This is a genomic window from Microcella alkaliphila, from assembly GCF_004216855.1.
Taxonomy (GTDB): Bacteria; Actinomycetota; Actinomycetes; order Actinomycetales; family Microbacteriaceae; genus Microcella; species Microcella alkaliphila.
This window is the reverse complement of sequence record NZ_SGXT01000014.1, coordinates 171,999-284,612: the sequence shown is the minus strand read 5'-3', so window position 1 is coordinate 284,612 and position 112,614 is coordinate 171,999. Positions and strand designations below refer to the sequence as shown.

Genomic DNA, 112,614 nt, shown 5'->3' with positions numbered 1-112,614 from the left:
TGCGGATCATGCCCGCGTCGTCGGGCATCGCGAGCGCCGTGTTGCCCATGACGTAGTAGTCGTACTGATTGGTGATGAGGCTCGCGTCGGCCTGGTTCGGCCCGCCGAGTACCCGCAGCGCCTGGGCGCGCAGTTCAGAATCGTCGGATGCGCGGGGCAGGGCGCGCGCGAAATCCGCGTTGAGCGCATCCAGCCATTCGGGGCGCTGCATAGGCCGGTTGTACACGGGGCCGTCGACCGCGACGGTGCGCGGGTCGACGTCGACGATCTTCTCGCCGCGCCAGTGGATGACGAGGCGGCCCGTGTCGGTGACCTCGCCGAGCACGCTGGTCTCGACGTCCCACTTGGCGGTGACGGCGAGGAACGCGTCGAGCTTCGACGGCTCGACGACGGCCATCATGCGCTCCTGGCTTTCCGACATCAGGATCTCTTCGGCGGTCAAGCTCGGGTCGCGCAACAGCACGGCGTCGAGGTCGATGACCATGCCGCCATCGCCGTTCGAGGCGAGCTCGCTGGTCGCGCACGAGATGCCGGCGGCGCCGAGGTCTTGGATGCCCTCGACGAGGCCCTCGCGGTAGAGCTCGAGGCAGCACTCGATGAGCACCTTCTCGGCGAACGGGTCGCCCACCTGCACGGCGGGGCGCTTGGTCGGCCCGCCCTCGCTGAATGTGTCGGAGGCGAGGATCGACGCGCCGCCGATGCCGTCGCCGCCCGTGCGGGCGCCGAACAGCACGACCTTGTTGCCGACGCCGCGGGCGTTGGCGAGGTGCAGGTCTTCGTGGCGGAGGGCCCCGACCGCGAGCGCGTTCACGAGCGGGTTCGCCTGGTACACCGGGTCAAACCACGTCTCGCCGCCGATGTTCGGCAGGCCGAGGCAGTTGCCGTAGAAGCTGATGCCGCTCACAACGCCAGGCAGCACGCGCGCGGTGTCGGGGTGGTCGATCGCGCCGAAGCGCAGGGCGTCCATGACGGCGACGGGGCGGGCGCCCATCGAGATGATGTCGCGCACGATGCCGCCGACGCCGGTCGCCGCACCCTGGAAGGGCTCGATGTAGCTCGGGTGGTTGTGGCTCTCGATCTTGAACGTGACGGCCCAGCCCTCGCCGATGTCGACGACGCCGGCGTTCTCGCCCATGCCGACCATGAGGTGCTCGCGCATCTCGTCCGACACCTTCTGGCCGAACTGACGCAGGTGCACCTTGCTGGACTTGTACGAGCAGTGCTCGCTCCACATGACCGAGTACATGGCGAGTTCGCCGCTCGTCGGGCGGCGGCCCAAGATCTCGCGGATCTGCTGGTACTCGTCGGCCTTCAGGCCCAGCGCGTCATACGGCTGGTGCTTGTCGGGCGTCGCGATCGCGTTCTCGACCGTGTCGGGCTGGGGGATGGCGGGCGCGACGTTCTCGCTCACGGGCAGGGCGCTCCTAGCAGGCGGCGGGCGGATGCTCCGATCCTATCGGCGGGGAAGCTCTCGGCTGACCGGCGTCATCGCGCCGTAACGCGCCGCGCGTACGCTGGCGGCATGAAGGCGTCGACCCTGTGGATCTTTGCGATCATCGCCGTGCTGGTCTTTGCCGGCGCGTTCCTGCTGGGCGGCGCGATCAACCGGTAGCCGCGGTCAGCGGCTCGTCGCCGGCTCCGGCTGCGCGTCGGGCGTCGGCGCCGGGCGGAACTGCCCCGTCGCGGCGAGCACGATGATGAGCACGAGCGGCACGAGCGCTGGTGCCCAGACGCTTCCCGAACGGATGCGCAGCCAACTGAACACGGCGCCCACCACGACACACATGCCGCACATCATCACGAGACCGAGCCAGCCCGGCGCTGTCGGGTAGTTGTAGCCGAGCAGCACGAGTGGTGCGTGCCACAGCCCCCAGATGAGGCCCGACAGCAGGATTGCCGGGGTGACTCCGAGCGGCAGCAGCTTCGGCAGCAGCCAGCCACGCCAGCCGAGCTCTTCCCCGAGTGCGGGAATCAGGTTGATGAACGCGCCAATCAGCACGTTGACGAACTGCAGCGCGACGAGCACGCCGATCGGGATGGGCAACGCGGGCGCTCCCGTCGCGGCCAGTTGCGCTTCGGTGATCTCTTGGAAGCCGCTGAAGTTCACGAAGTCGGCCGGGTAGACGCCGAAGAGTGCGCCGATGGGCAGCGCGGCCAGGATCAGCACCACCGGCACGACGAGCGCCAGCGCCAGGTAGCCGATGAAACGGCCCGGGCGTCCGATCGGCCAGAGGCCCAGAGCGGCGGCCTTCCGCGCGGGCTTGTCGACAAGAAACACGACGATGAGCGCGGCGATCGCTGGCGTGGCCATCATCGCGAGCGCCACCAGCCCGAAGAAGGGGCTAGCGAGCCCGTCGCCAAACCACAGTGGCAGGGCGATAAGCCAACTCAGTCCGAACGCGATGGCAAGAAAGATGAGGATCGAGCGCATCCGTCCACCCTGCCAGGGTCGCCGTGATCAGGGCATCCGTCGCGCGGCGGATTGTGGATGAGGCGTCAGTCGGCCTTCGGAATCGGCGGCCCGATCGTCAGCAGCACGACGTACAGCACCACGACGCCGACCACGATGAGGGTGCCGAGCAGGTAGGGGTGCCGCAGCATCCACCGCACGAGGCGGTCGAACCACACGCGATCGCGCGGGTCGTCCGTCTCCTCGCGCCGCCAGTCGCCCTCGAGACGACCCGTGCGGTGCGCCCAGATGTCAAAGGGGATCGTCGCGTACGGGACGATCGCGGTGACGACCGCGAGCATCCCGATCTTGATGCCCCAGCGCTGGTTCACCGCGGTCAAGACGGCGGTCGCCGCGTAGGCGAGGAACACGAACCCGTGGATGCTGCCGCCGATCGTCACGAAGATCGCGCCGTCGTCGCGGCCGACGACCGCGCGAATGATGAGGCCGCCGATCAGGAGCGTCCACGTGATCGCCTCGGCGATCGCGAGCACGCGATAGAGCCTCTTCGGTGTCACACGGGATGCACGGGGCGAGCCAGCGGGGGAGGACGGCGCGGCAGGCGCCGGGGAGGCGTCGGTGGTCATGACCCCTAGTTCAGCACGCTCTGCTTGAGCACCGATGTGAAGAACGTCAGCCCGTCGGTGCCGGAGCGCATCGCACTCGTTGTGTCGGGGCCGAAGCCCGCCTCGACGGCGTGCTCGGGGTGCGGCATGAGGCCGACCACGTTGCCGCGCTCGTTGCGCAGGCCCGCGATGTCGCGCAGCGAGCCGTTCGGGTTAACGTCGAGGTAGCGGAAGGCGACGAGCCCCTCGCCCTCGAGCCGGTCGAGCGTCGTCTCGTCGGCGATGTAGCCGCCCTCGCCGTTCTTCAGCGGGATCACGATCTCTTGCCCCTCGGTGAAGCCGTTCGTCCAGGCGCTGGCGGTCGACTCGACGCGCAGGCGCTGGTCGCGGCGGATGAAGTCGCCGTGGTCGTTGCGAATCAGCCCGCCGGGCAGCAGGTGTGCCTCGACGAGGATCTGGAAGCCGTTGCAGATGCCGAGCACGGGCATCCCGCCGTTCGCCGCGTCGATGACCTCGGCCATGATCGGCGAGCGGGCCGCGATCGCGCCAGCGCGCAGGTAGTCGCCGTAACTGAAGCCGCCGGGCAAGACGATCGCGTCGACCCCCTTCAGGTCGTGCTCGCCGTGCCACAGCGCAACCGGCTCTGCCCCCGCGAGGCGCACGGCGCGCATCGCGTCGCGGTCATCAAGCGACCCGGGGAAGGTGACGACTCCGACGCGCATGGTCACGCGCCCGCGGTGACGGTCTGGGCCACGTGCACGCTGACGACGTCTTCGATGACGCCGTTCGAGAGCAGGTCGGCGGCCAGCTGGCGCGCCGTGTCGAGGAGGGCGTCGTCAACCTCGCCATCCACGTGCAGTTCGAAGCGCTTGCCGAGGCGAACGTCGGTGATGCGGTTTTCGCCCAGGCGGTGAATCGCCCCGGCGACGGCCTTGCCGGCCGGGTCGAGCAGTTCGGCCTTCGGCATGACCTCGACGACGATGGTGGGCACGGCGGCTCCTCGGATGCGCGGCAGCGGGTGGGGTCAGCATTCACTCTACCGGCGCGGCTACGGTGGCCTGACCGACCGACGACCACCGATCAGGAACCCGGAACGGGAGGCTCACGTGCCCGCAGTCGACGACTTCACCTGGCAGAGCTGGACGGGCCTCGGGCTCGCCGTCGCCATCGCCCTCGGCATCGTCATCGTTGTCACCGGGATGCTCGCCCTCGGCGCCCGCATCGCCTCGCGCAAGTGGGCGGGCGCCTACGCAACGTTCGGCCCGCCGCGGCGTCGGCTACGGGTTTTGCTTGGCCTCATCGGCGTGTGGATCGCCATCTCGCTGACGCTGCCCGCGGCGGTCGTGGAGGCGGGTTGGCGGCCGATCATCAATCAGACCTTCCGCATCCTGGTGATTCTGGCGGCGGCGTGGTTCATCACCGCGATCGTGCGCCTCATGTTCGAGCGGGTGTTGCGGCGCTACGACATCACCGTCGACGACAACCGGGTCGCGCGGCGCATGCAGACGCAGCTGCTGCTCGTGCGCCGCATCGTCGTGGTCGTGGTCGGGCTGATCGCCGTGGCGGCGGCGCTGTTGACGTTCCCGGGGGCGCAGGCGGCGGGCGCGAGCCTGCTGGCCTCGGCGGGCCTCGCCTCCGTGATCGCGGGTCTTGCCGCGCAGTCGACCCTGTCGAACGTGTTCGCCGGAATGCAGTTGGCGTTCAGCGACGCGATCCGCATTGACGACGTCGTCATCGTCGAGGAGGAGTTCGGCCGCGTCGAAGAGATCACCCTGACCTACGTCGTCGTGAAGCTGTGGGACCAGCGCCGCATGGTGCTGCCGTCGGTCTACTTCGCGACGACGCCGTTCCAGAACTGGACGCGTCAGACAAGCGACCTCATCGGTGCGATCATGCTCGACCTCGACTGGCGCCTCGACGTCGACGCGATGCGCGCGAAACTCGACGACATCCTGGCCGGCACCCCCCTGTGGGACGGCCGCGTCGCGAACGTCGCCGTCACCGACGCGACCGGCGGCCGCATCGAGGTGCGTGTGCTCGTCAGCGCGGCCGACGCTCCCACGCTGTGGGACCTCCGCGTGCTCGTGCGCGAGCAGCTCGTTTCGTGGGTGCGCAACGAGGCGCCCGAGGCGCTGCCGGGCCAGCGCGTCATCGGCGGGGGCGGAGATGCCGAGGTCAGCGCGATCGAGAGTGCGGAGGACGCGGGCGCCGAGTAGCGCTCGCGTGGGTCAGCGCACCGCGCCGGTCAGGGCCAGGTCGACCGCAGCTCGGCATCTACCGCAGCAGCGTGCCGACCGGCGAGGTGAGCGCGTCGGCGATCGCGAAGTCGGCCCACTCGCGGTAGCCCTGCGCGCCGGGGTGGAACTCATCGACCGCAAAAAACCCCTCGGTGTACGGAGGCGGGGGCGGCGACATGTGCGCGCGCGGGTGCGCGTCGATCAGTTCGCGCGCCTCGTGCTCGAGCGCTTGCGAGTGACGGTAGAGGGTCGAGCGCAGCGGCTCGGGCAGCCCGCGGAACCGGAAGAACGCGGGCAGCGACGACATGAGCAGCACGGCCTCGGGGTGCGCGCCGAACACCTTCCCGACGATGTGCTCGATGTCGCGCCGGAACCCGCGGGCGCTGCGCACCGCGAGCGCGTCGTTGGCGCCCACGCTGAGGAAGACGAGCGTCGTCTTCTCGCGCAGCGCCGGTCTCAGGTGGCGGGCAATCAGGTCGCGCGCGGTCGCCCCCGACCGACCGGATGCACGCCACAACACCCGACGCGCCGTCGCCTCGTTCAGCGCACGCGCCAGTTGGCCGCCGAGCCCGAAATTCGCGTCGTCAACGCCGACGCCGGCCGCCGTCGAGTCGCCGAGCACGAGCATCCGGATGGGGTTGTCGTCGCCCCTGTCGCCGGCGGCTCCGCGCCACGGGCCGGGCGCCTCCGGCAGGACGGGGATGCGCTCACGTAGCTCACGAGACTGCGGCACGATCACGGGCGCGAGCGCGAGCGCGACGGCGCGGCTGACAGCAAGGCCGTCGCGCGTGAACGTCGGCTTGTCGGGCTGGTCGTGCGGATTGCTCACGGCGCCCGAGTCTAGGGGGTCGCGGTGACGCGCAGCCGGTTCCCCCACGGGTCGCCGACGCTGACTGTCTGCCCGTCGTTCGCGACGTTGATGCGGTGGTCGCGCATCCGTTCGGTGAGGGCGCCGACGGCGTCGGCCGATGGCAGCACGATGTCGACGAGACCGAGCCCGAGGGTGGGTTGCCGGCGCCCGGCTCCACGGCTGCGCCACACATTCATCGCCATGTGGTGGTGGTAGCCGCCCGCACTCATGAACACGGCCTGGTTGCCAAGCTCGGCCGTGATGTCGAAGCCGAGTGTGCCCGAATAGAAGGAGCGCGCCGTGTCGACGTCGCCCACCGAGAGGTGCACGTGGCCGACCGCACCGGAGGTGGGGTGGTCGAGCTCGTCCTCGGTGAGGTGTTCGCGTAAGAACGCGTTTGGGTCGAGCGGCAGGCTCGCCATCGACACGCGGTCGCCCGACCACTGCCAGGTGTCGCGGGGGCGATCCCAGTACAGCTCGACACCGTTGCCTTCCGGATCGTCGAAGTAGAACGCCTCGCTGACGAGATGGTCGGCCGAACCCGTGAATCGTTCGGGATGCGCCGTCGCCGTGCGGTACACCGCGGAGGCGAGAGCGGCGCGCGTCTCGAACAGGATCGCCGTGTGGAACAGCCCCGCTTCGCGGGGGCCCGCGTGCCGCATCGCCGGGCTGTGACGCAGCACGACGGCGGGCTTGGCCGCGGTGACGACGGTGCCCGCGCCGGTGTTGGCGACGTTCGCCGGTCGGCCGAGCGTCACCGTGTCGGCGTCGTCCGCGAGCACCGCCAGGCCGACGGCGTCGCGGTAGTAGGCGGTCATCACGTCGAGGTTCGCGACGTCGAGAGTGACCGCGCCCATCGTCAAGTCGGCGGGCAGGGTGCGCGCAGTGGCAGCGTGGAGCTGATCGGACATGCCGGGGTAACGCCGTACACCCCCGGGGTATTCCGTGGGGTTCTCGGTGCCGGGTGCGTAGAGAGCCGGGGCGCGGGCATCCTCGTTGCGGTACCCCGTGCATCCATGCCGGCCAGTGTGCAGTTGTGGTCGTCTCACCCGCCCGATCTTGATCACGAGTGCAAACTCACGCGTGTGTCTGCGCGCCGTGCCGGTGTAGCTCCGCGTGGCGACGCGAGCGGGTGGCCTGCGGTGCGTGAGCCGCACACGTATGCGGCACGAAAGCCCGACCGTGCATTCATGCCCGCGAGTGTGCACTTGTGGTCGTTTCGGTCACTCGCATTCGACCACTAGTGACAATTCGCACGAAATTGTTCACACATGCTCAGGCGGTGGCGGTGGCGGTGGCGGTGGCGGTGACGGTGGCGGTGGCGGTGGCGGTGACGGTGACGGTGGCGATAGCCGTGGTGCTGATGGGCGTGGGCGCAGGACGGGGCCATCCGCGGTGTCGGAAACGCAGCACGGGGCGCCCGCAGTGCCGGAAGCGCGGTGTGGGGCGCTCGCGGTGCAGGAAGCACAGTGCGCCGGTCGCCTACGCGGTCAGGCGGTCGATCAGCTCGCGGTAGCGGGCCGCCGTGCGCTCGACGATCTCGACGGGCAGGCGCGGCGAAACCCCGGAGCCGTCCCAGTTGGCGGCCAGCCAGTCGCGCACGATCTGCTTGTCAAAGCTCGCCAGGCGGTCGGGGCCGCCCGCGGCGTACAGCGTCGCGTCCCAGTACCGCGACGAGTCGCTCGTCAGTACTTCGTCGGCGAGGGTGAGCTCGCCCGTCTCCGGGTCGTCGCCGAACTCGAACTTCGTGTCGGCGAGGATCACGCCGCGTGACTCGGCGACCGCCGAGGCCCGCGTGAAGATCGCGAGCGACGCATCCCGCAGTGCCTCGGCGACGGACGCCCCGACCAGTTCGACCGATCGCTCGAACGTGATGTTCTCGTCGTGTTCGCCGTACGGCGCCTTCCACGCCGGCGTGTAGATCGGTTCGGGCAGCCGGTCGCCATTCGTCAGCCCGGCTGGCAGCGCGATGCCGCAAACGGTGCCGCGTTCGCGGTACTCGGCCCAGCCGCTGCCGACGAGGTAGCCGCGCACGACGCATTCCACGGGGTGCATGCGAAGGCGCCGCGCGACGACGGCGCGGTCGGCCACGGCGTCGGGCACGACGCCCTGCGGGTCGAGGTGGTTGGCGATCGGCAGCTGCGCGAACCACCACCGACTCAACTGCGTCAGCAGGGCGCCCTTACCGGGGATGCCCGGCTCGAGCACGTGGTCAAAAGCGCTCACCCGGTCGCTCGCGACCATCAGAACGCGGTCGGACTCCGCGAGGCTGGATGCGCCCTCCGGCATATAGAGATCGCGCACCTTGCCGCTGTACGCGTGTACCCACCCCGGTAGGTCGAGGGTGTCGGCGGCGTGCCCCGTCGTCATGAGGCGGCCGGGTCCACCCGGGCGGCGATGTCGCGGCGCACCTGGCCGCCCTCCAGCCCGATGAGGTCGATGGCGCGGTAGGCGCGCTCGCGGGCTACGGTGAAGTCGGGTCCGGTGGCGACGACGCTGAGCACACGGCCGCCGGTCGCGACAAAGCCACCGTCAACGTATGCCGTCGCTGCGTGGCAGAGGTGCACGCCCTCCACAGCGGCCGCCTCGGCCAGGCCCGTCAGCGGCCGTCCGGTGTGTGGGGTGTCGGGGTAGCCCTCGCTCGCCAGCACGACGGTCACCGCGACGTCGCTCGAAAACTCGGGTGCGGGGGCGCTCGCGAGGGTTCCCGTCGCGGCGGCGAACAGCAGCGTCGAGAGCGGTGTGGTGAGCCGCGGCAGCACTACCTGCGTCTCAGGGTCGCCGAAGCGCGCGTTGAACTCGATGACGCGAACGCCCGTGTCGGTCAGAATCAGACCGCAGTAGAGCAGCCCGATGAAGGGTGTGCCCTCGGCGGCAAGCTGACGGATCGTGGGCTGCGCGACGCTGGCGATGACCTCGTCGACGAGACCCTCCGGCGCCCAGGGCAGCGGCGAGTACGCGCCCATTCCGCCAGTGTTCGCGCCCGTGTCGCCCTCGCCGATGCGCTTGTAGTCCTGCGCGGGGCTGAGCGGCACGACCGTCGAGCCGTCGCTGAGCAGGAACAGGCTGATCTCCTGCCCCGACAGGAACTCCTCGACGAGCACCCCGCCCTGCTGCAGGTAGTGCTCGGCGTGCGCGACCGCGGCGGCGCGGTCGTCGGTGACGATGACGCCCTTGCCGGCGGCGAGCCCGTCGGCCTTCACGACGTAGGGGGCTCCGTAGGCGTCGAGCGCGCCTTCGACGTCGGCGATGGTCGCCGCCCGCAGTGCCCGCCCGGTCGGGACCCCGGCGGCCTCCATGATGCGCTTCGCGAACGCCTTCGACCCTTCGAGTTGGGCGGCCTTCGCGCTCGGGCCGAACACGGCGATGCCGCGTGTGCGCAGGGCGTCGGCGACCCCCGCCACGAGCGGAGCCTCCGGACCGACCACCACCAACTCGATGCCGTTCTCGATCGCATAGTCGGCGACGACGGCACCCTTCGTCGGGTCGAGCGCGACGGTCTCGACCGCCTCGGCGATGCCCGCGTTTCCGGGGGCAGCCACGATCTCGTGGTCGGCCTCCTCGCTGAGCAATGCGGTGATGATGGCGTGCTCGCGGGCACCCGAGCCGAGAACGAGAATCTTCACGCGGTCAGCCTACCGAGGCCGCACGGGGCGAGCGCGGCCAGTAGCGGGCCGTTAGCCTCGTCGCATGCCCCGCCCGCGCATCCCGCAGCCTGACGGAGAAGCCGCCATCCAGGCGGCGCTCGCCGACCTCGACGCCGCCGACGGCACGACGCTGGCGACGGCCAGCCGCTACGTGCTCCAGGTGCTCGGCGACGAGCATCCCGGTCGCAGCGTCGAGGTGCGCGTCCCCCCGTTCGGGGCCGTCCAGCTCATCGAGGGCCCGCGGCACACCCGCGGAACCCCGCCGAACGTCGTCGAAATGGATGCGCGCACCCTGATCGCGCTCGCCACCGGGCAGGCGACGTGGGGCGGTGCTGTTCGGGATGCACGCATCCAGGCATCCGGATCGCGCAGCGACCTCGCGCACCTGTTCCCGATCGCCCAGGTGAATCGGCCACAATAGGCGCGTGAGCGACCAGACCCCCGCGCCGGAGCCCGGAGAGCGCCAGCAGTTGAGCGTGCGGCGCGCCCCCAAGATCGGCGCCTTCATGGTGGTCGGCGGGTTCCTCGGGTTTCTGGCGACCCTGACCGCAACCGTGTCGGTGCCGAGTGACCCCACGTCGCAGGTGGGGCTCGGCACGCTCGTCGCCTACTTCTCGCTGTACGGCATCACCGCGGGGGTCGTCGTCGGAGCGATTATCGGCATCACTCTTGATCGGGTGTCGCGCAAGCGTGCCCGCACGATGGAGGCTGTGCACGAGGTTGTCGATCCGGTGCCCATCGAGGGTGAGCTGGAGGATGAGACCGGCGCCGAGCATCCTGCTGCCGGAGACGTCGACAGCGCGGACGCGACCGGCGAGGCGGCAGACCCCCGCTAACTGTTCTGGTTCGCCTCGACCCACTCGAGATACTCGGGGCTAACGGTTCCCGTGACGTAGTCGCCCGTGAAGCAGCTCATCTCGAGCTCGGTAATGTCGGTGCCCTCGACGATCGCTGCCTGCATGTCGGCGACCTCCTGGTAGATGAGATGGTCGGCGCCAAGCTCACGCGCGATGTCGGGGATCTTGCGGCCGTGTGCGACGAGTTCGCGCGAGGTGGGCATGTTGATGCCGTACACGTGGGGGTACCGAACAGGCGGCGCGGCTGACGTGAAGGTGACCTCGTTCGCCCCGGCCGCGCGCGCCATCTCGACGATCTCCTGAGAGGTGGTGCCGCGCACGATCGAGTCGTCGACGATCAGGATGTTCTTGCCGCGGAACTCACTCGACATCGCGTTCAGCTTCTGCTTGACGCTCCTCTTGCGCTCCGCCTGGCCGGGCATGATGAAGGTGCGGCCGACGTAGCGGTTCTTGTAGAAGCCCTCGCGGTATTCGATGCCGAGCTTCTGGGCCACCTGCATGGCGGCGGGCCTGGATGAGTCGGGAATCGGCATGACGACGTCGATGTTGCCGGTCGGTGCGTACTGCGCGATCGTGTTCGCGAGCCGGTCGCCGAGGCGCAGCCGCGCCTCGTAGACCGAGATGCCGTTCATGACCGAGTCGGGGCGGGCGAGATACACGTACTCGAACGAGCAGGGGATCAGGCGGGGGTTCGCGGCGCACTGGCGCGACTCCATCTGACCGTCGGGGGTGATGAAGACCGCCTCGCCGGGGGCGAGATCACGCACGACCTCGTAGTCGCCGGCCTCGAGGACGAGTGATTCGCTCGCCACGACCCACTCATCACCGGCAAGACCCGAGGTGCGACGGCCGAGAACGAGCGGCCGGATGCCGAATGGGTCGCGGAAGGCCAAGAGCCCCTGACCGGCGATAAGGGCGATCGCGGCGTACGACCCTTCGACGCGCTCGTGCACCCGCGAGATCGCGGCAAACACCTGCTCGGGAAACAGCTCGTTGCCGAGCACCTGCTGCTGCAGCTCGTGGGCGAGCACGTTGACGAGCAGCTCGGTGTCGGAGTTCGTGTTGAGGTGTCGACGGTCGACGTCGTTCAGTTCGCGGGTGAGCTCACGCGTGTTCGTCAGGTTGCCGTTGTGCACGAGGATGATGCCGTACGGCGCGTTCACGTAGAACGGCTGCGCCTCCTCTTCGCTGGACGCGGTGCCGCGCGTGGCGTAGCGCACGTGGCCGAGCCCCATCGTGCCGAGCAGGCTCCGCATGTCGCGCGTGCGGTATGCCTCGCGCACCTGGCCTTTCGCCTTCGTCATGTGCAGCACGCGCCCCTCGGCGGTCGCGATGCCGGTGGAGTCTTGGCCGCGGTGCTGAAGCAACGCCAGGGCGTCGTAGACCTGCTGATTCACGGGGCCCGACGAGACGAGGCCGACGATGCCGCACATGGAGTTTCGCGCGCTCCTGGAAAGACCGGGGAATCGACCCGAGCGGGTCGGCTCCAGTCTCGCACACGCGCTCATCCGCGCACGCCGCCGCCGATACGCTTGACGGGTGACCGAGAGCGCATCGAGTAGCTACGCCGCCGCCGGAGTCGACACCGCTGCGGGCGACCTCGCGGTCGAACTCATGAAGTCGGCCGTCGCCGCCACCCACGGCCCGAACGTGCTCGGCGGGGTCGGCGGGTTCGCCGGCCTCTGGGACGCCTCGGCGCTCACCGCGTATCGCAAGCCCCTGCTTGCCACGAGCACTGATGGCGTCGGCACGAAGGTGGCGATCGCCCAGGCGCTCGACAGTCACGACACCATTGGGCAGGACCTCGTGGCCATGGTCGTGGACGACATCGTCGTCGTCGGCGCGACACCGTTGTTCATGACCGACTACATCGCCTGCGGCAAGGTTCACCCTCAGCGCATCGCCGACATCGTGCGCGGCATCGCTGAGGCGTGTGCCGCGACCGGCACCGCGCTCGTCGGCGGCGAGACGGCCGAGCACCCGGGCCTCCTCGGCCCCGACGACTACGACGTCGCCGGCGCCGCGGTCGGCGTGGTGGAGGCCGACGAGGTGCTCGGCCCCGAGCGGGTCACCAACGGCGACGTCGTGCTCGCCATGGCGAGCTCGGGCCTGCACTCGAACGGCTTCTCGCTCGTGCGGCACATCCTCGCGCAGCGCTCCATCTCGTTCCACGACGAACTGGCCGAATTCGGCGGGGTCGTGGGGCGCACACTGCTCGAGCCGACGCGGCTGTATACGGGGCCGATCCTCGAGGCGCTGCGCGAGCATCCCGGTGCCATTCACGCGCTCAGCCACGTGACTGGCGGGGGCATCGCGGCGAACCTCGCCCGCGTGCTGCCGCAGGGCGCGTGGGTCGAGGTCGACCGGTCGACGTGGAGCCCGCCCGCCGTCTTCCGTGTGCTCGCCGACCTCGCGGGCGACAGCCTCGAATCGACCGAGGGCACGTGGAACCTCGGGCTCGGGATGCTCGCGGTCGTTCCCGCCGAGCACGCGTCCGCGATCACCGCCGCCCTCACCACCCGGGGCCTGCCCACCTGGCAGGTCGGTGTCGTGTCGACGGCCTCACGCGAGCTGAATGGATTCGAGCAGGGCGCCAAGGGTGTCGACGGCGGCGCCGTGCGCCTCGTCGGCGGCTACGCGAGCTAAGCCGCTCACGCGCTAACGCGTAGGGCCCGCCGAAGCGGGCCCTACGTAGGTCGTTTGGTGCGCGTTACGCCGTGCGCGGCGTCTCGTCGAGGTCGTCTTCGTCGTCGTCGACCAGGTCGGCCCACTTGTCGACGTACGGGTCGTCTTCTTTCGCAGCGAGCTCACGCTCAAGCTGAGTCAGGTCGGTGTTCGGGCTGAAGTACTTCAACTCTCGCGCCACCTTGGTGTGCTTTGCCTTCTGGCGACCGCGCCCCATACGTGACCCCCCTCACAGGTTGGTCGGCGGGCGGAAATTCCGCGGAACAGCGCCGACGTGGGACTGGATAAAGACTAGCGAGCACTCTACCACGGAGCGCTCCTCAGATCGGGCGCGCACCAAGCGGCGGCAAAGGGCGAACGACTACCGTAGAACGGGTGACGGACGCCGACCTCAGCACCTCGTGCATCGTCATCGGGGCGGGCCAGGCCGGACTCAGCGTCGCCTATTACCTCCGCCGTCTCGGCCTCGAACCGGGTGAAGAGTTCGTGCTGCTCGACCGCGGCCCCTCGACGGGGGGCGCCTGGCAGCACCGCTGGGAGGCCCTGAAGCTCGGCTCTGCCCACAAGGTCAACGATCTGCCCGGCATGGACGAGCTCGGCCTCAGCTTCTCGACCGCCGACCACAGCGTGCCGGCGCGCGACGTCGTCGAAGAGTACTACGCCGCCTATGAGGAGCACTACGGGCTGCAAGTGGTGCGCCCCGCCGACGTGACGAGCGTCACCGACCTCGGCAAGGACCTGCTCGTCACCTTCGACACGGAGGCCGGCGAGCTCGAGCTGCGCGGCGCGACCATCGTGAACGCCACCGGCACCTGGGGCGCCCCGTTCGTGCCGCACTACCCGGGACTGCGCGATTTCACCGGCCGCCACGTGCACACGAATCTCTACACGGATGCGCGTGACTTCGAGGGGCAGGATGTGGTCGTCGTCGGCGGGGGCACCTCCGCGATCGGCTTCATCCTTGAGCTCGAGGGCGTGGCGAACTCGATCACGTGGGCGACGCGCCGCCCGCCCGAGTTCCTCGACGGCGCCGAGCTCGACGTCGAGGGGGCAGAGAAGGCGGTGGGCATGCAAGACGAGGCGGCGCGCGCCGGCCGCGCCCTGCCGAGCATCGTCAGCGGCACGGGGGTGCCACGCACTCGCAAGATCCAAGCGGCGATTGAGCGAGGCATCCTGGAAACGCGCGGGATGTTCGCCCGCATCGAGGCGGACGGCGTGCGCTTTCCCGACGACAGCGTCCAGCGCGCCGACGCCATCATCTGGGCGACCGGGTTCCGGCCCGAGTTGCGGCACCTCGCGCCGCTCAAGCTGCGCGAAAAGGAGGGCGGCGTCACGGTCGACAGTTACCGCGTCGCCCGCGACCCGCGCCTGTTCTTCGCCGGGTACGGGCCGGCCGCATCCACGAGCGGGGCCAACCGCGCGGGGCGCAATATTGCCCGCCAGGTTGTGGCGCAACTCAGCCGCATCGGCCGCTAACCCGCCGCTCCCGGCATCGCGCCGAGCATCCCACCGAGGACGGCGCCGAGCGCGACGGCGAGGGTTCCCGCGACGAGGTTGACGAGCATCCCACCGGCGGCGCGTTTCGCGCGGCCGTCCATTACCAGTTGCACCGTCTCGACACTCAGGGTGCTGAACGTCGTGAGGCCTCCGCAGAAGCCCGTCACCACGACGAGCAACACGACCGGATCCTCGATTGCGCCGATCGCGACACCCGAGACGAGCGACCCCACGATGTTGACGAGCACCACGGGACCCGGGGGCTGCTCTCGTCCGGCGAGCGCCACCGTCGTGAGGTAGCGCAGCACCGCGCCCAGCGCACCGCCCGCCGCCACCGCGAGCACGAGGCCGGGGGTCACTCGTCGCTCCCGTCGGTCAGCGGCGTCGACCCGTCGGGGCACAGCCGCCGGCCAAGCGCGATGCCCGCGCGGGCCCACCCCGGAAGTCGCCGCCAGGTTGCGGCGACCAGAAGGCCCAGCAGGAACGACCCGACCACGTTCACGACCAGGGTGCTGAGCGCGAGCTGCTGAGGTTCATGTGCGATCGCGAGGTCCACGCCGAGGCGCAGGCCGGTGCCGACGAATCCACACACCAGCACAGCCAGCACCGTTGCGGGCGACAGCGGGTGGGCCGTCGCCGGGCGCGGAGGGCCAGCATCCATGATGCTGCCGAGCCTAGCCAGGCGCGGCAGCCCACCTCGTAGACTGGCGATATGCGCTCGCGCCGCCCGCCTCGCCGCCGACCCGTGCGGTGGGGGTGGCTCATCACCGGCGTCGTCGCGCTTGCCCTGGGCGGCCTCGTGGCGTCGGTCGCGCTGCCGATCCTTTTCCACGCGCCGCAGGGGTCGAGCGGTCAGGCCCGAGTCGACGGATTCCCCACCACGGTGACGGCCACCGGCGACGACGGGCTGACGCGCACGCTCAGCGCGGCGAGCGAATCAGGCGGCGCCGTCGATCTCGCCGCGATCGCCGAAGGCGACCGCATTGTCGTGACCGGTGAGGGCTATGTGCCGAACCGGGGCATCTACGTCGCCATTTGCGCGATCCCGGCCCAACTCGACGGGCGCCCCGGCCCCTGCCTCGGCGGCGTGCCCGACCAGACCGAAGACGAACTCGACGAGGGCAGCGTGCAGTGGGCGCCCTCCAACTGGATCAACAACGAATTCGCCTGGCGCATCTTCGGCGCGCGCGCCTTCGACGACCGCGACTCCGGCTCGTTCACCGCCTACCTGCTCGTCGGGCCCCCCGCCGACGACGCCGTCGACTGCGCAGTCGTCGAATGCGGCATCTACACGCGCAACGACCACACCGCCACCGCCGACCGGGTGCAAGACCTCTACCTGCCCGTCGAGTGGGCCGCGGGCGACTAAGCGCGCCGGCGGCTAGGGCAGCTGAGCTCCGAGGTCGGCGCGCAGCGACGTGAGCCCCGCCGCGAGCGCGTCGACGGCGGCCGCGTCTAGCGGGCGTCCGGCCGCGATCGCGCGACGCAGGTCAGCCCGCACCTCCTGACGGAAGTCGGCGAGCAGCGCCTCAGCCCGGGCCAGCTGCGCCCGCGACTCGGAGCGCACCTCCGTCGTGCCGCTCGGCGGCGGTGTCGTGGATGCCCGGGGCGCGTCGGGCGCGTCCGCCGCGCGCCGCGCATCCCGCGCCCGATCGTTCGCCGCCGACGCTGCGCCGCGCGCGTCGTCGCGGGCGTCGCGCGCCGCTGCGGCGAGTTCGGCGCGCAGGCTTGCCATCGCGTCAGACACGGATGCCCGCACCTCGTCGGCGAGGCGACGCACACTGTCGCCCACCCCCTCCTCGATCGAGTCGAGCTCAGCCCGGCGCGCGTCGAGTTCGGCGCGACCTGCGCCCGTCAGGGAGTAGACGGTGCGACGTCCGTCGGCGTCGGCCTTCGTGACGAGGCCCTCCGCCTCGAGCTTCGCGAGCCGCGGATAGATCGTGCCGGCCGACGGCACGTAGGTGCCACCGAACCGGTCGCTGATGGCCTGGATGATCTCGTAGCCGTGCATGTCGCGCTCCTCGAGCACCGACAGCAGGTAGAGGCGCAGGTGGCCGTGGCCGAAGACGGGCGGGGTCACGACGCGACCCGCTCCGCGTGCACGACCGACACGTCGCCCGACACGGTGCTCGCCACCACCTCGGTGAAGCGCCCGTGCAGCTCGCCGAAGCGGCCCTCGTACTGCCCCCGCACGCCGGTGACGCGCGCATCGTCGAGTTGTAGCGCGCCCGACAGCGTGGTGATGCGGTACTGCGTGGGCACGCCCGCATCGAGGCGCACGGTGAGGTCGCCGCTGACGCTCTTCTGCGAGACCATGTCGGGTAGCCCGTGCAGGTCGACGAAGGTGTCGCCCGAGACGGTGTTGCCCCGGAACCGGAACACCTCGCCGCTGACCGTCAGGTCACCCGACACGGTCTTCGCCGACACGTCGCCGTGGTGGCCGCGCACCGACACTTCGCCGCTGACGGCGTTGACGCTGAGGTCGCCGGCGACGCCGTCGACGACGACGTCGCCGCTGACCGTGCTGACCGACACGTCGGAGTGCAAGCCGCTGATCAGCGCGGTCGCCGTCACGACGCCGAACGTGAGGGCGGCACTGCGTGGAACGAGAATGCTGACCTCGGCCTTCGACGAGCCGCGGTAGCTGCGGAACATGTCGAGAAACTCGGTCCAGCGCTTGTCGAGGTGGTCGACGACCAGCCGGTCGCCGTCGAGTGCGATCTTCAGGTCGCGGCCGGTGACGCCGTGCACCTCGATGCGCGCGCCGGGCTCGTCGTGGGCGACGATGTCCACCTGCCCCCCGATGAGGCCCACCTTGACACTGCGCACGAGCTCGAGGTCGATCGTGGTCGGATCGCTGACGATCCAGGTTTCTTGCGCCATGCGCGGCTCCTTTCGGCGGTCCCACCCGGGATGCTCATCTCGCGATATATCGCGTCCGTGCAAGACACGATATATCGCGTTTTGATCCCGCGCAAGGGTCGCGCGAAAAGACCGGCGGGGGTGAGGCCTGGAACCCTCACCCCCGACGGGTGCGACCCGCCTGAACCGGGTCGCCCGCCGCGCGGAGCACCCCGCGGCGGAGACTGGATGCTAGCCGGTGCGCGTGGGGATGCGCCCGTAGCCGTCCCGACCAACCAACTCGACCGTCGCGACGATCGCCCACGTGCTGAGGGCCGCGAGTGCAATGAGGACCGTCATGCTCCCCCTCCCGTCCCGCCCGGTACCGGGTGACTCGCGTCCGTGCTGCGCACGCTTCCGCGCTGGCGTCGAGGTGCCTCAGGGAGACGCAGGCGCGGCAGCGTGACGCCGACCATGGGGCCGATGAGCAGGGCGAAGGCGACCGTTCCGAGCCCAACCGTGCCCCCGAGCATCCAGCCGGTGGCCAGCACGGTGACCTCGACGCCCGTGCGGACCGCCCAGACGGGCCAGCCGAACCGCGCGTGCGCGCCGGTCATGAGGCCGTCGCGGGGCCCCGGGCCGAAGCCGGCGCCGATGTACAGCCCGGTCGCGAGGGCCAGCAGCGCCAGCCCGCCGAGGAACACCACCCAGCGCGCGATGAGCGCATCGGGGGTGTCGACCACGAGCAGTGTCAGGTCGATGACGGGGCCGATCACGATGACGTTCAGCACCGTGCCGATACCGGGGCGCTGCTTCAGGGGGATCCAGAGCAGCAGCACGCCAATGCCAATCAGTACCGTCATGATGCCAATCGGAATACCGACGGTGCGTGACCACCCCTGCGCGAAGACCGTCCACGGGTCGAGGCCCACGTTGGCGCTGATCATGAGCCCGATCGCGACGCCGTAAAGCACCAAGCCGACGAGCAACTGCGACCAGCGGCGCGCCGGATGCACGGGGCGCGCGGGGGTCGTCGCTGCGGTCGTCGAGGTCATGCGCCCAGTCCACAGCAGTATTGGCCTGTTCACAAGAGGCCAATCGCGCTATCGTGGCCACATGGCGACCGCGACGACCACGCTCACCGCGCGCGCGCTCAGCGCCCAACTTGGCGACTGGCGTGCGCACAGCGGCACCCTCGCTCAGGCGCTCTCCGATCGGGTTCGCCTACTGATCCTCGACGGACGAATCACCCTCGGCGCGCGCCTCCCGGCCGAGCGGCAGCTCGCCGACCATGAGGGCGTCAGCCGAACCACGGTGGCGGCGGCCTACGCCCGCCTCCGCGAGCTGGGATACCTCGTCAGCCGCCGCGGCTCGGGCAGTGTGGCGGCCCTTCCCGCGGGCGATGTACCCGCCTTCGACATCGTCGACCGCCCCGACCTCCTCGATTTCTCCAAGGCGACGCTGCCCGCCCTGCCTGCCGTCGTCGACGCGGCAGCCGCCGCGGTACAGCGGCTGCCTCACCACCTCGGCCTCGCCGGCTTCGACCTGTTCGGCCTCGACGAGCTGCGCGCGGCGCTCGCCGACCGTTACACCGCCCGCGGGCTTCCGACATCGCCCGATCAGATGTTGATCACCCTCGGCGCGCAGCACGCCATCGCGCTAATCGCGACCGCACTCATCGGCCGCGGCGACCGTGCCCTCGTGGAGAACCCGAGCTACCCGCACGCGCTCGAAGCGTTGACCGCGGCCGGAGCGCGACTGGTCGGGGTGCCCGTCAGCGCCGATGCCGGGTGGGATGACGATGCCCTCGCCCAGCTCTTTCCCCGCTCGGCGCCGAGCCTCGCCTACCTCATGCCCGACGTGCACAACCCGACGGGCCGCATCATGCCCGATGAGCAGCGTGCTCGGCTTGCGGCCCTCGCCGACCGCCACGGCACGCGGCTCATCGTCGACGAGACGATGGCCGACCTTGCCGTCGACGGTGTGAGCCGTCAGCCCATGGCCGTGCACAGCCCCCGCATCATCACGGTCGGCTCGGTCGGAAAGAGCGTCTGGGGCGGCATTCGCCTCGGCTGGATCCGCGCTGACCGCGACACCATCGCCGAACTTGCTCGCGCCCGCCCGCCCGGCGACCTGGGCTCGCCGACCCTGGAGCAGCTTCTCCTGCTCGAACTCTTGCCGCGCTACGACGAGTTGGTCGGCGAGCGGCGTGCGCAGCTGCGCAGCGGGGAGGCGCTTTTGCGCGAGTTGCTCGCCGCCCAGCTGCCCGACTGGCGGCTGCCGCAGATCGAGGGCGGGCTCGTGCTCTGGACGAACCTCGGCCGCCCTGTCGCGAGCGAACTCGCCCTCGTCGCGCGGGCAGAAGGCGTCCAAATCGGCGCCGGCCCCCGCTTCAGCGTCGACGGCGCCTTCGAACGCTATGTGCGCCTGCCGTTCTGCTACCCCGAGCCGCTGATTCGCCGCGCGGTTGACGGGCTCGAGCGCGCCTGGCAGCGACTCGACAGCGGTTCGCACCGCCCGGCGACGAGCGACGCCCTCGTCGATGCGGTCGTGTAGGCGGCACGCCGGGCGCAAGGACCACTGACCGATCGGTCGAATTCGCGGCGCGCACTCACGCGCCGCTTTGGCAATGTCCAGTAACTGCTGGGATGCTGACGAGCATTGCATGCGGCTCTTCGCGTGACGCAATCCCTGCCACCACCCCTTTTCGCCTCACCCGGAGTCGCCCGTGTTTCAGCTGTCGGCCTTCAGCCTGCGCAACCGGGCGCTCATCGCGCTCGTCACGATCGTGGTCGGCGTCTTCGGCGGACTCGCGCTGACGAGCCTCAAGCAGGAACTGATTCCCTCGATCGCCTTCCCGCAGGTGCTGATCATCAGCCAGTACCCGGGGGCGGCCCCCGATGCGGTCGAACAAGACGTGTCGACGCCGATCGAGAACGCGATTCAAGCGGTCGACGGCCTCGAGGCATCCGATGCGACGTCATCGACCGGGTTCTCGACCGTGACCGCGCAGTTCACCTTCGGCACCGACATTGCGCGCGCCGAGCAGCGCGTGCAGCTCGCCGTCAATCGCCTCGACCTGCCGTCGAGCGCCGACGTGCAGGTCATCACGGGGTCGATCGATGACCTCCCGGTCGTGCAAGTGGGTGTCACGAGCGGCCTCAGTGAAGGAGAGCTCGCCGCCGCGCTCGACGTTCAGGCGGTGCCCGAGCTCACCGACATTGAGGGCGTTCGCGAAGTCAGCGTATTCGGCGCGGTCGGCGACCGCGTCGAGGTGACGGTCGACGACGACGCCCTCGCCGAGCGCGGGCTCACCCGGTCCGACATCGTCGACGCCCTCGACGCCTACGGTGTGCTGCTGCCGGCCGGCACCATCACCGAGAACGACCGCACCCTCGCCGTCTTGACGGGCGTGCGCATCGAGAGCGTGGACGCGCTCGCCGCCGTGCCCCTGCTCGCCGACGAGCCTGAGGTGACGGCCGAGGGCACTCTCGTCGTCACGACGATCGACGACGTCGCCGACGTGGCCATCGTCAGCAACCCGGTCGACAACCTGTCGCGCATCAACGGCGAACCCGCGCTCACCCTCGGCATCACGAAGACGCCCGATGGCAACACCGTCGACGTCTCCCGCGCCGTGCAGAACGCGTTGCCGGCGATCGCCGCCGCCATCGGCTCGGGCACCGAGTTCACCGTCGTCTTCGACCAGGCGCCGTTCATCGAGAGCTCGATCGAGGCGCTCGCGATCGAGGGCTCCCTCGGGCTCGTGTTCGCCGTCATCGTGATTCTGGTGTTCCTGCTGTCGGTGCGCTCGACGCTCGTGACCGCCGTCGCGATTCCGACATCCATCCTGTTGACCTTTATCGGGATGCAGGTGGCCGACTACTCGATCAACATCTTGACGCTCGGCGCGATCACGATCTCGATCGGCCGCGTCGTCGACGACTCGATCGTCGTCGTCGAGAACATCAAGCGGCACATGGGTCTCGGCGAAGAGCGCATGGAGGCGATTCAGAACGGGGTGCGCGAGGTCGCCACCGCCATTACGTCGTCAACCCTCATCACGATCGCGGTGTTCCTGCCGCTCGCGCTCGTGGGCGACATCACGGGTGAACTGTTCCGCCCCTTCGCGTTGACCACGGCGATCGCCCTCGGCGCCTCGCTGTTCACGGCACTCACGATCGTGCCCGTGCTCTCGTATTGGTTCCTGCGCCGCCCGAAGGCGGGCTCGCACGCGCCAGCGAAGACCTTCGAGGAGGAGTCGGCGAACCCGACGCCCCTCCAGCGCGGCTACCTGCCCGCTCTGCGGTTCAGCGTGCGCCGTCCCGTCGCCACTCTGCTACTCGCCCTGCTCGTGCTCGGCGGCACCGGCGCGCTCGCCACCCAGTTGCAGACCAACTTCATCGGCGACAGCGGACAGAACACGCTCACCGTTCGGCAGAGCGTGGATACGGCGGCCAGTCTCGACCGACTCGACGAGGCGGCAACGGTCGTCGAAGAAACACTCTTCGAGATCGACGGCATCGAGACCGTGCAGGCGTCGATCGGCCAGGGTGGCGGCATCTTCGGCTTCCTCGGCCGCGGCAGCGACATCACCTACTCGATCACCACCGATGAGAGCGCCGACCAGGTCGCCCTCCAGCAAGAGGTGCGCGATCGGCTGTTCGCCCTCGAGGGTGTCGGCGACATCACGGTGCGCTCCGCCGACCAGGGCTTCGCGTCGTCGACCATCGACGTCGAGATCTTCGCGCCGAACCAGGAGGCGCTGCGCGAGGCCGCCCAAGACGTGCTCGACGCCGTTAGCGACCTCGAGGTGACGGCCGAAGCATCCAGCAACCTGTCCGAGACGCAGCCGTACATCGCCATCGAGGTCGATCGCGTGGCTGCCGCCGAGGTGGGCTTGACCGAGGCGGCGATTGGTGGTCTCGTGGCGCAGGCGATGTTCCCCGCGCCCGTCGGCGACGTCGTGATCAACGACACGACGCTCGACATCTTCCTCCCGAACGATGATGCCCCCGTCACCATCTCCGAGCTGCGCGACTTCACGCTGCCCACCGCGACCGGGCCGCTCGCCCTCAGTGAGGTCGCGGTGGTCGAAGAGGCCCTCGGGCCCGAGTCGATCACCACGATGCGGGGAATTCGCAGTGCAACCGTCAGCATCACCCCGTCGACGCAGGACATCGGCAGCGCGTCGGCCGTGCTCGCGGCCGCGCTCGACGACATCGAGCTGCCCGACGGCGCCCGCGCCGAGCTGGGCGGCGTTGCAGCCCAGCAGGCCGACGCCTTCCAGCAGCTCGGCCTCGCGCTGCTCGTCGCCCTGCTCATCACCTACGTGATCCTGGTCGCGACGTTCAAGAGCCTCCGTCAGCCGTTGCTGCTGCTCGTCTCAGTGCCGTTCGCCGCAACCGGCGCGATCCTCCTGCAGGTCATCGCCGACATTCCGCTCGGCGTGCCGTCGCTCGTCGGCGTGCTCATGCTGATCGGCATCGTCGTCACGAACGCGATCGTGCTCATCGACCTCGTCAACCAGTACCGCGAGGGCGGCATGACGGTGCGCCAGGCCGTCATCGAAGGCTCGGTGCGTCGACTCCGCCCCGTGCTGATGACCGCGGCGGCCACGATCTTCGCGCTCGTGCCGCTCGGCCTCGGCATCACCGGCACGGCCGGCTTCATCTCGCAGCCGCTCGCCGTCGTCGTGATCGGCGGACTCGTGTCGTCGACACTGCTGACCCTCGTCGTGCTGCCGGCCCTGTACTGGCTCGTCGAGGGTGCGCGCGAACGTCGCGATGAGAAGCGTGCCGCCCGCGAGGCGGCGGTGCTCGCCGCGGAACGCGCGACGACCTCCGACTAGGGGCCGTCGAGCTCGAGCGCCATGCAGTGGCTGAAGTCGTCGCCGACGTACGGGCCGAAGTTCTCGATCCGCACGTACCCGCGCCGCTCGTACAGGCTGATCGCCGCGAGCTGCTTGGGGCCGGTCTCCAGCAGGATGCGCGCGGCGCCGAGCGTGCGCGCGTGCCGCTCCAGCGCATCCATCAGCATCGTGGCGGCCCCGAGGCCGCGGGCCTCGTCGCGCACGAAGAGTCGCTTGATCTCGGCCGTGCCGTCGCGGCCGTCGACGAGCGCGACCATGCCGAGCGCGGCCCCGCCGTCACTGCGGGCGACCCAGACGGTCACGCCGTCGGCCGCGAGCTCGGACGCGTTCAGCAGATAGCACGAGTCGGGCGGGTACAGGCTCAGCGCGTGCTGGGTGCCTTCGTCGAGCATGGCCTGCACGTCGGGCTGCTCGGCGGGCTCGGTGGCGACGGTCGTCACGGGGCCAGCGTAATGCGCGTGGGATAGGCTCGGGCGGCTATGGCCCGACCCTCCTCATCCTCCCGCGACCCGCGCAAGCGCAGCGGCGCCGCCGCGTCGTCCGGTCGCACCGGCACGGGCAAGAAGACGCACCGCCCCGACTGGCGGCCCTTCGAGCCCGAACAGAAGCGCGGCAAGAAGGGTGGGCCGGGGCGCCCCGCGAAACCCGGCAGCCACAAGCGTCAGGAGCGCAGCGAGGATGCTCGGGGCCGCGACCGCGCGCCCGCCGAGCCCCGCGCATCCCGGCCAGCGACCCGCGATGCGGCCCCGCGTACGCCGCGCGTGCTGCAGCCGGATGTCGTGCTGAAGAAGCTGAAGGCGACCCTCGTCGACCCGGCGTCGGTGGCGGGGCTCAGCTTCTCTGACCTCGGGCTCGGGCAGAACATCGTGCGGGCGCTCGCCGAGCAGGGCGCGACGTCGCCCTTCCCGATCCAGGCGGCGACGATCCCCGACGTGCTGGCTGGCCGGCACGTGCTGGGCCGCGGCCGCACCGGGTCGGGCAAGACCATCGCGTTCGGTGCGCCTCTCGTCGAACGGCTCCTGCAGAACAGGGGCGCCAAGAAGCTGCTGCCGGGTCGGAAGCCCCGCGCGCTGATTCTCGCGCCGACCCGCGAGCTCGCTCTGCAGATCGACGACACCGTGCAGCCGATCGCCCGCAGCGTCGGGTTGTTCACGACGCAGATCTACGGCGGTGTGCCGCAGGGTCGTCAGACGGGCGCGCTGAAGCGCGGCGTCGACATCATCATCGGCACCCCCGGCCGTATCGAAGACCTCATCGAGCAGGGCAAGCTCGACCTGTCGGAAGTGCTCGTCTCCGTCGTCGACGAGGCCGACCACCTGTGCGAGTTGGGGTTCCTCGAACCGGTGCAGCGCATCCTGCGCCGCACTCGCAGCGAGTCGCAGATGCTGCTGTTCTCGGCGACGCTTGACACCCGCGTCGGCGCGCTCGTCGCCGAATTCCTGCGCGACCCGGCCGTGTATGAGATCGCGGGCGAGACGCAGAAGACGTCGACCACCGAGCACCGTGTGCTCGTCGTCGACCCGCGACACAAGCGCGCCGTCGTTGAAGAACTCGTCTCGGGCGACGGCAAAGCGCTCGTGTTCACCCGCACGAAGACCTTCGCCGACGAGCTCGCTGACCACCTCGACGACGCCGGCATCGCGGCCTTGGCCCTGCACGGCGACCTCTCGCAGGAGCGCCGCCAGCGCAACCTCGACAAGCTGACGAGCGGACGCGTCACGGCTCTCGTCGCCACCGATGTCGCCGCCCGCGGCATCCACGTCGACGACATCGCGATCGTCGTGCAGGCGGACGCGCCCGACGAGTACAAGGCCTACCTGCACCGCGCGGGTCGCACCGGCCGCGCCGGCGCCCGCGGGCTCGTCGTCACCCTGGTGTCGCAGCGCCGTCGCCCGGCGCTGGAAGAACTGCTCGGGCGGGCCGACATCACGGCCCGCTTCGACGCGGTTCGGCCGGGCGACCGCCTCATCCGGCAGCTCGCGCAGCGCGCCTAGCGATCGGGATGCTCGGGGCTCGTTCCCGAAGAATTCACGCGCGACGCCTCGCCAGCGAGCGCGCCTAACGCCATCGTGAACTCTGCGTGACTACTCATCTGCGCGCTTGGTTCACAGACATTTCTGTGTTTACGCTCTTGTCGGCCCCCATTCGGGGGTCAATCCGTGAAGCGTCATAAACGCTATCCAAGGAGAGCACCGAACCGATGAGACAACTCACACCCTCTGGCGGGCGCACGGCGCCAGCCCGGGCGGCCGCCTTCGGCACCGCCCTCGCGGTGGGCCTCAGCCTCAGCGTGGTCGCTGTTGCGCCCGCCGCTGCTGATACCCACCTCACCCCGATTGCCGACGTGCAGGGCACAGGCGACGTGTCGCCGCTCGTTGGCCAGACCGTCACTGTGCGTGGCGTCGTCACCGCCGACTACCGCGGCGTCAGCGGCTACAACGGCATGGTCGTTCAAACGCAGGGGTCCGGTGGCGTCGATGACGCAACGCCGGGCGCCTCCGACGGCATCTTCATCTTCCTATCGAGCAACAACCCCGACGTCGCCATCGGCGACCTGGTCGATGTAACCGGTCCGGTGAGCGAGTACTTCGGTCAGACGCAGATCACGGCGAGCAGCGAGGGTTCTGTGGCGCTCGTCGAGTCCGACGTCGAGCTCCCCGAGCCGACCCCGCTGCCGACCGACGTGATCGGCGATGACCGCGAGCAGTTCGAGAACATGCTCGTCATGCCGACCGGCGACTACCTCATCGCGTCGACGCATCAGCTCTTCAGCTTCGGCACCCTGTGGCTTGCCCCCGGCGAAGAGCTCGTGAAGAGCACCGAGCAGGTGCGCCCCGGCCCCGAGGCGAACGCGATCGCGGCCGAGAACCGCGCCGCGCGCATCCTGCTCGACGACGGATACAACATCCGTGTCGACAACAGCCGCTACCCCGGAACGCAGCCATACTTCACGGCTGACGAGATCGTTCGTAACGGCGACTCCGTCGTGTTCCCCGAGGCCGGCATGGTGCTGCAGTACGGCTTCGACGACTGGCGTCTGCAGCCGCAGGTGCCGATTTCGAGCGAGGGCCCCGAGGGCTTCGGCGTCGAGTTCGAGACGCGCAACCCGCGCCCCGAAGCGGCCCCGGAGGTCGGCGGAGACGTCACCGTTGCCGCCTTCAACGTGCTCAACTACTTCACGACCCTGACGAGCGAGAACTCGAACGCCCGCGGTGCGCGAACCGCCGCCGAGTTCCAGCGCCAGGAGGCGAAGATCGTCGCGGCGATCAACGCGCTCGACGCCGACGTCGTGGGTCTGCAAGAGATCGAGAACTCGGTCACGCTCGGCAAGCCGCTCGACCAGGCCGTTGGCCAGCTGGTTGACGCGCTGAACGCCGCGGCTGGCGCCGGTACGTGGGACTACGTCCCCACGGCCGAGGTGCTGAACGACGCCGACCTCACCGACTTCATCACCAACGCGATCATCTTCAAGCCGGGGTCGGTCGACCTCGTCGGCGACATGATCACCCAGGTCGACGAGAGCGTGTGGTTCAACGCGCGCGAACCGCTCGCCGCCACCTTCGACGCTGACGGCTACCGCTTCACGGTCGTCGCGAACCACTTCAAGTCGAAGAGCGGATCGGGTGTCGAGCCCGCCGACGGACAAGGCTTCTTCAACGCTGACCGCGTCAACCAGGCCGAGGCGCTGAAGACCTTCGCAGAGGAGATCGCCGCCGACGACGAGCGCGGCGAGAACATCCTCCTGCTCGGCGACTTCAACGCCTACAGCCAGGAAGACCCGATCGCGGTCTTCGCCGACGCGGGCTGGACCAGCCTCGTCGACGAGCGCACCGAGGGGCAGTACACCTACACCTTCAACGGCGAGCTCGGTTCGCTCGACCACATCATCGCGAGCCCGGCAATCGCCGCCAACGTGACCGGTGTGGGCGTGTGGGACATCAACGCCGCCGAGTGGGGCGACCGCGAGTACCGCTTCGGCGCGACGGACGGCACCTCGGTGTACCGCTCGAGCGATCACGACCCGATCGTCGTCGGCCTGTCGACCGAGGTCGCACCGGTCGAGATTGACATCGTCACCATCAACGACCTGCACGGCCGTATCGAGGCGGGAACGAATGTCGGTGGTGCCGCGGTGCTCGGCGGTCTCGTCAACGATGTGCGCGCCCAGAACCCGAACTCCTTGTTCGTGTCGGCCGGCGACAACATCGGAGCCTCGACCTTCACCTCATTCATCCAGCAGGACCAGCCGACGATCGACGTGCTCAACGCGATCGGTCTGGACGTGACGGTGATCGGCAACCACGAGTTCGACCTGGGTCGCAGCGACCTCGACGACCGCGTGATTCCGGCATCCGACTTCCCGTACATCGCGGCCAACATCTACGAGCGCGAGACCGGCGAGCCCGCCTACGACGAGTACTGGGTGACCGAGCTCGACGGCGTGCGCGTCGGCTTCGTCGGCGCACTCACCGAGGCGATGCCGACGCTCGTGACCCCCGCGGGTATCGCGTCGCTCGAGTTCGGCGACATGACCGAGGCCGTCAACCGAGTCGCCACGCAGCTGCGTGATGGCGACGAGTCAAACGGTGAAGCCGACGTCATCGTCGTGCTCGTTCACGAGGGTGCTGCCACCGCAGACATCGCGTCGGTGACCGACGACTCCGAGTTCGGCTCGTTCGTGACGGGTATCGCCGGTAACGTCGACGCCGTCGTCTCGGGGCACACGCACCGCGTCTACAATCACGAGGTTTCGGTCGACGGCCGCGACCTGCCGCTGGTCGTGACGCAGGGCGGCGAGTACGGCTCGCACTACGGGCGCCTCACGCTCTCGGTCGACCGCGCGTCGGGCCAGCTCGTCGACATCGCCTCGACGGTCGCCCCGCTGCCCGGAGCGGCGCAGCCCGATCCGGCGGTCGCATCGATCGTCGCGGAGGCCGTTGCCTTCGCGGAGGTCGCCGGAGCGGTGAGCCTCGGTGAGATCACGAGCGACATCCGTCGTGCCGTGCAGGGCAATGGCAGCGAGAACCGCGGTGGCTCCTCCACCCTCGGCAACCTGGTCGCCGACGCTCAGCTCTGGGCGACGCGCGACCTGAACACCGAGGTGGCGATCATGAACCCGGGTGGCCTGCGCGCCGACCTGCTCTTCGCGAGCAGTGGGGCGGGCGACCCTGACGGCAACGTCACGTTCCGGGAGGCCGCCAACGTGCAGCCCTTCGCGAACAGTCTCTTCACCATGGAGCTCACTGGCGCCCAGCTGCGCTCGGTGCTCGAAGAGCAGTGGCAGGCCGACGGTGCAACCCGTCCGTTCCTGAAGCTCGGCCTGTCTGCAGGGCTCGAGTACACGTACGACCCGACCGCTCCGCGCGGTGAGCGCATCAGCACCATCACGCTGAACGGGTCGACCGTGACCGACGCGCAGACGATCCGCATCGTCACCAACTCGTTCCTCGCGAGCGGTGGCGATGGGTTCACGACCCTGGCGCAAGGCACGAACCGCGCCGACTCGGGCCGTATCGACCTGCAGGCGTTCGTCGACTACTTCGCGGAGTTCTCGCCGATCGCCCCCGACGTCGCCCAGCGCTCGATCGGGGTCAGCCCCGACATTTCGGGTACGACGCTGACGCCGGGCGACACCGTCGAGTTGCAGCTCAGCTCGCTGCTGTTCACGAACGCCGGCGACCGGGATGCTGTCGTCACGGTCAGCATCGATGGTCAGGTTCTCGCCGAGGCCGCCATCGACCCGACGATCGTCGACAACACCGACGAGCAGGGTCGCGCAACCGTCACGTTCACCGTGCCGGACGGCGTGGAAGGCGTCGCCGAGGTCGTCATCACGGTCGCCGACAACGGCACCGAGGTGAGCATCCCGGTGCTCATCGAGGCTGGCGAGCCGCTTCCCGAGATCGAGGTCGTGAAGAAGCCGAAGCTGGTCGGGGCCGCTGTGGTGGGCAAGACGCTGACGGTTGACGTCGGGCGCTACAGCGTGCGGTCGGTTGACGTGAGCTACCAGTGGCTGCGCAACGGTCAGCCGATCGCGGGCGCGACGGGGTCGACCTACACGGTGCAGTCGGGCGACCGCCTGGCGAACCTGTCGGTCGAACTGACCGTGGTCGCCGACGGGTACGAGACCCTCACCGTGCAGACGGACGAGCGGCGCGTGCCCCCGGCAATCCCCGGAGCGCCGAAGTGGGTGAACGCTCTGGTGACCCTGATCACCGCGCTCATCTTCTGGTAACCGGCACGAGCATCCGCTCATGAGGCGGGGGCGACGGGGAATACCCGTCGCCCCCGTTCCGTTTGTGTCGGGGGGTTTCGGTGCCCGGCCAACTCGGCGACGCGACCTCTACGCTTGCATCACCGATCCACTACGACTTCGAGGAGCATCATGGCCCGCGTCTACGACGACATCACCCAGGTCTTCGGCAACACCCCGCTCGTGAGGCTGAACGCCGTGACCGATGGCGCGGGGGCGACCGTGCTCGCGAAGCTCGAGTTCTACAATCCGTCGGCGAGCGTGAAGGACCGCCTCGGCGTCGCGATCATCGACGCCGCCGAGAAGAGCGGCGAGCTGAAGCCGGGCGGCACGATCGTCGAGGGCACGAGCGGCAACACCGGCATCGCGCTCGCGATGATCGGCGCCGCGCGCGGCTACAACGTCGTGCTGACGATGCCCGAAACCATGAGCGAGGAGCGCAAGATGCTGCTCAAGGCCTACGGCGCTGAGCTTGTCCTCACGCCGGGCAGCGAGGGCATGAAGGGCGCCGTCGGTAAGGCCCAGGAGATCGTCGCGAACACCCCCGGCGCCGTGCTCGCCCGCCAGTTTGAGAACGAGGCAAACGCCCAGATCCACCGTGAAACGACCGGCCCCGAGGTGTGGAACGACACTGACGGTGCCGTCGACGTCTTCGTCTCGGGTATCGGCACCGGGGGCACGCTGACCGGTACCGGCCAGTTCCTCAAGGGCAAGAAAGACGACGTGCAGATCGTCGGCGTTGAGCCGGAAGAGAGCCCGATCCTGAACGGCGGCAACCCCGGCCCGCACAAGATCGCCGGCATCGGCGCCAACTTCGTGCCGGCCGTGCTCGACCGCGAGATCTACGACGAGATCGTCGACGTCAACATCACCCAGGCCGTGTCGATGGCGCGCCGTCTTGCCGCCGAGGAGGGCATTCTCGCTGGCATCTCGTCGGGCGCCACGGTGCACGCCGCCGTCGAGCTCGCGAAGCGGCCTGAGAACGCCGGCAAGACGATCGTCGTGATTGTCGCCAGCTACGGCGAGCGCTACCTCTCGAGCGTGCTGTACGAAGACCTGCGGGCGTAGATGCCACTGCGCGAAGACATCGCGAACGCGCGGCGGCGAGACCCCGCCGCGCGTTCCGCGCTTGAGGTGTTCCTCACCTCGAGCGGATTGCATGCCATCTGGTGGCATCGCCTCGCGAACCGGCTCTGGCGCGCCCGCCTGCGCCTGCTCGCGCGGCTGACTTCGCAGTTCTCACGCTGGCTCACCGGCATTGAGATTCACCCCGGCGCGACCATCGGGCGCCGCTTCTTCATCGATCACGGCATGGGTGTCGTGATCGGCGAGACGGCCGAGATCGGCGACGACGTCATGCTGTACCACGGTGTCACCCTGGGGGGCCGCTCGCTTGCGAAGGGCAAGCGCCACCCGACTGTCGGCAACAACGTGCTCATCGGCGCGAACGCCACCGTGCTCGGGCCCGTCACGATCGGCGACGACTCACAGGTGGGCGCGCTCGCACTCGTCGCCCGCGACGTGCCGCCGAACCACATCGCCACGGGCATCCCCGCCGTGTCGAAGCCTCGCGGGGCGGCCGCAACGGCCGGCGCCGACGGATTCTGGATCGACCCGGCCATCCACATCTGATCGTCCCCGTCCACAGCGCCGCGCCCCGCGCATCCGGTCACAGCTCCGTTGAACCCGGGCTCTGCGTCGGCCGTGGCCGTTAGCCTGGGTCGGTGACGTCGACCGCCGAAGCCCTCCCCCAGCAGGTTCTCGAGCGGGTCTTCGGGTATCCGGCGTTCCGAGGCGAACAGCAGCAGATCATCGACCATGTGGTGGGCGGCGGCGACGCCCTCGTGTTGATGCCGACGGGCGGCGGCAAGAGCCTCTGCTACCAGATTCCGGCGCTGGTGCGCCGCGGCGTCGGCGTCGTCATCTCGCCGCTCATCGCCCTGATGAAAGACCAGGTGGACGCTTTGGGCGCGGTCGGCGTGCGCGCCGCGTTCCTGAATTCCACGCAGAGCCCTGACGAGCGGCGTGCGGTCGAGCAGGCGCTCGCCGCGGGCGAGGTCGACCTGCTGTACCTGGCGCCCGAGCGTGTCACGGTGCCGGCGACCGCCGAGCTGCTGTCGCGGCTCGACATCGCGCTGTTCGCGATCGACGAGGCGCACTGTGTGTCGCAGTGGGGGCACGACTTCCGGCCCGACTACCTCGCGCTGTCGATGCTGCACGAGCGGTGGCCCGACGTGCCGCGCATCGCGCTGACCGCCACGGCGACGGCCGCAACGGCCCGAGAGATCGCGACCCGCCTCGACCTGGGCGACGCCCGGCACTTCGTGGCGAGCTTCGACCGGCCGAACATTCAGTACCGCATCGAGCCGAAGAACCAGCCGCTGCAGCAGCTGCTGCGGCTGATCCGCACCGAGCACCCCGGCGAGGCGGGCATCGTGTACTGCCTGTCGCGGGCAAGCGTCGAGAAGACGGCGCAGCAGCTGGCCGAACACGGCATCGCCGCGCTGCCGTATCACGCAGGCCTGGACGCGTCGGTGCGCGCGAACCATCAGTCGCGGTTCCTCCGCGAGGAGGGCATCGTCATGGTCGCGACGATCGCCTTCGGCATGGGCATCGACAAGCCCGACGTGCGGTTCGTCGCCCACCTCGATCTTCCGAAGAGCGTCGAGGGCTACTACCAAGAGACGGGGCGAGCGGGCCGTGACGGTCTGCCATCGACCGCCTGGCTCGCCTACGGCCTGCAGGACGTGGTGCAGCAGCGGCAATTGATCGACCGCGCCGACGGCGACCCGGCGCACAAGCGACGCCAGTCGCAGCTGTTGGACGCGATGCTCGCCCTCTGCGAGACGGTTGAGTGCCGCCGCGCGCAGCTGCTTGACTACTTCGGCCAGCAGCTGCCGGGCGGTCGCTGCGGCAACTGCGACACGTGCCTCGCGCCGCCCGAGGCGATCGATGGCACGGTGCCCGCGCAGAAGCTGTTGTCGACGATCGTTCGGCTCGAGCGCGAGCGCGGGCAGAGCTATGGCGCAGGCCACCTCGTCGACATCCTCACCGGCAAGCAGACGCCGCGTGTGCAGCAGCAGAGGCACGACGAGCTGTCGACGTTCGGCGTCGGCACCGAGTTCGGCGAACAAGAGTGGCGCGGCGTGGTGCGTCAACTGCTCGCGCAGGGCCTGATCGCGGTGCGCGGCGAGTACGGGGTGCTCGGCATCACCGAGGCGAGCGGGGCCGTGCTGCGCGGCGAGCGTGCGGTGCGCCTGCGCAAAGAGGTGCCGCGTGCGGCAGGGGGCGGCGGTTCGCGGTCGAAGCGGTCGGCGTCGGTATCCGACCTCCCGGCCGAGGCCGGGGGGCTGTTCGAGCGGTTGCGCGCGTGGCGCGCCTCCACCGCTCGCGAGGCGGGGGTGCCCGCCTACATCGTGTTCGGCGATGCCACGTTGCGGGGCATCGCGCTCACGACCCCGTCGACACTCGACGAACTGGCACAGATCAGCGGAGTCGGCCAGAAGAAGCTCGAGCAGTACGGTGAGGCTGTCCTCGCCGTCGTGCGGGGGGAGGATCCGCCCGCCGTCGAGGTGTCGACTCCGAGTGACCCGGCGGCGCTGTCGGCGCGCTCACGCGCGTCGCGAACGGGCCGGCCGGTTGCGGCTGCCGAACCGCCGCCGTTTCTCGACGAACCGCCGCCGGATGACGAGCCGCCCCCGCCGGACGACTGGTGATCGACGACGCTGCGCTTCACGCCGAGCCGAGCGCGGAGCTTACCGGCGCATCTGCGGACCCCTCCCGTCTCCGCGCATGGCGAGAGAGCGACCGTGAGCCGTTTGCATCCATGAACGCAAACCCCGAGGTGATGCGATTCTTCCCCTCGCTTAGATCACGAGACGAGAGCGACGCTTTCGTTGATCGCATCATCGCCCAGCACCGCGCCGACAGTTGGGGTTTGTGGGCACTCGAGGTCGAGGGGCGATTCGCCGGCTACGTCGGGCTCGCGCGCGCGATGTTCCCTGCGCCGTTCACGCCGGCATTCGAGATCGGCTGGAGACTTGATTCATGGGCGTGGGGTCGCGGTGCCGCGTCGACGGCCGCCCGCCGCGTGCTGGCCGCCGCACACGGTTTCGGCATCGACGAGGTGCTCTCGTTCACGGCAGAGCTAAATCTGCCCTCGATAGCCGTGATGACCCGCATCGGGATGACGCGTGACCGTGAGGGTGACTTTGCGCATCCGAATATTCCGGACGGTCATCCATTGCGCCCACACGTGCTGTATCGGTGGGCGCCCGCGCAGTGGATTTGTGCCTCTCGCCGCTAGCGCAGCTCTTCAGGCGTCTCGATGTCGCCCTGCTGGGCCTGCGCCTCCGCGACCTGCTTGCGCACATCATCCATGTCGAGGTCCTTCACCGCCGTGATGACCTGCTCCAACGCGGGTGCCGGCAGTGCGCCGGGCTGGGCGAACACCAGGATGCCATCGCGGAACGCCATGAGCGTCGGGATCGAGCGGATATTCGCGGCTGCCGCGATCGCCTGCTGGTCCTCCGTGTCGACCTTGCCGAACGTCACGTCGGGGTGCTGCTCGCTCGCCTGCTCGTACACCGGGGCGAACGCCTTGCACGGCCCGCACCAGTCGGCCCAGAAGTCGACGAGCGTAATGCCGTCCTTCGTGACGGTCTGTTCAAAGTCAGCAGTGGTCAGGTCAATGGTCGCCATGCCTCCATCCTTCCACTAAGCGATCGCCCACTAAGTGATCGCCCAGGTATGTGAGATTCCCCACAATCGCGACCGCGTGCATCCCGCGCCGATGGTGGCCCAGCCACCACGAACGAGCGCGACGATTCCCCGAGTTCTACCGTGGGAATTACCACGCGCCGGCGCGACCTGCTGCCGGCCCATCACGTGCGAACGGAACACACACCATGACGCAGCTCACCGACAGCAGCACCCGCCCCGCCACGCCCACCGAGGATGCCGTGGCCGCAGACGCCGCCGGCATTGCCCCGGTCACGGGAGAGGTCGACCTTCCCCTCACGATCGACGTCGCCGCTCTCGGCGAACAGCTACTCGGGCAGTGGTCGTACGCACGCAAGCACGCACGCGAACTGATGACGCGCCCCGAGTTTCACCGCGACCCCGAGCTCGGCAAAGACGCCCACCGCGAGCGCGTGCTCGGCCAACTCCACAAGCTGGTGGAGGCCGGCTCGGTGCACCGCGCCTTCCCGAAGTCGGTCGGCGGAGACGAAGACAACGGTGGCAACATCGCGAGCTTCGAAGAGCTCGTGCTCGGTGACCCCAGCATGCAGATCAAGTCGGGCGTGCAGTGGGGCCTCTTCGCCGCCGCCATTCAGCACCTCGGCACCGAGAAGCACCACGAGAGGCTGCTTCCCCCGACCTTGACCCTCGAGGTTCCCGGCGCCTTCGCCATGACCGAGACGGGGCACGGCTCCGACGTGTCGGCCGTCGGCACGACTGCGACCTATGACCCCGCCACTGATGAGTGGGTCATCAACACTCCGTTCCGCGCCGCCTGGAAGGACTACCTCGGCAACGCCGCACTGCACGCGAAGGCTGCCGTCGTGTTCGCGCAGCTCATCACGCGCGGCGTCAACCACGGTGTGCACGCGATCTACGTGCCGATTCGTGACGACAAAGGCGAGTTCCTGCCCGGCGTTGGCGGCGAAGACGACGGGCTCAAGGGAGGCCTCAACGGCATCGACAACGGGCGCCTGCACTTCACCAACGTGCGCGTGCCCCGGGAGAACCTGCTCAACCGCTACGGCGACGTCGACGAGAACGGCGTCTACACCTCGCCCATCGAGAGCCCCGGCCGCCGCTTCTTCACCATGCTGGGCACACTCGTGCAGGGTCGCGTGTCGCTTGACGGTGCCTGCACCGTTGCGAGCAAGCTCGCCCTGACGATCGCGATTCGCTACGGGACCGAGCGGCGGCAGTTCGCCGGCGGCGACAGCGACGAGGTCGTCCTGATGGACTATCAGCGCCACCAGCGCCGGCTGTTGCCCCGCCTCGCCCAGACCTACGCGATGTCGTTCGCCCACGAGGTGTTCCTCGAGAAGTTCGACGCCGTGTTCTCGGGCGCTGACGACACCGACGAGTCGCGCCAAGACCTCGAGACCCTTGCCGCGGCGCTCAAGCCGCTCAGCACCTGGGGCGCCCTCGACATCATCCAGGAGGCCCGAGAGGCGTGCGGCGGCCAGGGATTCCTCGCCGAGAACCGACTCGTGCAATTGCGCGCCGACCTCGACGTGTACGTCACGTTCGAAGGTGACAACAACGTGCTGCTGCAGCTCGTGGCCAAGCGCCTGCTCACCGACTACTCCAAGAAGTTCGCCAAGGCCGACGCCGGGGCGCTCGCCGGCTATGTCGTTGAGCAGGTCGGCGACCGCGCCTTCAACAAGTCGGGCTTGCGCCGCCTCGCCCAGTCGGTCGCCGACTTTGGCTCGACCGCCCGCTCGGTCGGCTACGTGCGCGACACCGCGTCGCAGCGCCAACTGCTCACCGACCGCGTCGAGACGATGGTCGCCGAGCTCGCCGGCCGCCTCCGCGGGGCGTCGAAGCTCAGCAAGAAGGACGCGGCCGAGCTGTTCAACCGTCACCAGAACGAGCTGATCGAGACGGCCCGCGCGCACGGCGAGCTGCTGCAGTGGGAGGCATTCACCGAGGCGCTCGACCGCATCGAGCACGCGGGTACGAAGACCGTGCTCACGTGGCTGCGCGACCTGTTCGGCTTCACGCTCATCGAGAAGAACCTCGCCTGGTATCTCATGCACGGTCGCCTCTCGTCGCACCGCGCTCAGGCAATCACCGACTACATCGACGGCCGCCTGCTACCGCGCCTTCGCCCGCACGCGCGAGCGCTGACCGACGCGTTCCTGTTGGAGGATGCGCACATCCGCGCCGAGATCGCGACCGGCGTCGAGGCGGAACGGCAGGAGGAGGCGCGTGCACACTATGCCGACCTTCGCGCCCGCGGCCTTGCGCCCATCGACGAGAAGGATCTGCTCGCCGGCAAGAAGTCGCGCAAGTAACTCTGACCCCCCAAGGCGCCCCCGCCGTGACTCGCTCGCGGCGGGGGCGTAGCTTTCCTGCATGGCGCGCGAATCCGTGCATCCCGCCCTCGCGTGGGGTCTTGTCGGTGCGCAGTTCGTGCTGCTGATCGCGCTTGGTTTCGCGCCGCGCGGCGACCTGTGGGCGCGGACGCCCCTCGTCGTCGGCATTGCCCTAGCACTCGTCGGCGCGGGCGTCGTGGTCGGCGTGGCGGCCGGCATCACGCTGGGGCGGGCGCTGACACCCTCGCCGATTCCGCGCGAAGGCTCGCAGCTGGTCACCGCCGGCGTCTACCGTCTCGTGCGGCACCCCCTCTACTCGGGGCTGGTGCTGCTCGGCGCGGGGCTCTTCATCATCGGAGCATCCTGGTGGCACGCGGCGCTGTTCGTCGCGCTGTTCGTGCTGCTCAGCGTCAAGGCGCGCCTCGAAGAACGGATGCTCGCGGCCCGGTTCCCGGAATACACCGACTACGCGTCGCGCACTGGCCGCATCGTGCCGGGGGTCCGGCGGCTGCGCGGGTAGTACCGACCGCGCCGAGCCGCGAGGCTGGTGAGGTGGCAGTTGTGGTCGCCTCCTGTCCGGTGTGGCAACCACAACTGCCACCTCGAGTGGGTGGACGCGAGGGCACTCACGGTGGCGTGAGTTGCGTGTTGTGGTTGCCTCCCGGCGATCGAGTCGACCACAACACGCAACTCGCGGCCCGTGCTGCGCTCGGTGGGCGCCCGCCCCGGCCGTGCCTACTCCGGCGGCTGCAGGGCCGCCCCGGCCGTGCCTACTCCGGCGGCTGCAGGGCCGCGCCGACGGTGGCTCCGCCGTCGATGACGAACTCGGTGCCCGTCGAGTACGTGGCGTCGGCCGCGAGGAAGAGCGCCATCTTTGCGACCTCCTCGGGCTCACCGAAGCGCGGAATCGCCTGCTGCGCCGTCATCTCGTCGCCGAAGCCGTCGGTCATGGGCGTGCGGATCGGCCCGGGGTGTATCGACACGACGCGGATGCCGTGCTGCCCCAGGTCGAGTGCCGCCGACTTGGTCAGCCCGCGCACTCCCCACTTGCTGGCGACGTAGGCCGAGAGGTTCGAGTACCCCTGCAGGCCCGCCGTGGACGAGACGTTGATGATGACGCCGCCGCCGGCGGACGTCATGGATTCGACGACGGCGCGCATCCCGAAGAAGGTGCCGGTGAGGTTGATGCCGATGACGCGGTTCCACTCCTCGGTTGCGGCGGTCGCGATCGGGCTGAAGCCGACGATGCCAGCGTTGTTGATGAGGATGCCGATCGGGCCGACGGTGTCGTGCACGTCTTTCACGACGCGCGCCCACGCATCCTCGTCGGTGACGTCGAGGTGGTGGTACACCCCGCCGATCTCGTCGGCCAGCGCCTGGCCGTCGTCGTCGAGCACGTCGGTGATGACGACCTTCGCGCCTTCCGCCGTCATGAGGCGGGCGTGCGCGGCGCCCATGCCGCGTGAGCCTCCGGTAATGAGGGCAACTTTTCCGTCGAGCTTTCCCATGATTCCTCCTTGAATCGGTGGTCGGGGTCTCGATGGTACCGAGGCGCGCGAGCGACCCGCCAGGGCCGAAGGGCCCTACTCAGCGGGTGCTGGGGTGCGGTTAACCGCGCGCTCGGCTAGGAGGCGCTGAGCGCCTCGAGCTTCGCCTTCAGGTCGGCGTCGCTCGGCTCAACCAGGTGGCTGCCGTCGGGGAAGTGCACCACCGGAATGTTCATGCGGCCACTGATCGCCTGCGCCGTCTGGGCGGCGTCAGCGCTCTGCTCCACGTCGACCTTCACCCAGTCGACGCCGAGCTCGTTGAGCAGGGCCTCGCTGCGCCGGCAGTCGCGGCACCAGTCGGCGCCGTACATGGTCACGCGGTCGGGGGTCTCGACAGTGTTCGACATGGTGAATGCAACAACGGGATGCTCGTCAGTGTTCCCGACGGATCGCGCGATCCGCGCATCCCAGCAACGCACCGTCCTACGATGGCGCCATGACTGCAGTCGACTCGACCACCGTTGTGGGTAGCGCTCTCGGCGGATTCGCCGAGCCAGCCGCGGCCGCCGAGCACTTCGCACGGCGCCTCACTCACGAGACCGACCCCTCTGATGTCGCTGCGGCGCTCGAGGCGGGCGAGCGGTTCCACTTCATCGACGTGCGGTCGCGCGAGGCGTGGGATCAGGGGCACGCGGCGGCCGCCACGCACATCCCGCGCGGCGAGCTGGCGGGGCGTCTTGCGGAGCTGGATGCGAGCATCCCGATCGTTGTGTACTGCTGGGGGGCCGCCTGCAATGGCGGCACGAAGGCGGCGCACCTGCTGGCGAGCCTCGGCCGGCCGGTGAAAGAGATGCTCGGCGGGTTCGAGTACTGGGCGCGCGAGGGGTTGCCCGTCGAGGGGGCGGCCGGGCCGATCCACAGGGCCGGTGAACTCGACCCCGGTGGGGGCAAATCCTGCGCGCTCGTATGCCCTGCGGGCCGGGGCGTTGTCGCGGTGCACGTCGAGCGTGAGCGCGGTCGCGTCGAGGCTCGCGGCCCAGGAAGCAATCTCGGCGAGCAGGAGACCGACCACGTGACGGCCGCGTGCCTCCGGCGTCACATAGACGCCGACGACGTCAATGCGGTCGCGGGTGACGATGCGCTCGATGTGGTCGAGATCGCCGACGCGGCGGCGCAACCCCGTCGCGGTGCCCAGCCACTCGTCATTCTCAGTGACGGCGAGGAACTGCGCTGAGTCGTTGCCCGCAGCGTTGGCAGCCACGCGCTCGCGCCAGAAGGCATCCGGTCGGGCGCTCTCCTCCTCGAGGGTGGAGAGGAAGGCGAGGGGCGCGGCCGGGTCTTGCAGTGCCTCCAGCCGAAACCCGCGCACACGCTGCCATTCGTCGGGCGCGACACGGCGAACGATGGTGGACATCGCTCCACCGTACAGAGGGCCGTCAGGCCGTACCGAGGAGGCGACCCACGGCGATGGTGAGGATCGGCGCGACGACGAGCGCGGGCAGCAGGTCGCCCACGGCGATCGCGCGGATGTTCATGATGCGGATGCCGACGCCGAGCAGCAGAGCGCCTCCGGTCGCGGTGAGGGCGGCGATGGCCGCGTTCGACAGTACGGCGCCGAGGGTGGCCGCGAGCAGGGTGAGCAGGCCCTGCCAGATGCCGACGGGCAGGGCCGAGAGGGCGACGCCCCAGCCGAGGGTCGCGGCGAACGCGACCGACGCGAAGCCGTCAAGCACCGACTTGAGGGCGAGCTGGTCGATGCCCTGACCAGTGCCGTCGCTGGAGGCACCGAGGATTGCGAGCGGGCCGACGCAGAACACGAGCGAGGCATTGACGAAGCCGGTGATGAACAGGGCGCGCTTGTCGGCGTGGGCGACCGCGTCGGCGCGGGTGAATCGTGACTGCAACCACCCGCCGAACTGCTCGAGCCGGTCTTCGATGCGCAGGGCCGAGCCGGTGATGCCGCCGATGAGGAGGGCGCCCAGCACGACGAGCAGCGTGCCGCCCGGGGTGACGGTGGCGACGTAGTCGGGGTCGGCGAGCGAGGCGAGGTTGAGCCCGCCGAGCACGAGTACGACGAGGCCGAGCACGTCGGTGACGAGGCGGTTGGTGCGCTCGGGCAGGCGGTGGCTGATGAGGCGGCCGGTTGCGGCGCCGACGACGATCGCGACGACGTTGATGACTGTTCCGAGCCCGATCACAGCCGCAATCTTCGCACGCTCGCGCCGACGAAAATGTCATCTCGTTTTCGACGAATCTTGCATTTCATATCCGACGAAAGCCACATTTCGTCTCCAACATCCCTTAGGGTGTCGCCATGCGGACGTATCGAACGCGCGTGGTTGACACCGAACTAGCGGAGCGAATGCGGGTAAACGGCGCCATCCTGATCGATGGTCCGAAGGCGGTCGGCAAGACAGTTACCGCCAGCCAGGTTGCGAAGACCGTGTTCCGCATGGATGTCGACGGCAGCGCGCAGGCTGCGCTCGATGCCGACCCGAGCATCCTGTTCGGCTCTCCCAGGCCCATCTTGTTCGATGAGTGGCAGGAAACGCCTGAGCTGTGGAACCTCGTGCGACGCGCGGTCGATGACCGCGACGGCGTCGGACACTTCCTGCTCACGGGCTCGGCACGCCCTCGGGATGACGCTCGTCTGCACTCAGGAGCTGGCCGCATCGGTCGGTTGCGTATGCGGCCTATGTCTCTTTGTGAATCCGGACATTCGACCGGTGAGGTGAGCCTTGCCACGATCTTCGATGACCCGCTTGATCATGGTGTGCAGGGTTCCGGGCTCGCGGTCACCGATGTGTTCGAACGTATCGTCGTGGGCGGGTGGCCCGAGCTTGTCAATGCGGGCGAGCGTGAGGCGAGGGTGTGGCTCGCCGACTACCTGCGAACGGTCGCCGAGGTTGATGTACCCGCCATGGGCCCGCGCCGCAACCCCACCAACATCGGCCGGTTGTTCGCCGCCCTCGCCCGTGTGGTGGGAGGGCCGATCAATCGCTCAGCGACAGCCGCCGACGTTGGCGGGGCACGCGGGCCGATCGATGAACGCACCCTCGGCCACTACCTCGAGGTCATCGAGCGGCTCATGCTCATTGAGCCCCTTGAGGCGTGGGCTCCACATATGCGATCGCGCACGCGTCTGAGAACGAGCGCGGTCCACCACTTTGTTGACCCGTCATTAGGTGTCGCTGCGCTCGGGGTCGGTGTGGCTGATCTCACTCGAGACCTCGAGGCCGCCGGTTTCCACTTCGAGTCGCTCGTTATTCGCGACCTTCGGGTGTACAGCCAGCAGCTGGGGGCGCGGCTGTCGTCGTGGCGTGACACCCAACTCAACCGCGAGGTCGATGCAGTCATTGAGCTGCCAGACGGCCGCTGGGCTGCGGTCGAGGTGAAACTCGGTGAGGGCCGTGTCGACGAGGCCGCGGCTACTTTGCTCTCGATGGCGCGAAAGGTCGATCACGACCGTCACGGCGAACCGAGCGCGCTTCTCGTCATCACGGGTGGCCGCTACGGTTATCGGCGACCCGACGGTGTCACGGTCGTGCCCATCACCGCGCTCGGCCCATAGTGTGGAGCGCACCTCGCGTGCCGGTCGCACAGGGCGACCTCCTGAATCAGCGCGCGATGCCGAGAAACACCAGCAGACGGCGCTCGATCTCAACGAGCTGCTGGCTCGACACTGCCCCGATCGCCGCCCCCACGTTGCTGCGTCGAACCGTCGTGACTTTGTCGACCATCGCAAAGCTGTCGGCGTCGAGACCGGATTCTGCGGTTGAGGCTATCGGCACGCGGAGTAACGGCGCGTCAACGGCTGTGGTCGTGAGCGGGCACACGGTGACCGAGTCGAGCGCGTCGAAGATCTCGTCTTGGAGCACGATGGCTGGCCGCGGCTTGTGTGCGTACACGCCGCCGGCGACAAGCCGAACGTCGCCGCGCCTCACTCGTCCCACGACGAGCTGATCGCTTCAACGAACTGCATGTCGTCGCTGTGCGCCGCTGCGTCGGCGATCCGGGCTGCCTGCGTGCGCGCCTGCGCAGCGAACGAGTCGGATCGCACGTCGGGCACCCACACCTGCACGGGCCGCAACCCCGCGGCGCGCATGCGGGCGCGGTACGCGGAGACGCGACCTGCTGAGGACATACCCCAATGTTACATGTAACCGCTGTGGAGCCGCGAGTCGTTGTTCACATCTCCCTCTGGCGCGCCGGGCCCGCCGGTGGCAGACTGAGCGCGCTCCGTAGCGGGCGCCCCACAATCGAACGGCCCTGTCGCGACGCTGGTCGCGCATCCGCGTTGCTTTCTGTTGACGCGACGGCCGGTGGCCGCTCGCCTAATTCGGGATGCGCGTGGCGCGTTCCGTGAAGGAGGTGCGCCATGGGCGACGCCCAGCGCTTCGATGACCTGTCCGACAAGTTGGCGCGGGCGGTGCGCGAGCATCCCGAGCTGGTGGGCCTCGCGCTCATGGGCTCGGCGAGTGAGGCCGGGCGGCACCGGCGCGACGAGTGGAGCGACCACGACTTCTTCGCCATCGCCGCCGACGGGGCGGGGCCGCGGGTGCGCGCCGACTTGTCGTGGCTGCCGAGGCAGGAGCACCTCGTGCTCGCCCTGCCGGAGGGCGGCGCGGGGGTGGTGGCGCTCTACGACGACGGGCACCTGCTCGAGTTCGCGGCGGCGCACCCCGCTGAGTTGGAGGGTGCGCTCGCAGGGCTCACGACGGTAACCGTCGACGACGAGGACGGCACCGTCGCGACGCTGATCGCCGAGTCGCAGGCGCGCGCCGCGGCGACGACGGCGATTGACCCTGCGCTCGAGGCCGGGCTTGCGCTCATCAAGCTGCGCATCGGGGTCGGGCGCGCGCGGCGCGGCGAGGTCGTCAGTGGCGGACTGTTCGTGCGCACGTGGGCGCTGCAGCACCTCGTGCGGGCGTTGCGCGGGCGACTTCTCGACCCCGACGAGCCCCAGCGCGACCTGCTCGAGCCGACCAGGCGGCTTGAGCAGGTGCTGCCGCGGCAGGCGGCGGCGCTCGCCGCGGCCCTCGAACTGCCGGTCGAGCCGGCGGCGCGGGCGCTCTACGCACTGATGCGCGACGAATTGGAGCCGGGCTGGCCGGAGTTCCCGAGCCGCGCGGCCGACGTTGTCGCCCAGCGTTTCGGGTGGTGAGGGTGCGGCACGCTCGTGCGTCAGCGGTGCGCGCCCTCGCCGGTGATGAGGGCGCGCATTCGCTCGATCGGCAGCTTCGGCTGACGGTCGGCGGTGACGAGCCCGTTCGCCTCCTGCAGCGTGTCGGTCAGCTGCGTGTAGCACCAGCCGGCGATCGCGGGATTGCCGCGAACGCCGTCGAGGAGCGCGCCGACCAGCTCGGCGAACGCCTCTGAGTCGTCGACCACGGCGTAACCCCACGTCGTGCCGGCCGGCGCGTCAGGGGCATAGGTGACGCCGCCGAACTCGGAGACCACGATCGGGGCGCTGCGGGTCGCCGGGAAGTCGCCCACGTGCATCCGCCGCCCGGCCGGTCCGATGCCGGCGAGGCTCGGCCGCGCGGCGTTCGCGTCGGCGTAGCGGCGCCGGAACGCTTCGGGGTCGACGGTGTAGTCGTGGACGGTGAGTAGATCAGAGGTGGCGTGCTCCCAGCCGTCGTTCGAGATCACCGGCCGGTGCGGGTCGAGCGCCTTCGTCACCCGGTACATGGCTTCGATGAAGTGGATCTGCGCGGGGTCGTGTGCGGCCAGTTGCACGCCCCAGCTCTCATTGAGCGGCACCCAGGCGACGACGCTCGGGTTCGAGCGGTCGCGGGCGACGACGGCGAGCCACTCGGTGAGGGTGCGCTCGACCGCCCGCGGGGTGAACGCGTAGGCGCTCGGCATCTCGACCCACAGCATCAGGCCGAGGCGGTCGGCCCAGTAGAGGAAGCGCGGGTCCTCGACCTTCTCGTGGATGCGCGCCGTGGTGAATCCGAGGTCGAGGATCAGCTGCACCTCGCGGCGCAGCGCGTCGTCGTCGGGTGCGGCGAGGTGTGACTCGGCCCAGAAGCCTTGCGACAGCACGGCGCGCACCTCGCGCGGCTGGTCGTTGAGCAGGAAGCGGCCGTCGGCGACGCCCACGGTGCGCAGCCCCGTGTAGGCGAGTAGAGCATCCCGTGCGTCGTCGGGCCCGCGCAGTTCGACGGCGACGTCGACAAGGCGAGGATGCTCGGGCGACCAGACGAGGTCCTGAATCGCTTGCCCGTTGCGCAGCTCCGGGACGGGGCAGACGACGGTGACGCTCGTCGCACCTGCTTCGACCGTGGCGGTCGCGGAGCCCAAGTGGCGGCCCTCCAGCTCGAGCTGCACGGCGAGTTCTCCAGCACCACGCGGCGCGCCGGCGAGGGTGGCGGTGACCGTGACCGTCGCGGTCACGATGTCGGCGTCGATCTGCAGGTTGTCGATGTAGCGAGCGGACACCGCCTCGAGCCACACCGACTGCCAGATGCCACTGGTGCGGTGATACCAAATGCTGTGCGGCTCGGCCTGCCAGTCCTGCTTGCCGCGAGGCTGCTCGACATCGGCGGCGTGGTCCTCGACACAGACGAGCACGGACGTGTCGCCCTCGCCGTCGATGAGGTCGGTGATGTCGAAAGTGAAGGGTGTGTGACCGCCGGTGTGCTCTCCGGCCAGACGGTCGCCGACCCATACGCGGCAGCGATAGTCGACCGCGCCGAAGTGCGCGAGCACTCGGCGGTGGGTATTGCCCGCGCCCGCGGCCTCCAACTCGGCACGCGTGACGATGCGGCGGTACCAGAGCCGATCGTGCGGAGCAGTGTCACCGATTCCGGACAGCTCAGACTCGGGCGGGAAGGGGACAGTGATGATGCGGTCGAGCGCCGCGTGGGCGGGTCGACCGTCGACGACCGGCTCGCCGCTGCGTTGCGGATCTGACTCGGACGCGAATTCCCACTCTCCGTCGAGACTCACCCAGGATCCGCGAATCGCCCGAGGGCGGGGGTGGCGGGCGCGAAGGGCCGGATCGATGTGCGCGACGGTGTGCATCCCGTCATCATTGCGCAGAATTTTAGCGCTGTAAAGTCACGCGATTGCGGATGTCAGAGTGGTCTCGCCGCCTCAGTGACCGCCGGCGCGCTCTCTCGGATCGCGAGCGTGTGAGGGGTGATGACGTGGCGGCCCGGTCCGTGAAAGCCGCCGATGCGCTCGAGGAGGAGGTCGAGTGCGCTGGTCGCCAACGCCGCTTTGTCGGGCGAAACGGATGTGATCGCTGGGTAGGCGAATCGCGAGAGGGCGGTGTCGTCCCACCCCACCAGCGCGATCTCATCCGGTACGGAAATGCCTCGTGCGTGAAGTGCCGAGAGGGCTCCTACGGCGAATTGGTCATCGCGACAGAGGATCGCGTCAAAATCGAGTCCTGCATCCAATGCGCGGTTCACGGCCTCGCTGCTCGCCTGGGGTGAGAAGTCGCTCGCGGTGAGTACGTGAGAGCTCGGCAGCCGGACGCCCGCTGCTTGCAGTGCATCCTGAAATCCTTCGAGACGGCGGTCGGTGCTCACCGTGACATCCCCCTCCACCGCCGCGAGGAAGACCGGCCTGCGCGCGCCCAGGGAGAGCAGGTGTTCCGTCGCCTCGCGCGCAGCGGCGACGTTGTCGATCATCACGTGATCGACGGTCAGCGGGATCGCCGCCTCGCCCAGCAGGACGACCGGCACGTCGCGACTGAGTCGCGCGAGCTCGCTCTGTGTGGTGCTCACCGGGTGGAAGATGACCCCATCGACGAGGCCCTCCTCGCGGTCCCGGAGGACGGCGCGCTCGGCACCGGGTTCAGAGAGCGTCTGCTCCATGAGTACGCGATAGCCGCGCGAGGCGGCGTGCTCGGCGATGCGACGGGACAGCTCAGAGAAGTAGGGGTGGTCAATCTCGGGCACGGCGAGCGCGACCATCCCCGTGCGGCCCGTGGCGAGCCGCCGGGCCGTGACGTTCGGGCGGTAGCCGAGCGCGTCGATGGCCTCTTGGACGCGCTGGCGCATCTCGGGTTTCACGTGGGGGTAGTCGTGAACGACGTTCGACACCGTCTTCATCGAGACACCCGCGTAGGCAGCCACGTCAGCCAGTCGCACTCGGCCCATCTGCTCCGCCTTCCCGTCGGCGCCATCCTAAATGTACAGAGGGTTGACACCACTTTTACAGCGCTGTAACGTTGCGGCCACCACCGCCCGGAGCCGCGCGACGTCACTGCACCGACGCCGAGATAGCCTGCGGACCGGCAATCAAAGGAGATGCAATGACGCAGACACAGTCAACGGCCCGGCGCCGATTGTTTTCCATCGCCGCGGGCACGGCCACCGCGGCGCTCGTGCTCGCCGGTTGTGGTACCTCAGGCGACCTCGATGTGGGCGGCGAGTTCACGGGAACATATGACGGCCCCGACATCGAACTCGACTACTGGAACGGCTTCACCGGCGGTGACGGCCCGTTCATGCAAGAGATGGTCGACCGCTTCAACGAGGAGCACGACAACATCACCGTCGTCTCGAACACGATTCCGTGGGGTGACTTCTACCAGGCGCTGCCCGCCGCACTCACCGCGGGCGAGGGCCCCGACGTTGCCGTCATGCACCTCGACCAGCTCGCTTCGTTCGCCGCTCGCCAGCTGTTGCTGCCGCTTGATGACCTCACCGATCAGCTCGGGCTCAGCGCGGACGACTTCACGGAGGAAGTCTGGAGCGCTGCCGAATACGACGGCGCGCGCTACGGCATCCCGCTCGATGTGCACTCGCTCGCGATGTACTACAACACCGAACACTTCGAGGCGGCCGGTATCGACGAGGTACCCACCGACGCGGAGAGCTTCCGCGCCGCGCTGGATGCTCTGCAGGAGGCCGGCTACGACACTCCGTTCTGGATGCCCTCGCGCTGGCCGAGCCACCTGATGAACCTCACGCTGCAGTGGCAGTTCGGCGGCTCGCCCTACGGTGACGCCGGCGAGGAGGCGCAGTTTGACTCGGAGGCCGGCCTCGAGGCGCTCGCCTGGCAGCGCTCGATCATCGAGGACGGCTACAGCCCGGCTGACGTGGCGATCGACACCCAGTACGTGGCCTTCAAGAACGGTGAGACGTCGATCACCTGGGACGGGATCTGGCAGATCAACGACCTCGAAGCATCCGGCCTGCCGTACGCGGCAGCGCCCGTGCCGACGATTGGTGACTCGCCGGCGGTCTGGGCGAACTCGCACAACTTCGTGATTCCCACCCAGCGAACCTCCGACGAAAACAGCGTCAACGCCGCTCGCGTGTTCGTGGCCTGGATGAGCGAACAGTCGGGCACGTGGGCTGGCTCGGGCATGATTCCCGCCCGCGACTCCGTCCGATCGAGCGGTGTTCTCGACGACACTACGCAGGGGGCGATCGCTGAACAGATCGAAAGCATGCGCTTCCTCCCGCCGGTTCCCGGCATCGGTGCTGTCCAGGCGGAAACGCTCGAGATCGCCGTGGCCGACGGCGTGCTCGGTACGCGCACGCCGGACGCTGCGATGACGGAGGCCACACGAAGCGCCAACCAGTTGCTCGAGGAGAACCGGGCGACGTTCGGCGAATAGCCGACCGACCACCGACCGGAGTTCACCGCATGACCGCGACGATCCTCCCGACGCGTCGGCCCGACGGCTTCTCGGCTCGCCCGAGGGGCCGTCGCGGCTCGCCGCTGACGCCCTGGCTGTTCCTCACGCCGTACCTCGTGCTGTTCACGGTGTTCGTCATCGTGCCCGTGGTGTTCGGCATGTGGATCAGCCTGCACGCATGGGACTTCACGCTGCCGCGGCGGCCCTTCGTCGGATTCGACAACTACGCGAAGCTCTTCGACCCGTCGTCGTCGACCTTCGAGCCGTTTTGGGCATCGATGCGGGCGACCGGCATCTTTACGGTGCTGAGCGTGCCGCCGCTGCTCATCATTCCTCTCGCGATCGCGTTGATCATGCGCGCCAACTTTCCGGGACGGAACCTGTTTCGCGCGATCTACTTCGCACCCTACGTGCTCGGTGTCGCCGTCGTCGCGGTGCTGTGGCGCTACCTGCTCGATAACAACATCGGGCTCGTCAACTACTACCTGGGGCAGCTCGGCCTGCCCGACGACATCGCGTGGACGACATCGACACCGGGCGCGTGGGTTGCGCTCGTGTGGGTAACCGTGTGGTGGACACTCGGATTCAATGCCGTCATCTACCTGGCGGCCCTTCAAGACATCCCCGCTGAGCTTTACGAGGCGGCAAAGGTCGACGGGGCAAGTGCGTGGAGCCAGTTCATCCACGTGACGCTGCCGGGACTCCGGCCAATCCTGTCGTTCATCGCCGTCATCACGCTCATCGCGTCGGCGAACATGTTCGGTCAGTCGTACCTGATGACCCAGGGCGCCCCGGGCCGCGAGACCCGCACGGCGATCTACCAGATCACAGAGACCGGCCTGCGCGGCTTCCGCATGGGCGACGCCTCCGCGATGAGCTTCGTGCTCACCTTCGTTCTCGTGATCTTGAGCGCGATCGTGTTCATCGCGTTCCGACAGAAGAGGGAGGAGCGCGCATGACCGCGACCCGCTCGACCCCCGCCCGCCCGGGCTCCGAGCACGAAGCCGCTGGCCACCCGATCCCGCGGCGGCGACCCCTGAGCAAGGCGGCAATCGCCGGTCGGGTTCTGCGCTACGCCGGGCTCATCCTGCTGGCGGCGATCTACATCAGCCCGCTCGTGTTCATGTTCCTCACCTCGTTCAAGAGCGGGCCGGATGCGACCTCCGTGCCCCCCACGTGGATCCCCGATCCCTGGACCACCCAGGCGTACGAGACCGTCTTCTCGGCGACGAACACGCCGGTGCTGCGGTGGTTCCTCAACAGCATGATCGCGGCGACGCTGCACGCGGCTCTTGTCGTGGTGACGGCGGCGCTCGCCGCCTATCCACTCGCCCGGATGAACTTCCGCGGGCGATCGCTGATCCTCGCGCTCGTCATCGGCACGCTGCTCGTGCCGCCGGTGATCCTCATCGTTCCGAGCTTCCTCGTCGTCAACGAGCTGGGCTGGCTCAACACCCTCGTCGCCGTGATCGTGCCGACGGCGGCCTCAGCGTTTGGGGTGTTCTTCCTCCGCCAGTTCTTCCTCTCCATCCCAATCGAGCTGGAGGAGGCGGCCGAGCTCGACGGCGCCAACAAGTGGACCACCTTCACCCGCGTCGTGCTGCCGCTCGCGAAGCCGGCGCTCGCCACACTCGCACTCCTGGCGTTCCTCACCAACTGGAACGACTTCCTTTGGCCGGTCTACGTGTTGTTTAGTCCCGACCTCCAGACGCTGCCCGCCGGCCTCGCGACGCTCCAGTCGGCGAACGCCGTGCGCTACGACCTGCTCATGGCGGGCGCCGCGCTCGCCAGCGCGCCGGTGCTGGCGTTGTTCATCTTCCTGCAGCGCTACATCATCGAGGGCGTTGCGCGCTCGGGGGTGAAGGGCTGATGCGGCGGCTGGCGATTATCGCGGCCGTCTCGCTCGTGGCGCTCGCGGGGTGCGCGCCGGCTGCGCCGGGTGATCCGGATGAGGGGAGCGTACCGCCCGCCTCCGACGAGGATGCGCGCATCGACCCCGTTCTGACGCGCGACTTCCCCGACCCCGACGTGCTCAAGGTCGGCGACGAGTACTTCGCGTACGCGACCAATGCGAACCTCCGCAACGTGCAGGTCGCCGTCTCGCGCGACCTCGTCGACTGGGAGCGGCTCAACGACGACGCCTTGCCGCAACTGCCCTCATGGGTGGTGCCCGGGAAGACCTGGGCGCCGGAGGTGTACTCCTTCGAACCCGATCGCTTCACCATGTACGCGACGGCCACCGACGCGGCGAGCGGGCGCCAATGCATCTTCCGCGCGGTGGCTGACGACCCGCGCGGCCCGTTCGATGCCGCCGACGAAGGGATGCTCGTCTGCCCGGTCGAGGACGGCGGCGCGATCGACGCTGCCGTGGGGGTCGTCGACGACGCTCCGTACCTGATCTGGAAGAACGACGGCAACTGCTGCGGCGTGGACACCTGGCTGTACGCGAGCCCGCTGTCGGACGACGGCGCCGAACTGATCGGCGACCCCATCCCGCTCATCAAGCAAACGCTGCCCTGGGAGGGCGATCTCGTCGAGGCACCGACGCTTGTCCAGCGCGACGGCGCGCTGTGGCTGTTCTACTCGGCGAACGGCTACGGCGGCGACGAGTACGCCGTCGGCCTGGCGACGGCACCCGGGCTTGAGGGGCCGTGGCAGAAGCAGGAGGAGCCGCTGTTGTCGACCGAGCTGTTCGACGGGCGCATCCGCGGGCCGGGCGGGCAGGACCTCGTCACGACCCCCGACGGGGCAGACGTGCTGCTGATCCACGGCTGGAACCGCTCATACATCGCGCGCGAGCTGTACCTCGTCGAGCTCGACTGGCCGGCGGGCGGAGCGCCGCGGGTCGTCGTCCCCGACTGACGCCGGGGGCGCGACTCAGGAGTGGGCGACCGCCTCTTGGACCAACGTGCGGATCTGCTGCTCCTCCGCCGGCCCGATCGCGGTGACCGCCCACGACGTCGGCCACATCGCCCCGTCGTCGAGGGTTGCCGGGTCTTGGAAGCCGAAGGTGTTGTAGCGCGACTCGAACTTCGTGGCGGCCTGGAAGAAGCAGACGACCCTTCCGTCGAGAGCCCAAGCGGGCATCCCGTACCAGGTCTTGCCCTGCAGCTGCGGCGCCGCCTCGCTGACGATCAGGTGGATGCGCTCGGCAATGACCCGCTCATCGTCCGGCATCGCGGCGATCGCCTCGAGCAACTTCTCGAGGTCGGCGGCCGCCTTCGTCGCGCCCTTAGTCTTGCGTCCTTCGGCACGCAGCTCCTCGGCTCGCGCTTTCATCGCGGCGCGCTCGGCGTCGCTGAACCCCTCAGTCGTGTTTGCCATGCCGACCAGCGTGGCACTGCTCGCGCGTCAGGTCGAGGGTTGGCCGGTGTGGAGGTGGGCGGGGTGCACCTCCGCGACACCGGCGAGGGCCTCGCGCAGGCGTGCCACCAACTCCACGCCCTTGGCCTTCCACGCGGCCCAGTCCTTCTCGGACGCGCCGCGGCCCGTGTCGGGGTCGGCGAGTTCCTGCCATCGCTGATTCCATGCGGCGAGAGACCCTTCGAGCCGACCGCCGAGAGGCAAAGCGCCACGCTCAACCGGATAGTGATCGGTGAATTGCTCCCACAGCGGCAGATCGACTCCCCACTCCGGGCCAAGCCGTACCGACCTTTCGCCCGTTGGCAGCACAACCGGCTCGCCAGACTGTGCCCGCGCCAGCAGATATCGCTCTTGCATAGTGCCGCGGTGACGCCAGTAGGCCGCGGTGTCCGAGTCAGCGCGGGGGTAATCGTTGTAGTCGTTGCCCGACAGCCAGACGAGGCCCCGACCCATCGCCCCGTCGTCGTGCGCGAGCGCGATCGACCACAGGTGGCGGTCGCCCTCGGCAAGGTTCCGCGCGGCCTCGAGTGCCTCCTCGACCGTCGCGCTCAGGATGTCGGTGGTCGTCACCGCGTTGGCCGCGCCCATGAACACGTAGACGCGGAAGCGCGCCTCATCGATTTCCCACGAGCTGTCACGCTCGTCGACCTCGAACTGGTGCATGTCCGACGACCCTAGATCCGCTCGAACACCATCGTGGCCTGGATGCGGTCGCCGCCACCGATGCCCTTGCTTCCCGACGCGGCGGTCGAGATCGTGTGGAGGCGATAACCGAGCGCGGCCTGGGCGTTGATCGCGCGCTCGAGTTCGGTGAGGTTGCCCGAGCCGGTGCCCCAGAGTTTCTCTTTCAGGATGACCTGCAGCACGACGTACGCCTGACCCTTCGCCCCGGGCCGCGGAACGCTGCCAGACTCGGCCTCCGCCCTGATGTGGTCGACCAGGCTGCCCGGCCCGGGCGCCGATGGCGCGTCCTGATACTGGTCCGTCCAGGCCTGCCCGTCCCACCAGCGCTGCCGGCCGGCTCCGTCGTCGTACCACCCTGCTCCGGCCTGCGCCATGTTCGTCTCCGTTCGGCGGGGCCGCGACGCGGCACTCAGGCACACGCTAACTGACCTGAGGTCTCGTCGGAAGGAGCATCCAGCGACGCTCGCGACAGATCTGCGGCTCAGCTACGCCGAACGCTCGATGGCGGCACGCACCTGACGCATGCGAATCGGTACACGATCCATGAACCGACTCACGGTGGCCGACTGGAGGTGCGTCGGCAGCGTCGCCACGATTGTGCCGATCGTGTCTGCCGCGCCGTCGACCAGTGCCAGAGTCCACTCCGTCAGCGAAACGCGGTCGATGCCCGCTTCCCGCGCCACCGCCTTCCACTCCCACCATGACTGCTGCCCGGCCTCGTAGTCGGCCGCGATTCGCATCGATAGCTGTGTCGATGCGAAGGCACGCTCGAGCTCACGTGCATCGGTCGCGTCTCGACCGGCATAGGGGATGAAACTGCTCACGTCGTACAACGGGGTCAGGTCATGGCCGCTCGGGGTAAGGAAGAACGAGTAGTTCTTGGCGTGCGCGTCCGTGTTGAGCATGATCCATGAGAAGACCAGGGCTTTCACAAACGGTTCGCGAGAGCGCGCGGCGCGCTCGGACGGCACGTGGTCGTCGATCACCGCCAGGGCATCGCGATAGCCGGGGCCGCCCCGTGACTCGTACTTCCGCAGTCGAGGAGTGCCCGTCGCTTGAGCGAGATCTTCCGTGTGAATGCGGACGAGCGAGTCCGAGCGAGACGCGGCGGGCGGCGCGACGCGATCGAAGCGCTGCACTACGAGTGAGTGTTCTGACCCGAACTCCCTGATCTCGGCATGCGCGGTCGGCAGGCCCGCGCTCGACGCGAGCCGCATCGTCAGAAACTCGATGATCTCGCCGTCGACCTGGCCGCGAACGCGGGGCTTGAAGATGTGGGTGGTGGGGTCGGCTCCCGTCGGCTCGTACCAGCGTTCACCGTCCCACCCGAGCGAGAACTTCCCCTGCGCGCCGCCGAGAGAGAAGAATCCGCTCGCGCTGTCCTGGCCGCGCCACGTCGCGTCGTCGAGCCGCAGTGCGGCGATGCGATCGGCGATGTCGTCATCGTCAATCGTTCGCCGCGTAGTGCCTGCGAGGGGGTCGCCGCCCGACTCGACGAACTGAACCGCACCCGCGACGTCGAGACCGTACACCCCGAGCAGTCCGAAGGGGTCGGCCGAGTCGAGGCCAGCATCAACCGCCCACCGCTCTCGAACGTCGGGATTGTCGGGAAGCAGGTTGTCGAGAAAAGCGGCCAGCGGATCGCCGCTGTGAGGAGTCACCTGTAGCGGGAGGGATGAGCTCAGCGGCATGCGGGCCGGGTCGTCGAGCCACTCGTCGCGGTAGGAGAGCCGGTACTGCTGGGGGCCGAGAAGCGTTAGCTCTGCGACGTGCGCGCCGTACAGGTAGACATCGAGTGAGCGCATCGTCACCCGCCCTCGGGGAGGCGACGAAGCACATCCAGGATGCTCGGATCAATCATCGACTGAGCTGCGGATGCGCTCGGCGCGGCTGATCGCGGCGGAGACACGTCGGTGGTGAGGCCGAGGACGTCGAGAATCGCCAGGAGGCGGCTTACGGTGACGTCGCCTCGACCCTGTTCGAGGCGTGACACCCACTGGCGCGTGGTGGCTGCCTGCTCGGCGAGTTGCGTCTGGCTGAGGCCGAGGGCGAGCCGTCGTCGACGCACAACCTCACCGATGTCGCTCTCGTTCGTGACGATCATCCAGCCCTCCATGGAACAGATCTATGACATAGAGAGTAGATGTTATGTATGCGTTCCACAACAGATGGATGTCACGCATCTGTTCCACGACACGCCCGCGAAACGACGAAACCCCCGCCAACGAGCGGGGGTTTCTGGTGGTGGCTCCGACCGGCATCGATCCGGTGACCTTTCGATTTTCAGTCGAACGCTCTACCAACTGAGCTACAGAGCCTTGTCGCAGCGAGGCGCCGAAACGCTTCGCCTAGTGAAAAAGCCCCACCTCGTGCTGTTGCACTGGATGAGGCTTCACACCGCGACCCTGACGGGACTTGAACCCGCGACCTCCGCCGTGACAGGGCGGCACGCTAACCAACTGCGCCACAGGGCCTTGCTTATTGAATTGTACTGGTACCTCGTCCGTGACCCCAGCGGGATTCGAACCCGCGCTACCGCCGTGAAAGGGCGGCGTCCTAGGCCGCTAAACGATGGGGCCTAAGCGAATCGACGAGGCGACCGGTACGCAAGCATAGGGCCACCGCCGCGTTTCTGCCAAACCGTGGCGCGGCCCCGGGCTACGGTCAGCGCAGCGATACGGCACCGCCCGCAAGGTGGGGCCGCACTTGCCGTGCGGAGCGGCGCCCTAGCCGATCCGTACATCCGTTGGTACTGTGATCAATGGTGCGTGTGGGGAAAATGTGACATAACGCATTCGCACCGGAATCGGGACAGGCACATGCGCGAATATCTCGCTCGGCTCGGGGGAGCCACGACCGCGACATCCACGGATGCTCGGCCACGTCTGCGGCGACCCCGCACGCTCGCGACCGTGGCCGCCATCGCCACCGGCCTGATGCTGCTGACGACCGGCATCACCGCCGCCGACCAGTCCGCGCGTGCCAGCACCTATCCGAGCTGGGACGACGTTCTTGCGGCGCGCGATAACGTCAACCAGCAGCAGACGAAAATCGCCGAGATTCGCGGCCTGATCGCCAGCCTCGCCGCCGCCGTCGAGGAAGCCCAGGCCGAAGCCGACGAAAAGGGCACCATCTACTACGAGGCGCAGCTCGCCTTCGACGAAGCGGCTTTCCGTGCCGACCAACTGCAGCGCCAGGCCGACGAGGCGCAGGCGACGGCCGACGAGTCGCGTCTGCGCGCCGGACAGTTCGTCGCCGAGCTGTCGCGCGCGGGCGGCGGAGACCTCTCGGCCTCACTCTTCACGAACCCCGGCGAGGCGGAAGCCCTGCTGTCACGCCTCGGCTACGCCAGCAAGATCAGCGAGCAGGCCGAAGGCATCTACGCGGTCGCTCTCGCCGACCAGAACGCCGCCCAGTCGCTCAGCGAGCAGGCGCAAATCGCCCGTGAGATCCGCGAAGAACTGCGGGTCGAGGCCGAGGTGGCGTTCGAGCAGGCGCAGGCCGCGCAAATCGCTGCTGAGGAGGCCTTTGCCGCGCAGCAGGAGAATCAGGCGCGGCTCGAAGAGCAGTTGGGTGTCCTCCAGGGAGTGCTCCAGACCACGGAAGCGGAGTGGGAGGAGGGCGAGCGACAGCGCAAAGAGAGAGAGGAGCGGCTGGCCCGCGAAGCCGAAGAACGACGCATCGCCGCCGAGGCAGAGGCGCGTCGTCTCGCCGCCGAGCAGGCCGCCAACCAGCCCGGCCCCGGGCCGAGCGGCGGCGGGGGTGGCGGCAGCGCGAGCGGTGCCGGCCAGGTCATCAACGGCTGGTCGAACCCGCTCAACGGCCCCATCACCTCCAACTACGGATACCGCGTGCACCCCGTCTTTGGCTATGTCGCCCTGCACGCCGGCGTCGACATCGGCGCCCCGTGCGGCCGCCACATGTTCGCCGCCTCGAGTGGCACCGTCACCTACGCCGGCTGGAACGGTGGCTATGGCAACTTCGTGCGCATCGACCACGGCGACGGCCTCACCACCTCGTACGGGCACATCCAGCACGGCGGGATCCTCGTTGCGAACGGGCAGTTAGTGAACGCGGGCCAACTGATCGCGCTCGTGGGAACCACGGGAAACTCGAGCGGTTGCCACCTGCACCTGGAGACCCGCACCTTCGGCAGCGCCTTCGACCCCGTGCCGTTTCTGCGCAGCAAAGGCATCAGTATTGGGTAGGCGGCGCTGATGCGCCGCCCCGGGCGTCGCAGCGTCGCCGCAGCCGCCGTGGTTGCGGCCCTGACGCTCGCCCCCGGGGCCATCACCGCCACCGCCCAGCCGACCCCGCCGTCGGCCCCCTCGTGGGATGACGTCGAGCGCGCCCAGGGTGACGTGCGCGCCACCGAGGCCGCGGTCGCCCGCATCATCGACGCCGTGCGCGACGGCGAGGCCACAGCGGCCGCCGCCGCCCGCGAGGCCCTCATCGCCGGCGAGGACTACCAGCTCGCGGGTCTCGCACTCGACGAGGCCACCGGGATGCTCGACTCGCTCGATCACCGACGCGCCGCCGCCGACGCGGTCGCCACCGCATCGGCGCTCCGCGCGGCCCAGCTGGTGACGCAGTTGAGCCGCGCGAGCGGCGGAGACATCACCACCTCGCTGCTCATCTCGACCGACGCCGAGGGCATGCTCTGGCGCCTCGGCTCGCTCTCGAAGCTCACCGAGTCGAGCCGATCCCTGCTCGACCAAGCGATCGCCGACCGTGACGTCGCCGCCTCGCTCGCCGACCAGGCGGAGGTGGCACGGGCCGAACGCGAGAGGCTCGTGGCCGAAGCCGACGCCGCACTGTCAACCGCCATGGACGCCGCCGTCATTGCCGAGCAGCGCGTCGCCGAGCAGCAGGCGCAGGTGCTCGAACTCTCCGAGCGACTCGCCGTACTCACGGGGCGCAGCGCCGCGCTCGAGCGCGCCTACCTCGACTCGATCCGGGCGGAAGACCCAGCACCGGCGCCGCCTGCGCCGCCCGCGTTGCCCGCGCCGCCGTCTGCCACCCCCACCCCGGGTGCGCCATCGCCCGTGCCGACGGCGACCCCGACCCCGGGTGTGCCAGGGCCGAGCCCGACGACGCCCGCCCCGACCCCGCGGCCCACGACCCCGGCACCCACTCCGCCGCCGCCCGCCGTCGGTGTGCCCGCGCCCAACCAGGCGGCCGTGAACACCGCCATCGCGTTCGCGCGCCAGCAGCTCGGCAAGCCGTACCTTTTCGGCGGCCGCGGCCCCGACTCGTGGGACTGCTCGGGCCTCACGATGATGGCCTACGCGGCCGCCGGCTACTCGATCGGGGGCCACTCGGCGACCATGCAGTACACGGTCGCCGCCAACCGCGGCCGCACCCTGCCCTACTCGCAGGCGCTGCCCGGCGACCTCATCTTCTACTCCACCGGCGGCTCGGCCACCGCCTCCAAGTACCACGTCGCCATGTACCTCGGGCAGGGCCAGATGATCGAGGCGCCGTCACCCGGCAACCCCGTGCGCATCGTGTCGGTCAGGCACGTCGACCGGGTGCCGTTCGTGGCGCGACCGACGCCGTAAAGCCGGCCGCGAGCATCCCGAATCGTGCGCGAAAAGCGCGCGGGGCGCGAAAAAGGGGCGCCCCGCGAACGGAACGCCCCTCAGTCGATGTGGTCTAGTGCTCGTGCGGAACGTACGCCTCAATGCCGGCCTGGATAATCGCCTCGGCTTCGGCCGCGTTGCCCCAGCCCTCGGTCTTGACCCACTTGCCGGGCTCGAGGTCCTTGTAGTGCTCGAAGAAGTGCTCGATCTCTTTCTTCGTGTACTCGGGGATCGAGTCGACGTCCTGAATGTGGTCCCAGCGCGGATCCTTCGCCGGCACCGCGATGACCTTCGCGTCGCTGCCGCCGTCGTCGGTCATGTTGAACACGCCGACCGGGCGCACCGTCACGCCGACACCCGGGAAAAGCGGGTAGTCGAGCAGCACCAGCACGTCGACCGGGTCGCCGTCGAGGCCGAGCGTGTTCTCGAAGTACCCGTAGTCGGTCGGGTAGACGAACGTCGTATACAGCACGCGGTCCAGGAAGACGCGGCCCGTCTCGTGGTCGACCTCGTACTTGTTGCGGCTGCCTTTAGGGATTTCGATGACGGCGGGGTAGGCGCCCATAGAAGTTGCTCCTGAGTCGGTGAGTGTGGCGGGCAGGTGGCCCGCGGGAAAATCGGACGAAACGCCCGGAAACACGCGGCTCTAACCTTAGTGGATGCACTCCCAGCGCCGCCAAGACGGTGACCGTCGCCCCCGGCTCACCCCTGCGGTGGCGGATGTTCGGCGCGCGGTGCGCGAAACGCTCGCCGCCCTGTCGCCTGACTCGCTCGTGCTCGTCGCGCTCAGTGGCGGCCCCGATTCACTCGCACTCGCCGCGGCCACCGCCTTCGAGGCGCCGCGGGCGGGACTGCGCGCCGGCGCCGTGATCGTCGACCACCAGCTGCAAGACGGGTCGCGGGCGGTCGCCGACCGGGCCGCCGAGCAGGCCCGCGCGCTCGGGCTCGACCCGGTCGAGGTGGTGCGCGTCGACGTCGCACCATCCAGCGCGGGCGGCGGCCCGGAAGCCGCGGCCCGCGACGCCCGGTACGCGGCGCTCGACGCCGCCGCGCGGCGCCTGACCGCCTCCGCCGTGCTGCTCGGGCACACGGTCGACGACCAGGCCGAAACCGTGCTGCTCGGGCTCGCCCGCGGCAGCGGGGCCGTCAGCCTCAGCGGCATGGCGGTCGTGAACGGCGTCTACCGGCGGCCGTTCTTGGGGCTGCGGCGAGCATCCACGGTTCAGGCCTGCCGCGATCAGGGCCTCGAGCCCTGGAGCGACCCGCACAATCTCGACCCCGCGTACACGCGCGTGCGCGTGCGCGACCGCGTTCTGCCGCTGCTCGAAGCCGAGCTCGACCCCGGCGTCGTCGAGGCGCTCGCCCGCACCGCCGAGCTCGTGCGTGACGATGCCGACGCGCTCGACCGCATGGTCGTCGAGGTCGCCGAAGAGCTCGTCGACCTCGACGACGGCGGATGCTCGGTGCCGGCCGCGTGGCTCGTCGCCAATCCCCGCGCGCTCGGCTCCCGCCTAGTGCGTCTCGTCGCCCGCGTCGAATTCGGGCTCACCCTCAGCCGCGAGCAGACCGTCGAGGTGCTGCGGCTCGCTACCGACTGGCACGGGCAGGGCGCGGTGCACCTTCGCGGCGTTAGGGTGAGACGGGCGGGCACACGCATCGTGTTCACCGCCGCCGAGTGACCGGCCGACCGCCGATCTGACACCAGTTCTGACCCCTGGAGGACCCGCCTGTGGACGTCGACGAGATTCGCTCCGACCTGACCGAGGTGCTCATTACCGAGGACGAGATCCACGCGAAGCTCGCCGAGCTGGCTCGCCGGGTCGAGACCGACTACGCGGGCAACCCGCCGCTCCTCGTCGGCGTGCTGAAGGGCGCGGTCATGGTGATGGCCGACTTCGCGCGCGAACTGAAAATGCACGTCGAGATGGACTGGATGGCCGTCAGCTCGTACGGCGCCAGCACCGAGTCGAGCGGCGTCGTGCGCATTCTGAAAGACCTCGACACCGAGATCGCGGGCCGCGACGTGCTCATCGTCGAAGACATCATCGATTCGGGGCTCACCCTGACGTGGCTGCGCGCGAACCTCGAGTCGCGCGGGGCCGCGAGCGTGAAGATCCTCGCCTTGCTGCGCAAGCCCGAGGCCGCCAAGGTCGAGGTCGACGTCGAGTACGTCGGCTTCGAGATTCCGCCGGCCTTCGTCGTCGGGTACGGCCTCGACTACGCCGAGAAGTACCGCAACCTTCGCGCCATCGGGGTGCTCGCCCCCCACGTCTACCAGTAGCCCGGCGGCCTTCCGGCTCTCGGTGCGCCTCCGGCGAACATCCAGCGGGCACCAGCGCAGCAAAAGGTAGCCTCAAGGGATCATGGCGAAGGCGAAGAAGAAGTTTTCGTGGAAGGGCCTGTTCAAGGGCCCCTTCCTCTACATCGCGCTCGGCGCGGTCGCGCTGATTGTCGGCTTCAGCCTGCTCGCGCAGGGTGGGTTCCGCGAGATCTCGACCGCGGAGGGCTTCGACGTCATCGCGAACGCCGAGGTCGAGTCGATCACGATCATCGACGGCCAGCAGCGGGTCGACGTCACGCTCGCGGAAGAGTACGAAGAGTTCGGCACGCAGGTGCAGTTCTACTACGTGTCGCAGCGCGGCGACGCGCTCATCGCGGCCGTCGAAGCTGCCGGCATTGACGACTTCACCGACGAGGTGCCGCAGACGAACTTCTTCGCGTCGATCCTCGGGCTGATCATCCCGTTCCTGATCATCGGCATCATCTTCTACTTCCTGCTCACCCGACTGCAGGGTGGCGGCGGTCGCATCATGCAGTTCGGCAAGTCGAAGGCGAAGCTCGTCAACAAGGAGGCCCCGCAGGTCACCTTCGACGACGTCGCCGGCGCCGAAGAGGCGATCGAGGAGCTGCACGAGATCAAAGACTTCCTGAAGGACCCGTCGCGGTTCCTCGCCGTCGGGGCGCGCATCCCGAAGGGCGTTCTGCTCTACGGTCCCCCCGGAACCGGCAAGACACTCCTCGCGCGCTCCGTCGCGGGCGAGGCCGGCGTGCCGTTCTACTCGATCTCGGGATCCGACTTCGTCGAGATGTTCGTCGGCGTCGGCGCGAGCCGTGTGCGCGACCTGTTCACCCAGGCGAAAGAGAATGCGCCGGCGATCATCTTCGTCGACGAGATCGACGCCGTCGGCCGCCACCGCGGTGCCGGCATGGGCGGCGGCCACGACGAGCGCGAGCAGACCCTCAACCAGATGCTCGTCGAGATGGACGGCTTCGACCCGAACACGAACGTCATCATGATCGCGGCGACCAACCGCCCCGACATCCTCGACCCGGCGCTGCTGCGCCCCGGCCGCTTCGACCGGCAGATTCAGGTGGATGCGCCGAACATGGAGGGGCGCCGCAAGATTCTTGAGGTCCACGCGAAGGGCAAACCTGTCGCCGAGGGCGTCGACCTCGAGGTCGTCGCGCGCAAGACCCCCGGCTACACCGGCGCCGACCTCGCCAACGTGCTGAACGAGGCTGCGCTGCTCACCGCGCGTCAGGGCGGCCAACAGATCACCGCCGAGGCCCTCGACGAGGCCGTCGACCGCGTCATGGCCGGCCCGCAGCGCCGCACCCGCGTGATGCGCGACCACGAGAAGCTCATCACCGCCTACCACGAGGGGGGTCACGCGCTCGCGGCCGCCGCGATGCGCAACACCGACCCCGTGACGAAGGTGACGATCCTGCCGCGCGGCCGCGCCCTCGGCTACACGATGGTCATGCCCATCGACGACAAGTACTCGGTGACCCGCAACGAGCTGCTCGACCAGCTCACTTACGCCATGGGCGGTCGCGTCGCCGAAGAGATCGTCTTCCACGACCCGACGACCGGGGCGAGCAACGACATCGAGAAGGCCACGAGCATCGCCCGGCGCATGGTCACCGAGTACGGCATGAGCGCCGAGGTCGGCGCCGTGAAGCTCGGCCAGTCGAGCGGCGAAGTGTTCCTCGGCAAAGACATGGGCCACCAGCGCGACTACTCCGAGAAGCTCGCCGAACGGGTCGACATCGAGGTGCGCGCCCTGATCGAGCAGGCGCACGACGAAGCCTGGCGGGTGCTCAACGACAACCGCGACATCCTCGACCAGCTCGCCAGCGAACTGCTCGAGAAGGAAACGCTCGACCACGTGCGACTCGCCGAGATCTTCGCCGACGTCAAGAAGCTGCCCGAGCGCCCGCAGTGGCTGTCGAGCGAAGAGCGGCCGCTGCCGAACATCCCCCCGGTGCCCATGCCGGAGAAGCCCCAGATCGAGGACGCGGTCGCGGCCGAGACGGCGCACGCTGACGCGGATGAGCACGCCGGAGCCGGTGTGGCGCACCGCGACGCCGGCCCGGATTCTGCGACAGACTGAACACCCATGAGCCCGATCGACACCGCGCGCATCGAGGCGGCGGTGGCCGAGATCATCGCCGCGATCGGTGACGACCCGGCCCGCCCGGGCCTCGCGACCACCCCGAAGCGTGTGGCCGCCAGTTACGCCGACTTTTTCGCCGGCGTCGGCGTCGACCCCGTGCCGATGCTCGAAGACTCGGCCGAGATGGCGACCGACCCCGGCGAGCGGGGTGAGCTCGTCGTCGTGCGCGACATCGCCCTGCGCTCGATGTGCGAGCACCACCTGCTGCCCTTCACCGGCATAGCCCACGTCGCCTACGTGCCCGACGAGCGCATCATCGGCCTCGGCCGCATTCCCGCGCTCATCGAGATCGTGTCGGCGCGCCCGCAGTTGCAGGAACGGCTCGGTGAAGACGTCGCTGCGGCACTCGACGCCGCCGTACGTCCGCACGGCGTGCTCGTCGTCGTGGATGCCCGTCACGGCTGCGTCGCCGCCCGCGGCGTTCGCTACGCCGACTCCTCAACCGTGACGGTCGCCGCCCGCGGCACCCTGGCGGCCCCCGACCAGCAGGCCGCGGTCATGGCGCTCATCGGCCGGGGTGCCGCGTGACGGACGCCCGCAGCACGGCCACCGGCCCCGCGATCTGGGGCATCCTGAACGTCACGCCCGACTCGTTCAGCGACGGCGGCCGCTTCGTCAACCCGCAGGTCGCCCTCCGGCACGCCCAGCGCATGGTCGCCGACGGCGCCAGCGTGATTGACGTGGGTGGCGAGTCGACCCGCCCCGGAGCAGAACGCGTCAGCCCCGAGGTCGAGCAGGGGCGCGTGCTGCCGGTGATCCGCGCGCTCGCCGCCGCGGGCATCCCGGTGTCGATCGACACGATGAACGCGTCGACCGCCGCGGCCGCCGTCGAGGCGGGCGCGCGCATCGTCAACGACGTCTCGGGCGGACTCGCCGACCCGGCCATGGCGACGACGGTCGCTGGGCTCGACGCCGACTACGTCGCCATGCACTGGCGTGGCCACTCGCACCGGTGGGACCAGGTCAGCGACTACGCGAACGTCGTCGCCGACGTGACGGCCGAGCTGCGGGCACGCCGCGACGCGCTGCTCGGCGCCGGGCTCGCACCGGAGCGGCTGTGGCTCGACCCGGGCATCGGGTTCGCAAAAGGGCCCGACCACAATTGGCAGCTGCTGCGCGGGATCGCCACGCTGCGCTCGCTCGGGCACCCGCTACTCGTGGGGGCCTCGCGCAAGCGCTTCCTCGGCGCACTGCTGCCGAGCACCCAGCAGCCGGCCGACCGCGACGTCGCGACCGCTGCCGTCAGCGTGATGTGCGCCGACGCGGGGGTCGCCGCCGTGCGCGTTCACAACGTCACCGCGAACGCGCAGGCGCTCGCCGCGTGGCGCGCCTGGCGCGGGGGTGTCGCGTGACCGGAGACCCGAGCCCCGACACCATCGCCCTGACGGGCGTGACGGCGACCGGCTTCCACGGCGTCTATCCCGACGAGCGGCGCGACGGCCAGCGCTTCGTCGTCGACGCCGTGCTGCATCTCGACCTGTCGCCGGCAGCCGCGAGCGACGACGTCGCCGACACCGTGCACTACGGCGAGCTCGCCGACGACCTGGTCGCCGCGATCGAGCGCGACCCCGTCGACCTCATCGAGACGCTCGCCGACCGCCTCGCCGCCGTGTGCCTCGCCCGCGAGGGGGTGCACCGCGCGACGATCACGGTGCACAAACCGGAGGCTCCCATCGCGGTGCCGTTCGGCGACGTCGCGGTCACGGTCACCCGCGACGCCGCACCCGCGCGCGCCGTTGTCGCCCTCGGCGCGAACCTCGGCGACCGCCTCGCGGCCCTCGACGACGCGATCCGCGCCCTCGCTGCCCTTCCCGCCACGCGGGTCGCCGCCCACTCGCGCTGGCACGACTCGGTCGCTCTCACACCCGACGGCCCCGACCCGTCGAAGCCCGGGTACCTGAACGGCATCGCGCTCATCGACACCGCACTCGCCCCCACGCACCTGCTGCACCACCTGCTGCGCATCGAGCGCGAGCATGGGCGCGACCGCGGCAGCCACGTCGCCCGCTGGGCCGACCGCACCCTCGACCTCGACCTGATCCAGTACGGCGAGGTGGTTCGCGACGACGCCCGCCTCACGCTTCCGCACCCCCGCGCGCACGAGCGCGCGTTCGTGCTCGAACCCTGGCTCGACATCGATCCGGATGCTCGGCTCGCCACTCACGGACCGGTCGCCGAGCTGCTCGCCGCGCTGCGCGCATCCGACCGCGACGCGGCCACCGCGGACGCCCCCGGAGGCGCGCCGTGACGCGCACCGCCCCCGGCCCGCTGCTCGCGCTCGCCCTCGCTGGCGCGATCGTCGGCTTCGCCGCTGACGCGATGCTCGCCGGGCAGGGCCGCCCCGTGTTCGTGCCCCCCGTCTCGCTCGCGATCGCCCTCGTGCTGATCGCCGCCGCCCTGCTCGCCGGAGCCTGGCCGGTGCGCCGCGCGGCCGCCGGCGAGCGACGCATCGACCCGTTCTACGCGACCCGCATCGTGGTGCTCGCGAAGGCGAGCGCGCTGGGAGGGGCGCTGCTGGCCGGCGCTTGTGCGGGCATCCTGATCTATCTGCTCAGTCGTACGGTCGTGCCAGTAGGCTCGGCGCTGACCACGGGGGCGGCCTTCGTGGGCGCGGCCGTGCTGCTGGCCACCGCGCTCGTCGCCGAGCATTTCTGCTCGGTGCCGCCGCCCACCGACGACGACGAGCCCAACGCGGCACCCGCGGCCGGCTGAGGGGGACAACCGCGTGACCGACCCGACACCCGTGAGCGAGACGCCGACCCCCGCCCCCGAGACGCCGACCCCCGCCCGAATCGAGTTGCCCGTCGAGCCCGGCGAGTGGCAGCGCGTGTCGCCCAAATACATCGTGGTCGACATCGTCGGCTGGCTGATCTTCGGCGGAATCATGACCGTCGCGTCGTTCACCCCCGTGTGGATCGGCTGGTCGTTCGGCTGGATCCTTCCGGTCGTGCTCGGCACGATCTTCCTGCTCGTGATCGCGTTCACGCCGCGACGGGTGCGGGCTATCGGCTACGCGCTGCGTGACGACGACCTGCTGTTCCGCCGCGGGATCCTCTTCCAACGCTTCGTCGCGGTGCCCTACGGCCGCATGCAGTTGGTCGACATCAGCCGCGGCCCCGTCGCCCGCATGCTGGGGCTCGCTGAGCTGAAGTTCGTCACCGCCGCAGCCTCCAGCGGTGTGCTCATTCCCGGTCTGCCGCTCGAGCGCGCCGAGCAGTTGCGCGACCACCTCGTCGCGGTCGCCGAAACCCGCCGGGCGGGCCTGTGAGCGACGAGCTCTCGCGCGCGAAGGCGGCCACCGCGACCGACTTCACCGACGGGGAGTGGCACCGACTGCACCGTGCGACGCCGCTGTTCCGCGGCGGGCTGACACTCCTCATCATCGTCGGCGTGATCGTTGCGAACTTCCGCGAGCGGCTGATTGAGGCGTTCATCCCGGGCGGCGGAGAGTTCACCCCAGAAGACCCGCTGTTCGAGTACATCATCGCCGAGAACCTGATCCTGCAGGCCGCCGCGGCGCTGCTCGGCCTGCTGCTGCTGATCATCGCCGGCTTTTGGCTGTCGTGGCGATTCCACGCGTTTCGCATCACCGACCAGGTCGTCGAGGTGCGTTCGGGCATCCTCTTCCGCACGAACCGAAAAGGGCGCCTCGATCGCATTCAGGGCATCAACATCGTTCGCCCGTTCATCCCGCGCCTGTTCGGGGCGGCGAAGCTCGAGATTTCGGTCGCCGGCAACGACGCGAACGTTCCGCTGCAGTATCTGACGGGCGCTCAGGCGGATGCACTGCGGCGCGACATCCTGCTGCTCGCGTCCGGTGCGCGCCGGGATGCGGCGGGAAGCGGGGCGCCGTCGGCCGAGGCCGCCCCCGGCGCCGTCGACTCCGTGGAGGTGCCGCCCGGCACCTCGCTGACCCTTGCCTCCGGGGTGATCGACAAGCGGGTGGGCGAGTTCCTGGCGCCCGAACTCGACCCGAGCCTCGTCGAGCCCGAGACGGTCGTACACATGAATCCGGGCCGGCTCATCGGCTCGACCGTGCTCGGCGGGCCCGCGATCGTCTTCGTGCTGTTGACGGCCGGACTCATCACGGGAATCGCGATGACGGGCGAAGTCGCGCTGGTCGTCGGATTCATTCCCGCCATGCTCGGTATCGGCGGTTTCCTCGTCAGCCGCATCACGCGCTCGCTGCGCTACTCGATCGCCGCCACCCCCGACGGGGTGCGCGTCGGCTTCGGCCTGCTCTCGACGTCGAACGAGACGCTGCCGCCGGGGCGCATTCACTCGGTGAAGGTCAGCCAGCCGCTGCTGTGGCGACCATTCGGCTGGTGGCAAATCGCCGTGAACCGCGCCTCCCGCTCGTCGGCGCAGGGTGCTGGAGGCCAAGCGCAGACGACGATCCTGCCCGTCGGCAACGCCGACGACGTGCGCACCGTGCTGCGCCTGTTGCTGCCCGCCGGGGTCACCGACGACTCGATGCCGATGATCGACCTGGGGCTGACCGGCTCGGGCGACGAGGGAGGCTTCGTGCCGTCGCCGCGCCGAGCGCGGCCGCTGCGGTGGTTCTCGGTGAAGCGCAACGCGACCGCACTCACCCCGGAACTGGTCATGCTGCGGGCGGGAGCGGTCTGGCGGTCGCTGACGCTCGTGCCGTACCCGCGCATCCAGTCGGCGGCGGTCACCCAGGGGCCGATCGAGCGAGCGCTGCGCCTCGGATCAATTCAGGTGCACACGGTCGCCGGGCCGATCGTCGCGAACCTCGGTGCCCTCGACCGCGAACACGCGGTGAGCTTCTTCGAGCATGTGAGCGGGCGCGCGATTGCCGCCGCCGAGCGCGACACCAGCCACCGCTGGGGTGAGACCCCCGCGGAGGAGCCCTCGGCGCCGGAGAGCGCGCCGTGACCGCACGCGATGGACGCCTCGGCGTCGGCATCGTCGGCGCGGGCCGGGTCGGCCCCGTGCTCGGCGCCGCCCTCGCCGGCGCCGGCCACGCGATCGTCGGCGTCTCCGCGGTCGGCGACGACGAACGCGACCGCGTCGACGGCCTGCTGCCGGGTGCCGTCATCGCCGCCGTGCCCGACATCGTCGAGCGCAGCGAACTTGTCGTGCTGGCCGTGCCCGACGGGGAGCTGCCCGGCCTTATCCACGGGCTGGCCGCGGCCGGAGCGTGGCAGCCCGGCCAGTTGGTGTTGCACACGGCCCCCGGGCACGGGGTGGGCGTGCTCGACCCGGCGCGGGCGGCGGGCGCGATTCCGCTGGCCGTGCATCCGGCGCTCGACTTCACCGGAACATCCATAGATCTCGTGCGGCTGCGCGAGGCGTGGTGTGCCGTCACCGCGCCCGCGCCCGTGCTGCCCATCGCCCAGGCGCTCGTCGTCGAGATGGGCGCTGAGCCGATCGTGGTCGACGAGGCCGACCGGCCCGCGTACGCCGACGCGATCGCGGCCGCCTCGCAGTTTTCGCGCGCCGTCGTCGACCAGGCCGTCGACGGCTTGCGCGCCATCGGCGTCGACGAGCCCGGCCGAGTGCTCAGCGCGGTCGTGCGCTCCGCCGTCGAGAATGCGCTGCGCGAGGCGAGCGGCGTGCGTATCGAGCCCGAACGATTCGTGCCGGAGGACGACAGCGGCCACAATGGGTCACCGTGAGCCACGACGATGTTTCTGCCGCGCCACCCGTCGTGATCGACACCGTCGCGGGCGTTCGCTCGGCCGTCGAGGCGTGGCGAGCATCCGGTGAAACGGTCGCCCTCGTGCCGACCATGGGGTCGCTGCACGCCGGGCACCTCGCGCTCGTCGACCGGGCGGCCGCGCTTGCCGACCGCGTCGTCGTGTCGGTGTTCGTGAACCCCCTGCAGTTCGGTCCGAGCGAAGATTTCGAGCGCTATCCGCGCAGCCTCGACGCCGACCGGGCGCTGCTCGTCGGGCATGGAGTCGACGCCGTCTTCGCGCCCCACGCCGACGAGATGTATCCGACGGGCGCGGCCCTGACGCGGGTGACCGCCGGCGAGATCGGCCGCCGCTACGAGGGGGCCGCGCGCCCCGGGCACTTCGACGGCGTGCTCACCGTCGTCGCGAAGCTGCTCGGCATCGTCACCCCGCACGTTGTTCTTTTTGGCGAGAAGGATGCGCAGCAGGTGTTCCTCGTCACCCGCATGGTGCGCGACCTCGACATCGACACCCGCGTCGAGGTGGTTGACACGGTGCGCGACCACGACGGACTCGCTCTGTCGAGCCGCAACGCGTACCTGGACGAGCGTCACCGGCGGGCCGCGCGGGCGATCCCGGCGGCGATCGAGGCGGCGCAGTCGGCGGCCGACCGCGGCATCGACGCGGCGCTCGCGGCGGCCCAGTCTGCGCTCGCCGGGCGCCCCGAGGTCGACGTCGACTACGTTGCCGTCGTCGACCCGGCCACGTTCGATCTGGTTCCCGATGACCACCGCGGCGCCGCCCGGATGCTCGTGGCGGCGCGCGTCGGCGACACTCGCCTCATCGACACGGCCCTGATCCCGCTCGCCTGATCCGGGCGCCCGTTTTGGCGCGGCTCGCGTTGCTGGCCCGGCTGTGCGGCGCAGTTCGCGCCGTCGCGCTGGCTTTCGGGGTAGCCGTGACTCCCGCCCACGTTGCTGGGACTCTTCCACGGGCCGCCGCGACTACTCCGGTGTAGGAGGTCCTACACCGGAGTAGCGAAAGGCCGCGGTCTGCCCGTGTGCTCGTGTAGGAAGTCCTACACCGGAGTAGTCGCGTTTGGGGGCACACGTTCCGCCTGCGGAAGCGTTCCGTGTGCGCGCTCGCGCCACTTCAGCGCTCGTCCCTCCATGCACGCCCGTGACCGCTTGCCTGTGGCCACTCGCTCGCCCTTCCGGGGCCCCTTTGGTGGACTCGTGCCCTCGTGAGGGGGTTCTCATTCACCAAAAGGGGCTCCGGTTCTCCGCGGCGCGGCGCGGCGCGGGGCGGAGCGGGGCGAGTCGGCGCGGGAGCGCGGGGCGCCGCGGGGGGCCGCGGCCACGGGCAGACGTCGGCTTGGGGCGCCAACGCGCGCCGTTAGGCTAGAGCGGTTGACCAAGGAGCCTCACGCATGACCGAGAACACCGCCGCGCCCACGAGCGCGACGCCCGCCGACGCGAGCGACGAGCCGACGATCGAGGAGATCGCCGAGCAGAAGCAGGTGCGCCTCGACAAGCGTGAACGGATGCTCGCGGCCGGCATCGAACCGTACGCAATCGGTCTTGAGGTGACCGACAGCATCCCCGCCGTGCGTGAGCGGTTCCCCGAGCTCGACGCCGACGTGCAGACCGGGGAGCGCGTCGCGCTCGCCGGCCGGATCGTGTTCAGCCGCAACACCGGCAAGCTCTGCTTCGCCACGTTGCAGTCGGGTGACGGCGCCCGCATCCAGGTGATGGTGTCGCTCGCCGAGGTCGGCGACGAGTCGCTCGCGCAGTGGAAAGAGTTCACTGACCTCGGCGACCACGTCTACGTCGAGGGCGAGGTGATCACGAGCCGCCGCGGCGAGCTCAGCATCATGGTGTCGAGCTGGGCGATCGCCGCGAAGGCGATCCTGCCCCTGCCTACCCTGCACAAAGAACTCAGCGAAGAGACGCGCGTGCGCCAGCGCTACCTCGACCTCATCGTGCGCGAGCAGGCGCGGCAGACCGTGCGCGCCCGGGCGCTCGCCGTGGCGAGCCTGCGGCAGACGTTCGCGAACCACGGCTACCTCGAGGTCGAGACGCCGATGCTGCAGACCATGCACGGCGGCGCCTCGGCCCGCCCCTTCGTGACGCACTCGAACGCGTTCGACACCGAGCTGTTTTTGCGCATCGCGCCCGAGCTCTTCCTGAAGCGCGCCGTCGTCGGCGGCATCGAGCGGGTGTTCGAGATCAACCGCAACTTCCGCAACGAGGGCGCCGACTCGACCCACAGCCCCGAGTTCGCCATGCTCGAGGCCTACCAGGCATACGGCGACTACCACCAGATGGCCGACCTCACGCAAGAGATGATCCAGAACGCGGCGCTCGCCGTCGCTGGGTCGCACGTCGTGACGTGGGCCGACGGCACCGAGTACGACCTCGGCGGCGAGTGGGATCGCCTCAGCATGTACGAGTCGCTAAGCGCGGCCGCGGGCGTCGAGGTGACCCCAGAAACCCCCATGGCCGACCTCAAGAAAATGGCCGACGCCGTCGACATCGAAATCGACCACCCGCTGCCCGGCAAGTACGTCGAAGAGCTGTGGGAGCACCACGTTAAGGGCGACCTCACCCGCCCGACCTTCGTCATGGACTTCCCCGTCGACACGAGCCCGCTCGTGCGCGAGCACCGCTCGAAGAGGGGCGTCGTCGAGAAGTGGGACCTCTACGTGCGCGGCTTCGAACTCGCCACCGCGTACTCCGAGCTCGTCGACCCGGTCATTCAGCGCGAGCGTTTCGTCGCCCAGGCGACGCTCGCCGCCGGCGGCGACCTGGAGGCGATGCAGCTCGACGAGGCGTTCCTCACGGCGCTCGAGCACGGCATGCCCCCGTCTGGCGGCATGGGCATGGGCATCGACCGCCTGCTGATGGCCCTCACCGGCCTCGGCATTCGCGAGACGATCCTGTTCCCGCTCGTCAAGTAGCGAGGGGTAGCCTCGCACCATGGTGTTCAACCGCGACGACGAGCTGAAGCTCCCCGGAGACGACGAGAAGAAGAAGCAGGGCGTGTCGATGAACCGCCTCGCGCTCTGGCTCGTCGTCGGCGCGTTCGGCGCCTATCTGCTGCTCTCGGGCATCTTCGGCATTCTCGAGAAGTCCGGCCAGTAGGGGCGTTCACCCCCCATTCACCCCCGTACTGGGGCAAGCGGCCGACGCTCGCGGAGTTCTAGCCTGAGGCTGTCCGACAGGACCGCACCCGGCTACCCGGCCGACACCCCGACCGCGGTTCTGACAGACGACACCCAACCCGATACCCGAAGCGTCTGGTGCCCAGCGTCACCGACACTCGCCCTACCCGAATGGCGAACCCCCATGGCTGTGAAGCTGCGCTTCCGCACGGCCGCCGCATTTGTCGCCGGCATGGCGATCGTTTTCGCGATCGCCTGGGCCGACAATGCCTTCGCCGTCGACTCGCTGCGCATCACCGCGCCGACGCAGGGCCAGACGGTCGCGGGTGACCTCCGTGTTGAAGGCATCGTCGGCGGCGCCGGTGATGTCGATGTCACGCTGTCGCTGTCCCCCCAGGTGCTGGGTGACTGCCGCCCCTCGGTGCTCGACCGCGTGGTGACGGTCACCGCCGGCGAGCCGTTCGCCGTCAGCCTCGTCACCGCAGGACTCGAGGCGGGCACATACTGCGTCGTCGCGATCGCCGATGATGGCCGACTGTCGGCCGCGGTCGGCGACGTGACGATCGAACCGGGCCTCACTGAACTCGATGGCTTCCAGCTGCCCACGCTGTCCGTCGACGGCACGGATGCTCGGGGTTCCGCATCGACGGCGCTCGACCCCGCCATCATCATTCCGATCGCGCTCGGCAGCGTCGCTGCCGTCAGCGTCGTCGTCCTGTCTGCCGGCCTGCTGTTCCGCCGCCGGCAGCTGCAGGACTCGTAGGCGCCGTCGCGCTCGCCCGGCCGCGCGCCGCGGGCGCAACGGTCTTCGTGGGGGCCGCTCCGAGCATCCCGGCGTACCATGTGGGCATGCCTGAATCGTTCTGGGGGAACGTGATCTTCTCGGTCACGCCGACGATCCTCCTCGGGCTGCTGTTTTGGTTCGCAATGCGCGCGATCATTCGCGCCGACCGCGCCGAGCGTCAGACGTTCAGCGAGATCGAGGCCGAAGAGCGGGCGCGCATCGAGAAGCAGGGCGCTGATCCGCACGAGTGAGTAGGGTCGAGCGTCAGGCCGGGCGATCTCCCCGGCGATCAGTGTGGCGACCGGAGCCCTGACGACGCGCTGCGGCGCAGCGAGGAGCGTGAGCGTGGCATCCCTGATCGGTGACCCGATTGAGCGCGAACTCGTCACCCTGCACGAGCGACTCAAGCACGACTATCGCGGTGAGACGTCGGCGTCGATTCCGACGCTCGAGCACGCCGACCATCGGCTGTTCGGCCTCGCCGTCTGCACGCCCGACGGGTACGTGTCGGCGGCGGGTGACGCCGACGTCGAGTTCTCGGTGCAGTCGATTTCGAAGGCATTCACGTACGCGCTCGCGCTGAGCGACCGCGGACTCGAGTCAGTGCACGAGCATGTGGGCGCCGAGCCGAGCGGCGAGGCGTTCAGCGCGATCAGTCTCGAGGAGGAGACGGGCCGCCCCGACAACCCGATGATCAACGCGGGGGCCCTCGTGACGTGTGCTCTCGTGTCGGGGGCGGACGCGCACGAGAAGTACGAGCGCATCCACGCCCTCATGGAGGCGTGTGCCGGGCGGTCGCTCGGTTTTGACGAGACCGTCTACGAGGAGGAGCAGGGCGCGAGCGACCGCAATCGCGCGCTGGCGCACTTCATGCGCAGTGCGGGCTCGCTGACCGACGAGGTCGACCCCACCATGGAGGTGTACCTGAAGCAGTGTTCGGTGCTCGTCTCGACGCGGGACCTCGCCGTCATGGGTGCGACGCTCGCGACGGGCGGCGTGAACCCGCTGACCGGTGACCGGGTCTTCAGCGGAACGGTGGCGCGGCACGTGCTGACGGTCATGGCGACGTGCGGCATGTACGACTACTCGGGCGAGTGGTTGCTGACCGTCGGCACGCCCGCGAAGAGCGGCGTGTCGGGCGGGCTGATCACGGCGAGCCCCGGCCAGTTCGGCATGGGGCTGTTCAGCCCGAAATTGGATGCTCGGGGCAATTCGGTGCGCGCCGTCGCGGCCTCGCAGGATCTTGCCGACCGATACGAGCTGCACGCGTTGACGCTGCCGGGCGGCAATCTGCCCGTGGTGCGCGAGAGTGAGGAGCGCTGGCCCGAGTATGGCGCGGGCGTGGTGGCGGTGCAGGGCGACCTGGTGTTCGCGTCGATGCGCGGGGTGCTGAGCGCCATCGAGGCCGTGCTGGAGTCGTCCGACCGGGTGCTTGTGCTCGATCTCGACCGGGTGACACGCGTGCACCAGGTGGGTGAGCGCATCCTGCAGGGGGCGATCGACCGTCTCGAGGAGCATGACCACGAGGTCGTCATCGTCGACGGCGCGCGCCGCGGAATCGTTTCGGGCGCGGTCGAGGTCGAGAGTCTCGACGAGGCTCGAGAGTGGTGCGCCGCGAGATGATGTGCGCCCCCTCTAGCGACTACTCCGGTGTAGGACTTCCTACACTTCTGTGAGCCCCCGCCGCCCGCGCAACTACCCGGGTGTAGGACTTCCTACAGTCGTGGCGACCGTCCGGTGACTGCCCGGCGACTGCTCAGGTGTAGGAACTCCTACACCGGAGTAGTCGCGGCGAGTGCCGAATGGGTTGCCGCGCGCGGGCACCTGTGCGCGGCGCCGTGCACATGATCACGCGCCGAGCGCCCGCGCCCTACGGCTGCTCGCGGGGCCTCAGGCGGATGCTCGGCAGGGCGGGCGCGGGAAGCGCGGGCCCGTCGTACCCGTCCACGTGACCGAAGCGGCCCGCGCGGTCGGCGTCGTCGATGACGTCCGTCTGCCAGCGCTCGCGGAATGCGACGATCTCGTCGTGGTCGCGGCCGATGAAGTTCCACCACATGACGATCGGCTCGCCGAGCGGCGTTCCGCCGATCAGCAGGATGCGCAGCGGCGCGTCGGCCCCCGCCTCGATACGCAGGTAGTCGGCGCCCGGCGCGAGATAGCCGAGCTGCGCGGCAGAAACCTCGTGCTCGTCGTCGAGCGTCGCGTGGCCCGAGTCCACGAGCACGCCGTGCTCGAACGTGGGGTCGAGCGCCAGGTCGAGGACGGCTCCGGCCGGCAGGTCGAGCTGCGCCCCGAGGAGCGGCGTGAACGTGCGGGCCTCCGACGCGTGGTCGGCCAGCTCGGGCAACTCGCCGACGAACACCCGCACGGTCGCGTCGCCGAGTCGTACCGGCACGGGTTCCGTGTGCTCGAAGAATGGCGCGGTGTGCCGGTCGCGGTCGGGCAGCGCGACCCACAGCTGCGCTCCGTGCAGGCGGGTCGTCGCGGGTGTCGACACCTCCGAGTGCTGAATGCCCGAGCCCGCTGTCATCAGGTTCAGCTCGCCGGGCCGCACCATCTGGTGGGCGCCCGTCGAGTCTCGGTGCTCAATCTCACCCTCGAACAGCCAGCTGACCGTCTGCAGTCCGGTGTGGGGGTGGGGAGGGACGACCATTCCGGCATCCCGTTCGGTGATGTCGTCGGGGCCGTAGTGATCGAGGAAGCACCACGCGCCGATGAGGCTGCGCTCGCGCTGCGGCAGGGTGCGGCGCACGGTCATAGCGCGCGGCCCGCCGAGCGGAACCTCCCGCCCCTCGAGCAGCTGAAACCGGGGCGCGGAGTCATCGTCGCACAGCAGTTCGGCCGGCTCGACCTCAAGGTTGCTCACGCGATCACCCTACGCCGCACCCCGGCGAACTGACCGGGCGCGTGCATCCCGTCAGGGGGTTTCTGTGAGGGCGCCGAACCCCGTCACGCCCACGGCGAACAGGGGCAGAATGCGGCACCCGCCGTGGTTACCCTCGATGTACCGAAGGCTCCCCATTACGCCTTCGTGAGGAGTGACGACATGTTTGAACGCTTTACCGACCGAGCCCGTCGGGTTGTCGTGCTGGCCCAAGAAGAGGCCAAGATGCTCAACCACAACTACATCGGCACCGAGCACATTCTGCTCGGGCTGATCCACGAGGGTGAGGGCGTCGCCGCCAAGGCGCTCGAGTCGCTCAACATCTCGCTCGACTCTGTGCGCGAGCAGGTGCAGGACATCATCGGCCAGGGGCAGCAGCAGCCGACCGGGCACATTCCGTTCACGCCGCGCGCCAAGAAGGTGCTCGAGCTCAGCTTGCGCGAAGCCCTGCAGCTTGGCCACAACTACATCGGCACCGAGCACATCCTGCTCGGCCTCATCCGCGAGGGTGAGGGCGTCGCCGCGCAGGTGCTCGTCAAGCTCGGCGCCGACCTGAACAAGGTGCGCCAGCAAGTCATCCAGCTGCTCTCCGGCTACCAGGGCAAGGAGGCCGTCGCCGTCGGCGGCGAGTCGACGCAGAGCGACAAGGGTTCGCAGGTGCTCGACCAGTTCGGCCGCAACCTCACCGCCGCCGCCCGCGAGGGCAAGCTCGACCCGGTCATCGGCCGCGAGAAGGAGGCCGAGCGGGTCATGCAGATCCTCTCGCGCCGCTCGAAGAACAACCCCGTGCTGATCGGCGAACCCGGCGTCGGCAAGACCGCCGTCGTCGAGGGCCTCGCCCAGGCGATCGTCAAGGGCGAAGTGCCCGAGACGCTGAAAGACAAGCAGCTCTACTCGCTCGACCTCGGCTCGCTCATCGCCGGCAGCCGCTACCGCGGTGACTTCGAAGAGCGCCTCAAGAAGGTCACGAAAGAGATCCGCACGCGCGGCGACATCATCGTCTTTATCGACGAGATCCACACCCTCGTGGGTGCGGGCGCTGCCGAAGGTGCGATCGATGCCGCGAGCATCCTGAAGCCGCTGCTCGCCCGTGGCGAGCTGCAGACCATCGGCGCGACCACGCTGGATGAGTACCGCAAGCACTTCGAGAAGGATGCCGCGCTCGAGCGCCGCTTCCAGCCCGTCATGGTCAACGAGCCGGCTATCCCGCACGCCATCAACATCTTGAAGGGCCTGCGCGACAAGTACGAGGCCTTCCACAAGGTGTCGATCACCGACGGCGCGGTCGTCGCCGCCGTGAACCTCGCCGACCGCTACGTGCAAGACCGCTTCCTGCCCGACAAGGCCATCGACCTGATCGACGAGGCCGGCGCCCGCCTGCGCCTGTCGATCCTGTCGGCCCCGCCTGAGCTGCGCGCGTTCGACGAGAAGATCGCCGCCGTGCGCACGCAGAAGGAGGAGGCCATCGAGGGCCAAGACTTCGAAAAGGCCGCAAGTCTGCGCGACGAAGAGAAGAAGCTGCTCGGTGAGCGGCTGCGCCTCGAGAAGCAGTGGCGTGCCGGCGAGGTCGCCGCGGGCGGAACCGTCGACGAGGGCGTCATCGCCGAGGTGCTGGCGCAGGCCACGGGCATTCCGGTGTTCAAGCTCACCGAGGAAGAGTCCAGCCGCCTCATCTTCATGGAGAAGGCGCTGCACCAGCGCGTCATCGGCCAGAATGAGGCCATCTCGGCGCTCGCGAAGACGATCCGCCGCACGCGTGCCGGCCTGAAAGACCCGAAGCGCCCCAGCGGTTCGTTCATCTTCGCCGGCCCCACCGGCGTCGGAAAGACCGAGCTCGCCAAGGCGCTTGCCGAGTTCCTGTTCGACGACGAGGACGCGCTGATCTCGCTCGACATGTCCGAGTACGGCGAGAAGCACACCGTCTCGCGCCTGTTCGGAGCCCCTCCCGGATTCGTCGGCTTCGAAGAGGGCGGCCAGCTCACCGAGAAGGTGCGGCGGAAGCCGTTCAGCGTCGTGCTCTTCGACGAGATCGAGAAGGCGCACCCCGACATCTTCAACTCGCTCCTGCAGGTGCTCGAAGAGGGTCGTCTAACCGACGGTCAGGGTCGCGTCGTCGACTTCAAGAACACGGTCATCATCATGACCACGAACCTCGGCACGAAGGACATCACGGGTGGTCCCGTCGGCTTCACGATCGAGGGCAACACCGAGGCGAGCTACACCGCCATGCGCGCCAAGGTCGTCGAAGAGTTGAAGAAGCACTTCAAGCCCGAGTTCCTGAACCGCGTCGACGAGACGATCGTGTTCCCGCAGCTCAACACCGAAGAGCTACTGCAGATCGTCGACCTGTTCATCGCACGCCTGCGCGATCGCTTGCTCGATCGCGACATGACGATCGAGGTGTCGAAGGCCGCCAAGGAGCAGCTCATCAAGGTGGGTTGGGACCCGACCCTCGGAGCCCGCCCGCTGCGCCGCGCCGTGCAGGCCGAAGTCGAAGACAAGCTGTCGGAGGAGATCCTGCACGGTCGCCTGAACGCGGGCGACCACGTGGCGGTCGACTACGTCGGCGGCGAGTTCATCATCACGACCACGCAGCGCGAGCTCGCGGCCGTTGAGGCAGGCCCCGCAGCCGGAGCCCCCGAGCTGCCCGCCGCCGACTAACGCGACGCGTTTCACGAGTCGGGCCCCGCGCATCCTGATCGGGTATGCGTGGGGCCCGGTCTCGTTCGCGGCCCTAGGCTGGTCGCGTGACGGAAACAGGCTTCGAGGTGCGCCGCGCGCGCACCGGTGACGTACGCGCGATCAAGGAACTTGTCGAACCACTCGTGCAGTCACGCGTGCTGCTTGGCAAAGAATTGGTCGTGCTGTTCGAGTCGCTGCAGGAGTTCGCTGTCGCCGTCGACGAGGCGGGCGAGGTGATCGGCTGCGGCGCGCTGCACGTCATGTGGGAAGACCTGGGCGAGGTGCGCACGCTTGCCGTGCGGTCGGACTGGCTGGGGCGTGGCGTCGGCCACGCCATGCTCAACTACCTCGAGGGTGAGGCGCGGGCGCTCGGGCTGCACCGGCTGTTCTGCCTGACGTTCGAGGTCGACTTCTTCGAGCGGCACGGATTCGAGCCGATCGACGAGCAGCTCGTCGTCGACCCCGAGGTGTACATCGAGCTGCTGCGCTCGCCCGACGAGGGTGTGGCCGAATTCCTCGACCTGTCTCGGGTGAAGCCCAACACCCTCGGCAACACGCGCATGCTGAAGGCGCTGTAGAGGCGCTTCGCCGCTGAGAGTCACGGCGTTCGCGGCGCGTGTGACGCCCTGTCGCGGTGGTGCGGGGTTACTCTCGCCCCATGTCGAGCCTGCGACACCCCGTCGGACCGCAGCCGCCCAGCGTCTACTGGCGGCGGCGCGCGGTGGTCGGGCTCGGCCTCATCGCGGTCATCGTCGTCATCATCCTCATCGTGGTGCGACCGGGAACGGCCGAGCCGACCGGGTCGGGCGAGCCCGCGCCGACGGCGAGCGACAGCGCCGAGGTCGACGGGTCTGAGGCCGACGACGAGCAGAGCGACCTCGACGCCGCGGCTGAGGACGCCGCCGCAGAGGGTGGCGGCGCACCGCAGGCCTGCACGAGCGAGCAGGTGCAGGTGACGCCCATCACCGACGCCGAGAGCTACGGGCCCGAATCGCAGCCGCAGTTGTCACTGAGCCTGCTGAACACGGGTAGCCGCCCCTGCATCATCGAGGCGGGCAGCGACGTGCAGGAGTTTCTGATTACCTCGGGGCCCGACCGCATCTGGTCGTCGCGCGACTGCCAGGTCGACCCCGTCGCCGCCACGGTCGTGCTCGAGCCGGGTGAAGAGCGGTCGACCCCGGCGATCCCGTGGAACCGCACCCGTAGCGAGCCCGGCGTGTGTGACGTGCAGCGCACGCCCGTTCCCGGGGGCGGGGCGACGTACCGGCTGAGCGTGTCGGTGGGCGAGTTCGCGGGCGACGGAGACCGGCCGTTCCTGCTGAACTGAGCCCGAGCATCCCGATCGGGGCGGGCTGTGGCGTCTCCCGCGTAGGCTTGAGGCGATGCCGAAGAAGAAGTCGAGCAAGAAGTCGGGCGGGCGGCCGAGCGGCCGCCCGGGGGGCGTGTCGGCGCCGAAGATGAAGCGCGGCATGCCGCCGCACAGGGTGGCCGAAGACCAGCAGTTGGCCGCGGCGCTCGAGCGGCAAGACACGGCTGCCGTGGCGTTCGCCCTGCGCAACGACTACTGCATCGTGCCGCTCTTGCCCGGCAGTGGGCCCGAGCAGATTCGCGTCTTCCGTGCGGAGGACGCCGAGAAGTTCATGCTGCTGCTGTTTTCGAGCCCGGAGCGCTACGTCGACATGGTGCCGCAGGAGCCGTCGCACCGTTTTTTGGCGTACGACGGCCCGACGCTGCGCGACTTCCTCGAGCAGAACGTTGACAACCTCGAGGCGGTCGTGTTCGACGTGGCGGGCCCCCACTCGATGCAGGCCGACCCGCGCGAGGTGCTCGCGGCGCTTCAACTCGAGGTCTAGGCAGCAACGCCTAGAACTCGGGGATGTCGACCTTCTCGTCGCGGGCCGTCGCGAACGCGGCCCGGACCGCCTCGCGCAGGTGCACGGCGCCCGAGTCGATGAGGGTCGTGTAGCCGAGGCGCTTCGCTTCGGCGGCGCGCTGCGGGGCTGACGTGACGCCGCGGATCTCGCCGGCGAGGCTGATCTCGCCGACGGCGGCGAGGCGCGAGTCGAGCGCCTTGTCGCGCCGGGCGCTGGCGACGGCGAGGGCGATGGCAAGGTCGGCACCCGGCTCGGTGAGGCGGATGCCGCCGACCGTCGACACGTACACGTCGTAGGTCGACAGGGCGATGCCGCAGCGTCGCTCGAGCACGGCGAGCAGCATGGCAACGCGGGAGGAGTCAACGCCGTTGACGACGCGACGCGGTTGCGGTGCCGAACTGGCCACGACGAGCGCCTGCACTTCGACGGGCAGCGCGCGCCGACCCTCGAGGGCGATGGCGACGCACGTTCCGCTGACCGGGGCGCTCGCGTGCGAGCGGAACAGCTCGCTCGGGTCAGCGACCTCGGCGATGCCGTCGCCGGTCATCTCGAAGCAACCCACCTCGTCGGTCGGGCCGAAGCGGTTCTTCAGCGCCCGCACGAACCGCAGGCTGGTCTGCCGGTCGCCTTCGAACTGACAGACGACGTCGACGAGGTGTTCCAGCATCCGCGGACCGGCGATCGTGCCGTCTTTCGTGACGTGCCCGACGAGCAGCACCGGCAGCGCGCGCTCTTTCGCGACCCGGATGAGCGTGGCCGCGACCTCGCGCACTTGCGCGACCCCGCCCGCCAACCCGTCGATGAGGGACGAGGCGACCGTCTGCACCGAGTCGACGATGAGCAGGCTCGGGCGCACCTCGTCGAGCTGACCGAGGATCGTGGCGAGGTCGGTCTCGCTGGCGAGGTAGAGGTTCTCGCTCAGCGCCCCCGTGCGGCCGGCGCGCAGCCGCACCTGCGCGACCGACTCTTCCGCGCTGACGTAGAGCACGCGCTGCCCCGAGCGGGCGGCGCGGGCCGCGACCTCGAGCAGCAGCGTCGACTTGCCGACGCCCGGCTCACCCGACAGCAGGATGGCCGCGCCCGGCACCACCCCTCCGCCGAGCACGCGGTCGAACTCGCCGATCGTCGTGGGCGTGTGGCTCTGCTCGCCCTGCTCGACCTCGGTGATGGGGCGGGCGGCGCGCGCCTCGGGGACGCGGGCCGGGGCCGTCTGCCGAGAGGGAGCATCCGCCTCGACGACGGTGCCCCACTGTTGGCACCCGCCGCAGCGGCCGGCCCATTTGAGGGTCGTCCACCCGCACTCGATGCAACGGAAGTTCGCGGTCGTGCGGGCCATGACGATAAGGCTAGGCGGCACCGCCGACATCGGCGCACAGTTCGCGCGCCCGCCGCGAGACGGCCCCCGCAAACGCAGACTCCCACACCCGGTAGCCGCGACGGCTGGGGTGGAACTGGTCCCACCCGAAGTCGGGAAACGAGCCCCAGCCGCGCCGAAACTCGGTGACGCGATGCAGAGGCGCGAGCGCGAGGCCGGCTGCGCGCACGGCGTCGGTGATCGTGCGCGAGATGCGCCGAGCATCCCATTCGCGCTGACCGAAGTGGAAGCAGGGAACGTCGGCGACGATCGCGAGCGTGACCAGGTCGGCGGGTCGACCCCACGTGCGCTCGGCGTCGGCGAGGGCGTCGAGCTGGCGGTCGAGAACGTCGTCGGTGCGGGCGCCGTAGCGGCCGAGGTTCACAACGCGAACCGGCTGGTGTGCCAGGCGCTGCAGCCGGTGGGCGATGAGGCCGATGTAACTGGCGTCGAGGTCCGCGGTGCCGACGCCGAGCGCCGCCGAGTCGCCCAGCGCGACGTACAGAAGCTCACCCGGTTCGTCGGCCCGGCGGCGCCACGCGGCGACGCGGCGACGCACGAACGGGACGCGCGGGTTCCAGGGCACGGTCGGAATCGTATCCGCGCAGACCGGTTTCGACCCGACCGCGCGGCTGTACTACACTCGACCGCGGTGACGTGTCCGAGCGGCCGAAGGTGCAACTCTCGAAAAGTTGTGTAGGGTAACCCCCTACCGTGGGTTCAAATCCCACCGTCACCGCCAGGAGAACCCCCGGTCTACCGGGGGTTTTCTCGTTTTTCGGCGTCCAGGTACGCGGCTACGTCGAACGGCTCGAGTGGCGTGGTGCCGCCCACATATAACGGGTGCCGCGGGTGCCCGGCCTTCGTGGGGGCACCGAGTGACACCCACGAGACGGAGGCTAGCGCGGGCAGCGCCACGACTGCGCCCACGAGGCCCACCAGGTACGGACGCGACTCGACGAGGACACCCCACGCGGCCAGCACGGTCAGCGGGCGGCCGTCGACCCGCTGCGCGATGTGGTGCAGGTTCTGCTCCATCAGTAGGGGATCGCACTCGCGGTGTAATCCCGCCGGGTCGGTCGAGATTTGCGGGTACACGTTCAGCATTACCCAACTGTCGTGCCCGGCCCGCTCGGCGAAGCGGCTGACCCGAGTCACCGTGCGATCCAGCTGGTTTGGCACTGCGGTGCTGGGGTTGACCCCAATGCACACCAGGGGGTTCTCACCTGCAGTGCCGAGCACGTATCGCGAGGCGCCGTCGGGCGACGTCTCCCAGACCCACTCGGACATGTGCATACCCTCTCGCTCGCCGTGAGCCATCGTGCCAAACGCTGCTGCGGCACATCGGGACCTTCGACCCGTGCACACCCCCCGAAAGGGTGACACCGTGGAATCACTCGATCCGGGAACCCGAGCCCGGCCACTCGAGCGATCGACGGGAGGCCCGACGTGGTCGGACTCAACTTCGAGCCCCAGCCGATTACCGCGGTGGCTCTCACGGGCGGCCTGCTCGTCCTGAACGAGGTGCCCCGGCCGCCCGAGCTCACCGTGTCGTGGGTCGCTATCTTCCTCGCCACGAGTGCGGTGTTCTGGACTCTCTTTGCGGCGCAGGCACGGTACTGGTGGGCGGCACTCCCCGCCTCCGTGCTGGCAGCCTCGGGGGCCGCGGCGATCGTCGCGATGATTCCGGACGGTGATCCGCGCGTCGTCGCAGAACCGGTTGCTCGCTACCATCTCGAGTCGGGAGGACACCATGTCTAGCGTCGCCGTTCGCGTCACCCTCGGAATCGCCCTCGCCTTCGCCGGCGTGCTCGGGCTGATTGACCTCTTCGTCGACGGAGCTGACCTCGGGCTCTGGTGGATCGGCGTGCAACTTGGCGCGAGCGCCGTGTTCTGGGTCGCGTTCGCGACCGACCGCGGCTCGTGGTGGGCGGCCATTCCGGGCGCGGTGCTGGCCGCCATCGGCGTGCGGTCGCTGCTGGAACTGTCGGCGAGCATCCCGCAGTGGCGCGAGTTCGTCTTTTTCGCGATCGCGAGTCTCGGATTCTGGGCGGTCGCGGCGACAGCGAGGCGCCGCTGGTGGGCGATCATTCCGGCCGGGATGCTCGTCTCGCTGGGGGCAGCGGACGTCGCCGAACGACTCGTCGGCGACCAGGCGGCCGGCGTCGCCCTCTTCGTGGGCGCGGCCCTCACCTTCGCCGTGCTCGCTCTCGCCCCGGGCGGTCGCGCTCAGCGCTGGGCGTGGTTCCCCGCCATCGGGCTTGCGATCATCGCCGCGATCATCGCGCTGTCGCTCGATGGCATCGAGATCGGCGTGGCCGTCATCTGGCCGATCCTCGTGGTCGTGGGCGGCATCGCAATCGTGGTGAGCGCGCTGCGGTCGCGAAAGTAGAGCGACTCTTAGGCGATTCGCGCGGCGTTGAGCAACGCCTCGGCAGCGCGTCGGAGTCCCGTCATCTCGGTTGTCTTCATGAATTGTCCCGAGTATTCAGCCCGCGTCTTTGCGGCGAGCAATTTGCTGAGGTTACCCGCAAGGGCGGGCTCGACTCGCCTGAGCAAAGCCACCGCTTCTGAGTGATCTCCGGTCGGAGCGTACAGGCCGAGTTTCGCCGCGCACAGGACGTCAGCGGCGGCGATTCCGCTGAGGACCAGTTGTGCGGTGTACGCGTTCATGAACCCTGGATCGCCCGCGAGTGTTTCGGCCGCTTCCCAAAACTCCTCGGCCTTCGCAAGGCGTCGTCGAGCAAGCGCGCGGTCGGCGGGCCGAGTTGGGGTCATTTCTGTCCGATCTGTTGCCTGAACCAGCTATGGTCGCCGAGGAGCGGGATCGCGTCATTGATGAGCTCAGCAAGAAGCGCATCGGTGGGACCAACTTCATGTTCCGTGTACTGCACAACGCGCAGGTCATTGCCGGTCCAGGACCGTACATCGACCACGAGCTCGGCGACGTCGACATCCCACACCTCGTCCGTGGCGTGGGGTTGCACCAGGAGGAGGTCGAGATCACTCGTCGACGTCATGGTGCCACGTGCACCGGACCCGAAAAGTGCGGCGTATAGCGGTGGCGAATTCCAGTTCGCGAGTCGCCCCGTGAGCAGAGTGAGCAGCGTTTCGCGCGCCCGGGCTATCGACGTGATGGCTGGGGCGAGTATGTGATGCGGGTTGAGTCGGAAAACCGAGCGCCCTCCGACGGGCAACTCGTCCACAATGCCCTGGTTGACGAGCCGCCGGATGACGCGCCGCACGCCCTCGTCGCTGCGCGAGCCGACAAGCTCGACGACTTGGCTGATGCTCATCCAGTCGCCCCGGCGAACCAGAGCTGTGAGAACTTCCCCGTCAGCCGTTGGCGTGACGACTTCGAACGGTGACTGCAACTTCATTTGCCAACTATAGTTGGTTTATTCCAGAAATAGTTGGAATAACGGGGTGTTGCTACCACCCGGTCGCGAGCACCCGTTCGACCTGGTCGGCGAAGTAGTCGGCCGACTCGATCGTGACGCACAGCGGCGGCTTGATCTTGAACACGTTCTGGTAGTCGCCGGTCGGCTGCATGATGACGCCGAGCTCGCGCAGGCGGTCGCAGATCAGCGCGGTTTCCTCCGTCGCGGGCTCCAACGTCGACCGGTCGCGCACCAGCTCAAGACCCATGTAGAGGCCCGAGCCGTGCACGGCGCCGATGATCGGGTGCTGCTCCATGAGGGCCTCGAGACGGCGGCGCAGGTGCTGGCCCACCCGCCATGCGTTCTGCTGCAGGCCCTCGTTCTCGATCACGTCGAGCACCGCCATGCCGATCACCGACGACACGGGCGAGCCTCCGGTGGAGGCGAAGAAGTAGCCGCCGGTGCGGTACTGGTCGGCGATCGCCCGCGTCGTGATGACCGCGCCGACCGGGTGGCCCGAGCCCACCGACTTGGCGACCGCAACGATGTCGGGCACGACCCCCTGCTGCTCGTGCCCCCAGAACCAGCCGCCGAGCCGGCCGTAGCCGACCTGCACCTCGTCGGCGATGACGACTCCGCCGTGGCGGCGCACGGCGTCGTACACCTGCGCGAGATAGCCCTCGGGCAGGGGAACGCCGCCGGCGTTGCCGAAGTAGGGCTCGCAGATGAACCCGGCGGGGGGCCGGCCGCTGTCGGCGAGGGCGTCGATGACGGCCACCGCCTCGGGGGCGTAGCGGTGAGCATCCGCCCCTCGGTGTGTGCCGCGGTAGGAGTTCGCCGCGTCGACCGTGTGCACCCAGTCGGGGCGCGTCTCGAGCGCGTTGGGGTTGTCGGCGATCGACGTCGAGACCGCATCGCTCGCGTACGTCCAGCCGTGGTACGCCTCGCGCATGGCGACGATGTCGCGCCGCCCGGTCGCCGCCATCGCGAGGCGAATGGCGAGGTCGGTCGCCTCCGAGCCCGAGTTCACGAAGAACACCGTGTCGAGGTGCTCGGGCAGCAGGGAGGCGATGCGCTCGGCGTACTCGGCGATCGCCGCGTAGTGGAAGCGCGAGTTCGTGTTCAGCAGCCGCATCTGCCGGTGCGCCGCCTCAACGACGTGCGGGTGCGCGTGCCCGACCGAGGTGACGTTATTCAGCATGTCGAGGTACACGCGGCCGTCGACGTCGACGAGGTACTCGCGCCAGCCGCGCTCAATCTGCGGGGGAGTCGCGTAGTAGTGCTCCTGCACCTCGGCGAGCACGCGCTCGCGGCGCGCCAGCATCGCCGCAGAATCGGGATGCGCGCCCGCGTCGCCCTCGCCCGCCACGTCAGCGACGTGGCCGGCCAGCCCGAGCGCCTCGAGGGCGTCGCCGACGACGGCGCGCCACCCGTCGGCGTAGGCCGCCTCGACGAGCGGGGGAGCCGCGGGCGCACCCTCCGGGCGCCGGGTCACCTGGATGCGCGTGCGGGCTGGCAACATCGGCTCCGGTCCGAGGCCTCCCGCCGCCGTGAACTCCAGAGCCTCACCCCCGCCGTGCACGACGAGCGCGTCGCCGTCGCGAGTGACCGAGCCCAGCACCGGGGTCGGCTCCGCCAGCCACAGGGTGACGCCCGTCGGAATCGTTGCGGGGGCGGAGGGTGTGCGCGCCGGCGCCCCGGTGAGGATTGGACGCCAGGGGGGCAGGAACGCCACGTCGGACCCCGTGTCGAACGCGGCGAAAGCGGCGTTGTCGAGGGTGCCCGCGTGCATCCAGGCGCCCTCGTCGTTCAGGGGCGCGACGGTGCCCGCGTCGAGCGCCGTGGGCGACGTGAACGGTGGCAGGGGCGACGCGTCGGGCCCGCTCCCGGGGGCCGCGACCGGCAGTCCGAGCGCGCGGCGCACCACCTGCGCCATCACCTCCGGCGGCACCGACGCCGCCCGCTCGAGCACGCGGTACTCACGGTCGAGGGCGCCGCTCGCGTACTCGTTCGCCGAGTCGAGGCGCACCTGCTCGCGCCCACTCAAGACGAGCACGGCGCCGCGCAGCGTGACGAGCGCCCACAGCGCATCGGCCTCGTGCTCGCCGAGCGGCCGCAGCGCGTGGAAGGCCCGTATTGCGGGCAGCGTCGTCGCAGGGGAGGCGCCGTCGTGGTGCAGTACCGACGACAGCGTGGTGGCCAGTTCGCCGACCGCCCACGATGCGGCCACGTCGCCGAAGTCGATGACGGCGTCGGGCAGGCGCCCGCCCGGCGGCCGCAGCATGTTGTCGTCGGTGATGTCGAAGTGCCCGGCCTGCACAGGCAGCTGCTCGGCGAGCGGCGCGAGCACGCGCAGCGCGGGCTCGCGCGCGGCGATGATGGTCGCGCGCACATCGGCGTCGGGTTCGCGCGGCAGCAGCAGCTCGATGACACGCTCGGCGTGCCGCAGATCCCACTGCAACACGCGGCTCTCGGCCGGGTCGTGGAAGTCGGCGAGCGCAACACTCACCCGCCCCGACAGTTCGCCCATGCGCGCGACGATGTCGGGCGCGAGGTAGGTCGAACCGGTCAGCGTCGACCCGGCGATGTTCTCGATCACGCGGGCGTGGATGCGCCCCTCGCTCGACGGCCACCACGCCGCCATCGCGCCGCGCGACCCGGCGACCAGTCTCGGGATGCGCAGAGCGGGCTGCCGCTCAGCCACCTGCGCGGCCGCCGCATCCTGCATCGCGATCTCGGCCTCGCTGAAGGCGGGGTTGCTCAGCTTCAGCACCCCGAGCGGTGTCGACTCGCCGCGGGGGAAGACGCGGAAGTTCTGGTCCTGCTGGCTGCCGAGGGGCTGCAGGTCGACGTCGAGACCAAAGTGCTGGGCGAATAGTCGCGTGACCTCGTCGGCCCCGAGGGTGGGTGTGGGTAGCTCAACCTGCGTGAAGTAGTCGAAGAGAGTGTCCGACACCCGTGGCTCCTTTGCTTGGCCCCCGCGGCATCAGTTTATGCCGGGTCACCGCGGGGCAATCGCCCAGCGCTGCCCCCTACCGTGATCGCATGACCGGCGCTCTCACATCCATTCCGTTGACCATGCTTGACGGTCGCGCGACGACCTTCGGCGAGTTCGCCGACAACGTCGTACTCGTCGTGAACGTCGCCTCGCGGTGCGGGTTCACGCCGCAGTATCAGCAACTCGAAGAGCTGCAGAAGCGCTACGCCGGCCGCGGCTTCACCGTGCTCGGGATGCCCTCGAACCAGTTCCTGCAGGAGCTGTCGAGCGAGGACAAGATCGCCGAATACTGCAGCACCACCTGGGGTGTCACCTTCCCCATGACCGAGAAGGTAAAGGTGAACGGCGGCAAGCGCCACCCGCTGTACGCCGAGCTCGTGCAGGCGAAGGATGGTGTCGGACTCGTCGGCCCCGTCGCGTGGAACTTCGAGAAGTTCCTCGTGCTGCCGAACGGTGAGATTCACCGCTTCCGGTCGACGACAGCCCCCGACGACGAGGCGATCGTGTCGCTCATCGAGGCGAACCTGCCGCGGTAGTCGGCGCGAACGCTACCGGGCCGCGAGCCACTCCCGCGCCGCGGTCACGTCGGACATGTCGATGCCGTGCCCGCCAGCGCGAATGTGACGCTCGACGTGCGCCCCGTGCGACTCGGCCACGCGCACAAGCTGCTCGACGCTCGCCGTCGGCGCCATCGGGTCGGCTGCTCCATTGAGCAGCATGAGCTCAACGCTCGACGCGTCGCCGATCGGGTCGCGGTCGCCGAACGGGTACATGCCGCTGAACGCGATCACCCGCTGCAGCGTGTCCGGGTGAAGCAGGGCGGCCGCGGTACCGATGTTCGCGCCGTTCGAGAACCCGACGGCCGTGATCGGAGCATCCTGGATGCTGTACTGCTCGCGGGCCGCCCGGATGAACGCGGCCAGTTCCTGCGCACGCGCGATCACGTCGTCCACGTCGAACACGCCCTCCGCGACCCGCGCGAACCACCGCGTCATGCCGTGTTCTCTCACCCGACCTCGCGGCGAGATGACACCGGCCGTCGGGTCGAGGTGCTGCGCAAGGGTGGCCACCTCGGTCTCGTTCCCGCCCGTACCGTGGAGGGTCAGCAGGTAGTGGGATGCGCCCTCCCCCGGCTCGCGCACGAGGTGCGGCCAGTCGGCGAGCTGCGCGCTCATGCGGCCACCCCGGGATTGTTCTCGTCGGGGATGCGGATCGGCGCGACGGTGTTCTCGATCGCCTCGCGCGAGGGCTCGAGCCACGGCGGCAGCTTCAGCGAGCGGCCGAGCTCCAGCAGCGGCTCGTCGATGTCGAATCCGGGGGTGTCGGTGGCGATCTCGAACAGCACGCCGCCCGGCTCGCGGAAGTAGATCGATGTGAAGTACTGACGGTCGAGGATCTGCGTGACCTGGTGGCCGCGCTCGGTGAGTTCCTGGCGCCACGCCTCCTGCGTCTCCTGATCGGGTACGCGGAAGGCGATGTGGTGCACCGTACCGCCGGCGGTGAGGCCCTGGGCGGCGAGACCTGACGAGATCACGTCGACGAGGGTGCCCGGAGCGCCCGAGCCGGCCGCGAGGCGGGTGCGGTTGCCCTCTTCCTCGACCACGCGCATCCCGAGGTCATTGACCATGAGCTCGACCGTCTTGGTGCTGTCGCGCACGGTGAGCACGCTCGAGTGCTGGCCGCGGATGGCGTACTCGGCGGGCACGCTCGCCGAATCCCACGGGTCGCGCGGGTCGTCTGCGTGGGTGGCGACGAGCTCGATCTGCAGCCCGTCGGGGTCGGTGACGAGCAGGCGCTCCTCGTCGGAGGAGGTGCTCGTGATGCGGCCTTCGACGCCGATCTGCGCGAAGTGTTCGGTCCACCAGCCGAGGCTGCCGGCGGGCACGCTGAACGCGGTCGAGGTCGACTGGCCGGCGCCGATGCGGCCGCCGGGGACCCCGCGCCACGGGAAGAACGTCATGAGCGAGCCGGGGCGGCCCGCCTCGTCGCCGTAATAGAGGTGGTAGGTGCCGGGGTCGTCGAAGTTCACCGTCTTCTTGACCAGTCGCAGGCCGAGCCCGGTGATGTAGAAGTCGATGTTCTTCTGCGGGTCGCCGGCGATGGCGGTGACGTGGTGCAGACCTTCGGTTGTCGCGGTCATGGTGCGCTCCTCACGCTTGTTGCATGATGCATGATATCCATGCAAACGCATAAACCGCCGGGATATTCCCGGCGGACGATCAGACGCGCGCCGTGACCGTGGATGCTCGGGGCGCGTCTGCGACGACGCGCACCACGGGGGGCACGCGCGCGAGCAGGAAGACGAGCGTGCCGACCGTGATGAACGCGACCACGATCATCCCGACGAAGAAGAAGACGCTCGCGTAGCCGGTGTCGGGGTTGAGGAACGGGTAGGGCACCCATCCGTCGGTGGCATCCCGCACGAGGACGACCGTGACCCAGACGGTGGGGTAGACGAGCACCCAGCCGAGGCGCTTCAGGGAGAGGCGCACGCGGTCGGAGGCGAGCAGCCAGTCGGCCGCGCCCGCGATCGGCGTGACGTAGTGCAGGACCGTGTTGGCCCAGCCGACGGGTACCCCGCCCTCGGCGCCGAGTGGAGCGAGCAGTGTGACGTAGACGATGCCGACGATGACGATGAACGTGGTGGCGATGGCCCGCAGCAGGGTCCGGCCCGCCGATGGTCGGCGGCCCTGGAGGATGCGCGCCGCCGCCCACACCCACACGGCGGCGATGAAGAGGTTCGACTGGATGGTGAAGAAGCCGAAGAAGTTGAGGGGGTTGACGGGGCCGCGCTCGGCGGCGTCGAGGAACGTCGCGGTCACGGCGGCGACGGTGAGGCCGACGAGGGCGAGTCGGATGATCGCGATGAGCGCGCCCGCGGGCGTGGGTCGTGCGGGCGGCAACGTCGTCATTGGCGTCCTTGGGGTGGCGCGGCTACATCGCGCGGGGTGGGGTGGGGTGGGTGGTGCGGGGATTATCTCATTCCATCACGCGTCGAGTCGTCTGCACAGGCTGAACCGGGCATCCGTTCAGGCTGAACGCTTAGCGTGCCCGTGTGAATCAGCCCGCCCGCGACCTGTTCGGCGCGCTGCGCCGCAAGCGCGAGCTCGTTGAGTACTGCGCCACGATCGTTGTGCAGTCGCCGGTGACGAAGCTCGACGCCCTGTCGATCGTGGCCCTCGCGGTGGATGCTCCCGTCGAGAACCAGCGCACCATGCGCCCCTTCGTGCCGCTCGACGAGGGCGCCTGGGTCGAGATCGAGGTTCCGAAGTTCGGCGAGCCTCCGCCGCTCGCGATCGATGTGTATTCGTCGGTGAGTCACGACCATGCGGCGTTGCACGCGCTGACCCTCATGGCGAGGCTCGAGGAGTACACGGGGTGGAGGATCCGCCCCGACTTCGCTCTGTAGGTCGTCTGCATTCCCGTTGCTCGCGGTGAGACGTGCAGTTTCCCCGCGTGTTGGCGGGTAGATGTTAGCCCCCCAGTCCCTTCCAAAGACGCGGAAACCCGAACCGAATCCCCGTCCATCCCCTTCCAGAATCTCGGGAACGCGAAACGCATCTCGATCTGCGCTTCCGAAACGGCGGAGATGCGAAGGCCTCTCTGTTACGGAATGATGATGGAGATTCGTTTTACCGCGTCTTTGGAAGGCGGTGGAGGGGGTAGGGGTTGGTCCGAGCCGAGCCGAGCCGAGCCGAGCCGAGCCGAGCCGAGCCGAGCCGAGCCGAGCCGAGCCGAGCCGAGCCGAGCCGAGCCGAGCCGGAACCTACGGCGTCAGGCGCGTCGGCCCGCGGAACAGGTACGTCGTCTCGCGGATCGACGAGAGCCCCAGCATGAGCATCAGCACGCGCGCAAGGCCCATGCCGAAACCTCCGTGCGGGGGCACGCCGTAGCGGAAGAAGTCGAGGTAGAACTCGAGCTCCTCCGGCTCCAGGCCCTTCTCCCGCGCCTGCTCGATCAGCACGTCGACGCGGTGCTCGCGCTGCGCGCCCGTCGAAATCTCCACCCCGTTGAACAGCAGGTCGTAGCTGTTCGTGAGCGACGCATCCCCCTCGTGACGCATGTGGTAGAACGGCCGAATCGTCGAGTCGTAGTCGGTCACGAACACGAAGTCGCTGCCGTGGTTCGCCTTCACCCACGCCGACAGGCGCCGCTCCGCCTCCGGGTCGAGGTCGCCATCGGCGCGCGGAATCTCATAACCACCCTCGGCCACGATGCGGCGCGCCTCGGCAAGGGGGATGCGCGGGAACGGCACCGACGGAACCGCAAGTTCCACCCCGAACGCCTCCTCGATCGCCGCGCCGCGCTTCGCGACAACGGCACCGAAGGCAGCAGCGAGCGCCTCCTCGTGCATCCGCATGACGTCCTCGTGCGAGCTGACCCAGCTGATCTCGGCGTCGATCGACGTGAACTCGGTGGCATGGCGCGACGTGAACGACGGGTCGGCGCGGAACGCCGGAGCGATCTCGAACACCTTCCCGAATCCCGCCGGCTGCGCCATCTGCTTGAAGAACTGTGGGCTCTGCGCCAGATACGCGGTGCCCTCGAAGTAGCCCAACTCGAACAGTTCGGCGCGGCTCTCCGACGCGCTCGCCATCAGCTTCGGGGTGTGAATCTCGATGTAGTCGTTGTCGACGAAGTACGTGCGCAGCGCGTGCTCGAACGTCGTCTGCACGCGGAAAATCAGGTTCGCCTCGGGGCGGCGCAGGTCGAGGAAGCGCCAGTCGAGACGCTTGTCGAGGCTCGAGTCCTCCGCGATCGGAGTCTCGGGCAGCGCCTCGCTCTCCACCGTCAGCGAGCCGATCTTCACCTCGAGCCCTCCGAGCTTCACGCGCTCGTCATGCTTCAGGTCACCCGAAACGCGCACCATCGTGCCGTGCGCAAGCCCCCCGATCGTCTCGGTCAGAGCCGCTGCCGACCGCTCGGCGTCGCTCGCGTCCTCGCCGAGGTCGCGCGTCGCCGGGTTCACGAGCTGCACGACACCGGTCTCGTCGCGCAGGATGACGAACTGTACTTTCTTCTGATCGCGAACCGTCTCGACCCATCCGGCGACCTCCACGGGGCCGTCAGGAAGCGGGGATAGGTGCGCGATCAAGGTGCGGGTCATAACGCCCGAGTCTATCGGCGCGAAACCGGGCTAATCCGCCCCGCCTAGACTGGCCGAATGCCCGCCGATGTCATCCACCTGGTGCGCCACGGCGAAGTCGAGAACCCGAAGCGCATCCTCTACGGCCGCCTCGAGGGCTACGGCCTCAGCGAGCTCGGCCACCGCATGGCGGAAGCATCCGCGCGGTCGCTGGGCGGGCATCCGATCACCGCACTGTACAGCTCGCCCCTGCAGCGCACGCGCGAATCCGCTGCGCCGTGGACCGCCGCCTTCGGGCTCGAGCCGCACATCGACGAGCGCCTCATTGAGCCCGCCAACCGATTCGAGGGCAAGCGCATGGACCGGGCGACGCTCATGAATCCCAAGAACTGGCCGTGGATGGTGAACCCCGCCCGCCCCAGCTGGGGCGAGGCGTTCGCGTCGATTGCGACCCGGATGCTCGCCGCCATGACCGACGCCCACCAGCGCACCGAGGGTGGCGAAGTCGTCATGGTCAGCCACCAGCTGCCCATCTGGATGGCCCACCGCGCCGTCGCGGGTAAGCGCCTGGCCCACGACCCACGGGCGCGACGGTGCGCCCTGTCGAGCATCACCAGCTTTGCCTGGCGCGACGGCGCCTTCACTGAGATCGACTATCAGGATCCCGGGGCAGAATTGGGGAAAACACCCATCGACCTCGGAGCCGTGTGACCACCAATCTCCGCACCCCCCGACACCGACGCCCGTTCCGCACCGTTGCCGCCGTGGCCGCCCTCGGCGCCCTCGTCGCGCTTGCCGGGTGCACGACCGAAGATGGCGACCGACTCGCGAGCCAGTTCCGCGAAGGCACCGGCCAGGGCTACATCTCGGGCGACGGCGCCTACACCGTCATCGCCGAAGCCGACCGCACCGAGCCGGTCACCTTCGAGGGCGTCGTCGAGTCGGGTGAGACGATCTCGAGCGACGACTTGCTCGGCCAGGTCGTCGTCGTCAACTTCTGGTACGCGGCCTGCCCGCCGTGCCGCGTTGAAGCGCCCGACCTCGAGGCCATCTGGCAAGAGTTCGAGTCGCAGGGCGTGCAGTTCGTGGGCGTGAACATTCGCGACGGCCTCGGCACCGCCATCACCTTCGCCGACGAGTTCGGCATTACCTACCCCTCGATCCTCGACCGCGACGACGCCGCCGTGCGGCTCGCGTTTGCCGGCCAGGTGGCCCCCAACGCGGTGCCGACGACCCTCGTCGTCGACCAGGAGGGCCGCGTGGCCGCGCGCATTTCGGGGCTGCTCACCGAGCCCTCGACGCTGCGGGCCATGATTCGCGACACCCTCGCCGAAGCCGAGAGCTAGGACTCCGCCGTGGTGAATCCCGTCGGCGAAATCGTGCTGAGCGGCAACCTGCTGCTCGCGATGCCGATCGCGCTGGCCGCGGGCTTCCTCGCGTTTGCGTCCCCGTGCGTCCTGCCGCTCGTGCCCGGCTATCTCGCCTACGTCGGGGGCTTCACGCGCCCCGTCGAGAACCGGCGAGAACGCAGCCGGCTGCTGCTCGGCGTGAGCCTGTTCATCCTCGGGTTCAGCGTCGTCTTTGTCGCATTCTCGATCGTGTTCGCGACCGCGGGCCTCCTGCTGCAGTCGCGCCTCGACCTGATCACCCGTATCGCCGGTGTCGTCGTGATCCTCATGGGCCTTGTCTTCATTGGCCAGGTGTCGTTCTTGCAACGCACGGTGCGGCCGAAACTGACGGCGGCCGCGGGCCTCGGCGGGGCCCCCGTGCTCGGCATCGTCTTTGGCCTCGGTTGGGTGCCCTGCATCGGGCCGACCCTCATCGCCGTGAACGCGCTCGTCATCAACGAGGGCGACATCGGCCGCGCGGCCCTCATCGGCCTGCTGTACTGTCTCGGCCTCGGTGTGCCGTTCCTGCTGCTCGCCTTCGGGTTCCGCTGGGCGACCGGCGCGGCCGACTGGCTGAAGCGCAACGTGCGCGTCATCAACCTCATCGGGGGAGGCTTGCTCATCGCCATCGGCGTCGCCATGGTGACGGGCCTGTGGTCCCTCTTCGTCTCGAGCCTGGGATCGGTGATCGGTGGAACCGTTACGCCCCTTTGACTACGACGACGGCAGCGCCCCCACGGGCACCGCCGAGCGCACCGACCGCGCGAGCGGCGACGGGCCCACGCAGCCGCGGCTCGGCGTCGTCGGGTGGGGCCGCTTCCTGTGGCGCCAGCTGACCAGCATGCGCACGGCGCTCGTGCTGCTGCTGTTGCTCGCGGTCGCCGCCATTCCGGGGTCGCTCGTTCCGCAGCGCTCGTCGAACCCGAACGGCGTCGTGCGGTTCCGTCGCGACGACCCCGAGCTGTTCGAGATTCTTGACGCCCTGCAGCTGTTCGACACGTTCACGTCGGTGTGGTTCAGCGCCATCTACCTGCTGCTCTTCGTCTCGCTCATCGGCTGCATCATTCCCCGCACGGCGCACCACTGGAAGGCGCTGCGCTCGCGCCCGCCGAAAACGCCGGCGCGCCTGAATCGCCTGGTCGGCTATCGCGAGGCGGATGCTCCCGGTTCCGTCGAGGACGCTCTCGCGGCCGGCGAGGCGGTGCTGCGCCGTCAGCGCTTCCGCGTCGAGCGCTACGGAAACTCGCTGTCGGCCGAGCGCGGTTACCTGCGCGAGACGGGCAACCTCGTGTTCCACGTCGCGCTCATTGGCGTGCTCGGCACTGTGGGTCTTGCCGGTGGTTTCGGCTACAACGGCCAGAAGGTCATCGTCGAGGGTCAAACCTTCGTCAACCAGTTGACCACCTACGACTCGTTCTCGGCGAGCCGCTTCTTCAGCGACGCTCGCCTTGACCCGTTCTCGATGCGACTGGACGAGTTTGACGCGGTCTTCGAGGCGGCACTGGATGAGACCCGGGGCACGCTCATCGCGCAGCCGCTCGACTACACCGCGTCGGTGACGATCACCGAGGCGGATGGCGAGAGCGTTCAGCGCGACATCAAGGTCAACGCTCCCATCGACATCGCCGGCGTGCGCGCATACCTGCTCGGCAACGGCTTCGCCCCGGTGATCACGGTGCGCAATGCCGACGGCGATGTCGTCTTCGACGAGTCGGTGGCGTTCCTTCCGCAGGACAGCAACCTCACGAGCCTCGGCATCATCAAGGTGCCCGACGGCTTGCCCGACCAGGTCGGCATGATCGGCTTCTTCTATCCGTCGGCGATCCAGCTCGACAGCGGAGCCCTGGCGAGCATTTGGCCGCAGCCCGACAACCCCGTGGTCACCCTGAACCTGTTCGTCGGCGACCTCGGCCTCGACGACGGCGTGCCCCGCAGCGCCTACGCGCTCGATGTCGACGATCTCGAGCAGTTGACGGGCGGCGAGACGGGCAACGACTCGATCATCCTGGGCCTCGGGCAGAGCGCCGAGTTGCCGAACGGCTGGGGCACGGTCGAGTTCACCGCCCTGCCGCGCTTCGTCTCGATCGATTTCCATCACGACCCGACGCAGGCGGGGGTGCTCATCTCGAGCGTGCTGGCTATTGCCGGGCTCATCGTGAGCCTGTTCGTGCCGCGTCGGCGCATGTGGATCGCCGCGGAGGAGGGGGCCGACGGCCAGGGCGTGCGCCTGCGGTACGCCGGTCTCGCGCGCGGAGACGACCCCAACCTCGATGACGCGGTCGAGCGCCTCGCCACCGAACATCTCGAGGGTCTCGGCGGAGCACTCGGCCCCGCCGACGAGCCAGCCCTCGCCCCGGCATCGTCACAGTAACCGCGAATTACCATGGAGTCGTGATGGAGAACCTCGCCAGCCTTTCGCTCGTCGCCGTCTACTCGGCCATGGGCGTCTACACCCTCGCCTTCATCGCCTTCACGCTCGACCTCGCGAAGCGCTCGGCCGAGGCCCCCGTGCCGGCGGCCGCCAGTGTGGCCGCCGGCGCCCCCCAGACATCGACGGTCGCCGCGGGTTCCGGCGGAACCGCCGTTCTCGATCGTGAGGATGCTCTGCTTCCCGAGGCGAGGGACGGCTCGCGCGGTGGGGCCACCGTCTACCAGCGTGTCGCCTTCGCTTTCGCGATCATCGGCTGGGTGCTTCACCTCGCCGCGACCCTGACGCGCGGTCTCGCGGCCGACCGCGTGCCGTGGGCGAACATGTTCGAGTTCGGCCTCACGGCGACGCTTGTCGGCATGGGCACGTTCCTCGGGGTGCAGCTGTGGAAAGACGTGCGCTACCTCGGGGCGTACATCACCGGATTCACCGTGCTCTCGCTCGGCATCGTCACGGTGAACTTCTACGTCGACGTCGTGCCGACACCACCGGCGCTGCAGTCAGCCTGGCTCGTGATCCACGTGCTCGTCGCCGTGCTCGCGACCGCGTTCTTCGCGATCGGCGCCGGTCTGTCGACGATGCAACTGCTGCGCCACCAGCGCGAGGTGCGCAAGACCGCGGGCCTCAAGTTCCTCGACACCGTGCCGGGGGCCTCCACGCTCGAGTCGCTTGCCTACCGCATCAACGTCGTCGGCTTCGTGTTCTGGACCTTCACCCTTGTCGCCGGCGCCATCTGGGCCGAGCGCGCCTGGGGCCGCTACTGGGGGTGGGACACGAAGGAGGTCTGGACCTTCATCATCTGGGTGCTCTTTGCCGGCTACGTCCACGCTCGCGCTACGCGTGGTTGGCGCGGCAACCGCTCGGCATGGCTGGCGATCATCGGCTTCAGCTCGGTGATCTTCAACTACACGATCGTGAACCTCTACTTCGAGGGCCTGCACAGCTACAGCGGTCTCTAGGTCGCGCCGACGACGAGCAGCTCACGACACCGGGCGATGCGGGCGCGCCACCATGCGGCGCGCTCGTCGGGCGCAGCGAGGCGAGCAAGAGCATCCTCGTCGATGTCGACGGCTGCGACCGGAATCGTGCCGTCCGTCGGAATGAGCGGCGTGCGCGTGACGTCGCTCAGCAGCAGCGCCGCCGTGCCGAGCCCGCAGTCGTAGGGCAACTCGGGCAGGCGGGCCGCCAGGGCGGCGCCCATCGCGAGGCCAACGCTCGTGTCGAGGGCGCTCGAGACGACGGCCGGCAGCCCCGCCTCGGCCACGATCGCGAGGGCGCGATCGATGCCACCGAGCGGCGCCGCCTTGATCACGACGAGGTCGACGGCGTCGGCCCTGGCCACCGCGATCGGGTCGCTCGCCTTGCGCACGCTCTCGTCGGCGGCGATGGGCACGTCGATGCGGCGGATGCGGCGCCGCAGCTCGGCGAGCTCGGCGACGCTCGCGCAGGGCTGCTCGACGTACTCGAGGTCGAACCGCTCGAGCTCGCGAATGGCGTGCTCGGCCTCATCGACGTTCCAGGCACCGTTTGCGTCGAGGCGGATCCGACCTGCGGGGCCCAGCAGCCGTCGCGTCTCGCGCACCCGGTCGACGTCGTCGGCGAGCGTCTGCCCGCGCTCCGCAACCTTGATTTTGACGGTGCGGCACTCGCCGAACCGGCTCAGTACGGCCGGGATGCGGTCGAGCGGCACGGCGGGCAGGGTCGCGTTCACGGGAATCTGGTCGCGCAGGGCGGGGGTCGACGGTGGCGCCCAGCCGGTCGCGATCGCGGCGGCGAGCCAGGTGGCGGCCTCCTGGTCGTCGTACTCGACGAAGGGGCTGAACTCGGCCCAGCCCTGCGGTCCGCGCAGCAGCACCGCCTCGCGGTGCTCGAGGCCGCGAAACCGCGTCGCGAGAGGGATGCGCACGACGTGGGAGTCGGCGAGGAGGGCGTCGACCGACGGGAGTTCGTGCCTGTCATCCCGTGTCGGTGCGTCCATCTGCTCAGTGTGGCAGGTGGCGCGTGACGTTTCTCAGGAGTTGGGCACCGCCACACCCGCAAAACCGGGGCCGCCAGGCGGCCGGGCCGGCTGTACTCCTGAGAAACGTCACGTCGCCGCGGCTCAGGTCGCGGGTGGGTGGCGGTCGTAGGCTTGCGGCATGGCCGACGCTGCGCAGGTATCTGAGACGTTCGACCCGTCGCGCTGGGTCGTGGCGCCCGGCTTCGACGAGCTCACCGACCTCACGTACCACCACGACACGTCCGGACGTATCGCCCGCATCGCGTTCGACCGGCCCGAGGTGCGCAACGCGTTCCGCCCGCACACGGTTGACGAGCTGTACCGGGCGCTCGACGATGCGCGGCAGAACCCCCGCATCGGCGTCGTGCTGCTGACCGGCAACGGGCCGAGCCCGAAGGACGGCGGCTGGGCGTTCTGCTCGGGCGGCGACCAGCGCATCCGCGGGCGGGCTGGATATCAGTACGCAGAAGGGGAGACGGCCGACACGGTCGACACGGCGAAGGCGTCGAGGCTGCACATCCTCGAGGTGCAGCGGCTCATCCGCTTCATGCCGAAGGTCGTGATCGCGCTGGTGCCCGGCTGGGCCGCCGGCGGCGGACACTCGTTGCACGTCGTCTGCGACATGACGATCGCGAGCCGCGAGCACGCCCGCTTCAAGCAGACCGACGCCGACGTGGGCTCGTTCGACGCCGGCTACGGCAGCGCCTACCTCGCCAAGCAGGTCGGGCAGAAGGTGGCGCGCGAGATCTTTTTCCTCGCCCGCGAGTACGACGCCGAGCGTGCGTACGAGATGGGCACCGTCAATGCGGTCGTGCCGCACGCCGAGCTCGAAAGCGCGGGGCTCGAGTGGGCAGAGACGATCCTCACCAAGTCGCCGACGGCGATCCGCATGCTCAAGTACGCGATGAACCTCACCGACGACGGGCTCGTCGGCCAGCAGCTGTTCGCGGGGGAGGCGACGCGGCTGGCGTACGGCACTGACGAGGCGGTCGAGGGGCGCGACTCGTTCCTCGAGAAGCGAGCTCCCGACTGGTCGCCGTTCCCCTGGCAGTACTGACGCGCATCCCCAGCCACCCCCGAGCGACCGACCAGCGGCGCGCGCTAGCGTGACCCTGTGACTCGCCCGCTCGCCGTCGTCGACTCGGCCGACCCGCTCGCCTGCCTTGCGGCCCTGCGCCACGCGCTCGCGGGCGACGGGCCCGCCGTGCTGTTCCGCGGCGGCGGGGTGAACCCCGTGCACACGGCCCCCCTCGAGGTCGAACAGCGCATCGCCCTCGTGGTCGAGACGAGCGGCACGACGGGCCGCCCGAAGCGCGTCGCGCTCAGCGCCGACGCCGTGCTCGCGAGCGCCGCCGCGTCGACCGGCGCGCTCGGCGAACCCGGTCAGTGGATGCTCGCCCTCCCCGTCCACTACATCGCCGGCAGCAACGTGCTCGCCCGCTCGCTCGCCTCCGGGGTCGACCCCGTGCCGATCGCGCCGGGGCGCATGGGCGCGACCGACGTCTTGGCGGCGATCGGCCGGTTCACCGAGAAGCACCGCTTCACGGCGCTCGTTCCCGCCCAGCTCAGTCGGCTGCTCGACGAGGCCGACGAGAACGCCGAGGTGGCGGCGGCGCTCGCCGGATTCGACCGCATCCTGGTCGGCGGCCAGGCCACCCCCGCGGCGCTCGTCGACCGCGCCCGCGCGCACGGATGGGCGATCACGCGCACGTACGGCTCGAGCGAGACCTGCGGCGGCGTTGTCTACGACGGCGTCCCGATCGGCCAGACCGAGGTGCGCATCACCGACGGCCGGGTTGAGCTTGGCGGGCCGACCCTCGCCGAGTACTACCTGGGCGACCCCGAGCGCACTGCTGACGCGTTTGTCGAGCACGACCAGCAGCGCTGGTACCGCACGGACGACGCCGGCGAGGTGGTCGACGGCGTGTTGCGCGTCACGGGCCGCATCGACGACGTGATTGTCTCCGGTGGCATGAAGGTGCGTCTCGCCGCCGTCGAGCGTCTCGTGCGCGAGCAGCCGGGCCTCGCCGACGCGGTCGTCGTCGCGGGGCACCACTCCGAGTGGGGCGAGGTTCCTATCGTGGTCACGACGACCCGCCCCGATCGGGATGCTCTCCGTCGCGTGGTCGGCGCAGCGCTCGGCCCCGAGGCGCGCCCCGACCGCATCGTCACGGTCGGCGCTCTGCCGCTGCTGCCGAGCGGCAAGCCTGATCGGCTGGCGATTGCCCGACTCGTCGCGGGGGAGGCCGCCGGGCCGTCCGGCTCCTAGAATCGGCCCGTGGCGAAGAGCACCCCGAAGAAGCGCGCGGCGAAGGCAGTACCCCGGAAGTCGGCAGCGTCGACGCGCCGGAAGACCGACCCCTCGCGCAGCGGCAACCCCGCGGCGGTGCGTCCGGCGACGGCCCGCGACTGGGTGGGCGGGGCGCGCCCGCGCACGCTGACCTTGGCGCTCGCCCCGGTCATCCTGGGTTCGGCGGTCGCGCGCTGGTTTTCGGCGTTCGATCCGGTGTTGGCGGGTTTGGCGCTCGCCGTCGCCGTCTTCCTGCAGGTCGGCGTGAACTACGCGAACGACTACAGCGACGGGGTGCGCGGCACCGACGCCGTGCGGGTTGGCCCGAGTCGTCTCACGGGCTCGGGCGCGGCGAAGCCTCGCACGGTACTGACTGTCGCGCTCGTGTTCTTCGGCCTCGCGGCGGCCGCGGGCCTCGCGATCGTCGTGCTCACCCAGCTGTGGTGGCTCATCGCGGTGGGCGCCGTCGCCATCGTCGCCGCCTGGTTCTACACGGGCGGGAAGCGCCCGTACGGCTACGCGGGCCTCGGCGAGCTGGTCGCGTTCGTGTTCTTCGGGCCGGTCGCGGTTGTCGGCACCACGTTCATCCAGACCGGTACCGCCCCGCTCGAGTCGTGGATCGCCGGCGTGCAGCTAGGCCTGTTCGCGGCCGCGATTCTGCTCGTCAACAACATCCGCGACATTGACCAGGATGCGCAGGTCGGCAAGCGCACGCTGGCGGTGCGTTTCGGATCGGTGCGCTCCCGCATCGTGTTCGTCGTGCTGCTGGCGCTGCCCTTCGCGGGGCTGGCGTGGTTCCTCTTCCTGTTCCCGGCGGCCCCGCTGGCGTTCTTCACATTGCTTATCACGCTGCCGGTAAGCCTCATCGTGGTGACGGCGCGCACCCCGCGGGAGTTGATCCTCGCCCTGCAGTTGACGAGCCTCGCGGCGCTCGTGTTCGCGGCCGCCCTCGGCGCCGCGATCGCGTTCTAGAGGCTTACGCTCGCGGAGGATCGCCGGGCGTCTCGCCGTCGAGCAGCGCGTCTTCTTCGGCCGTGTCGTCGTCGATATCGCCGCGGGCCGCGCGGGCACGGCGCTCGGCGATGTCGGTGGCGACGGCGGCGCGCAGCTTCGCGAAGCAGATGTACGAGATGGCGAGGGAGATGATCGCGGCAGCGAGGGCCGCGATCATGTAGTGCGGAAAGCCGGCGATCCCCATCGATTGCAGGGGCAGGCGCAGGAAGACCGCGAGGAGCGCGAACAGGGCAGCGAAGATGCCGAAGCGAAGCAGGCTGTAGACGATCCAGGGGCGCACGCCACCAGTCTACGGACGCGCCCCCGAGCATCCACCGGGCGCCGAGGGCGCACTCACGATGCATCCAGCGCTCGTGCGTACACTTCAGAGCATGGTCAGGTTCATCATCATCGGCGGTGTGGTCGCGGTCGCGTTCACCATCTACGCGCTCGTCGATGTGCTGATGACGGAGCGGTCGCGTGTGCGCGGGGTGGCGAAGCCCGCGTGGGCGCTGATCACGGTGCTGCTGCCGGTGATCGGCGGCGTGCTGTGGCTGACCGTTGGTAAGGCGAAGCGCGGCCCGCGACGCATGGCCCCACCCACGGCGCCCGACGACGACCCCACCTTCCTGAGCTCTCTCAGTGCGGAGGAGATTCAGCGTCGCGCCGAGCAAGACGAACGTCTGCGCCGCCTCGAGCAAGAACTGGCCGACCTGGAGGCGGAGGATGATGACGACGACACCCCCCGCGCCGGAACCGCCGGTTAGCGCCCCCACGAGCCCGGCCGCCGAGGCGGCCATGGCGCTCCTTCATGGGATGCACGCCCAGGGCCTCGAGCACGTGGTCGTCAGCCCCGGCTCGCGCTCTCAGGCGCTCGCGCTGGCCGCCGCGGCGCTGGATCGCGCCGGGCTCATCACCCTGCACGTGCGCATCGACGAGCGCGTGGCGGGCTTCACCGCCCTCGGCCTCGCCGTCGAGACGGGCCGTCCCGTCGCCGTGATCTGCACGTCGGGCACGGCCGTCGCGAACCTGCACCCGGCTGTTCTCGAGGCGCACCACTCCGGCGTGCCCCTCATCCTGCTGACGGCCGACCGGCCGGCCGAGCTGCGCGGCATCGGCGCGAACCAGACGACCAACCAGGTCGGCATCTTCGGCGACATGGTCGCCGCCGACTGGGACGTTCCCGCCCCGACCGGCGACCCCGGCGAGCTCGATGAGGTGCGCGACCTCGCCGAGCTGGCCCTGCGCGCGGCCGCCGACGGCCCCGTGCACCTGAACCTCGCCTACCGCGAGCCGCTGAGTGGGGGCGAGCCGAGCATCCCGACCGCCCTGCCGACCGGCGACGCGGGCGATGGTGACGGGGATGCTCACCCCCTCTGGCAGCGCACCCTCGGCCCCGAGGTGGTCGACCTCGAGCCCGACGACGCGACCGTCGTCATCGCCGGCCACGGCGCCGGCGCGCTCGCCGAAGATCTGGCTGTCAGGCTCGGCGCCCCGCTCATCGCCGAGGTGTCAAGCGGCGCGCGCTTCGGCCGGCACGCGGTCGTCGCCTACCGCGAGGTGTTGCGCGGCCCGCACGGCGAGGCGGTCGGGCGCGCCGTCGTGCTCGGCCACCCGACGCTCAGCCGCGAGGTGCCTGCGCTGCTCGAGCGCGACGACGTCGAGGTGATCGTCGTGCGAGCCCCCGGCGCCGACGCGTACAACCCCGGCCGCAGGGCTCGCGTCGTCGATGACGTGCGGGTGATCGGAAAGCCCGACCCGCAGGTGGTGCGCCGCTGGGTCGGGGGGTGGGTGGCGATGAGCCGCGCCGTGCTCGAGTCGACGGCGCCGGACGATCCGGCGCCCGATCTCGAGCAGTCCGCCTCGACCGACATGAGCGTGCGCCTCGCCTTCGCGAAAGCCGAGGCCGCGATCCTCCGCCAGCCTGTCGACCGACAGATGCTCGTGCGCGCCGTGTGGGCATCCACCTGGCCGCATGATCGCCTCGTGATGGCCGCATCGCGCCTCATCCGCGAGGCGGACCGGCTCGTGCCGGGCAAGAACATCGCCGTGCACGCGAACCGTGGCCTCGCCGGCATCGACGGCACGATCGCGACGGCGACGGGCATCGCCCTCGCCGCGCAGGCGCATGCCGGGCCGCAGCCCGGCACGACCCGCGTGCTGCTCGGCGACCTCGCGCTCATCCACGACGCGGGCGCCCTGCTCGTGCCCCTCCCCGAGCGCGTACGCGTGCACCTGTTCGTCGGCAACGACCGCGGCGGCACGATCTTCGACCAGCTCGAGGTGGCCGCGACCGCGAACCCCAACGACTACGAGCGCGTAATGCGTACACCCCACGCGGTCGACATCGCCGCGCTCGCCGCCGCGGGCGGCTGGGCCTACCGGAAGGCCGCCACCCGCGCCGACCTCGACGACGCCCTCACCGCCCCCGAGCCCCTGCTCGTCGTCGAGGTGCCGCTCGACACACTCGACCCGGTCGACGAGTCCGCGTAGCGTCGCCAGCATGATCGAACTGCTGCGCGCCAACGCCCTGACCCGCCTCGCCGACCGCGACCCTAACGCGACGCCCGGCTTCGACGGCGACAAGGCTGCGGGGCAGGAAGCGCTCGCCGCCGGCGTCAGCCACCTGGGAAACCTACAGGAACGACTGTTCGCCGCTAGCACGGCGGGCGAGCGTCGCCGCGTGCTGCTCGTGCTGCAGGGCATGGACTCCGCCGGCAAGGGCGGTATCGTGCGCCACGTGGTCGGCTCCGTCGACCCGCAGGGCGTGCACCTCGCCACCTTCAAGAAGCCGACCGAGAAGGAACTCAGTCACCACTTTCTCTGGCGCATCGAGCGCGAGTTGCCGCCCGTCGGCCGCATCGGGGTCTTCGACCGCTCGCACTACGAAGACGTGCTGATCGGGCGGGTACGCGAGCTCGCGCCGGCCGCCGAGATCGAGCAGCGCTACGACGACATCGTCGAGTTCGAGCGGCGCCTCGTGCGCACGGGCATCAGCGTCGTCAAGGTCATGCTGCACATCTCGCCCGACGAGCAGAAGGCGCGGCTCACCGAGCGCCTGGAGCGGCCGGACAAGCACTGGAAGTACACGACCAACGACATCGCCGAGCGGATGCTGTGGGACGACTACGAGCGCGCGTACGAGCTCGCGATCCAACGCACATCGACCGACGAGGCGCCCTGGCACGTGGTTCCCGGCAACCGCAAGTGGTACGCACGCCTTGCCGTGCAGGCGCTGCTCACCGACGCGCTCGAACGCATCGACCCGCAGTGGCCGAGCGCGACGTACGACGTCGACGAGCAGAAAGAGCGGCTCGCCGCGACCTGACCCTCGCGCTACCGCAGCGCGTCGGCGATGGGCCGGAACTTCATCCGCGTCTCGGCGAGTTCCGCGACCGGGTCGGAGTCGATGACGATACCGGCGCCGGCGTGCGCCACGAGCATCCCGTCGTCGTCGATGTGCGCGCAGCGCAGCGCGATGACCCACTCGCCGTCGCCGTCCTGGTCGATCCAGCCGACGGGGCCGGCGTAGCGGCCGCGGTCGAACGGCTCGAGTTCGGCGATCAGGGCGAGCGCCGCGTCCGTGGGAGAGCCCGCGACGGCGGCCGTCGGGTGCAGGGCCGCGACCAGGTCGAGCCCGCTCGAGTCTTCGGCGAGCTCGAGCTCGACGTCGGTCGCGAGGTGCCACAGGTTCGGCAGCTTCAGCGTGAACGGAGCCTCACTCGCGGTCACCGCCGTCACGTGCGGGCGCACGGTCTTCAGTACGCTCTGCACGGCGAACTCGTGCTCGTCGAGGTCCTTCTGACTCGTCGCGAGCTGTGTGGCGGCCGCAGCATCCTCGGCGGCGTCGGCCCCGCGGGCGGTCGAGCCCGCCAGCACGCGCGCGCTCGCCTCGCGGGCGTGCACGCTCACGAGCGTCTCCGGGCTCGCACCGATCAGCCCGTCGACGGCGAAGGCGAGCGTGTCGGGGTAGGCCTCGGCAAGCTCCGTCACGATGGCGCGGCGGTCGGCATCGGCCGGGATGCTCGCGGTCGCGTCCCGCGCGATCACCACCTTCTCGACGTCGCCGGCCCGGATGCGCTCGACCGCCCGGCCGACCGTCGCCACGAAGTCGTCGCGGCTGAGGGTCGCCGCGGTGAGCGTCGCTCGCGGGCGCTCGCCGATGGGCGTCTCGGCCGGAAGGCGCCCAGCGCCCGGCACTGGCTCGGCGTCGGCCGACTGCTCGCCCGTGCCGGTCACCGAGATGCGCGTCACCCACGCCACCCCATCGCGCCGTCCGACGATCGTCTCGGGTACCACGAGAACGCTCGCCGCGCCCGAGTCGTCGGCGAACGCGAAGCTGCCGAACGCGACGAGCCCCGAGCCCGCGCGGTGCACCGGGTCAGCCACCTCGGCGGCGTCAGCGAGCGTGCGCCAGGTGCGGGCAGCATCCGCGAATCTGCTCGCCCCACGGAACTCGCCGCGCCACACCTCGCCGATGCCGACGATCCCGTCGCCGCGGCGCAGCGCGACCAGGGGATGCGCGGGGTCGGCAAACCCCATCAACGGTCCGTCGAGTGCAACCACCGTCGTCACGGCCCGCAGACGCACCGCGGGAGGGGGGCTCGACGTCACCCTCTGAGGCTACTCCGCACACCGGGGCTCCCCAGGCCGCTCACGGCGAACCTCGGGCGAGCACTCACTAGACTCGGGCTGTGACAAAGGCCGATCTGAGCAAGCAGCCGAGCGCCGTCGCCGCCATGTTCGACGACGTGGCGCCGCGGTACGACCGGGCAAACGCCGTGCTCTCGGTCGGAAACTCGGCCCTATGGCGCATTGCCACCGTGCGTGCCGTCGACCCGCAACCGGGCGAGCGCATCCTCGACATCGCCGCCGGAACCGGAACGAGCTCGGCCGCCTTCGCGAAGTCCGGCGCGACCGTCGTCGGGGTCGACTTCTCGGAGGGTATGGTCGCCGAGGGGCGCCGCCGCCACCCGCAGCTCGAGTTCGTCGTCGGCGACGCCGAGCAGCTGCCGTTCGGCGACGACGAGTTCGACGCCGTCACCATCAGCTTCGGGCTGCGCAACGTACAGCGCCCGCAGAAGGCGCTCGCCGAGATGTATCGGGTCACGAAGCCCGGCGGTCGCATCGTCATCACCGAGTTCTCGCGCCCGCCGATCGGCGTTTTGCGCGCTGGCTACCACGCCTATTTGAAGCACGTGATGCCGCACATTGCGAAGGTCACCAGCTCAAACGCCGACGCCTACGAGTACCTGTTCGAGTCGATCGCCGACTGGCCCGACCAGGCCACCCTCTGCCAATGGATGCGCGCGGCCGGGTTCACGCGCGTCGCGTACCGCAATCTCACCACCGGCGTCGTCGCCATGCACCGCGGCCGCAAGCCGCTCGATTCGGCGATCCGTGCATCCGTTGCGAAGCGCCGTCGCGCGCGCTCCGCCTCCTCCGCCTCGGCCGCCGCCGAGTGACCCCGACCACTCTCAACGATCGGCCGACCGTGACCCCGAGTACCCCGCTCGCACGCCGCAGCAAGACGCTCTCGGCGTCGCTCGGCCTCGGCGAAAAGCTGTTCGCGTCCAGTGAAGAGCGCCGCTTCGCCGACGCCATCGAGCAGGGGCTCGAGAAGGTCGAAGCAGGCCTGCTGCGCGAGGTCAGCTTCGCCGACGACATGGCCGACGTCACCTCGCGCTATCTGCTGGAGGCCGGCGGCAAGCGCATCCGCCCCGTGCTGACGCTGCTCACCGCGCAGCTCGGCGACGGCGCCATCGACGACGTGATCACCGCCGCCCAGGCGATCGAGATCACCCACCTCGCGTCGCTCTACCACGACGACGTCATGGACGAGGCTGAGATGCGCCGCGGTGTGCCGAGCGCGCAGAGCGTGTGGGGCAACTCGGTCGCGATCCTCACCGGTGATCTGCTGTTCGCCCGGGCGTCGAAGCTCGTCGCGAGCCTCGGCGAGCGCTCCATCAAGCTGCAGGCCGACACCTTTGAGCGGCTGTGCCTCGGCCAGCTGCACGAGACCCTCGGCCCGCGGCCCGACGACGACGCCGTCGAGCACTACCTGCAGGTGCTCGCCGACAAGACCGGCTCGCTCATCGCCGCCGCCGCTCAGATGGGCGTCATCTTCTCGAACGCGTGCGACGAGTACGCCGAGCCTGTCGTCGCCTTCGGCGAGAAGATCGGCGTCGCCTTCCAGCTGGTCGACGACGTGATCGACCTCTCCGAGCCCGACGCCGAGACCGGCAAACCGCAGGGCACCGACCTGCGCTCCGGAGTCGCGACCCTGCCGCTGCTGTACTTGCGCCGCGAGGCGATGACCGACGCCGACGCGGCGGCGCTGCTGTTGCGCATCGAGCAGAGCGTCAACGGTGCCGACGACGAGTCCGACCCGGTGCTCGAGGCAGAGTTCGCCGCCGCCGTCGCTGAACTGCGCGCGCACCCCGTCACCGAGCGCACTTACGACGAGGCGCGCCGCTGGGCGTCCGACGCGGTTGCCGCACTCGACACCCTGCCCGCCGGGCCGGTGAAGAAGGCGCTGACGAAGTTCGCCGAGGCCGTCGTCGATCGCAGCCGGTAGAGTCAGCCGCATTTTGCCCACCGATCAGTTGAAGGAACCCCCTCGAGCATGAGCAAGCTGCGTCTCGCCATCGTCGGAGCCGGACCCGCCGGCATTTACGCCGCCGACATCCTGCTGAAGCACGAGCGCTCATTCGAGGTGTCGATCGACCTGTTCGACCGCCTGCCCGCGCCCTACGGCCTGGTGCGTTACGGCGTCGCGCCCGACCACCCGCGCATCAAGGGCATCACCAACGCGCTGCGCGAGGTGCTCGACTCGGGTGACATCCGCGTGTTCGGCAACGTCAACTACGGCACCGACATCACGCTCGACGACCTGAAGCGGCACTACAACGCGGTCATCTTCGCAACCGGCGCGATCAAGGATGCTGACCTCACCATTCCGGGGATCGACTTGGATGGCTCGTACGGCGCCGCCGACTTCGTCAGCTGGTATGACGGGCACCCGGATGTTCCGCGCGAGTGGCCGCTGGAGGCCCGCTCGGTTGCCGTCATCGGCAATGGGAACGTCGCCCTGGACGTGGCGCGCATCTTGGCGAAGCACCCGCAGGACCTGTTGCCGACGGAGATCCCCGACAACGTGCATGCCGGCTTGGAGGCGTCGCCGGTGACGGACGTGCACGTGTTTGGGCGCCGGGGGCCCATGCAGGTGAAGTTCACGCCGCTGGAGCTGCGCGAGCTGGGCGAGCTGAACGACGTCGACATGATCGTGTACGACGAGGACTTCGACTACGACGATGCGTCGCGGGCGGCGATCCAGTCGAACAAGCAGTTGTTCGTGATCGACAAGGTGTTTTCGCAGTGGAGGGCGCGCGAGACCGGTTCTGCGTCGCGGCGTTTGCACCTGCACTTCTACGCGAAGCCGGTGGAGGTGCTCGGCTCGGATGGCCGGGTGTCGGCGTTCCGGTACGAGCGCACCCGCCCGGACGGTGCCGGTGGCGTGGTGGGTACGGGCGAGTTCCGCGAGGTTCCGGTGCAGGCGGTGTACCGCGCGGTGGGTTACTTCGGTTCGCCGTTGGATGGGATTCCGTACGACGAGCGCCACGGCGTGATTCCGAATCACGAGGGCCAGGTGTTGGCTGACGATAACGCGCTGATGCCGGGTGTGTACGCCACCGGGTGGATCAAGCGTGGCCCGGTCGGCCTGATCGGTCACACGAAGTCGGACGCGATGGAGACGATCAAGCACCTGGTGAAGGATCAGGGCTCGTGGTGGCAGCCGGCGGAGCCGGACGAGCAGGCGGTGCTGGATCTGCTGCAGTCGCGAGGTGTGCTCTTCACGGACCTCGAGGGCTGGCACCGCTTGGACGCGCATGAGCGCGAGCTGGGTGATGCTCGGGGTCGCGAGCGCATCAAGGTGGTCCCGCGCGACGAGATGGTGCGCATCAGCCGCGACTGAGTCTGGCGAGTTCGTCGCGCCGGGCGGCCGCACAGGTCGCTGCCTGACGGTGTGCGAGTTCGAGCGGCACGGCCCAGCTGTTTTCTGCGGCGTCATCGGCGTTGTGCCAGTGGATGATGGGCGCCTCGGGTTCTGTCGATGGCACTGGGGTCGTAGTGCCTGCTTGCGGGCGCCGCTGACGCGGGTGCCGATGATCGTGCATAGCGATGTGGATCGGCTCGCCGATCGGCTCGCCCGCGTACCACCGGATGGCGCTGATGCACGCGAGCGGTCCGCCTGCCTTCCACGCGCGGCGGACGTCGTCAGGTAATTCGGGCACGCAGTACCAGCCGTGGCGCAGTCGCTCAGGGCGACCCCAGTAGCCGTACGCGATGCGGAGTTCGTCGTCCGTCCACCCCGCCTGGAGCAGGTCGGATCGCCTGACAATCCCACCCCGGTGGCGGATGAACGCGTCAAACCCGTCGAAGCCGCCCGCGTCTCGCGGATTCCATCCCGCGCTGGCCCGCGCGTCTCGCTCCCGTGACATGGATGCAGTGTGCCGAGATGCGCTCGCTCGCCCTGCCCGCCTTGGCGAACTCGGGGACTACCGTGCCGAGGTGCTCCGCGGGAGGAGTGACCGGTGACCCAACCCCGTGAACCTGCCTACCCCCTCCAGCCCCTTCCAAAGACGCGGAAACCCGAACCGACTCCCCGACCGGCCCCTTCCGAAATCTCGGGAACGCGAAACGCAGCTCAATCCGCGCTTCCGAAACGGCGGAGATGCGAAGGCGTCTCTGTTACGGAAAGGTGATGGAGATTCGTTCTACCGCGTCTTTGGAAGGCGGTGGAGGGGGTAGGGGTTGGTCCGAGCCGAGCCGAGCCGAGCCGAGCCGAGCCGAGCCGAGCCGAGCCGAGCCGAGCCGAGCCGAGCCGAGCCGAGCCGAGCCGAGCCGAGCCGAGCCACCTAGTGGCTGCTGTAGTGCTTCCAGGAGAGGGCGACGAGCTCGCGCAGTACGTCCCGGTCAATGGCGTCGAGTCGGCGCACGTACACGCAGTCAACCCCGCGGCGATGCGGGCCCAACCGGTCGAGCAGCTCGATCGCTCCCTCAGCGGTCTGCAACCCGTACAGAGACAATTCCGCCTTGCGGGGCGAGAATCCCGCCTTCGGCCACACGCCCGAGTGCCCGCTCGCATACGTGTACTCGTACTCGCCGAAGCCGATGATGCTCGGCCCCCACATCACCGGCTCCTCGCCCGTGACGTCGCGGAAGAGCGCGACCAGTTCGCCGCCCTCGGACGCGCGCCGAGCATCCAAGCCCGCCAGGAAATCCTCGACAGGAACATCCGTCGGCAACGTCTTCTGCGCCATAGAGCGATGATGCCCTACTGAACGGTCGCCGTCACCCGAGCGAGCGTGTCAAACGCCGCCATGTGTCGCGGCCGCTTCTGCCACTCATCCAGCGTCAGCTCGTGCGAGTTCTCGCGGTAGAGCTGCTCGACCCGGCGCAGATCCGCGATGATCTGCGCACCGCGCACCATCACCGACACCTCCAGGTTCAGGCTGAACGAGCGCATATCCATGTTGCTCGACCCGATCACCGCCACCTGGTCGTCGATCGTCACGTGCTTGGCATGCAAAACGGTCGGCGCGCGGTACAGCCAAATGCGCACACCCGCCTTCAACAGCGCCTCGTAGTACGAGCGCTGCGCGTGAAACACCATCGGCTGGTCGCCGATCTCCGAAACAAACAACTGCACGTCCAGGCCGCTCTGCGCCGCCGTCGTAATCGCGTACAGCATCGACTCGTCGGGCACGAAATACGGCGAACAGATCTGAATCTGGTGCTGCGCGGCGTAGACCAGCGAGTTGAACAGGCGGAGATTGTTCTCACCCTCGAACGCCGGACCGCTCGGCACCACCTGCGCGTCGACGTCGTCCTCCGGCAACTCTTTCGGAATCGACGCCGTCTCACGCAGCAGCAGCTCGTCCGTCTCCGAATACCAGTCCGTCGCAAACAGCGCGTCGATACCCGTCACGATCGGACCCTCGAAGCGCACCATCAGCTCGCGCCACTCGAGCGTTCCCGCCCAGTGCTTCTTGCGCTTGTAGCCGCGCTCGATCAGGTTCTGTGACCCCGTGAACGCGACCCGACCATCCACGATCAAGAACTTGCGGTGATTGCGCAGATCGGGGCGTTGCCACTGGCCACGCCACGGCCGCACCGGCAGCATCGCGTGAAACTCTGCACCGGTCTCGCGCAGGCGCGCGAGCGTGCGCCGGTATCCGGGCACGCGCACCGTCGCGATGTGGTCGAACAGGATGCGGACGGTGACGCCCCGCGCCACGGCGTCCTCAACGGCCGCGAAGAACGGCTCCGTCTCGTGGTCGAACGACACGATGTAGAACTCGACGTGCACGGTCTTCGTCGCGGCGTCGACCTCCGCTGTCATCGCCGCGAACGAGGCGCTGTAGTCGGTGATGATCTCGGCCGAATTGTCTCCGACGAGCGGCATCGCCCCGAGCGACCGGTTCAGCTCGACGATCGGCTCCAGCCACGGCGGCCACGGGTTGTCGCGCGAAACGCGATCCATGCCCTCCGTGGTGTCGATGATGTACTCGTTGATCTCGCGCTGCTTCTCGCGTCGCGACTTCGGCAACCGTCGCGAGCCGAACAGCAGGAAGAGAATGAACCCGACGTACGGCAGAAAGAAGATCGCCAACAGCCACGCCATCGCGGTCTGCGGGCGCCGGTTCCGCGGCACGACGAATAGCGCCACGATGCGGATCGTGATGTCGACAGCGATCAAGATCACCGTCACCACGAGCGCGATGGTCGACATGTTGTCGACTGCCTCAGCCATGCGCGGAGTCTAGCGACGCGCGCGCGGCGCGGGCCCGGGGGCTCAGCGGAAGTTCACGAACTGAAGGTCGACATCGAGGTCGGCCTTCTTCACCAGCGCGATCGTCGCCTGCAGGTCGTCGCGGCTCTTCGACTGCACGCGCAACTCGTCGCCCTGAATCTGCGCCTTCACGCTCTTCGGCGCCTCATCGCGGATCATCTTGGCGACCTTCTTGGCGTTCTCGCTCGAGATGCCGTTCTTCAGGCTCGCGTCGATGCGGTATTCCTTGCCACTCGCGTACGGCTCGCCGACGTCGAGGCTCTTCAAGGAAATGCCGCGCTTGATCATCTTCGACTGCAGCACGTCGAGCACCGCGTTCACGCGCTCCTCGGTGCTGGCCTTCAACAGGAGCTTCTCGCCGCTCCAGTCGACCGAGGCGCCGACACCCTTGAAGTCGTAGCGCTGCGCGATCTCCTTCTGCGCCTGGTGGAGGGCGTTGTCCGCCTCCATTTTGTCGACCTTGCTGACGATGTCGAACGAGGAATCAGCCATGTGCCGATTCTACTGCGGCCGGCTGGAGGGGCACTCTGGCGGTCGAGTCGCGCACGATCAGGTCAAACGGCAACGGCTGGTCGACGGCCGGAACCGAGTCCGCACCGCCCGACGGTTGCAGCGCCTCCATCAGCAGCTCGACGGCGCGCTCGCCCTGCAGCCCAGGGTGCTGGTCGACGGTCGACAGTCCGAAGAACGGAGCGAGTTCGTGGTTGTCGATGCCGATGACCGACAGGTCGCCCGGGACGCTCAACCCCATGTCGCGCGCGGCCAGCATCGCCCCGATCGCCATCTCGTCGCTCGCGGCCACGAGCGCGGTCGGGCGGATGCGCGGCT

At 69.4% G+C, this 112,614-nt stretch carries 113 protein-coding genes, 4 tRNA genes and 2 pseudogenes (2 of these 119 running past the window's edge); 64 read left to right on the top strand and 55 right to left on the bottom strand.

The window, feature by feature from the left end:
* From purL to purS, 5 genes are all read right to left on the bottom strand, one after another.
* A protein-coding gene (purL, locus tag EV140_RS07080; RefSeq protein ID WP_198674371.1) for a phosphoribosylformylglycinamidine synthase subunit PurL crosses the window boundary here: on the bottom strand, positions 1-1,411 show its 5' portion. Its footprint begins 908 nt before the window's first position; only the first 1,411 of its 2,319 coding nucleotides appear in the window; the start codon lies at positions 1,409-1,411; its stop codon lies beyond the left edge, outside the window.
* A 207-nt stretch (positions 1,412-1,618) separates the two neighbouring features.
* Positions 1,619-2,431: a CPBP family intramembrane glutamic endopeptidase gene (locus EV140_RS07075; protein WP_130282409.1), complete on the bottom strand. Its 813-nt coding sequence runs from the start codon at positions 2,429-2,431 to the stop codon at positions 1,619-1,621.
* A gap of 65 nt (positions 2,432-2,496) precedes the next feature.
* Positions 2,497-3,036, bottom strand: coding sequence for a DUF3817 domain-containing protein (locus tag EV140_RS07070; RefSeq protein ID WP_130282407.1), 540 nt, complete (start codon positions 3,034-3,036; stop codon positions 2,497-2,499).
* Positions 3,037-3,041: 5 nt separating this feature from the next.
* A complete protein-coding gene (purQ, locus tag EV140_RS07065) occupies positions 3,042-3,737 on the bottom strand; it encodes a phosphoribosylformylglycinamidine synthase subunit PurQ (protein WP_130282520.1) in 696 nt (231 codons plus the stop codon).
* Positions 3,738-3,739: 2 nt separating this feature from the next.
* A complete protein-coding gene (purS, locus tag EV140_RS07060; protein WP_130282405.1) occupies positions 3,740-4,006 on the bottom strand; it encodes a phosphoribosylformylglycinamidine synthase subunit PurS in 267 nt (88 codons plus the stop codon).
* A gap of 115 nt (positions 4,007-4,121) precedes the next feature.
* Here purS and EV140_RS07055 point away from each other — a divergent pair, with 115 nt between their 5' ends.
* Complete coding sequence (locus tag EV140_RS07055) at positions 4,122-5,231, top strand: mechanosensitive ion channel family protein (protein ID WP_130282403.1); 1,110 nt, start codon at positions 4,122-4,124, stop codon at positions 5,229-5,231.
* A 58-nt stretch (positions 5,232-5,289) separates the two neighbouring features.
* Here the strand turns inward: EV140_RS07055 and EV140_RS07050 are convergent, their stop codons facing one another.
* From EV140_RS07050 to purD, 5 genes are all read right to left on the bottom strand, one after another.
* Complete coding sequence (locus tag EV140_RS07050) at positions 5,290-6,081, bottom strand: SGNH/GDSL hydrolase family protein (RefSeq protein WP_130282401.1); 792 nt, start codon at positions 6,079-6,081, stop codon at positions 5,290-5,292.
* An 11-nt stretch (positions 6,082-6,092) separates the two neighbouring features.
* Positions 6,093-7,013, bottom strand: coding sequence for a VOC family protein (locus tag EV140_RS07045; protein ID WP_241971340.1), 921 nt, complete (start codon positions 7,011-7,013; stop codon positions 6,093-6,095).
* A 364-nt stretch (positions 7,014-7,377) separates the two neighbouring features.
* Complete coding sequence (locus EV140_RS13320) at positions 7,378-7,515, bottom strand: hypothetical protein (protein WP_198674370.1); 138 nt, start codon at positions 7,513-7,515, stop codon at positions 7,378-7,380.
* A 69-nt stretch (positions 7,516-7,584) separates the two neighbouring features.
* Complete coding sequence (locus EV140_RS07035; RefSeq protein ID WP_130282399.1) at positions 7,585-8,472, bottom strand: phosphoribosylaminoimidazolesuccinocarboxamide synthase; 888 nt, start codon at positions 8,470-8,472, stop codon at positions 7,585-7,587.
* Positions 8,469-9,728 carry a phosphoribosylamine--glycine ligase gene (gene purD / locus EV140_RS07030; protein WP_130282397.1) on the bottom strand — a complete coding sequence of 420 codons (1,260 nt, stop codon included), beginning with the start codon at positions 9,726-9,728 and terminating at the stop codon, positions 8,469-8,471. Before purD ends, EV140_RS07035 begins: the two co-directional genes overlap by 4 nt.
* A 64-nt stretch (positions 9,729-9,792) precedes the next feature.
* Between purD and EV140_RS07025 the strand changes: the two genes are divergently transcribed.
* Complete coding sequence (locus EV140_RS07025) at positions 9,793-10,170, top strand: sterol carrier family protein (protein WP_130282395.1); 378 nt, start codon at positions 9,793-9,795, stop codon at positions 10,168-10,170.
* A 4-nt stretch (positions 10,171-10,174) separates the two neighbouring features.
* Positions 10,175-10,585, top strand: a complete 411-nt coding sequence (locus EV140_RS07020) for a hypothetical protein (RefSeq protein WP_130282393.1) — start codon at positions 10,175-10,177, stop codon at positions 10,583-10,585.
* Here EV140_RS07020 and purF read toward each other — a convergent pair.
* Positions 10,582-12,039, bottom strand: coding sequence for an amidophosphoribosyltransferase (purF, locus tag EV140_RS07015; protein WP_130282391.1), 1,458 nt, complete (start codon positions 12,037-12,039; stop codon positions 10,582-10,584). The two genes, EV140_RS07020 and purF, sit on opposite strands and share 4 nt — an antisense overlap.
* Positions 12,040-12,145: 106 nt before the next feature.
* On the opposite strand from purF, the gene purM reads away from it, so the two are divergent.
* Positions 12,146-13,252: a phosphoribosylformylglycinamidine cyclo-ligase gene (gene purM / locus EV140_RS07010; RefSeq protein WP_130282390.1), complete on the top strand. Its 1,107-nt coding sequence runs from the start codon at positions 12,146-12,148 to the stop codon at positions 13,250-13,252.
* 64 nt (positions 13,253-13,316) lie between these two features.
* Here the strand turns inward: purM and EV140_RS07005 are convergent, their stop codons facing one another.
* A complete protein-coding gene (locus EV140_RS07005) occupies positions 13,317-13,508 on the bottom strand; it encodes a DUF3073 domain-containing protein (RefSeq protein WP_096419779.1) in 192 nt (63 codons plus the stop codon).
* A 158-nt stretch (positions 13,509-13,666) separates the two neighbouring features.
* Here EV140_RS07005 and EV140_RS07000 point away from each other — a divergent pair, with 158 nt between their 5' ends.
* On the top strand, positions 13,667-14,767 hold the full coding sequence (locus EV140_RS07000; RefSeq protein ID WP_130282388.1) for an NAD(P)-binding domain-containing protein: 1,101 nt from the start codon (positions 13,667-13,669) through the stop codon (positions 14,765-14,767).
* On the opposite strand, the gene EV140_RS06995 is transcribed toward EV140_RS07000, so the two are convergent.
* Both EV140_RS06995 and EV140_RS06990 read right to left on the bottom strand, forming a co-directional pair.
* Complete coding sequence (locus tag EV140_RS06995) at positions 14,764-15,147, bottom strand: fluoride efflux transporter FluC (RefSeq protein ID WP_198674369.1); 384 nt, start codon at positions 15,145-15,147, stop codon at positions 14,764-14,766. The genes EV140_RS07000 and EV140_RS06995 overlap by 4 nt on opposite strands.
* On the bottom strand, positions 15,144-15,449 hold the full coding sequence (locus EV140_RS06990) for a fluoride efflux transporter FluC (protein ID WP_130282386.1): 306 nt from the start codon (positions 15,447-15,449) through the stop codon (positions 15,144-15,146). The genes EV140_RS06995 and EV140_RS06990 overlap by 4 nt, the downstream gene beginning before the upstream one ends.
* A 51-nt stretch (positions 15,450-15,500) precedes the next feature.
* Between EV140_RS06990 and EV140_RS06985 the strand changes: the two genes are divergently transcribed.
* Positions 15,501-16,157, top strand: a complete 657-nt coding sequence (locus EV140_RS06985) for a hypothetical protein (protein ID WP_130282384.1) — start codon at positions 15,501-15,503, stop codon at positions 16,155-16,157.
* A gap of 12 nt (positions 16,158-16,169) precedes the next feature.
* Here the strand turns inward: EV140_RS06985 and EV140_RS06980 are convergent, their stop codons facing one another.
* The 3 genes from EV140_RS06980 to yczE form a co-directional block, all read right to left on the bottom strand.
* The gene (locus EV140_RS06980) at positions 16,170-16,868 is read right to left on the bottom strand and encodes a PadR family transcriptional regulator (RefSeq protein ID WP_241971339.1); all 699 of its coding nucleotides are present in this window, start codon (positions 16,866-16,868) and stop codon (positions 16,170-16,172) included.
* Positions 16,865-17,671: a DUF4097 family beta strand repeat-containing protein gene (locus tag EV140_RS06975; protein ID WP_130282382.1), complete on the bottom strand. Its 807-nt coding sequence runs from the start codon at positions 17,669-17,671 to the stop codon at positions 16,865-16,867. Before EV140_RS06975 ends, EV140_RS06980 begins: the two co-directional genes overlap by 4 nt.
* 314 nt (positions 17,672-17,985) lie before the next feature.
* Positions 17,986-18,684 (bottom strand): membrane protein YczE, encoded by a 699-nt coding sequence (yczE, locus tag EV140_RS06970; RefSeq protein WP_130282380.1) that lies wholly within the window; start codon positions 18,682-18,684, stop codon positions 17,986-17,988.
* A 61-nt stretch (positions 18,685-18,745) separates the two neighbouring features.
* Here yczE and yczR point away from each other — a divergent pair, with 61 nt between their 5' ends.
* Both yczR and EV140_RS06960 read left to right on the top strand, forming a co-directional pair.
* A complete protein-coding gene (gene yczR, locus EV140_RS06965) occupies positions 18,746-20,185 on the top strand; it encodes a MocR-like transcription factor YczR (protein WP_130282378.1) in 1,440 nt (479 codons plus the stop codon).
* 172 nt (positions 20,186-20,357) lie between these two features.
* Complete coding sequence (locus EV140_RS06960) at positions 20,358-23,480, top strand: efflux RND transporter permease subunit (protein ID WP_130282376.1); 3,123 nt, start codon at positions 20,358-20,360, stop codon at positions 23,478-23,480.
* Here EV140_RS06960 and EV140_RS06955 read toward each other — a convergent pair.
* Entirely contained in the window at positions 23,477-23,941 is a 465-nt protein-coding gene (locus EV140_RS06955; RefSeq protein ID WP_241971338.1) for a GNAT family N-acetyltransferase, read from the bottom strand. The two genes, EV140_RS06960 and EV140_RS06955, sit on opposite strands and share 4 nt — an antisense overlap.
* 39 nt (positions 23,942-23,980) lie before the next feature.
* Between EV140_RS06955 and EV140_RS06950 the strand changes: the two genes are divergently transcribed.
* From EV140_RS06950 to EV140_RS06925, 6 genes are all read left to right on the top strand, one after another.
* Entirely contained in the window at positions 23,981-25,495 is a 1,515-nt protein-coding gene (locus EV140_RS06950; RefSeq protein ID WP_130282374.1) for a DEAD/DEAH box helicase, read from the top strand.
* 206 nt (positions 25,496-25,701) lie between these two features.
* Complete coding sequence (locus EV140_RS06945; RefSeq protein WP_130282372.1) at positions 25,702-29,736, top strand: ExeM/NucH family extracellular endonuclease; 4,035 nt, start codon at positions 25,702-25,704, stop codon at positions 29,734-29,736.
* A 150-nt stretch (positions 29,737-29,886) separates the two neighbouring features.
* Positions 29,887-30,822 carry a cysteine synthase A gene (gene cysK, locus EV140_RS06940; RefSeq protein WP_130282370.1) on the top strand — a complete coding sequence of 312 codons (936 nt, stop codon included), beginning with the start codon at positions 29,887-29,889 and terminating at the stop codon, positions 30,820-30,822.
* Positions 30,823-31,386: a serine O-acetyltransferase EpsC gene (gene epsC, locus EV140_RS06935; RefSeq protein WP_130282368.1), complete on the top strand. Its 564-nt coding sequence runs from the start codon at positions 30,823-30,825 to the stop codon at positions 31,384-31,386.
* Positions 31,387-31,478: 92 nt separating this feature from the next.
* Positions 31,479-33,470 carry a DNA helicase RecQ gene (gene recQ, locus EV140_RS06930; protein ID WP_130282366.1) on the top strand — a complete coding sequence of 664 codons (1,992 nt, stop codon included), beginning with the start codon at positions 31,479-31,481 and terminating at the stop codon, positions 33,468-33,470.
* Entirely contained in the window at positions 33,467-34,060 is a 594-nt protein-coding gene (locus tag EV140_RS06925; RefSeq protein WP_198674368.1) for a GNAT family N-acetyltransferase, read from the top strand. Before recQ ends, EV140_RS06925 begins: the two co-directional genes overlap by 4 nt.
* On the opposite strand, the gene trxA is transcribed toward EV140_RS06925, so the two are convergent.
* A complete protein-coding gene (trxA, locus tag EV140_RS06920; RefSeq protein WP_130282362.1) occupies positions 34,057-34,455 on the bottom strand; it encodes a thioredoxin in 399 nt (132 codons plus the stop codon). The genes EV140_RS06925 and trxA overlap by 4 nt on opposite strands.
* Positions 34,456-34,661: 206 nt before the next feature.
* Between trxA and EV140_RS06915 the strand changes: the two genes are divergently transcribed.
* Both EV140_RS06915 and EV140_RS06910 read left to right on the top strand, forming a co-directional pair.
* Positions 34,662-36,788 (top strand): acyl-CoA dehydrogenase family protein, encoded by a 2,127-nt coding sequence (locus EV140_RS06915; protein ID WP_130282360.1) that lies wholly within the window; start codon positions 34,662-34,664, stop codon positions 36,786-36,788.
* Between the two features lie 61 nt (positions 36,789-36,849).
* Entirely contained in the window at positions 36,850-37,329 is a 480-nt protein-coding gene (locus EV140_RS06910; RefSeq protein ID WP_130282358.1) for a methyltransferase family protein, read from the top strand.
* Between the two features lie 250 nt (positions 37,330-37,579).
* Here the strand turns inward: EV140_RS06910 and EV140_RS06905 are convergent, their stop codons facing one another.
* Entirely contained in the window at positions 37,580-38,317 is a 738-nt protein-coding gene (locus EV140_RS06905) for an SDR family NAD(P)-dependent oxidoreductase (protein WP_130282356.1), read from the bottom strand.
* Between the two features lie 116 nt (positions 38,318-38,433).
* Positions 38,434-38,703 carry a glutaredoxin family protein gene (locus EV140_RS06900; protein ID WP_096419746.1) on the bottom strand — a complete coding sequence of 90 codons (270 nt, stop codon included), beginning with the start codon at positions 38,701-38,703 and terminating at the stop codon, positions 38,434-38,436.
* 5 nt (positions 38,704-38,708) lie between these two features.
* On the opposite strand from EV140_RS06900, the pseudogene EV140_RS13485 reads away from it, so the two are divergent.
* A pseudogene (locus tag EV140_RS13485) lies at positions 38,709-39,164 on the top strand (rhodanese-like domain-containing protein); the annotation flags it as partial.
* 141 nt (positions 39,165-39,305) lie between these two features.
* Here EV140_RS13485 and EV140_RS13480 read toward each other — a convergent pair.
* Positions 39,306-39,710, bottom strand: a pseudogene (locus tag EV140_RS13480) (GNAT family N-acetyltransferase); the annotation flags it as partial.
* Positions 39,711-39,732: 22 nt separating this feature from the next.
* Positions 39,733-40,494: a DUF554 domain-containing protein gene (locus EV140_RS06890; RefSeq protein WP_130282352.1), complete on the bottom strand. Its 762-nt coding sequence runs from the start codon at positions 40,492-40,494 to the stop codon at positions 39,733-39,735.
* Between the two features lie 137 nt (positions 40,495-40,631).
* On the opposite strand from EV140_RS06890, the gene EV140_RS06885 reads away from it, so the two are divergent.
* Positions 40,632-41,867, top strand: a complete 1,236-nt coding sequence (locus tag EV140_RS06885) for an ATP-binding protein (protein ID WP_241971337.1) — start codon at positions 40,632-40,634, stop codon at positions 41,865-41,867.
* A gap of 46 nt (positions 41,868-41,913) precedes the next feature.
* Here the strand turns inward: EV140_RS06885 and EV140_RS06880 are convergent, their stop codons facing one another.
* Together EV140_RS06880 and EV140_RS06875 are read right to left on the bottom strand one after the other, a co-directional pair.
* Positions 41,914-42,249 carry a type II toxin-antitoxin system PemK/MazF family toxin gene (locus EV140_RS06880; RefSeq protein WP_241971336.1) on the bottom strand — a complete coding sequence of 112 codons (336 nt, stop codon included), beginning with the start codon at positions 42,247-42,249 and terminating at the stop codon, positions 41,914-41,916.
* Complete coding sequence (locus tag EV140_RS06875; protein ID WP_096419736.1) at positions 42,237-42,440, bottom strand: antitoxin MazE-like protein; 204 nt, start codon at positions 42,438-42,440, stop codon at positions 42,237-42,239. Before EV140_RS06875 ends, EV140_RS06880 begins: the two co-directional genes overlap by 13 nt.
* A gap of 234 nt (positions 42,441-42,674) precedes the next feature.
* Here EV140_RS06875 and EV140_RS06870 point away from each other — a divergent pair, with 234 nt between their 5' ends.
* Positions 42,675-43,460, top strand: a complete 786-nt coding sequence (locus EV140_RS06870; protein WP_130282348.1) for a hypothetical protein — start codon at positions 42,675-42,677, stop codon at positions 43,458-43,460.
* 20 nt (positions 43,461-43,480) lie between these two features.
* Here the strand turns inward: EV140_RS06870 and EV140_RS06865 are convergent, their stop codons facing one another.
* Complete coding sequence (locus EV140_RS06865; RefSeq protein WP_130282346.1) at positions 43,481-45,325, bottom strand: glycoside hydrolase family 2 protein; 1,845 nt, start codon at positions 45,323-45,325, stop codon at positions 43,481-43,483.
* Positions 45,326-45,378: 53 nt separating this feature from the next.
* Positions 45,379-46,410, bottom strand: a complete 1,032-nt coding sequence (locus EV140_RS06860; protein WP_130282344.1) for a LacI family DNA-binding transcriptional regulator — start codon at positions 46,408-46,410, stop codon at positions 45,379-45,381.
* Between the two features lie 155 nt (positions 46,411-46,565).
* On the opposite strand from EV140_RS06860, the gene EV140_RS06855 reads away from it, so the two are divergent.
* Genes EV140_RS06855 through EV140_RS06840 form a run of 4 tightly spaced genes read left to right on the top strand, consistent with a single transcriptional unit; the run spans position 46,566 to position 50,762 of the window.
* Positions 46,566-47,879, top strand: coding sequence for an ABC transporter substrate-binding protein (locus EV140_RS06855; protein ID WP_130282342.1), 1,314 nt, complete (start codon positions 46,566-46,568; stop codon positions 47,877-47,879).
* Between the two features lie 29 nt (positions 47,880-47,908).
* Positions 47,909-48,859 (top strand): carbohydrate ABC transporter permease, encoded by a 951-nt coding sequence (locus tag EV140_RS06850; RefSeq protein ID WP_130282340.1) that lies wholly within the window; start codon positions 47,909-47,911, stop codon positions 48,857-48,859.
* The gene (locus EV140_RS06845; RefSeq protein WP_130282338.1) at positions 48,856-49,770 is read left to right on the top strand and encodes a carbohydrate ABC transporter permease; all 915 of its coding nucleotides are present in this window, start codon (positions 48,856-48,858) and stop codon (positions 49,768-49,770) included. Before EV140_RS06850 ends, EV140_RS06845 begins: the two co-directional genes overlap by 4 nt.
* Entirely contained in the window at positions 49,770-50,762 is a 993-nt protein-coding gene (locus EV140_RS06840) for a glycoside hydrolase family 43 protein (RefSeq protein WP_130282336.1), read from the top strand. The genes EV140_RS06845 and EV140_RS06840 overlap by 1 nt, the downstream gene beginning before the upstream one ends.
* Positions 50,763-50,777: 15 nt before the next feature.
* Here EV140_RS06840 and EV140_RS06835 read toward each other — a convergent pair whose 3' ends face one another.
* The 8 genes from EV140_RS06835 to EV140_RS06800 all read right to left on the bottom strand — a co-directional run bounded on the left by EV140_RS06835 (position 50,778) and on the right by EV140_RS06800 (position 54,526).
* On the bottom strand, positions 50,778-51,224 hold the full coding sequence (locus tag EV140_RS06835; protein ID WP_130282334.1) for an iron chaperone: 447 nt from the start codon (positions 51,222-51,224) through the stop codon (positions 50,778-50,780).
* Between the two features lie 27 nt (positions 51,225-51,251).
* Complete coding sequence (locus tag EV140_RS06830) at positions 51,252-51,926, bottom strand: hypothetical protein (protein WP_130282332.1); 675 nt, start codon at positions 51,924-51,926, stop codon at positions 51,252-51,254.
* An 11-nt stretch (positions 51,927-51,937) separates the two neighbouring features.
* Complete coding sequence (locus EV140_RS06825) at positions 51,938-52,321, bottom strand: DUF2510 domain-containing protein (protein ID WP_130282330.1); 384 nt, start codon at positions 52,319-52,321, stop codon at positions 51,938-51,940.
* 111 nt (positions 52,322-52,432) lie between these two features.
* A complete protein-coding gene (locus EV140_RS06820) occupies positions 52,433-53,752 on the bottom strand; it encodes a HipA domain-containing protein (RefSeq protein WP_130282328.1) in 1,320 nt (439 codons plus the stop codon).
* 2 nt (positions 53,753-53,754) lie between these two features.
* Positions 53,755-54,051 carry a helix-turn-helix domain-containing protein gene (locus EV140_RS06815; RefSeq protein ID WP_157985625.1) on the bottom strand — a complete coding sequence of 99 codons (297 nt, stop codon included), beginning with the start codon at positions 54,049-54,051 and terminating at the stop codon, positions 53,755-53,757.
* A 138-nt stretch (positions 54,052-54,189) separates the two neighbouring features.
* Positions 54,190-54,265, bottom strand: a tRNA-Phe gene (locus tag EV140_RS06810).
* 82 nt (positions 54,266-54,347) lie between these two features.
* Positions 54,348-54,421 (bottom strand) — tRNA-Asp (locus EV140_RS06805).
* Positions 54,422-54,453: 32 nt separating this feature from the next.
* A tRNA-Glu gene (locus tag EV140_RS06800) sits at positions 54,454-54,526 on the bottom strand.
* Between the two features lie 333 nt (positions 54,527-54,859).
* On the opposite strand from EV140_RS06800, the gene EV140_RS06795 reads away from it, so the two are divergent.
* The gene (locus EV140_RS06795) at positions 54,860-56,155 is read left to right on the top strand and encodes a M23 family metallopeptidase (protein ID WP_130282324.1); all 1,296 of its coding nucleotides are present in this window, start codon (positions 54,860-54,862) and stop codon (positions 56,153-56,155) included.
* 9 nt (positions 56,156-56,164) lie between these two features.
* Positions 56,165-57,508: a C40 family peptidase gene (locus EV140_RS06790; RefSeq protein ID WP_241971335.1), complete on the top strand. Its 1,344-nt coding sequence runs from the start codon at positions 56,165-56,167 to the stop codon at positions 57,506-57,508.
* Between the two features lie 94 nt (positions 57,509-57,602).
* Here EV140_RS06790 and ppa read toward each other — a convergent pair whose 3' ends face one another.
* Positions 57,603-58,094: an inorganic diphosphatase gene (gene ppa, locus EV140_RS06785; protein ID WP_130282322.1), complete on the bottom strand. Its 492-nt coding sequence runs from the start codon at positions 58,092-58,094 to the stop codon at positions 57,603-57,605.
* A 94-nt stretch (positions 58,095-58,188) separates the two neighbouring features.
* Between ppa and tilS the strand changes: the two genes are divergently transcribed.
* The 16 genes from tilS (at position 58,189) to glsA (ending at position 73,198) form a co-directional block, all read left to right on the top strand.
* The gene (gene tilS / locus EV140_RS06780) at positions 58,189-59,208 is read left to right on the top strand and encodes a tRNA lysidine(34) synthetase TilS (RefSeq protein WP_130282320.1); all 1,020 of its coding nucleotides are present in this window, start codon (positions 58,189-58,191) and stop codon (positions 59,206-59,208) included.
* Between the two features lie 50 nt (positions 59,209-59,258).
* A complete protein-coding gene (gene hpt, locus EV140_RS06775; protein WP_130282318.1) occupies positions 59,259-59,810 on the top strand; it encodes a hypoxanthine phosphoribosyltransferase in 552 nt (183 codons plus the stop codon).
* Between the two features lie 82 nt (positions 59,811-59,892).
* The gene (ftsH, locus tag EV140_RS06770) at positions 59,893-61,923 is read left to right on the top strand and encodes an ATP-dependent zinc metalloprotease FtsH (RefSeq protein ID WP_130282316.1); all 2,031 of its coding nucleotides are present in this window, start codon (positions 59,893-59,895) and stop codon (positions 61,921-61,923) included.
* 6 nt (positions 61,924-61,929) lie between these two features.
* Complete coding sequence (gene folE, locus EV140_RS06765; RefSeq protein ID WP_130282314.1) at positions 61,930-62,514, top strand: GTP cyclohydrolase I; 585 nt, start codon at positions 61,930-61,932, stop codon at positions 62,512-62,514.
* Entirely contained in the window at positions 62,511-63,338 is an 828-nt protein-coding gene (gene folP / locus EV140_RS06760) for a dihydropteroate synthase (RefSeq protein WP_241971334.1), read from the top strand. Before folE ends, folP begins: the two co-directional genes overlap by 4 nt.
* Positions 63,335-64,234: a 2-amino-4-hydroxy-6-hydroxymethyldihydropteridine diphosphokinase gene (gene folK, locus EV140_RS06755; protein ID WP_130282312.1), complete on the top strand. Its 900-nt coding sequence runs from the start codon at positions 63,335-63,337 to the stop codon at positions 64,232-64,234. Before folP ends, folK begins: the two co-directional genes overlap by 4 nt.
* Positions 64,231-64,698 (top strand): DUF3180 family protein, encoded by a 468-nt coding sequence (locus EV140_RS06750; protein ID WP_130282310.1) that lies wholly within the window; start codon positions 64,231-64,233, stop codon positions 64,696-64,698. Before folK ends, EV140_RS06750 begins: the two co-directional genes overlap by 4 nt.
* A gap of 79 nt (positions 64,699-64,777) precedes the next feature.
* The gene (locus EV140_RS13315) at positions 64,778-65,254 is read left to right on the top strand and encodes a PH domain-containing protein (RefSeq protein WP_422386093.1); all 477 of its coding nucleotides are present in this window, start codon (positions 64,778-64,780) and stop codon (positions 65,252-65,254) included.
* Positions 65,251-66,885 carry a PH domain-containing protein gene (locus EV140_RS06740; protein ID WP_130282306.1) on the top strand — a complete coding sequence of 545 codons (1,635 nt, stop codon included), beginning with the start codon at positions 65,251-65,253 and terminating at the stop codon, positions 66,883-66,885. The genes EV140_RS13315 and EV140_RS06740 overlap by 4 nt, the downstream gene beginning before the upstream one ends.
* Complete coding sequence (locus tag EV140_RS06735; RefSeq protein WP_130282304.1) at positions 66,882-67,628, top strand: DUF2520 domain-containing protein; 747 nt, start codon at positions 66,882-66,884, stop codon at positions 67,626-67,628. Before EV140_RS06740 ends, EV140_RS06735 begins: the two co-directional genes overlap by 4 nt.
* On the top strand, positions 67,625-68,500 hold the full coding sequence (gene panC / locus EV140_RS06730; protein ID WP_096423200.1) for a pantoate--beta-alanine ligase: 876 nt from the start codon (positions 67,625-67,627) through the stop codon (positions 68,498-68,500). Before EV140_RS06735 ends, panC begins: the two co-directional genes overlap by 4 nt.
* Positions 68,501-69,057: 557 nt before the next feature.
* Complete coding sequence (gene lysS / locus EV140_RS06725) at positions 69,058-70,587, top strand: lysine--tRNA ligase (RefSeq protein WP_130282302.1); 1,530 nt, start codon at positions 69,058-69,060, stop codon at positions 70,585-70,587.
* A 19-nt stretch (positions 70,588-70,606) separates the two neighbouring features.
* Positions 70,607-70,771 (top strand): hypothetical protein, encoded by a 165-nt coding sequence (locus EV140_RS13240; protein ID WP_157985624.1) that lies wholly within the window; start codon positions 70,607-70,609, stop codon positions 70,769-70,771.
* Positions 70,772-70,975: 204 nt separating this feature from the next.
* Complete coding sequence (locus tag EV140_RS06720) at positions 70,976-71,554, top strand: hypothetical protein (protein WP_130282300.1); 579 nt, start codon at positions 70,976-70,978, stop codon at positions 71,552-71,554.
* An 86-nt stretch (positions 71,555-71,640) separates the two neighbouring features.
* Complete coding sequence (locus tag EV140_RS06715; protein WP_096423197.1) at positions 71,641-71,826, top strand: hypothetical protein; 186 nt, start codon at positions 71,641-71,643, stop codon at positions 71,824-71,826.
* A 94-nt stretch (positions 71,827-71,920) separates the two neighbouring features.
* Positions 71,921-73,198: a glutaminase A gene (gene glsA, locus EV140_RS06710; protein ID WP_157985623.1), complete on the top strand. Its 1,278-nt coding sequence runs from the start codon at positions 71,921-71,923 to the stop codon at positions 73,196-73,198.
* A 247-nt stretch (positions 73,199-73,445) separates the two neighbouring features.
* On the opposite strand, the gene EV140_RS06705 is transcribed toward glsA, so the two are convergent.
* Positions 73,446-74,441, bottom strand: coding sequence for a pirin family protein (locus EV140_RS06705; protein WP_130282296.1), 996 nt, complete (start codon positions 74,439-74,441; stop codon positions 73,446-73,448).
* A gap of 180 nt (positions 74,442-74,621) precedes the next feature.
* Between EV140_RS06705 and EV140_RS06700 the strand changes: the two genes are divergently transcribed.
* From EV140_RS06700 to EV140_RS06685, 4 genes are all read left to right on the top strand, one after another.
* The gene (locus EV140_RS06700) at positions 74,622-77,120 is read left to right on the top strand and encodes an ATP-dependent Clp protease ATP-binding subunit (protein WP_130282294.1); all 2,499 of its coding nucleotides are present in this window, start codon (positions 74,622-74,624) and stop codon (positions 77,118-77,120) included.
* 86 nt (positions 77,121-77,206) lie between these two features.
* On the top strand, positions 77,207-77,719 hold the full coding sequence (locus EV140_RS06695; RefSeq protein ID WP_130282292.1) for an amino-acid N-acetyltransferase: 513 nt from the start codon (positions 77,207-77,209) through the stop codon (positions 77,717-77,719).
* Between the two features lie 80 nt (positions 77,720-77,799).
* On the top strand, positions 77,800-78,468 hold the full coding sequence (locus EV140_RS06690; RefSeq protein ID WP_130282290.1) for a hypothetical protein: 669 nt from the start codon (positions 77,800-77,802) through the stop codon (positions 78,466-78,468).
* A gap of 55 nt (positions 78,469-78,523) precedes the next feature.
* A complete protein-coding gene (locus tag EV140_RS06685; protein WP_231923961.1) occupies positions 78,524-78,994 on the top strand; it encodes an SseB family protein in 471 nt (156 codons plus the stop codon).
* Between the two features lie 10 nt (positions 78,995-79,004).
* Here EV140_RS06685 and radA read toward each other — a convergent pair whose 3' ends face one another.
* Together radA and EV140_RS06675 are read right to left on the bottom strand one after the other, a co-directional pair.
* Positions 79,005-80,351 carry a DNA repair protein RadA gene (radA, locus tag EV140_RS06680; protein ID WP_130282288.1) on the bottom strand — a complete coding sequence of 449 codons (1,347 nt, stop codon included), beginning with the start codon at positions 80,349-80,351 and terminating at the stop codon, positions 79,005-79,007.
* A 10-nt stretch (positions 80,352-80,361) separates the two neighbouring features.
* The gene (locus tag EV140_RS06675) at positions 80,362-80,955 is read right to left on the bottom strand and encodes an SGNH/GDSL hydrolase family protein (RefSeq protein WP_130282286.1); all 594 of its coding nucleotides are present in this window, start codon (positions 80,953-80,955) and stop codon (positions 80,362-80,364) included.
* A gap of 65 nt (positions 80,956-81,020) precedes the next feature.
* On the opposite strand from EV140_RS06675, the gene EV140_RS06670 reads away from it, so the two are divergent.
* A tRNA-Ser gene (locus EV140_RS06670) sits at positions 81,021-81,111 on the top strand.
* A 14-nt stretch (positions 81,112-81,125) separates the two neighbouring features.
* Here EV140_RS06670 and EV140_RS13235 read toward each other — a convergent pair.
* Positions 81,126-81,659: a DUF1643 domain-containing protein gene (locus EV140_RS13235; RefSeq protein ID WP_157985622.1), complete on the bottom strand. Its 534-nt coding sequence runs from the start codon at positions 81,657-81,659 to the stop codon at positions 81,126-81,128.
* Positions 81,660-81,818: 159 nt separating this feature from the next.
* Here EV140_RS13235 and EV140_RS13230 point away from each other — a divergent pair, with 159 nt between their 5' ends.
* Entirely contained in the window at positions 81,819-82,130 is a 312-nt protein-coding gene (locus tag EV140_RS13230; RefSeq protein ID WP_157985621.1) for a hypothetical protein, read from the top strand.
* Entirely contained in the window at positions 82,123-82,761 is a 639-nt protein-coding gene (locus EV140_RS13225) for a hypothetical protein (RefSeq protein WP_157985620.1), read from the top strand. The genes EV140_RS13230 and EV140_RS13225 overlap by 8 nt, the downstream gene beginning before the upstream one ends.
* 8 nt (positions 82,762-82,769) lie before the next feature.
* Here the strand turns inward: EV140_RS13225 and EV140_RS06655 are convergent, their stop codons facing one another.
* The 3 genes from EV140_RS06655 to EV140_RS06645 form a co-directional block, all read right to left on the bottom strand.
* Positions 82,770-83,042 carry a hypothetical protein gene (locus tag EV140_RS06655; RefSeq protein ID WP_130282280.1) on the bottom strand — a complete coding sequence of 91 codons (273 nt, stop codon included), beginning with the start codon at positions 83,040-83,042 and terminating at the stop codon, positions 82,770-82,772.
* Between the two features lie 101 nt (positions 83,043-83,143).
* Complete coding sequence (locus tag EV140_RS06650) at positions 83,144-83,749, bottom strand: nucleotidyltransferase domain-containing protein (protein ID WP_096423161.1); 606 nt, start codon at positions 83,747-83,749, stop codon at positions 83,144-83,146.
* 52 nt (positions 83,750-83,801) lie between these two features.
* Complete coding sequence (locus EV140_RS06645; RefSeq protein WP_130282278.1) at positions 83,802-86,705, bottom strand: aminotransferase; 2,904 nt, start codon at positions 86,703-86,705, stop codon at positions 83,802-83,804.
* 89 nt (positions 86,706-86,794) lie between these two features.
* On the opposite strand from EV140_RS06645, the gene EV140_RS06640 reads away from it, so the two are divergent.
* Positions 86,795-87,283 carry a glutathione peroxidase gene (locus EV140_RS06640; RefSeq protein ID WP_130282276.1) on the top strand — a complete coding sequence of 163 codons (489 nt, stop codon included), beginning with the start codon at positions 86,795-86,797 and terminating at the stop codon, positions 87,281-87,283.
* A gap of 12 nt (positions 87,284-87,295) precedes the next feature.
* Here EV140_RS06640 and EV140_RS06635 read toward each other — a convergent pair whose 3' ends face one another.
* The 3 genes from EV140_RS06635 to EV140_RS06625 form a co-directional block, all read right to left on the bottom strand.
* Positions 87,296-87,922, bottom strand: a complete 627-nt coding sequence (locus tag EV140_RS06635; RefSeq protein WP_130282274.1) for an alpha/beta hydrolase — start codon at positions 87,920-87,922, stop codon at positions 87,296-87,298.
* Complete coding sequence (locus EV140_RS06630) at positions 87,919-88,887, bottom strand: ring-cleaving dioxygenase (protein WP_130282272.1); 969 nt, start codon at positions 88,885-88,887, stop codon at positions 87,919-87,921. Before EV140_RS06630 ends, EV140_RS06635 begins: the two co-directional genes overlap by 4 nt.
* A 79-nt stretch (positions 88,888-88,966) precedes the next feature.
* The gene (locus EV140_RS06625) at positions 88,967-89,659 is read right to left on the bottom strand and encodes a Pr6Pr family membrane protein (RefSeq protein ID WP_130282270.1); all 693 of its coding nucleotides are present in this window, start codon (positions 89,657-89,659) and stop codon (positions 88,967-88,969) included.
* Between the two features lie 143 nt (positions 89,660-89,802).
* On the opposite strand from EV140_RS06625, the gene EV140_RS06620 reads away from it, so the two are divergent.
* Positions 89,803-90,156 carry a hypothetical protein gene (locus EV140_RS06620; RefSeq protein WP_130282268.1) on the top strand — a complete coding sequence of 118 codons (354 nt, stop codon included), beginning with the start codon at positions 89,803-89,805 and terminating at the stop codon, positions 90,154-90,156.
* Positions 90,157-90,513: 357 nt separating this feature from the next.
* Here the strand turns inward: EV140_RS06620 and aspS are convergent, their stop codons facing one another.
* The gene (aspS, locus tag EV140_RS06615) at positions 90,514-91,854 is read right to left on the bottom strand and encodes an aspartate--tRNA(Asn) ligase (protein ID WP_130282266.1); all 1,341 of its coding nucleotides are present in this window, start codon (positions 91,852-91,854) and stop codon (positions 90,514-90,516) included.
* A gap of 57 nt (positions 91,855-91,911) precedes the next feature.
* Here aspS and EV140_RS06610 point away from each other — a divergent pair, with 57 nt between their 5' ends.
* The 5 genes from EV140_RS06610 to ccsB are packed head-to-tail and all read left to right on the top strand — an operon-like array spanning position 91,912 to position 96,608.
* Positions 91,912-92,544 carry a histidine phosphatase family protein gene (locus tag EV140_RS06610; protein ID WP_130282264.1) on the top strand — a complete coding sequence of 211 codons (633 nt, stop codon included), beginning with the start codon at positions 91,912-91,914 and terminating at the stop codon, positions 92,542-92,544.
* Entirely contained in the window at positions 92,541-93,179 is a 639-nt protein-coding gene (locus tag EV140_RS06605; protein WP_130282262.1) for a TlpA family protein disulfide reductase, read from the top strand. The genes EV140_RS06610 and EV140_RS06605 overlap by 4 nt, the downstream gene beginning before the upstream one ends.
* A gap of 12 nt (positions 93,180-93,191) precedes the next feature.
* Positions 93,192-93,935 carry a cytochrome c biogenesis CcdA family protein gene (locus tag EV140_RS06600; RefSeq protein WP_130282504.1) on the top strand — a complete coding sequence of 248 codons (744 nt, stop codon included), beginning with the start codon at positions 93,192-93,194 and terminating at the stop codon, positions 93,933-93,935.
* A complete protein-coding gene (gene resB, locus EV140_RS06595; protein WP_241971332.1) occupies positions 93,913-95,592 on the top strand; it encodes a cytochrome c biogenesis protein ResB in 1,680 nt (559 codons plus the stop codon). The genes EV140_RS06600 and resB overlap by 23 nt, the downstream gene beginning before the upstream one ends.
* Before the next feature lie 23 nt (positions 95,593-95,615).
* Positions 95,616-96,608: a c-type cytochrome biogenesis protein CcsB gene (ccsB, locus tag EV140_RS06590; protein WP_241971350.1), complete on the top strand. Its 993-nt coding sequence runs from the start codon at positions 95,616-95,618 to the stop codon at positions 96,606-96,608.
* On the opposite strand, the gene EV140_RS06585 is transcribed toward ccsB, so the two are convergent.
* On the bottom strand, positions 96,605-97,627 hold the full coding sequence (locus tag EV140_RS06585) for an o-succinylbenzoate synthase (RefSeq protein WP_130282260.1): 1,023 nt from the start codon (positions 97,625-97,627) through the stop codon (positions 96,605-96,607). The two genes, ccsB and EV140_RS06585, sit on opposite strands and share 4 nt — an antisense overlap.
* A 160-nt stretch (positions 97,628-97,787) precedes the next feature.
* Here EV140_RS06585 and EV140_RS06580 point away from each other — a divergent pair, with 160 nt between their 5' ends.
* From EV140_RS06580 to EV140_RS06570, 3 genes are read left to right on the top strand one after another with little or no spacing between them, the layout of a single operon-like run.
* Entirely contained in the window at positions 97,788-98,705 is a 918-nt protein-coding gene (locus EV140_RS06580; protein ID WP_130282258.1) for a 1,4-dihydroxy-2-naphthoyl-CoA synthase, read from the top strand.
* A 57-nt stretch (positions 98,706-98,762) separates the two neighbouring features.
* The gene (locus tag EV140_RS06575; RefSeq protein WP_130282256.1) at positions 98,763-99,917 is read left to right on the top strand and encodes an AMP-binding protein; all 1,155 of its coding nucleotides are present in this window, start codon (positions 98,763-98,765) and stop codon (positions 99,915-99,917) included.
* A gap of 9 nt (positions 99,918-99,926) precedes the next feature.
* Entirely contained in the window at positions 99,927-100,910 is a 984-nt protein-coding gene (locus tag EV140_RS06570) for a 1,4-dihydroxy-2-naphthoate polyprenyltransferase (RefSeq protein WP_130282254.1), read from the top strand.
* 4 nt (positions 100,911-100,914) lie between these two features.
* Here EV140_RS06570 and EV140_RS06565 read toward each other — a convergent pair whose 3' ends face one another.
* Positions 100,915-101,232 (bottom strand): DUF4229 domain-containing protein, encoded by a 318-nt coding sequence (locus EV140_RS06565; protein WP_130282252.1) that lies wholly within the window; start codon positions 101,230-101,232, stop codon positions 100,915-100,917.
* 91 nt (positions 101,233-101,323) lie between these two features.
* Here EV140_RS06565 and EV140_RS06560 point away from each other — a divergent pair, with 91 nt between their 5' ends.
* Genes EV140_RS06560 through EV140_RS06550 form a run of 3 tightly spaced genes read left to right on the top strand, consistent with a single transcriptional unit; the run spans position 101,324 to position 104,259 of the window.
* Entirely contained in the window at positions 101,324-101,698 is a 375-nt protein-coding gene (locus tag EV140_RS06560; protein WP_130282250.1) for a PLD nuclease N-terminal domain-containing protein, read from the top strand.
* On the top strand, positions 101,661-103,424 hold the full coding sequence (gene menD, locus EV140_RS06555) for a 2-succinyl-5-enolpyruvyl-6-hydroxy-3-cyclohexene-1-carboxylic-acid synthase (RefSeq protein ID WP_130282247.1): 1,764 nt from the start codon (positions 101,661-101,663) through the stop codon (positions 103,422-103,424). The genes EV140_RS06560 and menD overlap by 38 nt, the downstream gene beginning before the upstream one ends.
* Positions 103,425-103,434: 10 nt before the next feature.
* Entirely contained in the window at positions 103,435-104,259 is an 825-nt protein-coding gene (locus EV140_RS06550; RefSeq protein WP_130282245.1) for a PPK2 family polyphosphate kinase, read from the top strand.
* Between the two features lie 8 nt (positions 104,260-104,267).
* Here the strand turns inward: EV140_RS06550 and EV140_RS06545 are convergent, their stop codons facing one another.
* Entirely contained in the window at positions 104,268-105,473 is a 1,206-nt protein-coding gene (locus tag EV140_RS06545; protein WP_130282498.1) for an isochorismate synthase, read from the bottom strand.
* A gap of 152 nt (positions 105,474-105,625) precedes the next feature.
* Between EV140_RS06545 and EV140_RS06540 the strand changes: the two genes are divergently transcribed.
* From EV140_RS06540 to EV140_RS06530, 3 genes are read left to right on the top strand one after another with little or no spacing between them, the layout of a single operon-like run.
* Positions 105,626-106,396, top strand: coding sequence for a demethylmenaquinone methyltransferase (locus EV140_RS06540; RefSeq protein ID WP_130282243.1), 771 nt, complete (start codon positions 105,626-105,628; stop codon positions 106,394-106,396).
* A gap of 29 nt (positions 106,397-106,425) precedes the next feature.
* Entirely contained in the window at positions 106,426-107,508 is a 1,083-nt protein-coding gene (locus EV140_RS06535; RefSeq protein ID WP_130282241.1) for a polyprenyl synthetase family protein, read from the top strand.
* Between the two features lie 48 nt (positions 107,509-107,556).
* Positions 107,557-108,906, top strand: a complete 1,350-nt coding sequence (locus EV140_RS06530) for an FAD-dependent oxidoreductase (protein WP_130282239.1) — start codon at positions 107,557-107,559, stop codon at positions 108,904-108,906.
* Here EV140_RS06530 and EV140_RS06525 read toward each other — a convergent pair.
* From EV140_RS06525 to EV140_RS06505, 5 genes are all read right to left on the bottom strand, one after another.
* Positions 108,893-109,432, bottom strand: a complete 540-nt coding sequence (locus tag EV140_RS06525) for a hypothetical protein (protein WP_130282237.1) — start codon at positions 109,430-109,432, stop codon at positions 108,893-108,895. The genes EV140_RS06530 and EV140_RS06525 overlap by 14 nt on opposite strands.
* A gap of 417 nt (positions 109,433-109,849) precedes the next feature.
* Entirely contained in the window at positions 109,850-110,254 is a 405-nt protein-coding gene (locus tag EV140_RS06520; protein WP_130282235.1) for a DUF1801 domain-containing protein, read from the bottom strand.
* Between the two features lie 14 nt (positions 110,255-110,268).
* On the bottom strand, positions 110,269-111,747 hold the full coding sequence (gene cls / locus EV140_RS06515) for a cardiolipin synthase (protein WP_241971330.1): 1,479 nt from the start codon (positions 111,745-111,747) through the stop codon (positions 110,269-110,271).
* A gap of 42 nt (positions 111,748-111,789) precedes the next feature.
* The gene (locus EV140_RS06510; protein WP_130282233.1) at positions 111,790-112,278 is read right to left on the bottom strand and encodes a YajQ family cyclic di-GMP-binding protein; all 489 of its coding nucleotides are present in this window, start codon (positions 112,276-112,278) and stop codon (positions 111,790-111,792) included.
* A protein-coding gene (locus EV140_RS06505) for a LacI family DNA-binding transcriptional regulator (RefSeq protein ID WP_130282231.1) crosses the window boundary here: on the bottom strand, positions 112,271-112,614 show its 3' end. The gene runs 709 nt beyond the window's last position; only the last 344 of its 1,053 coding nucleotides appear in the window; its start codon lies beyond the right edge, outside the window; its stop codon occupies positions 112,271-112,273. Before EV140_RS06505 ends, EV140_RS06510 begins: the two co-directional genes overlap by 8 nt.

What these genes read in the sequence shown, in the direction of transcription:
- EV140_RS07075 (WP_130282409.1), bottom strand. Translation starts at nt 2,431, where the DNA reads ATGCGCTCGATCCTCATCTTTCTTGCCATCGCGTTCGGACTGAGTTGG.
- EV140_RS07070 (WP_130282407.1), bottom strand. Translation starts at nt 3,036, where the DNA reads ATGACCACCGACGCCTCCCCGGCGCCTGCCGCGCCGTCCTCCCCCGCT.
- purQ (WP_130282520.1), bottom strand. Translation starts at nt 3,737, where the DNA reads ATGCGCGTCGGAGTCGTCACCTTCCCCGGGTCGCTTGATGACCGCGAC.
- EV140_RS07045 (WP_241971340.1), bottom strand. Translation starts at nt 7,013, where the DNA reads ATGTCCGATCAGCTCCACGCTGCCACTGCGCGCACCCTGCCCGCCGAC.
- EV140_RS07035 (WP_130282399.1), bottom strand. Translation starts at nt 8,472, where the DNA reads ATGACGACGGGGCACGCCGCCGACACCCTCGACCTACCGGGGTGGGTA.
- EV140_RS07025 (WP_130282395.1), top strand. Translation starts at nt 9,793, where the DNA reads ATGCCCCGCCCGCGCATCCCGCAGCCTGACGGAGAAGCCGCCATCCAG.
- purF (WP_130282391.1), bottom strand. Translation starts at nt 12,039, where the DNA reads ATGTGCGGCATCGTCGGCCTCGTCTCGTCGGGCCCCGTGAATCAGCAG.
- EV140_RS07005 (WP_096419779.1), bottom strand. Translation starts at nt 13,508, where the DNA reads ATGGGGCGCGGTCGCCAGAAGGCAAAGCACACCAAGGTGGCGCGAGAG.
- EV140_RS06990 (WP_130282386.1), bottom strand. Translation starts at nt 15,449, where the DNA reads ATGGATGCTGGCCCTCCGCGCCCGGCGACGGCCCACCCGCTGTCGCCC.
- EV140_RS06985 (WP_130282384.1), top strand. Translation starts at nt 15,501, where the DNA reads ATGCGCTCGCGCCGCCCGCCTCGCCGCCGACCCGTGCGGTGGGGGTGG.
- EV140_RS06975 (WP_130282382.1), bottom strand. Translation starts at nt 17,671, where the DNA reads ATGGCGCAAGAAACCTGGATCGTCAGCGATCCGACCACGATCGACCTC.
- yczE (WP_130282380.1), bottom strand. Translation starts at nt 18,684, where the DNA reads ATGACCTCGACGACCGCAGCGACGACCCCCGCGCGCCCCGTGCATCCG.
- yczR (WP_130282378.1), top strand. Translation starts at nt 18,746, where the DNA reads ATGGCGACCGCGACGACCACGCTCACCGCGCGCGCGCTCAGCGCCCAA.
- EV140_RS06950 (WP_130282374.1), top strand. Translation starts at nt 23,981, where the DNA reads ATGGCCCGACCCTCCTCATCCTCCCGCGACCCGCGCAAGCGCAGCGGC.
- EV140_RS06945 (WP_130282372.1), top strand. Translation starts at nt 25,702, where the DNA reads ATGAGACAACTCACACCCTCTGGCGGGCGCACGGCGCCAGCCCGGGCG.
- cysK (WP_130282370.1), top strand. Translation starts at nt 29,887, where the DNA reads ATGGCCCGCGTCTACGACGACATCACCCAGGTCTTCGGCAACACCCCG.
- epsC (WP_130282368.1), top strand. Translation starts at nt 30,823, where the DNA reads ATGCCACTGCGCGAAGACATCGCGAACGCGCGGCGGCGAGACCCCGCC.
- trxA (WP_130282362.1), bottom strand. Translation starts at nt 34,455, where the DNA reads ATGGCGACCATTGACCTGACCACTGCTGACTTTGAACAGACCGTCACG.
- EV140_RS06915 (WP_130282360.1), top strand. Translation starts at nt 34,662, where the DNA reads ATGACGCAGCTCACCGACAGCAGCACCCGCCCCGCCACGCCCACCGAG.
- EV140_RS06910 (WP_130282358.1), top strand. Translation starts at nt 36,850, where the DNA reads ATGGCGCGCGAATCCGTGCATCCCGCCCTCGCGTGGGGTCTTGTCGGT.
- EV140_RS06905 (WP_130282356.1), bottom strand. Translation starts at nt 38,317, where the DNA reads ATGGGAAAGCTCGACGGAAAAGTTGCCCTCATTACCGGAGGCTCACGC.
- EV140_RS06900 (WP_096419746.1), bottom strand. Translation starts at nt 38,703, where the DNA reads ATGTCGAACACTGTCGAGACCCCCGACCGCGTGACCATGTACGGCGCC.
- EV140_RS06875 (WP_096419736.1), bottom strand. Translation starts at nt 42,440, where the DNA reads ATGTCCTCAGCAGGTCGCGTCTCCGCGTACCGCGCCCGCATGCGCGCC.
- EV140_RS06870 (WP_130282348.1), top strand. Translation starts at nt 42,675, where the DNA reads ATGGGCGACGCCCAGCGCTTCGATGACCTGTCCGACAAGTTGGCGCGG.
- EV140_RS06865 (WP_130282346.1), bottom strand. Translation starts at nt 45,325, where the DNA reads ATGCACACCGTCGCGCACATCGATCCGGCCCTTCGCGCCCGCCACCCC.
- EV140_RS06860 (WP_130282344.1), bottom strand. Translation starts at nt 46,410, where the DNA reads ATGGGCCGAGTGCGACTGGCTGACGTGGCTGCCTACGCGGGTGTCTCG.
- EV140_RS06855 (WP_130282342.1), top strand. Translation starts at nt 46,566, where the DNA reads ATGACGCAGACACAGTCAACGGCCCGGCGCCGATTGTTTTCCATCGCC.
- EV140_RS06850 (WP_130282340.1), top strand. Translation starts at nt 47,909, where the DNA reads ATGACCGCGACGATCCTCCCGACGCGTCGGCCCGACGGCTTCTCGGCT.
- EV140_RS06845 (WP_130282338.1), top strand. Translation starts at nt 48,856, where the DNA reads ATGACCGCGACCCGCTCGACCCCCGCCCGCCCGGGCTCCGAGCACGAA.
- EV140_RS06840 (WP_130282336.1), top strand. Translation starts at nt 49,770, where the DNA reads ATGCGGCGGCTGGCGATTATCGCGGCCGTCTCGCTCGTGGCGCTCGCG.
- EV140_RS06835 (WP_130282334.1), bottom strand. Translation starts at nt 51,224, where the DNA reads ATGGCAAACACGACTGAGGGGTTCAGCGACGCCGAGCGCGCCGCGATG.
- EV140_RS06830 (WP_130282332.1), bottom strand. Translation starts at nt 51,926, where the DNA reads ATGCACCAGTTCGAGGTCGACGAGCGTGACAGCTCGTGGGAAATCGAT.
- EV140_RS06825 (WP_130282330.1), bottom strand. Translation starts at nt 52,321, where the DNA reads ATGGCGCAGGCCGGAGCAGGGTGGTACGACGACGGAGCCGGCCGGCAG.
- EV140_RS06820 (WP_130282328.1), bottom strand. Translation starts at nt 53,752, where the DNA reads ATGCGCTCACTCGATGTCTACCTGTACGGCGCGCACGTCGCAGAGCTA.
- EV140_RS06815 (WP_157985625.1), bottom strand. Translation starts at nt 54,051, where the DNA reads ATGATCGTCACGAACGAGAGCGACATCGGTGAGGTTGTGCGTCGACGA.
- EV140_RS06790 (WP_241971335.1), top strand. Translation starts at nt 56,165, where the DNA reads ATGCGCCGCCCCGGGCGTCGCAGCGTCGCCGCAGCCGCCGTGGTTGCG.
- ppa (WP_130282322.1), bottom strand. Translation starts at nt 58,094, where the DNA reads ATGGGCGCCTACCCCGCCGTCATCGAAATCCCTAAAGGCAGCCGCAAC.
- tilS (WP_130282320.1), top strand. Translation starts at nt 58,189, where the DNA reads ATGCACTCCCAGCGCCGCCAAGACGGTGACCGTCGCCCCCGGCTCACC.
- ftsH (WP_130282316.1), top strand. Translation starts at nt 59,893, where the DNA reads ATGGCGAAGGCGAAGAAGAAGTTTTCGTGGAAGGGCCTGTTCAAGGGC.
- folE (WP_130282314.1), top strand. Translation starts at nt 61,930, where the DNA reads ATGAGCCCGATCGACACCGCGCGCATCGAGGCGGCGGTGGCCGAGATC.
- lysS (WP_130282302.1), top strand. Translation starts at nt 69,058, where the DNA reads ATGACCGAGAACACCGCCGCGCCCACGAGCGCGACGCCCGCCGACGCG.
- EV140_RS13240 (WP_157985624.1), top strand. Translation starts at nt 70,607, where the DNA reads ATGGTGTTCAACCGCGACGACGAGCTGAAGCTCCCCGGAGACGACGAG.
- EV140_RS06720 (WP_130282300.1), top strand. Translation starts at nt 70,976, where the DNA reads ATGGCTGTGAAGCTGCGCTTCCGCACGGCCGCCGCATTTGTCGCCGGC.
- EV140_RS06715 (WP_096423197.1), top strand. Translation starts at nt 71,641, where the DNA reads ATGCCTGAATCGTTCTGGGGGAACGTGATCTTCTCGGTCACGCCGACG.
- EV140_RS06700 (WP_130282294.1), top strand. Translation starts at nt 74,622, where the DNA reads ATGTTTGAACGCTTTACCGACCGAGCCCGTCGGGTTGTCGTGCTGGCC.
- EV140_RS06690 (WP_130282290.1), top strand. Translation starts at nt 77,800, where the DNA reads ATGTCGAGCCTGCGACACCCCGTCGGACCGCAGCCGCCCAGCGTCTAC.
- EV140_RS06685 (WP_231923961.1), top strand. Translation starts at nt 78,524, where the DNA reads ATGCCGAAGAAGAAGTCGAGCAAGAAGTCGGGCGGGCGGCCGAGCGGC.
- radA (WP_130282288.1), bottom strand. Translation starts at nt 80,351, where the DNA reads ATGGCCCGCACGACCGCGAACTTCCGTTGCATCGAGTGCGGGTGGACG.
- EV140_RS13235 (WP_157985622.1), bottom strand. Translation starts at nt 81,659, where the DNA reads ATGTCCGAGTGGGTCTGGGAGACGTCGCCCGACGGCGCCTCGCGATAC.
- EV140_RS13225 (WP_157985620.1), top strand. Translation starts at nt 82,123, where the DNA reads ATGTCTAGCGTCGCCGTTCGCGTCACCCTCGGAATCGCCCTCGCCTTC.
- EV140_RS06655 (WP_130282280.1), bottom strand. Translation starts at nt 83,042, where the DNA reads ATGAACGCGTACACCGCACAACTGGTCCTCAGCGGAATCGCCGCCGCT.
- EV140_RS06650 (WP_096423161.1), bottom strand. Translation starts at nt 83,749, where the DNA reads ATGAAGTTGCAGTCACCGTTCGAAGTCGTCACGCCAACGGCTGACGGG.
- EV140_RS06640 (WP_130282276.1), top strand. Translation starts at nt 86,795, where the DNA reads ATGACCGGCGCTCTCACATCCATTCCGTTGACCATGCTTGACGGTCGC.
- EV140_RS06635 (WP_130282274.1), bottom strand. Translation starts at nt 87,922, where the DNA reads ATGAGCGCGCAGCTCGCCGACTGGCCGCACCTCGTGCGCGAGCCGGGG.
- EV140_RS06630 (WP_130282272.1), bottom strand. Translation starts at nt 88,887, where the DNA reads ATGACCGCGACAACCGAAGGTCTGCACCACGTCACCGCCATCGCCGGC.
- EV140_RS06625 (WP_130282270.1), bottom strand. Translation starts at nt 89,659, where the DNA reads ATGACGACGTTGCCGCCCGCACGACCCACGCCCGCGGGCGCGCTCATC.
- aspS (WP_130282266.1), bottom strand. Translation starts at nt 91,854, where the DNA reads ATGACCCGCACCTTGATCGCGCACCTATCCCCGCTTCCTGACGGCCCC.
- EV140_RS06610 (WP_130282264.1), top strand. Translation starts at nt 91,912, where the DNA reads ATGCCCGCCGATGTCATCCACCTGGTGCGCCACGGCGAAGTCGAGAAC.
- ccsB (WP_241971350.1), top strand. Translation starts at nt 95,616, where the DNA reads ATGGAGAACCTCGCCAGCCTTTCGCTCGTCGCCGTCTACTCGGCCATG.
- EV140_RS06585 (WP_130282260.1), bottom strand. Translation starts at nt 97,627, where the DNA reads ATGGACGCACCGACACGGGATGACAGGCACGAACTCCCGTCGGTCGAC.
- EV140_RS06580 (WP_130282258.1), top strand. Translation starts at nt 97,788, where the DNA reads ATGGCCGACGCTGCGCAGGTATCTGAGACGTTCGACCCGTCGCGCTGG.
- EV140_RS06560 (WP_130282250.1), top strand. Translation starts at nt 101,324, where the DNA reads ATGGTCAGGTTCATCATCATCGGCGGTGTGGTCGCGGTCGCGTTCACC.
- menD (WP_130282247.1), top strand. Translation starts at nt 101,661, where the DNA reads ATGACGACGACACCCCCCGCGCCGGAACCGCCGGTTAGCGCCCCCACG.
- EV140_RS06550 (WP_130282245.1), top strand. Translation starts at nt 103,435, where the DNA reads ATGATCGAACTGCTGCGCGCCAACGCCCTGACCCGCCTCGCCGACCGC.
- EV140_RS06545 (WP_130282498.1), bottom strand. Translation starts at nt 105,473, where the DNA reads ATGGGGTTTGCCGACCCCGCGCATCCCCTGGTCGCGCTGCGCCGCGGC.
- EV140_RS06530 (WP_130282239.1), top strand. Translation starts at nt 107,557, where the DNA reads ATGAGCAAGCTGCGTCTCGCCATCGTCGGAGCCGGACCCGCCGGCATT.
- EV140_RS06525 (WP_130282237.1), bottom strand. Translation starts at nt 109,432, where the DNA reads ATGTCACGGGAGCGAGACGCGCGGGCCAGCGCGGGATGGAATCCGCGA.
- EV140_RS06520 (WP_130282235.1), bottom strand. Translation starts at nt 110,254, where the DNA reads ATGGCGCAGAAGACGTTGCCGACGGATGTTCCTGTCGAGGATTTCCTG.
- cls (WP_241971330.1), bottom strand. Translation starts at nt 111,747, where the DNA reads ATGGCTGAGGCAGTCGACAACATGTCGACCATCGCGCTCGTGGTGACG.
- EV140_RS06510 (WP_130282233.1), bottom strand. Translation starts at nt 112,278, where the DNA reads ATGGCTGATTCCTCGTTCGACATCGTCAGCAAGGTCGACAAAATGGAG.